Here is a 115,343-nt window from a genome sequence, read left to right as displayed (position 1 = left end):
AAGGAAGAGCGCAGCGCTTGCCGCGCAAGTGGCGCCATCCCCGCCGCCTTGCTGCATTACAAAATCATCCGCAATCCAAGCCCGCTCGACATCGCCCGTGAAAACGATCCAGAAATCCGCCAAGCTCAATAACGTCTGCTATGACATTCGCGGCCCCGTGCTCGAGAAGGCCAAGCAGATGGAAGAAGACGGCCACAAGATCATCAAGCTGAACATCGGCAACTTGGCCCCGTTCGGTTTCGATGCCCCGGAAGAGATTCAGCTGGACATGATCCGCAACCTGCCGAACTCGGCCGGCTACTCGGATTCCAAGGGCATCTTTGCGGCGCGCAAGGCGGTGATGCACTACACGCAAGAGCAGGGCATCAAGAACGTCACGCTGGATGACATCTATCTGGGCAACGGTGCGTCGGAGTTGATTTCGCTGGCCACCAACGCGCTGCTCGACCAAGGCGACGAGCTGCTGCTGCCGGCGCCCGACTACCCGCTGTGGACCGCCGTGACCAGCCTCTCGGGCGGCACGCCGGTGCATTACTACTGCGATGAGTCCAACGGCTGGATGCCGGACCTGGACGACATCCGCGCCAAGATCACGCCCAACACCAAGGGCATCGTCGTCATCAACCCGAACAACCCGACCGGCGCGCTGTACTCCGACGACTTGCTGCGCGGCATCATTGCCATTGCGCGCGAGCACGGCCTGGTGATCTTCGCCGATGAGGTGTACGACAAGGTCTTGTTTGACGACAACAAGCACACGGCGCTGGGCTCGCTGTCGGAAGACGTTCTCACCATTACGTTCAACAGCCTGTCGAAGAGCTATCGCTCCTGCGGCTACCGCGCTGGCTGGATGGTGGTCTCGGGCGACAAGCGCCCGGCCAAGGACTACATCGAAGGCCTGAACATGCTGTCGTCGATGCGCCTGTGCGCCAACGTGCCGGGCCAGTGGGCGATCCAGACCGCGCTGGGTGGCTATCAGAGCATTAAAGACCTGGTGGCGCCGGGCGGCCGCATGCGTCGTCAGCGTGACCTAGCGCACGAACTGATCACCGCGATTCCGGGTGTGACCTGCGTGAAGCCCAAGGCTGCGCTGTACATGTTCCCGCGCCTCGATCCGGCTGTGTACCCGATCGAGGACGATCAGCAATTCATCCGCCAGTTGCTGGAAGAGGAGCGTGTGCTGCTGGTGCAGGGCACCGGCTTCAACTGGCACTCGCCGGACCACTTCCGCATTGTCTTCTTGCCGCACGAAGACGATCTTCGCGAAGCGATTGGCCGAATTTCACGCTTCCTGGAGCGGTACCGTCAGCGTCACGGTACTGGCATCCGGGCCGCATAGACTCGGTCTTCCGCCAGACATGTTGTGAGCGGGGCAGACCGAAGTGTCTGCCCTGTCCGTTTTTTGCCTCTCAGTTTCAACGATACGTCCCATGAATCCCATCAAGATCGGCCTGCTCGGGCTCGGTACCGTCGGTGGCGGTACGCTCAAGGTTCTGCAACGGAACCAGGAAGAAATCCGTCGTCGCGCGGGTCGCGGCATTGAAGTCGCCATGATTGCCGTGCGCAACGTCGAAAAGGCGCGCGCCATCGTGCAGGAAGCCGGTGCGACCGTGCCGGTGGTCAACGACCCATTTGCCGTGGTGGATTCGCCCGAGATCGATATCGTGGTGGAACTGATCGGCGGCTATGACCTGACGCGCGAACTGGTGCTGCGCGCCATTGCCAATGGCAAGCACGTCGTCACCGCCAACAAGGCGCTGCTGGCGCTGCATGGCAACGAAATCTTCAAGGCCGCGCAGGACAAAGGCGTGATGGTGGCGTTCGAGGCCGCAGTGGCCGGCGGCATCCCCATCATCAAGGCACTGCGCGAGGGCCTGACGGCCAACCGCATCGAGTGGATCGCCGGCATCATCAACGGCACCACGAACTTCATCCTCTCGGAGATGCGCGACAAGGGCCTGGACTTCGACACGGTGCTCAAGGAAGCCCAGCGCCTGGGCTATGCCGAAGCCGATCCGACGTTCGACATCGAAGGCTTTGACGCCGCGCACAAGCTCACGCTCATGAGCGCCATCGCCTTTGGCGTGCCGGTGCAGTTCGAGCGCGCGTACGTGGAAGGCATCACGAAGCTGGAAGCCGTCGACATCCGCTATGCGGAGGAACTCGGCTACCGCATCAAGCTGCTGGGCCTGACGCGCCGCACCGATGCTGGTATCGAGCTGCGCGTGCACCCGACGTTGGTACCGGCCAAGCGCCTGATCGCCAACGTGGAAGGCGCGATGAACGCCGTGGTCGTCAACGGTGACGCCGTGGGCCCGACGCTGTACTACGGCAAGGGCGCCGGCGCTGAGCCGACCGCTTCGGCCGTCGTCGCCGACCTAGTGGACGTGACGCGCCTGCACACCGCTGACCCGGAACACCGTGTGCCGCACCTGGCGTTCCAGCCGGATGCATTGTCCGACACGCCGGTGCTGCCGATCGACGAGGTGCGTTCGAGCTACTACCTGCGCATTCGCGTGGCCGATCAAACGGGTGTGCTGGCCGATATCACGCAGATCCTGGCCAAGACCGGTATCTCGATCGACGCCATGCTGCAGAAGGAATCGCGTGAGGGTGAGCCGCAGCCGCAGACCGACATCATCATGTTGACGCACACGGCCGTCGAGAAACACGTGAACGGTGCCATTGCCGCCATCGAAGCGCTGCCGACCGTGCTGTCGAAGGTCAAGCGCATTCGCATGGAAGAACTGAACTGAGGCCATGAGCATGCAATACCGATCGACCCGCGGCCACGCAGAGCCGCAGAGCTTCTCTCGCATCCTGCTGGGCGGCTTGGCGCCGGACGGCGGCCTGTACCTGCCCGAGCAGTATCCGCAAGTCAGTGCAGATGAACTGACCCGCTGGCGCGACCTGCCGTATGCGGATCTCGCGTTCGAGATTCTGCGCAAGTTCGCTACCGACATCCCCGAAGACGACCTGCGCGTGCTGGTCCGCCGCACGTACACGCCTGAGGTTTACTGCAACACGCGCCAGGGCGACAACGCGGCCGACATCACGCCGCTGCACACGCTGGGTGAGGAAGGCGGCACGCAACTGTCGCTGCTGTGCCTGTCCAACGGCCCGACCCTGGCCTTCAAGGACATGGCGATGCAGCTGCTGGGCAACCTGTTCGAATACGCGCTCGACCGCGAACACGCCGAGCTGAACATCCTGGGCGCCACCTCTGGCGACACCGGCAGCGCGGCCGAGTACGCCATGCGCGGCAAGCGCGGCGTGCGTGTGTTCATGCTGAGTCCGCACCGCAAGATGAGCGCGTTCCAGACCGCGCAGATGTTCAGCCTGCAAGACGCGAACATCTTCAACATCGCCATTGAGGGTGTGTTTGACGATGCGCAGGACATCGTCAAGGCCGTGTCCAACGACCACGAGTACAAGGCCCGCCAGAAGATCGGCACGGTCAATTCGATCAACTGGGCGCGTGTCGTTGCCCAGGTCGTCTACTACTTCAAGGGCTATCTGCTGGCCGCCCCGAAGATTGGCGACAAGGTGTCGTTCTGCGTGCCGTCGGGCAACTTCGGCAACGTCTGCGCGGGCCACATCGCGCGCATGATGGGCCTGCCGATCGACAAGCTGGTGGTGGCCACCAACGAGAACGACGTGCTCGACGAGTTCTTCCGCACCGGAACGTACCGCGTGCGCTCGGCCGCGCAGACTTACCACACGTCCAGCCCGAGCATGGACATCAGCAAGGCCTCGAACTTCGAGCGCTTCGTGTTCGACCTGCTGGGCCGTGACCCGGCGCGTCTCGCGCAGCTCTTCCGGGACGTGGACGAGAAGGGCGGTTTCTCGATGACCGGCAAGCCGGAGTTTGACCGCATCGCCGAGTTCGGCTTCGTCTCGGGCCGTAGCTCACACGAAGACCGCGTCAACACGATCCGTGACGTCTTTGCCACCTACGGCACGATGATCGACACCCACACCGCCGACGGCGTGAAGGTGGCGCGCGAGAACCTGACGCCGGGTGTGCCGATGGTGGTGCTGGAAACGGCGTTGCCGGCCAAGTTTGGCGACACCATCCGCGAAGCGCTGGACCGTGAGCCGGAGCGCCCGGCAGGCTACGCTGATATCGAATCGCTGCCGCAGCGTTTCGAAGTCATGCCTGCCGATGCCGACCGCATCAAGAGCTACATCGCCCAGCACACCGGTCTGTAAAGGCATGGCAGGCGTGCCGGATGACGTGGCCGAGGCAGCGTTCACACGTTGCCTGCACGACATCCGTGCCTGCCGCGCGTGCAAGGGCGCGCTCGCGCACGAGCCGCGCCCCGTTGTCCTGGCTGACCGCCGTGCCCGCGTGCTGATCGTCGGGCAGGCGCCTGGGCGCATCGTCCACGAAACCGGCATCCCCTGGAACGACCGCTCGGGGGATCGCCTGCGCCAGTGGCTGCAAATCCCGTACGACGATTTCTACGCCGACAGGCGCATCGCCGTGGTGCCGATGGGCTTCTGCTTTCCCGGCACCGGCGCGAACGGCGATCTGCCGCCGCGCCCAGAGTGCGCCCCCAAATGGCATCGCCCTTTGCTGACTGCGATGCCCGAGGTCAAGCTCGCGCTACTGGTCGGGACCTACGCGCAGCGTTACTACCTCGATGGTCCGCGCGACTGGTCGCTCACCGATGTGGTCCGCAATGGGCCTGTGACGGACGGGGAGGGCCGCGTGCTGTTTCCGCTGCCGCACCCGAGCCCGCGCAATCTTGCCTGGTTCAAGCACAACCCGTGGTTCGACGCGCACATCGTGCCGGCGCTGCGGATTGCGCTGGCTGACGCATTCGCGTGATACGCCTGGGCTGATGCATGGCATCGGCCTGGAACCGATACAATCGAAATCTCCCTTTCGAATTCGTTTTCCCATTTCCGCATGTCCGCCAACGATGCTCCCGCCGTCAAACCGTCCTTGCTGACGCTCGAAGCGGCGCTGTCGCAACTGCTTGCGGCCGCCCGCGTTCTACATGACACCGAAACCGTGCCAACGCTGCACGCCAATGGCCGCATCCTCGCGCAAGCTGTACACAGTAGCCTGAATGTACCGTCGGCGGACAATACGTCGATGGATGGCTACGCCGTGCGCGCGGCCGACATCACCGCGCCGGGCACCTGCCTGAAGGTGGCGCAGCGCATTCCTGCGGGCCACGTCGGTCAGCCGCTGAATGCGGGCGAGGCGGCCCGCATCTTTACCGGCGCGTTGATTCCGCCGGGCGCCGATGCGGTGGTCATGCAGGAGCAATGCAAGGCTGATCCGGACACGGGCACCGTCGTCATTGACCACGTGCCGGAATCCGGCGAGTGGATTCGCCGCGCCGGTGAGGATATTGCCGACGGCGCAGAAATCCTGCCGCGCGGCACACGCCTCGGTGCGCAGCAACTGGGCCTGGCCGCTTCTGTCGGTTGTGCCAACCTGCAGGTGGTGCGCCGCCCGCGTGTGGCTGTGTTCTTTACGGGCGATGAACTTGCCATGCCCGGCGAGCCGCTCAAGCTCGGCGCCATCTACAACTCCAATCGCTTCACGCTGCGCGCGCTGCTCGAAAACCTTGGCTGCGACATCACCGATTTCGGCATCGTGCCCGACACGCTGCAGGCCACGCGCGACACGCTGCGCGAAGCCGCCGAGGGGCACGACCTGATCATCACGTCCGGCGGCGTGTCGGTGGGCGAGGAAGACCACATCAAGCCCGCCGTGGAAGCTGAAGGGCGCCTGAACATGTGGCAGATCGCCATCAAGCCGGGCAAGCCGCTGGCCTTTGGCGAGGTGCGCCGCCCCGAAGGCATGGTCGGCGGGCCGACCGCGTTCTTTCTGGGCCTGCCAGGCAACCCGGTGTCTAGCTTCGTGACCTTCCTGCTGTTTGTGCGGCCGTTCATCCTGCACCTGCAAGGCGTGACGGATATTGCCCCGAAACGTATCCCGATGCGTGCGGACTTTGCGTTACCGAAGGGCGATCGCCGCAACGAGTTCCTGCGTGCGCGCATCAACGCCAATGGCGGGCTCGACCTGTTCCCGAATCAAAGTTCGGGTGTGCTGACCTCCACGGTGTGGGGCGATGGCCTGATCGACAACCCGCCCAACCAGCCGATCGCGCAGGGCGACGTGGTGAGCTTCCTGCCGTTCGCAGGTCTGGTGTAAGGAGCGATGGCCATGCAGATCGAGCTTCGTTTCTTTGCCAGCGTGCGTGAACAACTGGGGACCTCGCATGAGGCGGTGACCGTGCCAGACACCTTGCGCACAGCGGGCGATGTGCGCCACTGGTTGATGGCGCGTGGTCCGGTGTGGGCCGATGTCTTGGCTGAGGGCCGCGCCCTGCGCATGGCGGTGGACCACCAGATCGTGCCTGCCGATACCGCGATTCACGAAGGCTGCGAAGTCGCATTCTTCCCGCCCGTCACTGGCGGCTGAGCGAAGGAGAGCGACCATGACCGTCCGTGTGCAGGAAGCCGACTTCGACCTCGGTGCCGAGATTGCCGCACTACGCGCCGGCCGCCCGAACATTGGCGCGGTGGCCAGCTTTATCGGTACCGTGCGCGACATCAACGACGGAACCGGTGTGTCGGAGATGGAGCTGGAGCACTATCCCGGCATGACCGAGAAGGCACTCGCCAACATCGTGAGCGCGGCCAGGCAGCGGTGGGAGCTGATTGACGCGCTGGTCATCCACCGTGTGGGCAAGCTCAGGCCGGAAGACCAGATCGTGCTGGTGGCGGTGGCCTCCAAGCACCGCGGCGAGTCCTTTGCCGCGTGCGAATTCATCATGGATTACCTCAAGAGCGAGGCGCCTTTCTGGAAGAAGGAGCAGACGCCCGAGGGCGCGCGCTGGGTCGACGCGCGCGTGACCGACGACAAGGCACTCGCCCGCTGGGGAGTCACCACCAGCAACGCGGCTGCCGCCTCCACGGCGGCCAGCGTACCGGCCCAACCCAACGATTACGAATAACAAGGACAGGGCCGCATGAGCGGATTGGGCTTTCTGGCAGTCGGGGTAGGAGCTGCGCTGGGGGCCTGGCTGCGCTGGGTATTCGCTGTACTGTGGAATGCGATCAATCCGGCGTTACCGTACGGCACGCTGGCAGCTAATCTGGTAGGGGGCTACCTGATTGGCGTAGCGGTGGGCTTTTTCGATGTGCATGCAGGGCTGTCACCGGAGTGGCGCCTGCTGGTCATCACCGGGTTCCTCGGCGGCCTGACGACGTTCTCGACGTTTTCCAGCGAGGTCATCGCCAACATCCTGGCGGGTGACTATGCGATCGGCGTGCTGCATGTCGTGGCACATCTGGGTGGCTCGCTGTTCCTCACGCTGCTCGGCCTCTGGACGGTGCGTACATTCAGTTGATTCGCGTCGTTAGCATGCGTCGTGGGTTCACATGGCGAACAACGCACGGACCCGCACGGTGGCACGCCTGAAGCGGAAATGACCATCAGCGCGACCAACGTACCGAACTTCACGAATACGCTGACCGCGGGTGATCGCATTTCGGTAACGACTTCGGGTGAGGCGGTGACTGCCTGCGCACTGAATGAGACGAAAGCGGCACATCAAACGGCGACGCGCCGAGATCCGCATCTCCGCTTGATTTTGTTCAAACCTGCATGAAAACCGGCGTTTCCATGCTTGAAATGCCACCGAAGCTCCCAATCTTTCGGAGCAAGTGAATAATTTCCGCAAGGGGTTTTATATGCGTTTGGACAAACTGACCACCCGCTTTCAGGAAGCGCTGGCCGACGCGCAGAGCCTGGCGCTGGGCAACGACAATCCGTACATCGAACCGATCCACCTGCTGCTGGCGATGCTGCGCCAGCCGGATGGAGCCACCAAGAACCTGCTGGCCCGCGCGGGCGTCAACACGGGTGCGCTGGACACGGCGCTGGACCGTGCCATCAAGCACCTGCCGCAGGTGCAGGGGGGCGAACAGGTGCAGGTCGGCCGAGACCTGGGCAACCTGCTGCAGCAGACCGAGAAAGAAGGCATCAAGCGTGGCGACCAATTCATCGCCAGCGAGCTGTTCCTGCTGGCCGCCGCTGACGACAAGGGCGAGGCCGGCCGCATCGCACGCGAACACGGCTTGGCTCGCAAAGCGCTCGAATCGGCCATCGACGCCGTACGCGGCGGCCAGACCGTCGGCAGCGCCGAGGCCGAAAGCCAGCGCGAGGCGCTCAAGAAGTACACGATCGACCTGACCGAGCGTGCCCGAAGCGGCAAGCTCGACCCTGTCATCGGCCGCGATGACGAAATCCGCCGCGCCATCCAGATCCTGCAACGCCGCACCAAAAACAACCCGGTGCTGATTGGCGAGCCGGGCGTGGGCAAGACGGCCATCGTTGAGGGGCTGGCGCAGCGCATCGTCAATGAAGAGGTGCCGGAAAGCCTGAAGGGCAAGCGCGTGCTCGTGCTGGATATGGCGGGCTTGCTGGCCGGTGCCAAGTACCGTGGCGAGTTCGAAGAGCGCCTGAAGGCCGTGCTCAACGACATCGCCAAGGAAGAGGGCCAGACCATCCTCTTCATCGACGAAATCCACACCATGGTGGGCGCGGGCAAGGCCGAAGGTGCGATGGACGCGGGCAACATGCTCAAGCCCGCACTTGCGCGCGGCGAGCTGCATTGCATCGGCGCGACCACGCTGGATGAATACCGCAAGTACATCGAGAAGGATGCCGCGCTGGAGCGCCGCTTCCAGAAGGTGCTCGTGGACGAACCGAGCGTGGAAGCGACCATTGCCATCCTGCGTGGCCTGCAGGAGAAGTACGAACTGCACCACGGCGTGGAGATTACCGACCCGGCCATCGTGGCCGCGGCGGAACTCAGCCACCGCTACATCACGGACCGCTTCTTGCCGGACAAGGCAATTGACCTGATCGACGAAGCGGCCGCGCGCATCAAGATGGAAATCGACTCGAAGCCCGAGGTGATGGACAAGCTGGATCGTCGCCTGATCCAGCTCAAGATCGAGCGCGAAGCGGTGAAGAAGGAAACCGACGAAGCTTCGCAGAAACGCCTGGAGCTGATCGAGCAGGAGATCGAACGCCTGCAGAAGGAATACGCCGATCTGGATGAAATCTGGAAAGCCGAGAAGGGCGCAGCGCAAGGCACGGCCGTGCTCAAGGAGGAGATCGACAAGATCAAACTTGAGATTGCCAAGCTGCAACGCGAAGGCAAGTTCGACAAGGTGGCCGAACTGCAATACGGCAAGCTGCCCGAGTTGGAAGGCAAGCTGAAGGCCGCGACCGACGCGGAGACCGCCAGCCAGAAGCAGCCGAACAAACTGTTGCGCACGCAGGTGGGCGCGGAAGAAATTGCCGAAGTCGTCAGCCGTGCTACGGGCATCCCCGTGTCGAAGATGATGACTGGCGAGCGCGAGAAGCTGCTCAAGATGGAAGACCGTCTGCACGAACGTGTGGTGGGCCAGGACGAGGCCGTGCGCCTGGTGTCGGACGCCATCCGCCGCTCGCGTGCCGGCATTGCGGACGAAAACAAGCCTTACGGTTCGTTCCTGTTCCTGGGCCCGACGGGCGTCGGCAAGACTGAGCTGTGCAAGGCGTTGGCCGGCTTCCTGTTCGATTCGGAAGAGCACTTGATCCGCATCGACATGAGCGAGTTCATGGAGAAGCATTCCGTGAGCCGTCTGATCGGCGCGCCTCCGGGCTATGTCGGCTATGAGGAGGGCGGCTACCTGACCGAAGCCGTGCGCCGTAAGCCGTACAGCGTGGTGCTGCTCGATGAGGTGGAGAAGGCCCACCCGGACGTCTTCAACGTGCTGCTGCAGGTGCTGGACGATGGCCGCCTGACCGATGGCCAGGGTCGCACGGTGGACTTCAAGAACACGGTGATCGTGATGACGTCCAACCTCGGCTCGCAGTTGATCCAGTCGATGACGGGTGAACCGTTCGATGTGGTGAAAGGCGCCGTGTGGCAGGAGGTGAAGACTCATTTCCGCCCCGAGTTCCTGAACCGGATCGATGAGGTGGTGGTGTTCCACTCGCTCGACCAGCGCAATATCGAGTCGATTGCGCGCATCCAGCTCAAGCGTCTGGCGGCACGTCTGGCGCAGATGGACCTGACGCTGGAGATCACGGACGAGGCGGTTGCCAAGCTGGCCTCCGCTGGGTACGACCCGGTGTTTGGTGCGCGGCCGCTGAAGCGCGCCATCCAGCAGCAGATCGAGAACCCGGTCGCGCGGATGATCCTGGAGGGCAAGTTCGCCCCGAAGGATGTGGTGCCGGTGGACTACCGCGACGGCCACTTCACGTTCGAGCGCGTGGTGCACTGAACTGCGCAGCGTGATGTTTGAGAAAGCCCGTCTTTGTGACGGGCTTTTTTTATGTCTTCATCAACGTGCTGTCAGGTGATGCGTGGCAGGCTGATGCGGAAAATCACGCCGCCTTCCTGCGCATTCGCCGCGTCGATTCGACCGCCGTGTGCCTGCACGATGGCCTGCGAAAGCGCCAGCCCAAGACCCGTACCCGGCGTCTCACTCGCCCGCGCACGCGCGCCACGGTAGAAGCGCTCGAAGATGTGCGGCAGCTCGGCAGGGGGAATGCCGGGGCCATGGTCGCTGACTTGCAGGATGGCGTCGCCATGCTCGGCCGACCAGGCAATCTCGACCGTGGTGCCCGCCGGCGAAAACTTGACGGCGTTGTCCAGCAGATTGCTCAGGGCCAGGGTTGCCGGAGCACGGGCGATACGGATGGGCTGATTCGTGCCCGCCTGGGTGGCGAGGACGATGCCGCGATCCTGGGCGGCGGGTGCGATACGCTTGACGCATGCCTGCACGAGCTCAACCACCGGTACGACCTCCTGCATGCCCTGGTCCTGGCCAGCATCCAGGCGCGCGAGCATCAGCAGTTCTTCCACCATCTGCGTGAGCCGTCCGACTTCTTCCACGCACGAGTGCAGGGTCTCGACATACTCTTCGCGGCTGCGCTCGCGCCGCAGCGTCACCTCAAGCTCGGTACGCAGCCGCGATAGCGGTGAGCGCAACTCGTGCGAGGCATCGGCCGTGAAGCGGCGCTGCATGTCGAAGCCGTGTTCAAGGCGATCGAGCATGTCGTTGAGCGTGTCCACGAGCTTGCCGATATCGTCAGACGTACCGGGATGCGGCAGGCGCTCGTCGAGATTGTTGTCGCCGATTCGGCGGGCCTGCTTGACGACGTTGTCGATGGCACGAAAGACGCGCCGTGTGAGCATGGAGCCCGCCGTGCCGACAGCGAGCAGTAGCGCAATGGCCAGCCCGACGAACAGCACCACTGCCGAGTCCAGGAGCCGATTGACGTCGTCCAGCGATCCCGCAACCTGGATGACCCTGGGGGATGCACCGCCGGTGAGTACCGGCAGCGACACCATGCGCAGCGGCTCTTCGCTGAAATCCTGCAGGGTCTCGAAAACCGTTTCGCCTTGCGTGAGACGGCTGAGCAACGTCGGAGATGTCGGCAGACGGGTCGTGCCCAGGTTGGCACTGCGCGCAAGGACATCCCCTTGTGCATCGACGATCTGCACCAGACGGTCCAGGCGCACCAGGGAAGGTGGCGCCGTGCCTGCAGGCTTTTCATGCACGCGGATGGGTTGGTCTTTGCTACCCAGCAGCATGCCGGCCTCGGTTTCTGCCAGTGCCAGCAGCGCGGCGTCCAGTTGCCGATGGGCGATGCGCGAGAGCTCCCACCACGCGGCAAAGGCCACGCCCGTCACAACGATCAGAATCACAGCCCAGTGCGCAAGGATCAGGCGGCGCTGAAAACTAAACATGGTGATCCGATTGTGCGTGTGCCTGTGTGCTCAGGCGAAAGCCTTGTCCGCGTACGGTTTGAATGAGCGCCGGCAGGCCAGGTGGGTCGATCTTGCGGCGCAGGTTCTTCATGTGCACATCGATCAGGTTGTCGATGGCGATGAGGTCGGCATGCCAGATGTGTTCTGCAAGTTGAGCGCGGCTGACCACGCCACCGGCATGGCGCAAGAGCAGCTCCAGGATGGCGTATTCCTTGGGTGTGACGTCGATGGCCGTACTTGCCCGCATGACCGAGCGTGTGGTGGGTTCAAGCTTGAGGTCACCCATGGCCAGCGCGGGCATCGGCACCAGCCTTGCCCGGCGCAGGAGCGCGCGAACGCGGGCCAGCAGTTCGTCAAACACGAAGGGCTTGGTCAGGTAGTCGTCGGCGCCGGTGTTGAGGCCGGTGATGCGGTCGGTGTGCGCGTCCCGTGCGGTCAGCATCAGGATCGGGGTCTGGATGTCACGCCGGCGCAACTCGGCACAAAACGTCACGCCTTCTTTGCCAGGAAGCATCCAGTCGAGGATGACCAGATCGGCGGACCGGATCATCGGCTCGTGTGCCTCTTCCGCCGCGTGCGCAAGCGCCACCGTAAAGCCTTCTTCTTCCAGGCCTCGTGCCAGCAGGCGGGCGGCTTTGCGGTCGTCTTCGATCAGCAGGATGTTCATCGGGTAGCACAGCACGCATGGGGCGGCAGGACGGCGGGATTCTAGCAATGCGACCGGTTGATGTTCCTGAAGAAGAATTCAGGTTGCGCTGCAACATCGTTGCGTAGCATGGCGACCGCGTCCTCATGGAGCGGATGCGCAGAACATCAACACGCATGTATTGGAGCACGCCATGCAAGCCTCCTCGACTTCTTCCAAACGACTTCTCTATAGCGCCATCACGTTAGCCGTGGCGGGCGCTTGCCTGTGGGGCGCGCTGTCCCTGCATGCCAAGGAGCCCAGTGCTCAGGCGGTGGTCGCCGTTCAGCATCAGGATGACCGCATCGTGATTCCGGAGGCCTCGCCGCTGCGCCGCTCGCTGGTGGTGGCGGCCGCGTCGGAAGACGCCGTTTCTGCGGCGTTCGTGCTGCCGGCCTCGGTGGAGGCCGACCCGGGCAAGCTCGTCAAGGTGTTGCCGCCGCTGTCGGGCCGCATCGTGAGTCTGAACAAGCAGTTGGGGGATGAGGTCAAGGCTGGCGACGTGCTGTTCACGCTCGACTCGGCAGACCTGGCCGAGGCGACCAGCACCGCGGCCAAGGCGCAAGCGGCGCTTGTGCTGGCCAAGAAGAATCTGGATCGCCTGGCTGACCTGGACAAGGCCGACATTACGCCCCGACGCGATCTTGAGCAGGCACAGAACGACTATGCACAGGCCATGAGCGAGGCCGAGCGCGCCAACAACAAGCTGGCACAGCTTGGTGCCAAGGGTGGTGGGGCCAAGGTGTCCGGCGGGCACATTCTGTCGGTGCGCTCGCCCATCTCTGGCCGCGTTGTCGAGCTCAATGGTGCCACCGGCGGGTACTGGAACGACAGCAATGCGTCGGTGATGACGGTGGCGGATCTGTCCCGCGTGTTCGTCACGGCCAACGTGCAGGAAAAGGATCTGTCCAAGGTCTACGTTGGCCAAGCGGCTGCCGTCAAGCTCGATGCCTACGCCGAACCGCTGGCGGCCAAGGTGCGCTACGTGGGCGAAATGCTCGACCCCGACACGCGCACTGTGAAGGTGCGCATGGCATTCGACAACAAGGACGGGCACCTGAAGCCCGGCATGTTTGCGCAGGCCACGCTGCAGGGCCAGCCGCATACCGGCGTGATCGTGCCGATGTCGGCGCTGGTGCAGTCGGGCTTCAACACGCGCACGTTTGTCGAGGTGGCGCCGTGGCAGTTCCAGGCACGCGTGGTCAAGACGGGTGCACAGGTTGGCGACAAGATCGAGATCCTCTCGGGCCTGAAGGCCGGTGAGCGCGTGGTGACCAAGGACGGAGTGCTGCTCAATGATTGAACGTCTGGTCACGCTATGCTTCAACCGGCGCGGCATTGTCGTGCTGGTCTTCCTGATGGCCGCGCTATACGGCTGGTACTCGTGGAAGCAGTTGCCGCTTGAAGCCTATCCCGATATTGCCGACACCAGCTCGCAGGTCGTGACGCAGGTCAATGGCTTGGCGGCGGAAGAGGTCGAGCAGCAGATCACCATTCCGCTGGAGCGCGCCATCATGGGCACGCCCGGCATGCATGTGATGCGCTCCAAGAGCACGTTCGGGCTGTCGCTGATTACCGTGGTGTTTCAGGATGGCGCGGAAGACTATTGGTCGCGCCAGCGCCTGCAGGAGAGCATCAACGGTGTCGATCTGCCCTATGGTGCCAAGCCGGGCATGGACCCGCTGACCTCGCCCATTGGCGAGATCTACCGCTACACGCTCGAATCCAAGACACGCGATCTGCGTGAGCTGTCGGAGCTGCAGTTCTGGAAAGTCATCCCGCGCCTGAAGCAGGTGGCCGGCGTGGTGGATGTGGCCAACTTTGGCGGCCTGACCACGCAGTTCATGCTCGAATTCGATCCGGCCAAGATGACCAAGTACAACGTGTCATTGAGCCAGATCTCGCAGGCCATCCAGGCCAACAACGCCAACGCGGGCGGCAGCATCATGCAACGCGGGGAGCAGGGCCTGGTGGTGCGCGGCGTCGGATTGATCCGCAACTTGGATGATCTCGGCAACGTTGTCGTGAGCCAGAAGGGCGGTGTGCCGGTGTTGATCAAGGACATCGGCCAGGTCGTGCTGGGTAACCACGAGCGCAACGGCATTCTCGGCCGGGACAGCAATCCCGACACGATCCAGGGCATCACGCTGCTGCTGCGCGGCCAGAACCCGTCCGTCGTCATGAAAGGGGTGCACGAGGCCGTGCGCGACCTCAACGAGCACATCCTGCCGAAGGACGTGAAGGTGGTGGCGTATATCGACCGCAGCAAGCTGGTGGAGGCCACCGTCCACACCGTCGGCAAGACCTTGATTGAGGGCATGGTGCTGGTGTCGCTGGTGTTGTTGCTGTTCCTGGGCAGCCCGCGTGCGGCGCTGATCGTGGCGGTGACGATTCCGTTTTCGCTGTTGGCCGCGTTCATCCTGATGCACCACTTCAAGATTCCGGCCAACCTGCTGTCGCTGGGTGCGATCGACTTCGGCATCATCGTCGACGGTGCGATCGTGATGATGGAAAACATCCTGCGCAAGCGTGAAGAAGAGGAAGGGCGCGAGCTGGACGGCGCTGACATCATGGCCGCCGCGCGTCAGGTCACGCGCCCGATCTTCTTTGGCATGGTGGTCATTATCGTGGCCTACCTGCCGCTGTTTGCCTTCCAGCGCATTGAGTACAAGCTGTTCTCGCCGATGGCGTTTGCGGTGGGGTTTGCGTTGTTTGGCGCGCTGCTGGTGGCGCTGTTGCTGGTGCCTGGCCTGGCGTACTGGGCGTATCGCAAGCCGGCCAAGATGTTCCACAACCCGGTGTTGCAGTGGCTGACGCCGCGTTATGAGGGGTTGCTCAACCGGGTGGTCGGCAAGTCGCGCGCCATGATTGGCCTGGCTGTGGCCACGCTGGCGGGGGTGGTGATTCTGGGTGCGTCCATCGGGCGGGATTTCCTGCCCTATCTGGATGAGGGCTCGATCTGGCTGCAGGTGACGCTGCCTCCCGGCATTTCGCTGGACAAGGCATCGGAGATGGCCGGCAAGCTGCGCGAGGCTGCACTGGAGTTTCCGGAAGTCGAACATATCGTCACGCAGGTCGGCCGCAATGATGAGGGCACGGACCCGTTCTCGCCGTCACACATTGAAAGCGCGGTGACGCTGCATCCGTACAGCGAATGGAAGACCGGCCGCGACAAGCAGCAGTTGATTGCCAAGATGGCCGAGCGCTTTCAACAGTTGCCCGGCATTCAGGTGGGCTTCTCGCAGCCGATGATCGATGGCGTGCTCGACAAGCTGGCCGGTGCGCACAGCGATCTGGTGGTCAAGGTCTACGGCAACGACTTTGCGCAGACCCGGCAGTTGACCGCGTCGATCGAGCAACTGCTCAAGACCGTGCCCGGTGCGCAGGACGTGATCATCGATCAGGAACCGCCGCTGCCGCAGGTACGTATCGATGTGGACCGCGCAGCGGCCGCCCGCCTGGGCATCAACATTGCCGATGTGATGGACCTGATCCAGACCGGCATTGGCGGCAGCCCGGTCACGAAGGTGTTCGTGGAAGACCGCAGCTACGACGTGGCCGCACGCTTTGTCGGCACCTCGCGCAACAACCCAGAATCCATCGGAAACCTGACGCTGACCACCGCCAACGGCGCACACATTGCCCTGGCGCAGATCGCCAAGGTGGGCTTTGCCGAAGGGGAAACCACCATCACGCGTGAGATGAACAAACGCCACTTGACCGTGCGGCTGAACTTGCGTGGGCGCGATCTCGCCTCGTTCCTGGAGGAAGCCAAACAGCGCATCGACCAGGAGATTCAGTACGACCACACGCGCAACCAGATTGCGTGGGGCGGCCAGTTTGAGAACCAGCAGCGTGCGCAAGCCCGCCTGGCACTGATTCTGCCGATGGTGCTGGCGCTGATGTTCGTGCTGCTGTTTGCCGAGTTCAAGAACCTGCGCCAGCCTGCGTTGATTCTGTGCGCGGTGCCGTTGGCCACGCTGGGCGGGCTGGTGGCGTTGCATTTGCGCGGCATGACGCTGAACGTGTCGTCTGCGGTGGGCTTCATCGCCCTGTTTGGGGTGGCGGTGCTCAACGCCATCATCATGGTCTCCAACCTGAACCGCTGGAGAAAGCAGCCCGGCCTCAGCCTGAAAGACGCCGTGGTGGGCGGCGCGCGTGAGCGCATGCGCCCGGTGCTGATGACGGCAACCGTGGCCGCGCTGGGTTTGATTCCCGCAGCGTTGGCACACGGTCTTGGCAGCGATGTGCAGCGGCCGCTGGCCACCGTGGTGGTGGGCGGTCTGACCAGCGCAACCGTGCTCACGCTGGTGTTGTTGCCCGCACTGTATTACCTGATTGAAGAGCGAGCCGCCCGACGCAAGCGTCCGGAAGGCCCGGTCGCCTATGTTGCAACGGAGGGGGAATCGTAATGCGCCGCATGACATGTATTGCCGCCAGCGTCGTGCTGTTGGTGACTGCCGCGGGTTGTGCCGTGGGGCCAGACTTCAAGCGCCCGGCGGCTCCGGATGTGCCCGGATACACGGCCAATCAACCGGCGACCACCGTAGCGACACCGACGCAGGACGGGCAGCCCCAGCGCCTGAACCAGGGGCAGGCCGTCTCGGCCAAGTGGTGGACGCTGTTCGGCTCCGACGCATTGAATACGCTGGTGGAAGAGGCCCTCAAGGCGAACCCCGACCTGCAGTCGGCCAAGGCCGCACTGCGTGCCGCCCAGGAAAACCTGGCGGCGCAGCGGGCCGACTTTTTCCCAACGCTAGATGGTTCGCACAACTCGTCACGCACACGGAATGCCAAGGCGATCGCCAGCCCGCTCAAGTCCAACGCGGATCTCTATTCGCTACATACGTCGCAGCTCGTGGTGTCCTACATGCCCGACGTGTTCGGTGGGGTCCGGCGGCAGGTTGAGTCGACAGCAGCCCAGACGGAGGCGGTGCGCTTCGAGTACGAGGCCGCCTACCTGACGCTGACTTCCAGCGTGGTCAATGCAGCCATCCAGGAGGCAGCGCTGCGTGCGCAGGTCAGGGCGACGCAGGAGGCCGTGAAGGTCGCCAACCAGTTGCTGGAAGCCACCCGCAAGCAACAGCGCGCAGGGCTGCTGGGCGGCGCCGACGTGGCTGCGCAGGAAGCCGCGCTCGCGCAGATGGAGGCCAGCTTGCCCCCGCTTGAGAAGCAACTGGCGCAGCAGCGCAACCTCATCACCGTGTTGGCTGGCCGCTACCCGAGCGACGAGATCACGCAGCGGTTCGAGTTGGACGCATTGCATCTGCCGGCTGAACTGCCGCTGAGCCTGCCGTCACAACTGGTTGAGCAGCGGCCCGACATTCGGGCGGCACAGGCGCAACTGCATGCGGCCAGTGCGGACATTGGCGTGGCGATTGCAGCACGCCTGCCCAGCGTGACCTTGACCGGCAACGTCGGCAGCTCGGAGGAGTTGCTGCGCATGCTGTTCTCCAGCGGTACGGGCCTGTGGAATCTCTCGGCTGGCTTGGCGGTGCCGATTTTCCATGGCGGCGGCCTGATGCACCAACAACGTGCCGCAGAGGCCCTGTATGACCAGGCAGCCGCGCAATACCGCAGTACGGTACTGACGGCGTTCCAGAACGTGGCGGATACGCTGCACGCCATCCAAGCCGATGCGCGCTCCCTGCAAAGCGCACACAAGGCCGAACTGGCCGCTCGCAAGAGCCTGAATATGGCGCAGCGCCAACTGGCAGCCGGCATGGTCGGCTCGCCCGCCGTCTTGCAGGCGGAGCAGGCGTATCAGCAAGTCCTGGTGAGCGTTGCGCAAGCCCGCGCGGACCGGTTTGTCGATTCCGTGGCGCTGCTGCAGGCGCTGGGCGGTGGCTGGTGGGCGCGTGAAGAGCAAGTCGCAGGCAGCAGTTAAGCCACGCCATCAAGAAAGAAGAGCGCGATCCTCACCCTGCGAGCGGGCCACCCTCGCAGGGTGTTTTCTTTCTGGGGAGGCTACGTGTCAGTCTCTCTTATGCAAAAAACGATGAACATTCCCTGAAACCATTCGTTCCCCGTACAAGGCCCGCTCGGTAGTCTTGCTCCTATCCAAATCCATAAGACGTAAGAAACGGAGCCAGCAAGATGATTCGCAAGTTTGTCTTCAACACCATCGCGGCTGCCATCGTGGCGGGGGGAACTGTAGGTGCGCACGCGGCAACGACGCTGCTGAACGTGTCGTATGACCCGACGCGCGAACTGTACAAAGAGATCAACACCGAATTCGCCAAGAAATGGAAGGCCGAAACAGGTGAAGACATCACCCTGCGTGCCTCGCACGGTGGTTCGGGCAAGCAGGCACGCTCGGTCATCGATGGCCTGGAAGCCGACGTGGTGACACTGGCGCTTGGCTACGACATCGACGCGATTGCCGACAAGGGCCTGACCGCCAAGGACTGGCAGAAGCGTCTGCCGAACAATGCCTCGCCGTACACGTCCACCATCGTGTTCCTGGTGCGCAATGGCAACCCGAAGGGCATCAAGGACTGGAACGACCTCGTCAAGCCGGGCATTGCCGTCATCACGCCCAACCCGAAGACCTCGGGCGGCGCACGCTGGAACTACCTGGCCGCCTGGGCCTATGCGCTCAAGCAGCCGGGCGGTTCGGACGGAGCGGCCCGCGACTTCGTGCAGAAACTCTACAAGAACGTGCCGGTGCTGGATTCGGGCGCACGTGGTGCAACGACCACCTTCACGGAACGCGGGATTGGCGATGTGCTGATCGCGTGGGAAGACGAAGCACTGCTGGCCTCGCGCGTAGAGGGCAAGGACAAATTTGACGTGGTGGTGCCGTCGATCTCCATCCTGGCGGAGCCGCCGGTGGCGGTGGTGGACAAGGTGGCCGACAAGAAGGGCACACGCAAGGCCGCGGAGGCGTACCTCAAGTTCCTGTACACGCCGCAAGGGCAGGAGATTGGCGCGAAGAATTTCTATCGCCCGACCGACCCGGCCGTGGCCAAGAAGCACGAGAGCGAATTCCCGAAGGTGAAGCTGGTGACCATCGACGATACGTTCGGCGGCTGGCAGAAGGCGCAGAAGACGCACTTTGCTGATGGTGGTCAGTTTGACCAGCTCTATCAACCGGGCAAGTAAAACCCACGCAACGTGTAACGACTCCAGGCGATCCGCATCATGAGCATCCTGACCATCTCCGGCAGCCCTTCGGCGCAATCGCGGTCTGCGCGCCTGCTGGGCCACGTGCGTGCACAGCTTGAGCGCGCTGGCGAGTCGGCGGACCACCTGGACCTGCGCGGCCTGCCAGCCGATGCGCTGCTGGGCGCGCAGGTCTCCAACCCCGCCATTGCCGATGCGGTGGCGCGGGTGGAGGGGGCTGCTGTGGTGATTCTCGCCACGCCGGTCTACAAGGCGGCCTACAGCGGCCTGCTCAAAACGTTTCTTGATCTGCTGCCGCAGAGCGGGCTGCGCGACAAGGTCGTGCTGCCGATCGCCACCGGCGGCAGCCTCGCCCACACGCTGGCGATTGACTATGCGCTGCGCCCGGTGCTGACGGCACTCGCGGCGCGTTCGATCCTGCCCGGCATCTTTGCGGTCGATTCGCAGATCGTCGTGGCCGACGATGGCGTGGTGGTTGACCCACAACTGCAACAGCGTCTCGATGACGGTGTGGAGCGTGTGCACCAGGCGCTTGCGCTGGCACGGCATCCCGCTGTTGCGCAGGTGATCGTCTCCAGCCGCAGCGCGGTGCGCGCCACGTTCCAGACCGCCGGCGCGGAACGAATGCGATGTCTGGCCTGATGCGCTGAACGCGCGTCGCTCGCTCTCGACGTTTTCCGTTGTTGTCATGCCGCGCAGCGCCTGCGCGCGGATCGTGCCGCCCCTACATCCCGTATCGACCAAGCCATGAAAAACCATTCGCCCCTGCGCAGGACCCTGACCATCGCCGCCACGCTGCTCGCCACGTTGGGCGCCCCCGCCGCATTTGCCAACAGCGATGCACCACCACCGACGGCTGCAAAGCAACTCCGCATCGGCTATCAGAAATACGGCACGCTGACGGTGCTCAAGGCGCGCGGCACGCTGGAAAAGCGCCTCGCTGCGCAAGGCATCGAAGTGAAGTGGACCGAGTTTCCCGCTGGCCCGCAGTTGCTCGAAGGTCTGAACGTGGGCGCCATCGACTTCGGCACCACTGGTGAAGCGCCGACGATCTTCGCGCTGGCTGCCGGCGCGCATCTCGTCTACGTCGGCAACCAGCCGCCCGCTCCGGCAGGCGAGGCGATCATCGTGCCGAAGAATTCGCCGCTCAAGAGCGTGGCAGACCTGAAAGGCAAGCGCGTCGCCTTCAACAAGGGCTCGAACGTGCATTACCTGCTGGTCAAGCTGCTGGAGAAGGCCAACGTGCCCTACAGCGACATCCAGCCCGTCTACCTGACGCCCGCAGATGCGCGTGCCGCCTTTGAGCGTGGCGCCGTTGATGCCTGGGTGATCTGGGACCCGTTCTTTGCTGCTGCCGAGCATCAACTTGGCGCACGCGTGCTGGCCGACGGCACGGGCGTGGTCAACAACTCGCAGTACTTCCTGGCGTCAAAGGGCTACGCGACTGCGCGGCCCGATGTGCTGAACATCGTGCTCGATGAGTTGAAGAAGACCGACACGTGGGCAGCGGCCAACCCGAAGGACGTGACGACCATTCTCGGTCCGCAACTGGGCCTGGAGCCTGCCGTGGTGGCCCGCTCGGTTTCGCGCATTGCTTACGGCATCCAGCCTGTCGGTGCCGAAGCGCTGGCCGATCAGCAACGTATTGCCGATACCTTCCACGCGCTCAAGCTGATCCCGCGTCCGGTGAAGGTGGCGGACTCCGCCTGGAACCCGCAGCCCGCTACGCAGCAAGCCGCACGTTGATCGCCATGACCATTGATATTCAACGCCGCCGCTTGCTGACAGCCTCTGCCGCTGGTGTATCGCTGGCTGCGCTCGGTTCGGTAGCCCATGCTGCAAACACGACGGGCGCACCCGCGAATCTGCCGAAGATCACGCCGCCCGCACAGTTGCGTATCGGCTTTCAGAAGAGCGCGGTCAACCTCGTCATCGTCAAGGAAACCCGCGCGCTGGAGCAGCGCTTTCCTGACACCAAGGTGAGCTGGCTGGAGTTTCCGGCTGGGCCGCAACAACTGGAAGCGTTGTCCGCTGGCAGCCTGGATCTGGCCATCACCGGCGATACGCCGCCCGTGTTCGCGCAGGCGGCTGGCAAGGACTTGCGCTACGTGGGCGTGGAGCCGCCCAAGCCGGACAGCTCGGCCATCCTCGTGCCGCAGGGCTCGCCGCTCAAGACGCTGGCCGATTTGAAGGGCAAGCGTGTGGCGCTGCAGAAGGGCTCCAGCGCGCATTTCCTGATCGTGCGCGGGCTGCAGAAGGGCGGGCTGACCTTTGCCGACATCCAGCCCGTGTATCTGACGCCTGCCGATGCGCGTGCCGCCTTCGAGCGCGGCGCGGTCGATGCCTGGGGCATCTGGGACCCGTACTACGCCGCCACAGAGCTGGCCATCAAGCCGCGCGTGCTGGCCACGGGGCGCGGGCTGTCGTCCAACAACTCGTTCTACTTTGCGCCGACGGCCTGTACCGAACGGCATGGCGACACGCTTGCCGCAATCTTTGCCGAGCTATCGCGTGCAGACCGTCTCGTCCAGGAAAACCGCAAGGAAGCCGCGCAGCGCCTTGCGGACTTCTCCGGCTTGTCGCTGGCGACGGTGCATCTGTTCCTCTCGCGCCGGCCGCCGTCACCGGTGCGCCCGGTCACACCCGAGGCAATTGCCGAGCAGCAGCGCGTGGCAGATGCCTTCCAGGGGCTCGGGCTGATTCCGCGTGCGGTCAAGCCGGTGGAAATCGTCTGGCATCCGACGCCAGCACAACTGGCCATCGCCCGCGCATAACTGAGCAGAACACATTCCAAGGAGCAGTCATGCAAGTCTTCTGGTTCATCCCCACCCACGGCGACAGCCGCTACCTCGGTACCGCCGAAGGCGCACGCCAGGTGGACCACACCTATCTGCAACAGGTGGCCGTGGCTGCCGATACGCTGGGCTACGAGGGCGTGCTGATCCCTACGGGGCGCTCGTGCGAAGACCCGTGGATCGTTGCGGCCAGCCTGATTCCGGTGACGAAGCGCCTGCGCTTTCTGGTGGCAGTGCGCCCAGGGCTGATGGCACCGACGCTGGCTGCACGCATGGCTGCTACGTACGACCGCCTCTCGCAAGGTCGCCTGCTGGTGAACCTGGTCACTGGCGGTGACCCGGCCGAGTTGGAGGGCGATGGGCTGTTCCTCAATCACGCGGAACGTTACGAAGCCTCCGAAGAATTCATCCGCATCTGGCGCGAGACGCTGGCGGCCAGCCACGAAGGTGCGGCGCTTGACTACACCGGAAAGCACCTCAGCGTGAAGGGTGCCAAGGTGCTGTACCCACCAGTGCAGCGGCCACATCCGCCGGTGTACTTCGGCGGCTCATCGGAAGCCGCGCATGAGTTGGCGGCCGAGCAGGTCGACACGTATCTCACCTGGGGCGAACCGCCTGCCGCCGTGGCCGAGAAGCTGGCCGACGTGCGCAAGCGTGCCGCAAAGCATGGCCGCACGGTGCGCTTTGGCATCCGCCTGCACGTGATCGTGCGCGAGACGGAAGAGGAAGCGTGGGCAGCAGCCGACAAGCTCATCAGCAAGCTGGATGACGACACCGTTGCTCGCGCGCAGGAGGCCTTCCGCAAGATGGATTCGGCCGGCCAGCAGCGCATGGCCGCCCTGCACGCCAACGGCGTCAAACGCACCCGCGCCGATCTGGAGATCAGCCCGAACCTGTGGGCCGGCGTGGGCCTGGTGCGCGGTGGTGCAGGCACCGCACTGGTGGGCGATCCGGAAACCGTGGCCGCCCGCATGAAGGAATACGCTGACCTGGGTATCGACACGTTCGTGCTCTCCGGCTATCCGCATCTGGAAGAGGCATACCGCTTTGCCGAACTGGTGTTCCCGCTGCTGCCGCGCTCGGTGCGCGACAAGCTGCCGGGCAACGTGCTGAACGGGCCGTTTGGCGAGGTGATCGCCACCGGCATCGTGCCGCGCGTGGCGGCAAGCTGAAGGGGTGGGTATGGCATCCAAATCGACAACGAAAGCCAACGCCTTCGTGCGCGCAGCGCGCCAGCGTCTGGCGCCGTGGATCGTGCCGCTTCTGCTGCTGGTGTTGTGGCAGGCGTCGGCGCAATGGGGTTGGCTGTCGAACCGCATCCTGCCGGCGCCGCTGGACGTGGCTAAATCCGCCATTGCACTGGCGCGGTCGGGCGAGCTGTGGACGCACGTGGCTGTGAGCACGTGGCGCGCGCTGCTGGGCTTTGCGATTGGCGGTTCGCTCGGGTTGGCGCTGGGGCTGCTGACCGGCACCTTCCGCACCGCCGAGACACTGCTCGACACCACGCTGCAGATGGTCCGCAACATCCCCGTGCTGGCGCTGATTCCTCTGGTGATCCTGTGGTTCGGCATTGATGAGTCGGCCAAGCTGTTCCTGGTGTCGCTGGGTGTGTTCTTCCCGATCTACCTGAACACGTATCACGGCATCCGATCGGTCGATCCGGCGTTGGTGGAGATGGCGCGCAGCTACGGCCTGTCGCGCGCGCAGCTCTATCGCGAGGTCATCCTGCCCGGCGCGCTGCCGCAGATCCTAGTGGGCGTGCGGTTCTCACTGGGGCTGATGTGGGTGACGCTGATCGTGGCGGAAACGGTGTCCGCGCAAGCCGGCATCGGCTACATGACGATGAATGCGCGCGAGTTTCTGCAGACCGACGTGGTGCTGCTCGGCATCCTGCTCTACGCGCTGCTGGGCAAGCTGGCTGATTTGTTGTCACGGGCGTTGGAGCGCTTCTGGCTGCGCTGGCACCCCGGTTATCAGGTCGTGGCCTGAGGAGAACCCCATGCAAAGCAACGCGACCGAACAGGCAGAGCTGGAACGCGTAGAGCACCACGGCACTGCGCTACATATCGAACAGGTCGTCAAACGCTACGGCGATCGTGAAGTGCTGCACGGCATCGATCTGGAGATCACGCCGGGCGAGTTTGTCGTCATCGTTGGGCGCAGCGGCTGCGGCAAGAGCACGCTGCTGCGGCTGATTGCCGGGCTGGAAGGCATTGATGACGGCCACCTGCGCCGCGACGGCGAAACGGAAGGCGGCTTGCACGACGATGCGCGTGTGATGTTTCAGGATGCACGCCTGCTGCCATGGAAGAAGGTGCTCGACAACGTGGCACTGGGCCTGCCGAAAGCGCAACGTGCACAGGCTGCCGAGGTGCTCGCGCAGGTAGGCCTGGCCGAGCGTGCTGGCGAGTGGCCGGCGCGACTGTCGGGTGGGCAACGCCAGCGTGTGGCCCTGGCCCGCGCACTGGTGCACCGCCCACGCCTGCTGCTGCTCGACGAGCCGCTGGGCGCGCTCGATGCGCTCACCCGCATCGACATGCAGAACCTGATCGAGGGCCTGTGGCAGCGCCTGGGCTTTACCGCGGTATTGGTCACGCACGACGTGGCCGAGGCGGTGGCACTGGCCGACCGCGTGGTGCTGATCGAAGACGGCCGCATCGCGCTGGACGAACGCATCGATCTGCCGCGCCCGCGCCACCGGGGTTCGCCCGCATTTGCACGGCTGGAAGAGGCCATTCTCAACCGTGTGATGCAGCGCAAGATCGACCCGAATGAAGTGACCGATGTGCGTTCGCACACGGCGTGGGCATCACCCTTTGATGTATCGGCCACAGCGGTGCGCTGGGCGGTGTAAGCAAGCGAAACCGGTTCTCCTGAAAACATTCATTGGCACGTAGTGCCGTTGTCATCTAAGAAGGAACATCATGACTATCCAAGCGATTAACGTACGCAACCAGTTTCGCGGGCAGATCAAGGAGATCATCCGGGGCGACGTGCTCTCGGAGATCGACGTGGAGACCCCGGCCGGCATCGTCACTTCGGTCATCACCACGCGCTCGGTCGACAGTCTCGGCCTCAAGATCGGCAGTGAAGTGGTTGCCCTAGTGAAGGCGACAGAAGTGTCGATCGCCAAGCTGTAAGAGCCTGTTCGGCCCTTAAACGGGAGATGCGTTCGTCTCAAAAAGGTTTGCGTGGTAGGCGCGGGCCGCCGCCCTTAGTCTTCTAAGGGCAAGGGCCGCAACGCCCCACGCGGGCCTTTTTGAGACGAACCCTCCGGGAAGCTATCCAAAAAGCCGCATGGCCGCGTTGTGGCTCGCTTATGTGGCAGGCCACACCGCGCTCGCCACGCCTTGCCCTGCGACTTTTTGGATAGCTTCGCACTCCCGTTTAAGGGCCGAACAGGCTCTTGGGGGAGGAGACGGCGACCCACACAAGGAGCCCCATCCCATGAGTCTCATGCACACCACCGCACTCGCACAATTTCTCGGTACCCTGCCGAGCGCGCCGACGCCGGACCGCCAGTTGTGGCGCGACGCCAGCGGCCGCGTGCAGGGCCAGTTCTTCCACAGCTCGCTCACCAGCCTGTTTGAACCGGTCTGGCAGCTTGCCGCTGACGGCACGCTGGCGCTCGCCGGCCACGAAGCGCTCATGCGCACGTGGACACGCGGCGGCGATCTGGGCCTGAACCCCTGGAAGCTGTTCTCGCTGGCGTCGGATGACAGCACGCTGGTGGAACTCGATCGCCTGTGCCGACTGGTGCATACGCTCAACTACTTTGCCCGCACCGATGCGCGGCGGCTGGTCGTCAACGTGCACGGCCGCCTGCTGGCAGCGGTGGCAGCGGACCATGGCAAGGCGTTCCATCGTGCAGTGACGGCGCTGGGGCTGTCGCCGGAGCAGTTCGTCATCCAGGTGCCGTCCACAGCCAATGACGATCTGGGCCTGCTGCTGTTCGTGGTGGACAACTACCGACGCAATGGCTTTGCCGTGGCCGTGCAGGCTTCGGACCCGGCGGAAGCCGGCGCGTTGCTCGTGCATGCCAAGCCCGCGTACCTGAAGCTCGATGCGCGGCGCAATTGGGTGACGCGGCACGTGGTGTCGCTGGCCGATTCGGCGCGCGAGCTGGGTGTCACGCTGACCTTGCGCCGCTGCGAGCGCCCCAGCGACCTGGAACTGGCGCGTGCTGCCGGTATCACCCACGTGCAGGGCAGCGTGTTGCCCGGCGCCGAGTCTGAGCCGGAACCTGCAGCGGTATCCGAACCTTTGGTGGTGTCACCGACGCGTGCCCCGATGGCGCAGGCACCGTTGCTGCAGCAGCAATGCGCCGGTTTTTCTCTCATTGAATAGCCGCCTTGCCGGTCACCCGGAAAGCGGCCCCGAGGATGCATTCATGGCACGCAGTGCATTGGCAACTTCACCTGAACCTTCGCGGGACCAACGCGCGACACACGATTGGCACTGGCCGGCCGACGTGGCAATCGTCACGGTGCCCGGTCTGCATGGCAGCGGCCCCGGACACTGGCAGACACGCTGGGAGGCGCGCTTTCCAGAATGGCGCCGCGTCGAACAGACGGATTGGTCGACCCCCGAGCTGCCGCGCTGGTCTGCGCGCGTGGGTGAAACGGTGCGCGCTACGTTGGCCGAGCGTGCGACATCTCGCCAGAAGCGCCGGGTGATTCTTGTGGCGCATAGCTTCGGCTGCCTGGCGTCGATTCATTGGGCCACCCAGGCGCACGAGGCACGTGAGGCGCGCGATTCGGTCGCCGGCATCCTGCTCGTTGCGCCGGCGGATCCGGACAAATTTGGTGTGCGCGATCTGTTGCCGCAGCGCACCTTGCCGTTTCCCGCCGTGCTCGTTGCCAGCCGCAACGACCCGTGGATGCCGCATTGCTACGCGGTCGACTGGGGCTCGCGCTGGGGCGTCGAGTTGGTCGATGCCGGGGCGGCCGGCCACATCAATGCTGATTCCAACCTGGGTGAATGGGAGGCTGGCCTTGCATTGCTCGATCGTCTGATCGGCCGGGCATGTGCACAAGACACCACCCACGACGGTGCAGACTGGCAAGCCCAGTGGGATGTCTTACCGAGCACTCCTTATATCTAAAACGATGATGTACATGCGCAAATATTCGTTTTCGTCATAAGAACAGTTCGCCACAATAGGTTCATCTGCATATCGGCCGCAGTGTTTTTGCTCTGCGGCCATTTTTATCGGTTGCGCTGATGAGCCTGTCTTCTGCGTTGTCCCTCTCAAAGCGGCGTAAGCCCGCCAACGTGCTCCCCGGTTTCGGGCTGGCGCTGGGCTTTTCGCTGCTGTACCTCGCGCTGATCGTCCTGATCCCGCTGTCGGCGACCGTCCTCAAGACGTTCACCATGACGTGGGATGCGTTCTGGACCACCGTCACCGCGCCGCGTGTGGTGGCGTCGTACAAGCTGACGTTTGGTGCGTCGTTGATTGCAGCGGTGGTCAACCTCGTATTCGGGCTGATCGTCGCCTGGGTGCTGGTGCGCTATCGCTTTCCGGGCAAGCAGGTGATTGATGCCCTGGTCGACCTGCCGTTTGCGCTGCCGACTGCGGTGGCGGGCATCGCGCTCACCGCGCTGTATGCGCCGAACGGCTGGATCGGCTCGCGCCTGGAGCCGCTGGGGCTGAAGGTGGCATTCACGCCGCTGGGCATCGTGGTGGCGCTCACGTTCATCGGGCTGCCGTTTGTGGTGCGCACGGTGCAGCCGGTGCTCGAAGATCTGGAGACCGAGTTGGAAGAGGCTGCCGCCAGCCTGGGCGCCACGCGCTGGCAGACTTTCACGCGGGTGATCCTGCCGACCTTGCTGCCCGCGCTGCTGACCGGTTTTGCGCTGTCTTTTGCCCGCGCCACGGGGGAATACGGCTCGGTCATCTTCATCGCCGGCAACATGCCGATGATCTCCGAGATCACGCCGCTGATGATCTATTCCAAGCTCGAACAGTTTGACTATGCGGGCGCCACGGCCATCGCCGTCGTCATGCTCGGCATCTCGTTCACGCTGCTGCTGGTGATCAACCTGCTGCAAGCCTGGACGCGCCGCCGTGGCAATCGCAGTGACACCATCGAGCGTGCCCCCGAAACCCAGAACATTGCAGGCGCCACCAGCGCGGCAGGAGCCTGACATGGCCGGTACTGTTTCCCGTCAACAAGGCCCGGCACCGGCTGCCGCACGGCGTGGTGCCACGGCGGAATCCGCCTGGGTGCGTGCGACGCTGATCATCGTGTCGTTCGTGTTTCTTGCGCTGTTCCTGTTCGTGCCGCTGGCGAGCGTGTTCTACGAGGCGTTCAAGAAAGGTGTGGACGTCTATCTCGACGCGCTGATCGAACCCGATGCGCTGTCGGCGATTTATCTGACGCTGACGGTCGCGGCGATTGCCGTGCCGCTCAACGTCGTGTTTGGCGTGGCGGCGGCATGGGCCATTGCCAAGTTCGAGTTCCGTGGCAAGAACGTACTGCTCACGCTGATCGACCTGCCGTTCTCGGTATCGCCCGTCATCGCTGGTCTGATCTATGTGCTGCTGTTCGGCGCGCAAGGCTGGTTCGGGCCGTACCTGTCTGACCACGACTTCAAGGTCATCTTTGCCGTACCGGGCATCGTGCTGGCCACCGTGTTCGTCACTTTCCCGTTTGTGGCGCGTGAGTTGATTCCGCTCATGCAGGCGCAGGGCAGCGAAGAAGAAGAGGCCGCCATCGTGCTGGGTGCGTCGGGCTGGCAGACGTTCTTTCGTGTGACGCTGCCTAACATCAAGTGGGGTCTGTTGTACGGCGTGATCCTCTGCAATGCACGGGCGATGGGCGAGTTTGGCGCGGTGTCGGTGGTGTCGGGCCACATTCGCGGGCTGACCAACACGATGCCGTTGCACGTCGAGATCCTCTACAACGAATACAACTTCGCGGCGGCGTTTGCCGTGGCCTCGCTGCTGACGCTGCTGGCACTGGTGACGCTCGGCCTCAAGACACTGGTCGAATGGCGCAGCCGCCGCGAACTGGCCGACGCAGATGCCGGCGTGGGCGAAGGCCCGGGGCATCGCGCCGCACAACAACAGACATCCATTTCGCAGATTCCGCACCCGCACGTCTCCGTGCAATCTCCGCTCGAAGGGAGCGCAGCATGAGCATCCAGGTTCAACACATCACCAAGCGCTTTGGCAATTTCATCGCCCTCAACGATGTCTCGCTCGATTTCAAGCAAGGCGAGCTGACCGCGCTGCTGGGGCCGTCGGGCTGCGGCAAGACCACGCTGCTGCGCATCATCGCGGGGCTGGAGCATGCGGATTCGGGCAGCATCCATCTGAACGGTGAAGATGCATCGGATCAGCATGTGCGCGAGCGTCAGGTGGGCTTCGTGTTCCAGCACTACGCGCTGTTCAAGCACATGACGGTGTTCGAGAACGTGGCCTTCGGCCTGCGCGTGAAACCGCGTTCGCAGCGGCCCGGCGAGGCGCAAATCCGTGCGAAGGTGAAAGAGCTGCTGGAGCTGGTGCAACTGGACTGGCTGGCCGATCGCTACCCGCCGCAACTGTCGGGCGGGCAGCGTCAGCGCATCGCGTTGGCACGTGCACTGGCTGTGGAGCCGCGCGTGCTGTTGCTCGACGAGCCGTTCGGCGCGCTCGATGCCAAGGTGCGCAAGGAGCTGCGCCGCTGGCTGCGCCGCCTGCACGACGATCTGCATGTCACCAGCCTGTTCGTCACGCATGATCAGGAAGAGGCGCTGGAAGTGGCCGACAACGTGGTGCTGATGAACCGCGGCCAGGTGGAGCAGGTCGGCAGCCCCGATGCCGTCTACAACACGCCGGCCACGCCGTTCGTCTACGGCTTCCTCGGCAACGTGAACCTGTTCCACGGCCGCCTGGAAGAAGGCGAGGGCGGCAGCGTGCTGCACGTAGGCGATTCGTCCATCACGGTGACGTCGGGTGGCGTGGATTCGTCGCGTGCCGATCAAGCGGTGGCGTTTGTCCGCCCGCACGAGATTGACCTCGAGCGCTACGCGCCTGGCGCCGAGGGCATCCCCGTGACGCTGCGCCGCGCGCTCACGCTGGGTGCCGTCGCCCAGCTGGAGCTGGAGCGCTCGGATACCGACGACATCATCGAAGTCTCCCTGCCCATCGAACGCTTCCGCGCCGAGCGCTTCCGCGAAGGCGAAACGCTGGTGGTGCGCCCGCGTGCCATTCGCGTGTTTGCACAGGGCGGCGCACAGTCAACCGTGCAAGCCGCCGCTTAACCCCTCACCAATCCGCCGCTCCGACGACAACCATTCGAGAGGACACGAGCATGAACTTTCAGCAACTGCGTTCCATCCGCGAGGCGGTGCGCCGCCAGTTCAACCTGACCGAAGTCGCCAACGCGCTCTATACGTCGCAGCCGGGCGTGTCGCGGCAGATCCGCGAGCTGGAGGACGAGCTTGGCGTGGAGATTTTCGAGCGCTACGGCAAGCGCCTGACCGGCCTGACCGAGCCGGGCCGCGAGATCGTCCGCATTGTCGAGCGCCTGCTGCTCGAAGCCGAAAACCTGCGCCAAGCCGGTGAGGAGTTCTCCGGCCGCCAGTCCGGCCGCCTGACCGTGGCGACCACGCACACGCAGGCGCGCTATGCGTTGCCGAAGGTCGTGCAGTCGTTCCGCAAGGAATACCCGCACGTCACGCTGGCACTGCAGGAGGCATCGCCTTCGCACATCGTCGAACTGCTGCTGACAGGGCAGGCCGACATCGGCATCGCTACCGAGGCTGTGGCCAATGAACCGGGGCTGACCTCGTTCGAGGCCTACCGCTGGCGCCACGTGCTAGTGGTCAGCCCGGACCATCCGCTGACCAAGAATCCGCTGCCCACGCTCGAAGATGTGGCGCAGTATCCGCTCATCACCTACGACGCCGGCTTTACGGGCCGCCGCAACATCGATGCTGCATTTGCCGGCGCCGGCCTGCACCCCGAGATCGTGCTGACGGCCATGGATGCGGACGTGATCAAGACCTACGTCGCGCTGGATGTGGGCGTGGGCATCATCGCGTCGATGGCGTATGACGGCCGCAAGGACGACAACCTCGTCTGCATTGGCGCCGACCATCTGTTCGAGCCGAACACCACGCGTGTGGCGGTGCGGCGTGGTGCGTACCTGCGCGGCTATGCGCACGACTTCATCGGCATGTTCGCCCCGCACTTGTCGCGCGAGACGGTGGCGGAAGCAGTGGCTTCTACGGTGGTTACGCAGGGCGTGCGGGAGGCGCTGGCGGCGTAGGCGCCACACCAGCGGCGCGGGGTGGCAGCCGTTCACCCCTCCAATTCCGCCATTCGTCACACGCCAATGGCGCCTGCCGAGGCGTCATTCCTATACTGCGGACATCTTCGGTTCCACCAGAGACCGCCATGTCCGCCGTCCCCTACAACGCCTCCCCTGAATCTGACGATGCCCTGCTGCGCCGCGCCCGCCACCGCGCCGGCGCACGCATGGGGTTCCGCATCCACCTGCTGTCGTTCCTGGCGGTGAACGCCGTGCTGGCGGCGATTGCGCTCTCACGCGGGCAGTTCTGGTTCGTCTGGCCGCTGCTGGGCTGGGGAGTGGGGCTGGCCGCGCACGGCCTGAGCCTGGCCTGGAGCATGGGCAATGGCTACCAGCGCATGGTCGATCAGGAGCTCGCCCGCTTGAAGCCGCAGGCCGGACAATCGCAATCCGGCCGCCAGTGATGCGGGAAACCCCAAGCTTCAACGCCGGAGAACCCTCCGGTAAGATCGCCCGCATGCTCGCCAATGTGTCGCTTCCTTCGCTTGTCGACTGCCTGCGCTTTGTGCGGCGCTGGCTGATTCGTTACGCCGTCATCATCGTCATCAATACGTTGATCGCGACGGTGCTGGCGTTCGGCATCCGCCCGGAAGAGACGTTCTGGCAGGACTTTGTTTTCAGCCAGTCGATCGGTCTGGCGGTGTTCACATTGATTGGCATTCCGCGCCACGTGTTTTGGGGCGATGGGCCGCCCAGCAAGAAGTTCTTTCCGTGGATTGTGGTCGGCGCGGTGGTGATTGGCGTGCCGTTCGGGCAATGGGTGGCACGCATGATTCTCTGCATGAATGCGCCGATCCCCATGCCGTGGCGTGCCGATAGTCTGCGCATGAGCTTCATCATCACGATGCTGGCCGCGCTGGGGGCAACCTACTACTACTGGTCGCGCGGCAAGTTGGTCGCGCTGGAGCGTCAGGCCGCGCTCGATGCGCTGGACCGTGAAGAGGCCGAGAAGCAGGTCGTGCGTGCGCAGCTCATGGCGCTGCAGGCACAGATCGAGCCGCATTTCCTGTTCAACGTGCTCGCCCATGTGGATGTGCTGATCGCACGGGATCCGGTTGGCGCGCGGCGCTTGCTGCAGCACCTGATTGGCTTCTTGCGTACGTCGCTGTCACATGCCCGCGCCGAGCAATGCACGCTGGCGCAGGAGTTCGCGCTACTCCGCGCGTATCTCGACATTCAGGCGCTGCGTTTCGGCAACCGCCTTCGGTTTTCGCTGACGCTGGACGATGCCATCGCAAACATCGTCATCCCGCCCATGTTGATCCAGCCGCTGGTGGAGAACGCCGTCGTGCACGGCATTGAACCGGCACGCGAAGGCGGGGAGATTGCGCTCTCAGCCCGACGCGATGGCGAGCATCTCGTGCTGCAAGTGCGCGATACCGGCGTCGGCTTCGGCAACGATGGCGGCAAGGGCTCGGGGCTGGGCCTCACGCATGTGCGTGAACGGCTGGCGCGCCTGTTTGATGGTGACGCGCGGCTGACGATTACTGAAACCGTGCCGCATGGCGTGACGATCATCGTTGAGTTGCCGCTTGCACGCGAAACAGCCGGCACGCCCGTCCAGGCCAATGCACCTGAATGGCGCTGCCGTTTTTCCCAGTCCTCACGCCCCGCCGCCAACCCAGCGCTGTCTTCGCGCGCACCCGCCGGAACCTGATCGATGCCGTCTTCCCCCCGCCTGCTGATCGCCGACGACGAACCGGCGCTGGCCGATAACCTGGTCGCCGAACTGGCTGCGCTGTGGCCCGAGGCCACGCTGCTGCCGGCTGTGCACGACGGGCAATCCGTGCTGGACGTGATTGACGATACGCAGGCCGGGCAGGGGCCGGACGTTGTCTTTCTCGACATCCGCATGCCGGGGCTCTCCGGCATCGACGTGGCGCGTGAGCTGTCGGATCGGGAGGACCGCCCACTGGTGGTGTTCGTCACCGCCTACGATCAGTTTGCGTTGGATGCCTTCGAGCAGGCCGCTGTCGACTACGTGCTCAAGCCCGTACAGACCGAGCGCCTGGCCGAGACGGTCAAGCGCCTGAAGCATCGACTGACTGTGCGCCCCAGCAGCAACGGCGCCGCAGACCCGGCACAGACGCTGGCTGAACTCGTCGAACGTCTTGCTGGCTTGCAAGGTGCCGCGCAGACGCGCGTAACGCCACAGGGCGGCTATCTGCGCTTCATCAAGGCGCTGGTCGGGCAAGAGGTGCGCTTCATCCCAGTGGATGATGTACTGTATCTGGAAGCGACCGACAAGTACGTCAACGTGGTCGCCAGCAGCGGTGAATCGCTCATCCGCATGAGCCTGCGTGAGTTGCTGGCCCAGCTCGATCCGGAGCACTTCTGGCAGGTGCACCGTGGCACGGTGGTCAACGTGGCGCATGTGTCAAGCGCCGTGCACCTGTCACTCGGCCGATTGGGCCTGAAGATACGCGGGCGGGCGGAGACGCTGCCGGTGGCGCGGCAGTACGCGCATCTGTTCAGGCAGATGTAGTGCTTTCGGTTGCCCGACACACAGCTTTCGATTTGCCTCGAAAGAGTTACGTCCGGTGTGGGGATTGACGCCCTCGCGTGCCATTGTCTAAATGCTCGTCAACGCAGGTGCGATCAACGTGCCGCATTGGGGGGGATATGGCAATCGGAAGGCGCTGGGGACGCATAGCTGTGCTTGGGGGCGCATTGCTTTGCGCCTGTAACGACATGACCACGTTGCCTGAGGAGTGGGTCAAGACCGTTCGGCAATACAACTACATCGCGGTTTGGCCAGCGCGGCAGGATTTTCAGGTTGGCGATGTCTATGCGATCTGCAACAACCCGTTGGATGGCACTGTCAACAACGCGTTGACCAAAGACGCGTTGCCTACGCTCATTGCCCGGCTGGATATTCGCGAGACGCTGCATAAGAACTACAAAAAATCAGTGACGTTGCCACAACGGCCGATTGATCCGGCATCGGGTGTCCAAGCGGCCGCACCTGCCAGCACGCCCGCGGCAGCCAGCACGCCTGCAGCACATGCCCTGGCGGCGAGCACGCCCGCGGTACTACAAGCCGACGTGCGGCAGATGGCGGTGGCCTTGCCCGACATGGGTTCTGTGCGGGTGGCCGGTGGTCAGTTTGGCGCGACCGTCCCAGGTGGTGCGTTTCTGGCGAGCCTCGGCATTGCATCGCAGTCGTTGAAGTCGGTCTCCATGTCTGTGCCGGCGGCGATTTCCTACGGGTTGCCGCAAAACGACCTGCGTGCATTGGTCAAGAGCGGCAATGCCAACAGTCAAGACAATGTCGCCGTCGCCCGTGAACTGGCCAAGGGCTGTCAGTCGAAATCGGCGTCGCTGGTCGTGATCAGCGAGGTGATTGCTGCGTATGCCATTCGCGTCGATATGGAGTTTTCCGCAGGGACTGAGGCCGGCGCGAAAGCGGCGCTGATGTTGCCAACGGATTCTCGCCGTGCTCTTGTGACCAAGACGCTCGGCAAGTTGTTTGGCGTGGATTTGCCGACTGAGAACGGCGGTACGGGTGGTGACGGAGCCGCGTTGGCCGTAAAAACTGCCAGCGCCCCGGCCGGAGCCAGTGCACCTGCTGCCAGCGCCCCGGCGGCGCAGGGGCCGATTCTGGTGCAGAACGGCAAGTCTCTGTCGGAGTCGACGACGGAGTTGGTCAACGCACTGCGGCAGGCATTTACGATCGACCAACAGGTCGCACCGGATTTTCCAGGTGCAACGGCATCGATCTCATACGCGAGTGACTCCCAGTTGGCGCTCGATACGCGGTTCAAAGAGCCTGTGACGTTTGCCTATCGCTACATGCTGTTGGAGAGCACGGATGTTCCTGTTGCTAGCCAGCAGGTGACCGAAAATCAAAGCGGTAGCAGCGGGAGGAGATCGACGACAGCAAGCGTTGGTAGTCGCACGGAGGCCGCTCCTGCCAGTGCAGAGGAGAAAGTTCGGCTCCAGCCGGCGCCCGCAGCTGTTCCATCGGCAACACGCTAGGCTGGCGCATCGGGCGGTGCGCTCGCATCGCCTTCCGCTATGATCCGTTGTGTCGTCAATGAATCAAGCGCGAGACTACCTGCCATGGAAACAGCAGTTGTAGGCCAACCCCGTCACGGTGGGCAGATTCTCGTCGATGCGTTGGTCGGCCACGGTGTCGACATCGCCTTTGGCGTGCCCGGTGAGAGCTACCTGTCGGTGCTCGAGGGCTTCTATCAGCGCCGCGACCGCGCGCGCTTCATCATCTGCCGGCAGGAAGGCGGCGCCGCCAACATGGCCGACGCCTACGGCAAATTGACCGGTCGCCCCGGCATCGTCTTCTGTACGCGGGGCCCCGGCGCCACCAACGCCAGCATCGGCGTGCACACCGCGTTTCAGGATTCCACGCCGATGATTCTGTTCATCGGCCAGGTCGGCCGCGATTTTGTCGACCGCGAAGCATTTCAGGAAATCGACTACCGCCGCATGTTCGGCCAGATGGCCAAGTGGGTTGCGCAGATCGACAGCGTGGAGCGCATCCCCGAATACATCGCGCGCGCATTCCAAACCGCCACCGCAGGCCGGCCCGGCCCCGTGGTGCTGGCGTTGCCCGAAGACATGCTGACCGAAGTCGCCACCGTGGCCGACGTGCCGCCCGATGTGGCGACGAAAGCGCGCGCCATGGCCTGGCCCGGCCCGCATGACCTCGCGCAACTGAAGGGGCTGCTACAGAACGCAGAGCGCCCGCTGTTGCTGCTGGGCGGCTCTGACTGGACACCGCAGGCCGCCGCCCGCATGCAGGCGTTTGCCGAGCGCTGGAATCTGCCCGCCGGCTGCGTGTTTCGTCGACAGGATCTGTTTGACAACCGCCACCCGAATTACGCGGGCGATGTCGGTATCGCCATCAACCCGAAGCTCGCTGCACGCGTGAAAGAGGCTGATGTGGTGCTCGCCATCGGCCCGCGCCTGGGTGAGATGACAACCTCCGGCTACACGCTGTTCGACGTGCCGCGCCCGAAGCAGACGCTCATCCACGTACATGCGGGCGCGGAAGAACTGGGGCGCGTTTATCAGGCACACCTGATGATCCATGCGTCGATGCCCGCGATGGCTGAAGCGCTGGAAGGCATCTCGCCAGACGCCACGCCACGCTGGTCCGCCTGGACCGAAGCCGCCCATGCCGACTACCTTGTCAACATCGTGCCGCCGCCGTTCACCGGGCAAGGCATCGACATGGCCCGCGCAATGCAATGGCTGCGTGAGCGCCTGCCGCACAACAGCATTCTGACCAACGGTGCTGGCAACTACGCCACGTGGCTGCATCGCTTCTATCAGTATGGCGCGCTGGCCTCGGGCTCGCGCACGCAACTGGCACCGACCAGTGGGGCCATGGGCTACGGCGCACCGGCTGCTGTGGCCGCCAAGATCCTCTGCCCCGACACCCCCGTCATTTGCATGGCGGGCGATGGCTGCTTTCTGATGAACGGCCAGGAACTGGCCACCGCCATGCAATACAACGCGCCGGTCATCTTCATCGTGGTCAACAACAACATGTACGGCACCATTCGCATGCATCAGGAGCGCGAGTACCCTGAGCACGTGAGCGGCACCGAACTGCGCAACCCCGACTTTGCGGCACTGGCCCGCGCCTACGGCGCCGAGGGGCATACGGTACGCTCGCTCGAGGGCTTCCAGTCGGTCATTGAGGCTGCGTTGGTTGCCCCCGTTGCCTCGATCATCGAGGTGCAGACCGATCCGAACATCATCAGCCCGCGTGCGACCATCGATTCGCTGCGAGCACAGTCACGCAGCTAATTTCCTTCTATCAACGCTCAACCCTTCGCCACTGCCATGACGATGACCCCAGTCACTGATCTGTGCGATCTGCACGAAGACAAACTTGTTTACGGAAGCCTGCGTGTGCTCACGCCGGTGTTCCGCAGCTTCGGCAAGCGTGCCGCGTTTGCCGGCCCGGCTTCCACGCTCAAGGTGTTTGAAGACAACGGCCTGGTGCGTGCCGCGCTGGAAGAGCAGGGAGCGGGGCGCGTGCTCGTGATCGATGGCGGGGGCTCGTTGCGCTGCGCGCTGGTGGGCGGCAACCTCGGCAAGCTGGCCGAGGAGAACGGGTGGGAAGGTATCCTGCTCAACGGCTGCGTGCGCGATACGCGCGAGTTGATCGAATGCAACGTCGGCATTCATGCGCTCGCAGTGCACCCGCGCAAGAGCATCAAGAAGAACGTCGGCCAGCGCGAGGTGGGGGTGCAGATGCCGGGCGCCTATATTCAGTCCGGTGAATGGATCTATGCCGATGAAGACGGCGTGCTGGTTTCGCAGGACAAACTCGTATGAGCCCGATCAACGCCATTCACGTGTTCGTCTACGGCACACTGCGCGCTGGCGAGGCCAATGACCTGCGCGTGGCCGCAGCCAAGCGCGGCATTCCCGAACCGGAGTTGTTGGGCACCGCAATGTTGCACGGTCGCCTGTATGACTTTGGCGCATACCCAGGCCTGGTGCTGGACCCGACCGGCACTGCCGTACGTGGTGATGTCTATCGCATCGATGCCGCGCTCGTGCCGGTGCTCGACGAGATCGAAGAGGTGTACCCAGGTGGCGACGCACTCTTCCTGCGCGAGAACCACGCCGTGATGCTGGGCAGCGAGCCCATCGAGTGCATCGTCTATCCAGTCAGCCCGGCGCACATTGCCGGGCGGCACGTTATTACGGGCGGGGACTGGGTCGCGCATCGGCTGGCGCGCGGCTGAAGCTCCACGCTTCTCACCAGGGTTGTCAGAACGCCGCGCTCGCGGCGTTTTTCTTTTGTTCACACAAATCGGTCGGGTCAGGGCGACATACGTCAGGCAACTCTGGGGGGGGGCGGCAGAAAAACGCCTTCTTTATTTAAGACAGCTCTGATATGTCGCCCTAAGGCGCTCTCCTAAGATCGCTCCGCAGATTAGGAATTCTCCCTGGGAATCGTATCGATTTGTCGCACTCGCGGGCTGCGCGGGCGCGACGGTGTCACGCCTTGATCACCTCACGGTGATGTCTGCGGGACGGCCAATATCGGCCTTCTTCATGAGCACTGCGGTGTCTGCGGTATTACGCGCAGCCAGCGCTCTGCGCCTGCTTGCACTGCGTTTGCGTGCGATGTGGTGGGCATCGGTTGCACCGATAAGAAAGAACACCAATGCAGGCTGCCGTTGACCTGCATGGGTATTGCCCACGTGCGTGGGTTTTTTGGGGATGTGAATGATTGGATTGACACCTTCGCCGAGGACAAGCGCGGCCGTGGCTGCACTTCGTGTTTTGGCAGATGGATTGGGCATGGTGTTTGGTGCCGTTGTCGCGCATGAAATGCAGTTGGGCGGCCCTATCGACTGGTCGCGTACGGAAATTCTTGCGAGCGTTTTGGCCGGCTGTCTTGTGCTGGCGGGTCTAGCAATCAGCGGCGTGTATGGCAAGCGTTTCCAGAGCCGGCCGCTGCGCAGCATTCCGAGATTTCTGATCGTCTGGCTGCTGACGCATGGCCTGATTGTCCACCTGTTTCTCGCGGCGCATATGCCGGTGCTCGTGCTCACGCCCTGGGTGGCGGCGTGGACCTTGGCTTCGATCGCCTCGATGCTGGCGTCGCGCGTGTTCAGCGAAATGTTCTGGCGAATCAAGGGTCGCGTTCATGTGGTGATCCGTCGTGTGGTGATCGTTGGGGGGGGCGAACAAACGCAACGTCTGATGGAGCGCGTGCAGAACGACGCGTACATCGTTGTGGGGCAGCTTGACCCGAACAACGCAGCGGAGCAGGCGGATGCCGCTGTGCACAGGCTGGCGTCGATGCAGGACGTCATCGAGTGGGCAGCCGACCAGCAGTTTGATGAGCTATGGCTCGCGCTCCCGCCCTCACAGGAGGAGGAAATCCAGCGCTACCTGCGCGCGATGCAGCATCACTTTGTCGACGTGCGCCTATTCCCTGTCACGAGCGACTTGCCTCTGTTCAATCCGGACGCATCCATGCTGGGTGGGATGCCCGTCATCAACCTGGTGGCATCGTCACGTGACGTGAGTCTGGCGTGGGCCAAGCCCGTGTTTGATCGCCTTTTTGCGCTCGCGGCACTCGTTGGGTTGCTGCCACTGCTGGTGGCGATTGCGCTGCTGGTCAAGGGTACGTCAGCGGGGCCGGTGTTCTTCCGCCAGCGGCGCATGGGGGCAGACGGGCGCGAGTTCACGATCCTCAAGTTCCGGTCGATGCGCGTGCATGTTGAAGAGGCCGGCACGCTGACGCAGGCAAGACAGGGCGACCCCCGTGTCACGCCGATCGGTCGGCTGCTGCGCAAATCGAGCCTGGACGAGTTGCCCCAGTTCATCAACGTATTGCTGGGCCAGATGTCGGTGGTGGGGCCACGCCCGCACGCGTTGGAGCACGACGACTACTACATGCGCCTGGTGGACGGCTACATGTACCGGTATCGCATCAAGCCGGGCATTACCGGCCTGGCCCAGGTCAACGGTTGCCGGGGCGAGACGGCGCGCATCGAATCGATGGCCAAGCGCGTGTCGCTGGACCTCTTCTACATCCAAAACTGGTCGTTCTGGCTGGACCTCAAGATCGTCTGGATGACGGTTTTCAAAGGGTTCAGCGGGCGGAACGCTTACTGATCGGCAGACGCTCATGCGAACTCATTCCTCATTGCTCCCTGCACGTGTGCGTCGCGCGTGCGCTTGCACAGCCGTGCTCGTGCTCGCCGCGCTTGCTGGTTGCAGCATCGTGCCTGGCATGCACTTCCAGGCGAACGAGAACATGCCACCAGTGACCGCCATCACGCCGGCACTGCTTGCCGCGCAAGGCGCAGGTGATGACTTGACCAGCGTGAATGCGGCCGTCGCGCTGCTGGGCACGCCTGAGCGCGCGTACCGCATTGGCGCTGCGGATGTGCTGTCCATCCAGGTATGGAATCACCCCGAACTCGGCATGCAGGGCACGGTGGCTGCGCGCGCGGGCAATGGCGATGCTCCGGTATTCACGGTGGGCGAGGACGGCGACATCGTCTATCCCTACCTTGGTGCGGTGCGGTTGGCGGGCCTCACGATCGGTGATGCGCAGCGCCGTCTCACTGCGGCCATCGCACGCTATGTGCGCGATCCAAAGCTGGCCGTTTCTGTAGCGGCGTATCGGAGCCAGCAGGTCTTTGTAGACGGCGCAGTCAAGAATCCGGGCGCCAAGCCAGTGACGAATGTGCCGATGACGCTGGCGCATGCGTTGGCTGAAGCCGGCGGCGTGCTGCCCGACGGCGATGCCAGCCGCGTGCTGGTGTCGCGCGAAGGGCGGACCGTGCGTGTCGACCTGCCGGCCATGGCCGCCGTCGGCAAACGTGCCGAGACGCTCTATCTGCGTGCTAACGATACGGTGCGTGTTGTTGCGCGCGCGGACAACCCCGTTTTCGTGGCGGGGGAGGTCGGGCGGGCGCAGGCGGTGCCCATGCAGGACGGCCGCCTCTCTCTTGCGCAGGCCATTGCTGCTGCAGGTTCCGTCAATGCCAACACCAGTCAACCCAGCGGCGTGTATGTGGTCCGGCCACAGGCCGATGGAACCCCGCAAGTGTTCAAGCTCGATGCGAAATCGCCCACCGGCCTGGCCATGGCCGCGCGCTTTGCGTTGCAGCCCAATGATCTCGTCTATGTAGAAGCGGCGGGCCTGATGAAGTGGAACCGCGTGGTCAGCCTTCTGCTGCCGACTTCGCAATCGCTTTACAACACCCAACGCGCTGCGAGCGGCAACTGATGCACAGCGTACTTGTGGTCTGTGTTGGCAACGTGTGCCGTAGCCCGATGGCCGAGGAGTTGTTGCGGCGTGCGTTGGCGGCTGGGCCGGCCTTGTCCGTCACAGTGGAATCTGCAGGCACGCACGCGCCAGGTGGGCTGCCGGCCGATGAGCATGCCGTCGAGGTGATGCATCGCCACGGCATGGACATCGACGCGCACCGATCGCGCTTGCTGACGGCACCGCTGTGCGCACAGTTCGACCTGATCCTGACGATGGACCGTTCACAGCGGTCCGAGATCATCCGGCGCTTTCCTAACGCCGGTGGAAAAGTCTTCACCCTTGACGATCACCCGGTGCCTGACCCGTTCGGCCGGCCTGAGCACGTGTTCGTGGAGTGTTTTCATCAGATGGCCCTGGCCGTCGATCGCTGGCAATCCCGTATCCGGATGCTGGCCAAACCGAATCGGGGCATCCAACGATGAGCGCCATCCTGTCGCAACAACGTCGCCGTATCGCCGAGCGAACGCTGCATTTTCTTGATCTCCTGGACCTCCTGCGACGCGAGGTGCGCTGGATCGTCGGCACGCTTGCTGCCGTGGCACTTGTCGGCGCGCTGTATGCGTGGGTGGCCACGCCCATCTATCGGTCCGACCTGCTGATTGAAGTGGAGGAGGGCGGGGGCGGCGCGGCGCAAGGCCTGATGGGGGCGCTGTCTTCCGCGCTGGAGGTGAAATCGTCCGGCGATACCGAAATGGAGGTGCTGCGCTCGCGCATGGTGATTGGCGCAGCGGTCGACCGTGTCCACTACGACATCGATGCCGAGCCGCAGCGCTTGCCGTTGCTGGGCAGCATGCTCGCGCGCGGCAGCGACACGCTGTCTACGCCGGGTCTGCTGGGCTTCGGCGGCTATACGTGGGGCAATGAATCCATCGCGGTGGATCGGTTGAGCGTGCCGCCGGCGATGGTCGGCAAGCCATTCGTTATCACCTTGCTGGAGGGGGAGCGCGTACGCGTCGATGGCCCCGCTGATGCTGGGAGCCGCGAGGGCCGGATCGGCGATCCGATCTCGATGACGTCATCAGAAGGCGGTATCACGCTGGTGGTCCGGGCTGTGCATGCGCGGTCGGGGGCGAAGTTCGTGGTGCGTAGCTTTTCTCGCCAGGACACGATTGCCGAGCTGCAGCGTCGACTGGTGATCTTCCAGAAGGGCAAGCAGAGCAGCGTCATTTCGGTCACGCTGGAAGGGGCGCGTGCGCATCGCATCGCGGCGTTTCTGCAAGCGATGGGGCAGGTGTATCTGCAGCAGAACAGCGAGCGGCGCGCGGTCGAGGCGGAAAGCTCGCTGGCCTTCCTGGAGCGCCAATTGCCGGAGCTCAAACGCCAGCTGGAAAGCTCGGAAGATGCACTGCTGCAGTTTCGACGCAAGTCCGACGCGACGGATTTGAGTGAGCAGGGCAAGCTGATGCTGACGGAATCCGTGACCTTGCAGGGGCGCATCAGTCAGCTCTTGCAGGAACGGCAGGCGCAACTGGTGCACAACACTGCCGCGCACCCGAACGTGGTGGCGCTGGATGCCCAGGCCGCGCAGCTGCAAGGTGAAATGAAGCAGTTGCGCAAGAAGCTCGACACGCTGCCGGCCAATGAGCAGGCCGTAATCCGCCTGACCCGCGACGTGCGCGTTAACAGCGAGCTCTATACCGCCATGCTCAACAGCATCCAGCAACTGCGTATAACGAAGGCCGGCAAGGTGGCTAACGTTCGCCTGCTGGACAACGCCGAACCTGCTGAGACACCTATCAAGCCGCGTCGCGTGCTGGTGCTGCTGGGCGCCGCGCTGCTGGGTGCCGTGTTGGGTCTGTGCGTGGCGCTGCTGCGCGGCTTGGGGCGCCAACCCGTGACGCAGCCTGGGCACGTGGAAGAACTGCTGGGTACGGTGGTGTATGCCGTCATCCCGCAAAGCAAGGCGCAGAAGCGCCGGGATCGGTTGACCCGGCGAGCCCAGGTTTCTGAAGGCGATGTACGTCTGCCGTTGGCGATCAGCGATGCACAGGATGCCGTCGTTGAAAGCCTCCAGAACTTGCGTATGGGGCTGCAGATACGCCTGCTGGAGGCACGCAATCGCGTCGTATTGATCACCGGCGCGACGCCGGGCGTGGGCAAGTCGTTTGTGTCGACCAATCTGGCAGTCGTTCTGGCCACGTCTGGCCTGCGCGTCCTGCTGATCGACGCCGATCTGCGCAAGGGGACATTGCACAACAGCTTTGCATACCCGGTGTGGCCTGATCTCACCTCGCTGCTGCAAGGCAATTCATCGGTGGACGAGGTCATCCACGCCAGTGGTACGCCGGGTCTTGACTTGCTGCTGTCAACACGCAAGCAGGCAACGACCGTGGATCTGAAGCAAACGTCATGCTTCGTGCGGTGCATCGAAGAGATGGCCAGCCGCTACGACGTCGTGCTGATCGACAGTGCACCGGTCTTGCCGGTTGCCGACACCCTGGCGTTGGCCCGCTGCGCTGGAACGATCCTGGCCGTGGCCCGCTATGGCGACACCAGTGAAGGCGAACTGATCGAACTGCAAGCCCGTCTTGCCCGCGTGGGGGCATCGCTCGATGGCGTGCTGATCAACGACATGCAGTACGACCTGCAAAGCACCCGCTATGGGCGCTACGGCATGGACGGCTATGGCAAGACCGCCGCGGCCAACACAACCCCGTCGGTTTGAGCCTGAGCTGCAAGGGCGTACCGACACCGAACACGAGAATCACAGATGCATTTGAAGCAAGAGCAGCAAGAGCGCGGGCACCGTCCCGCCAAGCGCGTGATTACCTTTGGCACGTTCGACGTATTGCACGTCGGCCACCTGCGCCTGCTGGAGCGTGCCAGCCAGTTGGGCGATGCGCTGATCGTGGGCGTGTCCAGCGATGCGCTCAACTACGCCAAAAAGAGCCGCTACCCGGTCTATAACCAGAACGACCGGCTGTCGCTCATCCGCAGCATGCGGTATGTGACCGATGTCTTTGTCGAAGAGTCACTTGAGCTCAAGCGTGACTACATCGTTCAGCATGCGGCTGACGTGCTGGTGATGGGCGACGACTGGGCTGGCAAGTTCGATTTCTGCAATGACCTGTGCGAAGTCGTCTACCTCGGGCGGACGCCGTCGATTTCCACCACGGAGATCATTGAAGTGATCCGCCGGGCCTGATCGATGAGTACGACGGCCAGCACCGCTAGGCGCAAATGGAGCCACCATGCGCTGCTCGGTGCGATGGATCAGGTGCTGCTCGCCGCCATCCACTTTGTGCTGGGCGTGATCGTGGCGCGGCAGGGCGGTGTGGCGGCGCTCGGGGCCTTTGCTTTTGCGTATGCCGTGATTGTGCTGGCCAACATGGTGCATGCCGCCGTGATTGCCGAGTCTTATGCGGTGGCGCCGCTTGAGTCGGGCACCACGGCGTTTGGCGAGGCGACGCCCATCGTCGTCATGACGCTGGGCCTGTGTTTGTTGTTTGCCGGGGCGGCTTGGGCCATGGGTGGGTTTGCGCACGAGGCGCAAGCTTGGCTGCGGCAGCCGTCGTTCTTCCTGGCATTGCTGTTCAGTGGCCTGTATTGGTCGACCAAGCCGTACTACTACCGCGCGGCACGGCCTCTCATGGTGCTGGCGATGACGCTTGCCTATGGGGTGGTGACGTTGGCGCTGGCGTATTTGGGCTACCGGGTATTGGGCCCCTCGATGCAACCTTTGTGGGCGATTGCGGCGGGTGCGGCGGTCGCCTCCGTGCCGCTGCTGTCGTGTTGTGCAAGGCCCTGGGCGGGCGGGTTGGCTCCACTGAAAACCTTTGCGCGCACCAGTTTGCGCTATGCCGCATGGAGCTTGCCAGCCGCGCTGTTGATCTGGGTTAACAGCAACGGGTACGTGTTCGTTTTGCCGCTGCTGGGCACACCGGAGCAGGCGGGTGGGCTGCGTGCCGTGCTCAATCTGGTGGCGCCAGTCAACACGCTGCTGGTGGGGGCCTGTACCGCATTGCTGCCGCTGCTGGCGGAGTTGGCACGCAGCCAGGGCGCAACGGCTTACGCCCAGCGGATTCACTGGCTGGCAGGGCTGATGTTCATCGCGTTGCTGGTGCTCGGGCTGCTGATCGCGCCCTTCAGTGCAACGGCACTTGAGGTGCTGTACGGCGAGCGCTATGCGGCGTTTGGCAACGTGTTGAGGCTTGCCGCGTTTCTGCCGCCGCTGTGGGTGGCCGCATCCATCTACCGCGCTGCCATGCGCGCACGCATGGACACGCGAGGTCTGTTTCTGGTGTATGCCGGCGCGCTGATTCCGGTGGGTCTGACGCTGATGTGGCTGCTGGGCCGACACGGGGCCGCCTCTGCAGTGATTGGCATGCTCGTCACGCAGTGCTTGGTGGTGTTGGGGTTCTGCTACCGCTTCTGGCGGGATACAAAACAAGGGAAAGCGTGAAGGCATTCACTTTTGCACGTGCCAATGGCGCGAAGCTGTTGCGGTTGCCGGCGTATGTGGTGATGGGGTTGATTGCCGTGGTGTTCCCGCGCGATCGATGGCTGTGGGTGTTCGGGCGCCAGACTGGCGTCGGAGACGGCTCGCTCCGGCTGCTGCGCACCGCACAGCAGCGATACCCGCACATGCGGGCCGTGTGGATCGCGCAGAACGCCGATCAATACGCCGAAGCCATGCAACTCGGCCTGGAAGTGGTTCGGAAAACGTCGTGGCGTGCCCGTTGGCTGACGCTGCGGGCGGGCGTGGGGGTGGTCACACACGGCTACGGGGACCTGTGCCGCGCATGTGTTCCCGGCACGTATCTCGTGCAGCTTTGGCATGGCGCGCCCCTGAAGCGAATTCACCTCGACGCGCCCAATGCGCTCGAGGTTGGCGGGCACTCGATGCTCAGTCGGTTCATGGCATCGATCGTGGGCATGATGTTTCGTGCATCGGCGCGGTCGATCCGTTGTTTGCCATCGCCCAGCCTGATCGTCAGCGAGCGGTTTCGTACGGCGTGGGGGTGGCATGATCTCGACCGGATTCGCCTGACGGGCGATCCGCGCTGCGATGTATTGCTCGATAGCGATCCATTGTCCCGACGTGCACAGGCGCGCGCGCTGCTCGGGAAATGTTTGGGCGATACAAACCTGCCATCTCAACTCGTCCTCCTTGCTCCGACCTGGCGCGACGGCAATGCGGATCCGGATTTGCCGGATGCTCACGAGATGCTTCGCTTGAACGCCGTGCTGGAAGCAGTAGATGCGTGGCTGGTCGTTCGCTCGCATCCGTGCGGCATTCCGAGCGCTACCGGTGAGGCGCGTTGCGAGCGTATACGCTTCCTGCCGTCTTCCATGTTGCACGACATCAACCAAGCGCTGAATGCATTCGACGTGCTGGTAACGGATTACTCGGCCATTGCGATCGACTACAGCCTGCTGGCACGCCCCATCGTCTTTCTGGCGCCGGATTTGGAGAGCTACGAACGTAGTCGCGGTCTGTATGAAAGCTATGCCACATTCACCGGTGGAGAGTGGAGTACCAACTGGACCGGGGCAACCGACCGTATCGACGCGATCTTCAATGACGCCGTTGCCAAACAAGCGGCCAGCAAGAACGTGCTCAGGTTGCGAGATCGCTATCACCACTACAAGGATGCCGGCGCTGCAAACCGTGTGCTGGACCAGATCGCGCGCGACTTGGGCCTGCCCGAGCCCACCAAGCCTAGGCAGCCTGAAGCGCCCATCAAGGTGATGCACGTGGCGGGCTGCCTTGGCGGGGTCGAGACCTATTTGCGCTTGCTCGCCAGCTATCACGACGCCACCCGTTTTCACTTTGCATTTGTGTTGCCTCAGCCGTGTGCATTGAGCGAGCAAGTCACTGCCGACCGGATACCTGTCACCATCGTGCCGATGCAGCGTGCGTTATCGCCCACGCACGACCTGCGCGCGGCACTGGCGTTGCGGCGTGCTGTCAAGGCGGCGGCGCCGGACATCGTGCATCTGCATAGCTCCAAGGCGGGCCTGCTCGGTCGCATTGCTTGCATTGGGCTCAAGACGCGGATGGTCTACACGCCGCACGCCTACTTCTATCTTGGCAAGCGCGGGTTGGTGCGACAGGTGTTTCTGATGGCAGAGAAACTGCTGGACCGTTTTGCCAGAAGTGCCACACTGGGCACGTCGCCATCAGAGCACGTGCGGGCCATTACCGATGTTGGTTGCCCGCCCCAACGCGTGTCACACGTGCTCAATGCGGTTGAGGTGGATGTGCTGCAATTGCACCGCATCGATGCTGTCCAGGTACGCAAAGACGTGCTGATGGTGGCGCGTGTGAGTGACCAGAAGAATCTGCCGATGTTTCTGCAGGTGGTGCGTCAGCTCCATGGCACAACCGATGCGGTGTTCCACCTGATCGGTGTCGGGCACTATCCAGACGACATGCGGCGTCTGGAAGCCATGATGGTGGAGGCGGGCGTCACACCCGACATGCTGCGGATTGCGGACTGGATGTCGCGCGAAGACTTGCTGCGCCTGATGGCGAAGGCCGCCGTCGTGGTACTCACCTCGGCGTATGAGAGTTTCGGCTACGTGCTGGCGGAAGCGAATTGCCTGGGTGTGCCCGTGGTGGGGACTGATGTTGACGGCATTCGGGACGTGATCGAGCATGGCCGGAATGGCTACTTGGTGCCGCTCGATGACGCGGGTCTGATGGCCGGCCATGTTGCGCACCTCCTGAGCCATCGCGACACGTGGCAGCGCATGTCGGACGCCGCCATCGACGTGGCGCGCGAACGGTTTGACATGCGTGAGGCAATGGCGCGCATGCAGACGTTCTACGGACGATGGGCTTATGGTCGACGCTAGCGCAAGGGCACTGGCCAGCCGCGTGCTCGTGCTGCTGATGTGCTTTGTCGCATCAGTGGCGTTTGCTGCGGTGATCCCGCTGCTGTGGCACGACAAACTCTACGTCGATGGCCTCACGATCCTCCATACCCAAGGCGCACTGGAGCCGTTCGGCAGCTCATTCGCATCGACGGCCTACCTGCTGTCACCGGTGCTGGAGGGCATGCGAGCGCTCCGCATTGATCTCGATGGCTACGGCGTTGCCTATACCGACGACTTGCTGTTGGCCAACGGCGTTTTCGGTGGTTTGTTTTATATCGGCATGGCGGTATTGGTATTGCAGTGGCGCTTGCGTGCCGACTATCGCAATGTGCTGGTGTTTGCGGCGTGCGTTGTCTTGCTGGCGCCGTTCTACTTCAACATCACCAAAGAGCTGGTCCTGTTTGTCCCGACCCTCTTTGCGCTCGCACTGTTTCGGGCAGGGGTGCTTTCGTTTCGAGGGCTGTTGGTGCTGTGCGTGATCATTCTGGTGGTCTGTGGCATCTATTTCCGCATCTATTACTTGGCCTTCGCCGTGCTGTTGCCGGTGCAATGGCTGCTGCTGAAACGCGGGAAAGCGCTGCTCGCGCTCTACCTCGTTGCGGCGCTGATGGTCGTGCTGTTTCACGATCACCTGCCGCTCGATCTAATCCGCAAAGGGCGGGCACTCTATCTGGAGGGCGTTTCCGCCAGCCGGATCGTGTATCCCTTTGACGATGCGGGCGGCATTGGCTTCTTGCTCAATCGAGCGATTACGTTCGGTTGGATGCTGGCACCGTTGAACCTGCTACTGATTTCGCCGACCTATGCGCCGTTCGTGCTGTTCCAGATGTATCTGACGTGGCGGATGATCGCGGCGTTTCGGCAGCCTGAAAAGAATGTCCAGTCGTTCGCTGCCTGCGCGGTACTGGCGTTCACGATGGTCTCCGCGTTGTTCGAGCCCGACTACGGTTCGTACTTTCGACACAAGATCAGCGTATTGCCGTTCATCTTGCTGTTGATTGCTGATTTTCAATTTGATCGTACCGAGAAGGAGCCCGCTTCATGCGCTGTCTGATGCGGTGGTTGTTGGCCTGCGCCCTGGCGTTGGCCACTTCCGGGGCGGTGGCGGAAACGATTGCAGGCGCCTGCATTCACCCCATCCGCAAGGATGCGGATCTGCTGGCCATCAAGGCGGCCCTGGTTGAGGCTCGGTTGGCTTCTTGGCGCACATCGCTGCCATGGAATGAGCTGGAAAAGCGCAAAGGCGAGTACGCGATCTCTGCACCGTTGGGGCGTGTCGTCGAGATGATCGAGTGGGCATCGGCCACGGGGAGGCAGCCGTTGTTGCTGCTGGGCTATGGCAACAACCTGTACGAGCCGGGTGGGCTGGTGACTACCGATGCCGCCCGGGAGGGCTTCACTCACTATGCGTCTTGGGTTGCCCGCCGCATGAAGGGCAAGGTGCGCTACTACGAAATCTGGAACGAATGGAATATCGGCTTCGGCTCGACCACTAAGCCACGCACCGTCGGTAGCGTTGAAGACTACGCAAAGCTGGTAAGCGTGACGGCTCAGGCTATCCGCGCGGCCGACCCGCAAGCCATCATTCTGGCCGGCGGCGCGACGAACTCGGATACCCGTTGGTTTGAAGCCTTTGCGCGTACCGGTGCCGCAGATGCTGTCGATGGCATCAGCATCCACCCGTACAACTATGGCAAGCCACTGTGGGGGCATTCGCCGGAAGCGGCCATCGCTTGGGTTGACGAGATACACCGTCTCATGCTCGACGCGCATGGCAAGCCGATTGACATGTACGTAACGGAAATGGGCTGGCCAACCCACCGAGGCGGCTACACCGAAGCCGACGCGGCGGACTACCTGCAGCGGTTTATGGCGCTGGCGAAAGCCCGCCCCTATATGAAAGGCGTCTGGTGGTACGACCTGATCGACGACGGCGATGATCCAACGAACCGTGAGCACCGGTTTGGTCTCTTTGGCCGAGACGGGCGCGCCAAGCCGACGGCCCGGCGCTACGAAGAATGCTGTGGTCGGGCGATCGTCGATTCGTATTGACGCGGGTACTACCAGCGGATTCCCAATTTTCACAATGCGGAAGACATTTTTGATCCACAAAACTCCGCACCGCAGAGCACCATCACCCTCTTTCATGATGGGGAAAATCTTTCCGTATCGTGAAACGTTGAATATAAGTTATTGAAAATAAAAGAATAAAAAATTTTCCACGAATTGAGGTTGTCCTTGTTGCGCTGCATCGCGCCTCTCTACACTCTTATATAAGACACATGACTTTGGTCAGCCAACGGCGCCCCAGGGAGGGCGCCCGCGGAGGGCCGCTGGCTTCAAGCGGTGAGTGCGTTACCCCGATTCTTATTGGATGGATGCGATCAAGCAGGAGAGTGTGATGACGACGCGCGAACAACAAGTGCAGCAACTGCAGAAGGAATGGGACACCAACCCGCGTTGGAAGGGCGTCAAGCGCGGTTATACCGCCGAAGACGTCGTGCGCCTGCGCGGCTCGCTGCAGATCCAGCATACGCTGGCCAAGCGCGGTGCTGAAAAGCTGTGGGACCTGATCAACAACGAGCCATTCGTCAACGCGCTGGGTGCGCTGACGGGCAACCAGGCCATGCAGCAGGTCAAGGCCGGCCTGAAGGCCATCTACCTGTCGGGCTGGCAAGTGGCGGGCGACGCCAACAGCAACGGGGAGATGTACCCGGACCAGTCGCTGTACTCGGTGGACTCGGTGCCCAAGGTCGTCAAGAAGATCAACAACACGTTCGCCCGCGCTGACCAGATCCAATGGTCGGAAGGCAAAGACGACATCGATTTCTTCGCCCCGATCGTGGCGGATGCTGAAGCCGGTTTCGGCGGCGTGCTCAACGCGTTCGAACTGATGAAGGCGATGATCGAGGCGGGCGCCGCAGGCGTGCACTTTGAAGATCAGCTTGCCGCCGTGAAGAAGTGCGGTCACATGGGCGGCAAAGTGCTGGTGCCCACGCGTGAAGCCGTGAGCAAGCTGGTTGCCGCTCGCTTGGCTGCCGACGTACTGGGCGTGCCGACCGTGCTGATCGCCCGTACCGATGCGGAAGCCGCTGACCTGCTGACCACCGACGTGGATGATAACGACCGCCCGTTCTGCACCGGCGAGCGTACCGTGGAGGGCTTTTACCGCACGAAGCCGGGTCTGCAGCAAGCCATCTCGCGTGGCCTGGCCTACGCCGAATACGCCGATCTCGTGTGGTGCGAAACTGGCAAGCCGGATCTGGAGTACGCCAAGAAATTCGCCCAGGCCATCCACGCCAAGTTCCCGGGCAAGATGCTGGCGTACAACTGCTCGCCGTCATTCAACTGGAAGAAGAACCTGGACGACGTCACGATTGCCCGATTCCAGAAGGAACTCGGTGCGATGGGCTACAAGTTCCAGTTCATTACGCTGGCCGGCTTCCACGCGCTGAACTACTCGATGTTCAACCTGGCCTACGGCTATGCCCGCAACCAGATGAGCGCCTTTGTCGAGTTGCAGGAGGCCGAGTTCAAGGCGGCGGAGAAGGGTTTCACTGCTGTGAAGCATCAGCGCGAAGTCGGCACGGGCTACTTCGATGCCGTGACGCAGACTATCGAACGCGAAGCGTCCACCACGGCGCTCAAGGGCTCGACGGAAGACGAACAATTCTTCGAAGAAACGGCGCAAGCCAAAAAGGTTGCTTGAGTTGCCGACGCATCCGGCATCCGGGTCACCTGAGCCAGCGTGCTGACCACACGCCGGCCTCTCGAAACCGCGCTTTCCTCAACGGCGCGGTTTTTTTTTTATGCGCGCTTGAAAATCGATTCGAGATCCAGCGCCGACGTTGGCGTGGTATGCAGGTCCAGCGAATGCTCGATGTGCTCAAGGTGCTCGCGCATCAGGTCGTGCGCGCGTGCCGCATCGCCTGCGGTAATGGCTTCCGTGAGGGTGTCGTGCTCGTGCTCGGGGCAGGCGGGCAGGCCGGGGCGGTCGTACAGCGTGATGATCAGGCAGGTGCGCGAGACGGTCTCGCGAATCAGCCGCTCCAAGACGTGGTTGCCGGCCATCTCGGCGACGAGCACGTGGTACTCGCCGGAGAGGCGGATGGTGGCTGCGCGATCTCCGCGCTCGCGTGCGGCATGCTCTGCGGCAATGTGTTTGCGCAGGCGTGTGGCCTGAGCCGGCTTGCATGCGCGTGCCAGCATGGCAGCCAGTTCGGGTTCGATGATGCGGCGGGTCTGAAAGACGTCGCGCGCCTCCTCTACGGAGGGTTGCGCGACGAAGGCGCCCTTGTTGGGCACCAGTGTCACGAGTTGCTCATGCGCCAGCCGCGCCAGCACCTGGCGTATGCGCGGTCGGCCTGCGCCGGTGGCTTCACATAACCGCTCTTCGACCAACTTGGTGCCAGCGGCCAAGCGGTGCTCCATGATGGCCGTCAGCAGGCCTTGGTAGATCGGTTCGGCAGCAGGCTGGGTGTCGGTGGTTTCCCGTTCGGATGCGGGCATGGCGGGTGGCAGAGCGGAAGAAAAGGCGGAAGGATGCATGGTAGCAAATGCACCCTCCCGTGCCGCACTAGGCTAATGCAAACGGTGCAAGCATCCCCGTGTAGGGTTTGGGCAGCGGGCGTGCCCAATCGCCGCGCTTGCTGGTCGATAGCCGCATGCCGACCAGCGCCTCCACCAGCTTCACCGCCGCCACCACTCCGTCGATGACAGGCACGCCCAGTTCGGCGCTCAGGTCTTCGCATAGGTCGGCCATGCCGGCGCAGCCGAGCACGATGCAGTCGCTGCGGTCCTGCGCCAGTGCATCGCGGCAGGCTTGCAGGATGATGCCGCGCGCATTGGAGCCCGGCTTTTCCAGATCCAGCACCGGCAGGTCACTCGCGTGGACGTTGCGGCAGGCATGGCGCATGCCGTAGCGCTCGGCAAGGTGCCAGGCCATGCCGACAGTACGTTCCAGCGTCGTCACCACGCTGAAGCTGTTGCCGATCAGGCTGGCCATGTGCATGGCCGCTTCGGCAATGCCAATCACGGGGCCGTGCGCCAGCTCACGCGCGGCATAGAGGCCCGGATCGCCAAAGCAGGCGATGACGTAGGCATCGGCGCCGTCGCGTTCGCCGTGGCGGATTTCCTCCAGGATGCCGGGTACCGAGAGCGCTTCGTCGTAGTGGCTCTCGATGGAGGCCGGACCCATCTTGGGGCTGACCGCCGTGATGCGTGTGCCCGATGCGGCTGCAGCCTGCGCGCAGCGGCCAATCAGCGCGGTCATGCTGGTGGTTGTATTGGGGTTGATGATGCGGATGTCCATATCGATGCGTCGTGAGGGTCAATGGGCGGAGGCGAGTTGTTTGCGGCTCAGCACGGTGTAGAGCACCAGCGCAATACCCACGCCGATGAACCAGCTGTAGTTGGCCAGCCACTGCAGACGCTCGAACACCACGCACGCCATCGGGACCAGCGCGGACGGGATCATCGTCCAGACGGCTGCCGGGTTGTACCCGTTGCGGAACCAGTAGCGGCCTGTGGGGCGCAGCGTGTAGAGGTCATCCACGTGCACCTGCTGGCGGTGCACGAAGTAGTAGTCGGCAATCAGGATGCCGAACAGCGGACCGATGAAGGCGCCCAGCACGTCGATCGTGTAGTGGATCACCTCGGGGTTGTTGTAGAGGTTCCAGGGCGTGATGAAGATCGATGCCACCGCCGCGATCATGCCGCCCGTGCGCCAGCTGATGTGCTGCGGCGCCACGTTGGAGAAGTCGAAGGCCGGTGAGACGAAGTTGGCGACGATGTTGATGCCGATGGTCGCGATCATGAAGGTCAGCGCGCCGATCACCACTGCTGTCGTGCTGTCGATGCGGGCGATGACTTCCACCGGGTCGGAAATCAATTGGCCAAACACGGGCAGCGTGGCGGAGGTGGTAATGACCACCAGCAGAGCAAAGCCGAGAAAGTTGACCGGCAAGCCCCAGAAGTTGCCGCGCTTGACCGAGCCGAAGTCCTTGCCGTAGCGCGAGAAGTCACCGAAGTTGAGCATTGGGCCTGAGAAGTACGACACCACCAGCGCGATCCCGCCCAGTATCACGGGCACGGCATCCCAGCCTTCGTACTTGAGGAAGGAGAGCGTGAAGTTGATGTTTGTCCAGCCAGCCTTGTGCACCAACCACACTGCCAGCGCAATCATGACCGCATACACCGCCGGGCCAGCCCAGTCGATGAACTTGCGGATCGATTCCATGCCGTGCCAGAACACAAAGGCTTGCAGCACCCACAGCACCATGAAGGCTGACCAACCCAGCGTGGACAGGCCGACAAAGCCGTGTTGCTTCACGTCCGCGTAGGGCGCGAGTTCCGGCATGAATTTCAGTGCCAGCACCAGGAAGGCGTGCGAGGCCAGATAGGTCTGGATGCCGTACCACGCCACCGCGATCAGCCCGCGAATGATGGCCGGAATGTTGGCCCCGAGTACCCCGAACGATGCCCGGCAGATCACCGGGTACGGTGTGCCGGTGGCCTGGCTGGGTTTGGCGACAAGGTTGCAGAAGAACTGCACGATCAGGATGCCCACCAGCAGCGCAAACAACACCTGCAGGCTGGAGAGGCCCAGCGAGAACAGGCTCGCCGCCGTCAGGTAACCGCCCACGCTGTGCACGTCCGACATCCAGAACGCGAAGATGTTGTAGGTGCCCCAGGTTTGCTTGCGCAGCGGGGCGAGGTCTTCGTTGGTGAGCCGTGGGTCGTACCGTGGCTTGATGACGGCGTTGGAATGCGCGTGCGGCGGATCGCCTGCTGATGCCGCCGAAGCGGTGGTGGTGGTCATTCTGTCTTCTCCTTGGTTTATGCCGGCATGAAGTCGTGTCTGGGCCGTGCATTCATTGTGCGCAAACATGTACACAATAATATTTAATTTTGTGTACAAAGTTGTATACGTGGATAAGCCAAGAGTCAAGAACAAAAAGAAAGCCGCCCGGTAAGGGGCGGCTGCATGTCGATGGAATACTGTCTTCTGGAAGCGGCTCAGCGATAGACGATCACTGGAATCTCGGTGTGTGTGAGCACCTTCTGCGTCTCGCTGCCGAGCAGCAGTCCGGCCAGTCCGCGCCGGCCATGCGAGGCCATGAAGATGACATCACAGCCGTGGCGTTCGGCCGCATCGATGATGCCCATGTAGGGCACGGCAAAGCAGCTCATGTCGGTATCGCAGTCGATGCCAGCGCTGCGTGCGGCGTCTTCCACGTCCTTGAGCACCACGCGCGCCTGGGCTTCAACGCGTTCCTTGAATGCCTGAGGGGTCTCCACGACGATCTCGGAGAAGGGCGTGTAGGGGTATTCCTCCAGGCACGTATAGGCCGTCAGGCGCGCGCCAAGCGTTTTGGCAAAGTCGAGCGCGCCCGCCACCGCCTTGCGCGACAGCTCGGAACCATCGGTCGGGATGAGGATGTGCTGGAACATGCGGCCTCCTTGGTTGGGTGGATACGCGTTGTCTTGATTGTAGGCCGCGTGCAATGTTCCACCCATCCGGAGTGATCGCTAGTCCATCCCGATGAGGGCATCGGCCCGGCGCCAGTAGGCCGGGTTACCGTAGGTGTTCTTGAGGAAATCGATGAAGAGCCGCACACGCAGCGGCAGATGCTTGCGCTGCGGAAACACAGCGTGGATCCCGATCGGCGGCGCCTCGAACGCATCCAACACCGTCACCAGCTTGCCCGTGGCGATGTCGTGGCCGACCTCCCACCACGAGCGCCATGCCAGGCCGTAGCCCTGCACGCACCATTCGCGCAGCACGGCGCCGTCGGTGCATTCCATCGTGCCCGATACCTTCACGGTGACGGTCTTGCCGCCTTGCTGGAAGACCCAGCCGCGCTGCACGTTGGCGCTGGCGCCAAAGGCCAGGCAGTTGTGGCCCGAGAGCTGCTCCACCTGGGTTGGCACGCCATGGCGCTCCAGATAGACAGGTGCGGCTACCACGACGCGGCGGTTCTCCCACAGGCGGATCGATACCAGGCTTGAGTCGGGCAGATCACCCAGGCGGATGGCGCAGTCGAACCCTTCATTGACGAGGTCGACGACGCGGTCGCCCAGGTCCAGCGTCATCGACACATCCGGATGTGCTTCGATGAAGTCCGGCACCATCGGCGCGACGTGGCGACGGCCGAAGCCGGCCGGGGCCGTGATCCGCAGGTGGCCGCTGGCCTTCACGCCGCCGGCAGAGACGCTGGCCTCGGCGTTATGCAGGTCGTTGAGGATGCGCTGGCAATCCTCCAGGAATGCCGAGCCTTCAAAGGTGAGGGTGATGCGCCGCGTGGTGCGCACCAGCAGCTTCACGCCCAGGCGCTCCTCCAACGCATCGATGCGGCGCCCGATGATGGCCGGTGCCACACCTTCAGCGGCGGCCGCAGAGGACAGACTGCCGCGCGTGGCCACGGCGACAAAGGTTTCGAGTTGCTTGAAGTGATCCATGGCCAATGCTTATACAGCCCCATAAGAGGGCTGAGGGATTGTGACGAATATAAAGGTTATCACTCGTTATTCGGTGGGTAAAAGTCAAAGATCAAGTGACCATTGCCGTCTTTGTGCGGTGCGTCACCTTTTCTACAATGGCCCTCGTTGCGAAGGTCGGAGAGGCGTTCTGCGTAATAGAACAAGCGGAGCGTGCGACCCTCGGTTACGTGGAGCTTCGTGGGGCTTGTCTATGAGTTCGATTCGCGCGGTGGTCTTCGACGCCTATGGCACGTTGTTCGACGTGTATTCCGTAGCTGCGCGCGCCGAGCAACTCTTTGCCGGCAAGGGCGAGGCGCTGTCGGTGCTCTGGCGTGACAAGCAGATCGACTACACACGCATCCGCTCGCTGGCGGGCCCCTCGGGCGAGCACTACAAGCCTTTCTGGGACATCACCATCGATGCGCTGCGCTATGCGGCGGCACGCCTGGGGCTGCCCCTGTCGGAGCATGACGAAGCCACGCTGATGCGCGAGTATGCGTGTTTGTCGTCGTTTCCCGAGAACGTGCCCGCGCTGCGCCGCCTGCGCGAGATGGGATTGCCGCTGGGCATCCTCTCCAACGGCAATCCGCAGATGTTGGACATCGCCGTCAAGAGTGCGGGCATGTCCGGGCTGTTCGACCACGTGCTCTCGGTCGACGTGGTCAAGCTCTACAAGACCGCGCCGCAAGCTTACGCGCTGGCACCGCAAGCCTTTGGCGTGCCGGCTGAACAGATTCTCTTTGTGTCGTCCAACGGCTGGGATGCCTGCGGGGCGACGTGGTACGGCTTCACGACCTTCTGGATCAATCGCCTGGGGCATCCGCCCGAGGTGCTCGACGTGGCACCCACCGCGGCCGGTCACGACATGCGCGATCTGCTGCAATTTGTACAGGCAAGGCAACTGACGTAAGGCATTTCAAATCGGCCCAGCCATAGGGCCAAAGCAAGACAAAACGCGTTCAACCCTCACATCATCCTCTGGAGAAAACCATGGCGCTCACGCTGCCCCAAGGCATGGAGATCAAGGCCGAGATCCTGCCGGCCTATGAAGACATTCTGACCCCCGAAGCACTGGCGCTGGTTGCCAAGCTGCACCGTGCCTTCCAGCCGCGCCGCAAAGAGCTGCTGGCTGCCCGTGTCGAGCGCGCCAAGCGCCTGGACGCCGGCGAGCGCCCGGACTTCCTGGCTGAAACCAAGGCCATCCGTGAAGGCGATTGGAAGGTCGCGCCGATCCCGCAGGCGCTGCATTGCCGCCGTGTGGAAATCACCGGCCCGGTGGATGCCAAGATGGTCATCAACGCGTTCAACTCGGGCGCGGACAGCTACATGACCGACTTCGAGGATTCGAATTCGCCCAACTGGCACAACCAGATCCAGGGTCAGGTCAACCTGAAGGCCGCCATCCGCCGCACGCTCGCGCTGGAGCAGAACGGCAAGACGTACAAGCTCAACGACAAGATCGCCACCCTGCAGGTGCGTCCGCGCGGCTGGCATCTGGACGAAAAGCACGTGCTGATCGACGGTGAACGCGTCTCCGGCGGCATCTTCGACTTCGCACTGTTCCTGTTCCACAACGCCCGCGAGCAGATCGCCCGCGGCGCCGGCCCGTTCTTCTACCTGCCGAAGATGGAAAGCCATCTGGAAGCACGCCTGTGGAACGACATCTTTGTGATGGCCCAGAACGAGATCGGCCTGCCGCAAGGCACGATCAAGGCCACCGTGCTGATCGAAACCATCCTCGCCGCGTTCGAGATGGAAGAAATCCTGTACGAATTGCGCGAGCACAGCGCGGGCCTGAACGCCGGCCGTTGGGACTACATCTTCTCGTGCATCAAGAAGTTCAAGGTCGACAAGAACTTTTGCCTGGCCGACCGCGCCAAGGTGACGATGACCTCGCCGTTCATGCGCGCCTACGCGTTGCTGCTGCTCAAGACCTGCCACAAGCGCGGCGCGCCCGCCATCGGCGGCATGAGCGCGCTGATCCCGATCAAGAACGATCCGGAGAAGAACGCCATCGCCATGGCCGGCATCATCAACGACAAGAAGCGCGACGCGACCGACGGCTACGACGGCGGCTGGGTGGCTCACCCGGGTCTGGTCGAACCGGCGATGAAGGAATTCGTGGCTGTGCTGGGCGACAAGTTGAACCAGTTCGAGAAGCAACGCCCGGACGTGGAAGTGAAGGCCGCTGACCTGCTGGACTTCCAGCCGGAAACGCCGATCACCGAAGCTGGCCTGCGCATGAACATCAACGTGGGTATCCACTATCTGGGTGCCTGGCTGGCTGGTAACGGCTGCGTGCCCATCCACAACCTGATGGAAGATGCCGCCACGGCGGAAATCTCCCGCTCGCAGGTGTGGCAGTGGATCCGCTCGCCCAAGGGCAAGCTGGAAGACGGCACGAAGGTCACGGCTGACCTCGTGCGCAAGCTGATCCCGGAAGAACTGGCCAAGGTGAAGGAGACGGGCGCGGTAGGCCACTTTGACCGCGCTGCAGTGATCTTCGAACAAATGTCGACGTCGGAAAACTTTGAAGAATTCCTGACGCTGCCGCTGTACGAAGAGATCTGACGCTAAGCGACGCTTGGGTCGCAATGGAAACGCCGGTTGGGGCAACCCGCCGGCGTTTTTTCATTTTTCCGCTGCCGCGCGATAATGTCAGGAAATTTTGCGGAGGCCGCTTTGCGCTTTGAACACCTGGTGGAAGTCAACGATCCACTGAACCCCCTCATCGACACGCTGACCCTGAACCAGATCTGGCAAGGCTTGGTGCTGCGCGTGCGGGAACAGACTGAATTTGTCGAAAGCCTGGACGAATGCATCATCACTGCGGAAGGCGATGGCTGGATCGAGCGAGAGCTGCGTTTCGGCAAGGCGCGCATTCAGGATCGCGTGACCCTCGAACCGCACAAGCGCGTGACCTATACGACCGCAGCCACGGGCGAGCACGCTGGCGGCTCGCTCACCATGACGATCGAGACAAACGACGCCAATGCGACGTTCATCCGCTTCGTCTACGACACCACGCTGCCCAGCGCCGATGAAACGGGCGACACGCGCTATTCCGAGATCGTCAAATCGGCCTATCGCGAGAGCGATATCGATACCGTGCGCCGCATTCGTGAGATTGCCGCCACTGGCCGCCTCGGCTGATTGCTTCACCGCCCGCCCGATGCGTGGAGGACGCACCGGGCAGGGTTTGTCCCCCAAGTCGTCTCACATCACTAGAACGAGACCATGACGACATTCACGCCCACCCTGGAGGCCCTGCGTGCCCGCTACGGCGAGCGCTTCAAGTGGCTCGTATTGTTCACGCTGATGGTGGGCGCGGTGTCGTCCGTTATCTCGGCCACCATCGTCAATGTGGCGATTCCCGATCTGAGCCGGCATTTTGTGCTCGGGCAGGAGCGCGCGCAGTGGGTGTCCGCCAGCTTCATGGTGGCGATGACGCTGGCGATGCTGCTCACGCCGTGGCTGCTATTGCGCTTCGGCCTGCGACGTACTTTCGTCGGGGCGTTGTTGCTGCTCGGGCTGGGCGGATTGGCCGGGGGGCTGTCGCCCAACTACGAGGTGATGATCGCCATGCGGGTGGTGGAAGGCATTGCCGCTGGCGTCATGCAGCCGTTGCCCAATATCCTGATCCTGCGCGTGTTTCCTGAGCGGGAGCAGGGCAAGGCGTTCGGTCTGTTCGGTTTTGGTGTGGTGCTGGCGCCAGCGGTGGGCCCAAGCGTGGGCGGCTTTCTGGTGGAGCTGTTCGGCTGGCGCTCGATCTTTTTCGTGGTGGTGCCGTTCACGCTGTTGGGCTGGATGATGGCGCGGCGCTTCATGGCGCTCAATTCATCCATGGCGGGGGAGCCCAAGCCGCTCGATTGGCGAGGTCTGCTGCTGATCGGCGCGGCCACGGTGTCGCTGCTCAACGGGCTTGTGGCGCTGCATTCCGATGCCGTACATGGTGTCATGCTGATGGCCGTGGCGGCCGCATGTGTGGTGGGTTTCATCTTCTGGCAGCGGCGGGTGGAGTCGCCATTGCTGGATCTGCGGCTGTTCAGCTACCGGCAGTTTGCGATGGGGGCGGTGGTCGCCTTTATCTACGGAGCGGGGTTGTACGGCTCGACGTATCTGGTGCCGGTGTATATGCAGGTGGCACTGGCCTATGCGCCGTCGCGTGCGGGGCTGGTCTTGCTGCCGGCCGGGTTGGTGCTGGCCGTGACCATCGTGCTGGCGGGGCGCCTGACCAACCGTATCGAGCCGTTCCGGCTAGTGTCGTTCGGGTTGGCTGCGCTGGCAGTGTCCTTCTTCCTGATGGCCACCAATACCCGCGCGACGAGCTATTTGCTGCTGATCGCCATTGCCGTTGTTGGCCGGATCGGGCTGGGTTTCGTGCTGCCATCATTGAGCCTGGGTGCCATGCGCGGTGTGGATTTCACACTGATCCCGCAGGGTTCCAGCGCCGTCAATTTCCTGCGCCAGCTCGGCGGGGCGATTGGCGTGTCGGCCACGGGCATCTTCCTGCAATGGCGGCTCGCGTCACGCGGCATTGAGACCATCCATGGCGCCGCGGTTGATCCGGAAGCACGCATTCTCGCCTTCGATGAGACCTTCATCTTCCTTGGCACACTGTGCGCACTGGCGGTGCTGGCTGCGTGGCGCATGCGGCGGCGCGAGGTGGCATTCGCCATTCCCGCCGCGCAATAAAAAACCGGGCACAAGGCCCGGTTTTTCGTCTGACGAGGCAACGATCAGGTCGTCGCGCCGCTCTTCAGCTCTTCGACGAGGTCGATGTACTTCTGCTTGGCGTCGTCTTGCGAGGTGCCCTTCAGGCCTTCCCACGCTTCAAACTTGTAGCGGCCGACGATGTCGGTGAAGCCCGGCTTGTCGCCGTGCGCATCGCCTTCGCTGCCTTGCTTGAAGAGGGCGTACAGACGCAGCAGCGTCATGTTGGCGGGGCGCTCGGAGAGGCCCTTGACGTCGATCTGGGCTTGGTCGAAACGGGCTTGCAAGTCGCTCATGATGATTCCCGGCTGAAAACAATGGTCCGGCGATGATAGCGCCGGGGTCGCGCGGTCGGGCCGTTTGAATTCGAGGATGCCTTCGGTTTTCCGCGCACGTTTGCCCATAAGGTGGTGTCGGTTTGCGCATTCAGCCGTCACACCAGCCGGTACAATGCCGCCATGCCCTGGATTCTTGCTTTCGATACCTCCACCGAGTTCTGTTCCGTCGCCCTTGGTGACGGCACGCGCACGCTGTTCCGCCATGAGCACACCGGCGCGCGCTCCAGCAGCCGTGTGCTGCCGGCCGCCGGCGAATTGCTGGCCGAGGCCGGCATCGCCCTGGCCGATTGTGCAGCGATTGCCTTTGGCGCAGGGCCCGGCTCCTTTACTGGGCTGCGTACTGCTTGCGGTGTCGCGCAGGGTCTGGCGTTTGGCGCCGACTTGCCAGTGGTGCCGGTCAACTCCCTGGTGGCATGCGCGGAGCAGACACGAACAACATTGCCAGCCGGTACGGCGGTGACGGTTGCACTCGATGCGCGGATGGACGAGTGCTACTGGGCCAGCTTCGTCCCCGCCGATGCTGCACAGGATGCTTCGGGCTGGCATGCGCTTTCGGCCATCCAGGTGGGCGCCCCCCAGACCGTGATCGCGCCGTCGCAGCCATATTGGCTGGTCGGCAATGCTGCCACGGTATTCGGCGATCAACTGGCCGCTGCGACCGGCGCGGCCGCCGTGCTGCCCGAGGTGGCGCCGCATGCGCGCGAGATCGTCATGCTCGGGTTGCGCCTGCTGGCTGCCGGCCACACGGTCCGCCCCGAGGATGCCGCTCCGCTGTATGTGCGTGACAAGGTTGCACTCACCATCGAAGAGCGCCAGGCCGTACAGCAGGCCAAGGCTACGGCAGGACTCCGCGCATGAGCCTGATCGACAACGCATTGGCCAGTGTGACTGCGCAAACGCCGCTGCCGGCTGGCTGGCGTACCGAACGCATGACGGCGCTGGACCTGAGCGGCGTGGCTGCCATCGAGCAAGTCGCGTTTGCGTTTCCCTGGTCGCGCGGTAACTTCGAGGACTCGCTCAAGTCGGGTCACGTTGGCATCGTGCTGCGTGATGGTGGCAACGAAGTCGCGGGCTATCTGATCCTGATGCCGGTAGTTGACGAGATGCACCTGCTGAACGTGACGGTGGCCCCCGTTTGGCAGCGGCAGGGGCTGGGGCGTTGGCTACTGCGTCTGGCAGTGGCGCTGACGCTTGCACATGGTTTCGGCAGCCTGCTACTGGAAGTGCGGCCGTCCAATACCGGCGCGATTGCGCTGTATCGCCGTGTCGGGTTTGCCGAGATTGGCCGCCGCAAGCGCTATTACCCGGCCGAGAACAACACGCGCGAAGATGCGCTCGTCATGCGCATCGTCTGTGAAGCAAGCGGGGTGGAGGCAGAATGAATCGTCGATCTCGCATGCTGGAGGCGCTGGGCGTTTCCAGCGAATGGGTACTGCGCGGCGCCGAGCCGGCCGGGGTGGAGGTTGCTGAGATCGTCGAGGTTGCCGTTACTGAACCGGTTGCCGCTGAGGTTGCGGTGGCGGCCCAGGAACTCGCTGTCGCGCGCGCCGAGGTGCATGAAGTGGCTCATGCAACCGATGCGCCGAACGACGCTGCCGCGCCCCGCGCGCAACGCATTGCAGCGTTTGACTGGGCACAGCTGGAAGACGCCGTTTCCAACTGCACATCGTGCAAGTTGTGCGAGCGTCGCACCAACACGGTCTTTGGTGTCGGTGACCGCCAGGCCGAGTGGATGCTGATCGGCGAGGCCCCAGGCGAGAACGAAGATAAGCAAGGTGAGCCCTTTGTCGGTCAGGCCGGCAAGCTGCTCGACAGCATGCTGCGCGCTGTGGGCCTCTCGCGTGAGAAAGGCGTGTTCATCGCCAATGTGCTCAAGTGCCGTCCGCCCGGCAACCGTGATCCGGAACCGGATGAGGCGGCGATGTGCGATCCGTATCTCAAGCGCCAGATTGCGCTGGTCAAGCCCCGCATCATCGTTGTGCTGGGCCGCGTTGCCGCGCAGAACCTGCTGCAGACACAGACGGCTGTGAGCAAGCTGCGCGGCAAGGTGCACGAGGTGGAAGGCGTGCCCGTGGTGGTGACGTATCACCCGGCTTACCTGTTGCGCACGCTCACTGACAAGGCCCGCGCGTGGGAAGACCTGTGCCTCGCGCGCAAGGTCTATGCAGAGCACGGTGGCCAATAGCATCGCACTCAGGTGAGGGCGACATACGTTGCCACGCCGAGCATGCACAGCCCGAATATCCATCCCTGAATGCGCAGCGCCCGCGGTGAGCGCAAGCGCTGCAGCACGACCTTGCCGCCCGCAATCCACGGAAAGTGGCACGCCACGCAAACGACCAAGAAGGCCGCCGTGAGCAGCATCACCTGCGTTGCCATGCCCGCACCAGGCTTGAGGAACTGCGCGAACATCACGACGATCATCGAGTGGATCTTCGGGTTGACCATGACGCAGAAGAAGCCCGCACCGAAACCCAGGCACGAGGTATCGCGCTCTTCCGCAGTGCCCTTGGCCGACGGCATCAGGAAGCCCTTGGCGAGATAGAGCAGATACAGCACGCCTACCCATTTCAACGCTTGTTCGATGGCCGGATAGTCGTGCAGCACGCGGCCGAGCCCGAGGCCGTAGATCAGACACAGCACCAGGTTGGCGGCTTCAAAGCCTAGCCAGAACGGTACCGAGCCGCGAATGCCGAGGCGCCCGCCAGTGGTCGCCAGCAATGTGTTGCCCGGGCCAGGGCTGATGACCATCGGAATGGCGTAGCCAAAAAAGGCGGCCCACAGTTCCCAAGCGAGCATGGTGTCGATCTCCAATGGCGATGGCGCGGTGTGCGCCGAAACCGTCATTAGACGGGCCACGCGATGTGGTGCAAAACGATCTATCCTCATGGCTTCGATCAACCTGGGTTATCGAGCAAACACGATGCGACGACTGCCGCCGTTGGGGGCGCTGCGGGCTTTCGAGGCAGCCGCGCGCCACCTGAGCTTCACCCGCGCTGCTGCGGAGCTCTGCGTTACGCAAGCGGCTATCAGCCATCAGGTGCGGCAGTTGGAGGACTGGCTTGGCTTGAAACTGTTTGCCCGACGCGGTCATGCGCTGACGTTGACGGTGGAAGGGGGCAGTTATCTATCCGAGCTGACGCATCTGTTCGACGGTCTGGCGGAGGCGACTGCGCGCTTGAGCGGGCGCTCGGAAGATACGCTGCGCATCACCGCGTTGCCGTCGTTTGCGTCACGCTGGTTGCTGCCGAGGCTGGGCGGCTTCCGCGCGCAGCATCCGGAGATCGAACTGAAACTGACTACCTCCACCACGCTGTGGGCCCACACCGACGACAGCTTCGACATTGGCATCCGCTCGGGGCTGGGCCGCTGGCCCGGCCTGAAAGCCGATCTCATCGCACGTGAGTACCTGAGCCCAGTGTGCAGCCCGGCGTTGCGAGAGCCATTGGAAGCGCCGACCGACCTGCGCCATGCCACGCTGCTGCACGACGAGCCCAAGGGCGCTTGGCGCGCGTGGTTCGAGCACGCTGGTGCGGCACCTCCCCGGCGGACATCGGGCGTGGTCTTCAACGATGCGGGGATGGTCCTGCAGGCGGCCGTAGAGGGCCAGGGCGTGGCGTTGGGCCGGTTGCTGCTTGCTGCGGATGATCTGGCGGCCGGGCGGCTGGTGCAGCCGTTCGACGTGAGCATGCCGAACGACTTCAGCTACTGGCTGGTGTATCCGCGTGCCTCGGCTGGGCGGCCTGAGGTGGCGGCGTTTCGCGCGTGGCTGCTGGCGGAGGCGCGCGGCAACGCTTAGTGGTGCTTATCCTCGCCGATGAGGGCAGCGGTGTGGAACAGCTTCTCGTTGATGCGATGCCGGCGCATCACCAGCGCCATCGTGATGCATACGAAGATGCCGAACGATACGATCACGATGCTCACCGGCACGTTGAACTTGATGAGCAGTGCGTACAGGCACAGCATCAGCAGCACCGAAACGTTCTCGTTGAAGTTCTGCACGGCGATCGAGTGGCCCGCCGAGAGCAGCACGTGCCCACGGTGCTGCAGCAGCGCATTCATCGGCACCACGAAGAAGCCCGACATCGCGCCCACGATCATCAAGAACAGGTAGGCGATCAGCATGTACAGCGGCAACTTGAACTCGCCGATGTGGAACGTGACTTCGGGAACCGTGTGCTTGGTGTAGAACGCCATCAGCATGACGACCGCGCCCATCGCCACGCCCACCGGCAACACATCGAGCGAGCGGCGCAGCGGGATCTTCACCGCAGCCGCCATGGCGCCGGCGGCCACGCCCACGGCCACCACGGCCTGCAGGATGGCGCCCTGCGACAGGTTCAACTCAAGCGATTGCTCCGCCCACTTCAGCACGATGAACTGCAACGTGGCGCCTGCGCCCCAGAACAGTGTCGTCACCGCCAGCGAGATCTGGCCCAGTCGGTCGCGCCACAGCGCGTTGAAGCAGTCGGCAAATTCGGAGATCAGGCGTACCGGGTTCTTCTCTTGCTGCGGGTAGCGCGCACCCGTGTCGGGAATGCGCAGATTGAACAGCGCCGCGATCAGGTAGATTGCCATGATGACGAGCATGGCCGCTTCCGCGGGCGTGTCGATGGCTTCCAAGCCGGGAATATCAAACGCCAACAGCCACGTCGACACATGCTTGGAGATCAGCGCACCGCCCAGCACCGTGCCAAGGATGATCGAACTGACCGTAAGGCCTTCGATCCAGCCGTTGGCGGCAACCAGTTTTTCTGGGGGAAGCAGCTCGGTGAGGATGCCGTACTTGGCCGGAGAATATGCCGCCGCGCCAAAGCCCACGACGCCATATGCAAGCAGCGGATGCACGCCGGTGAGCATGACGCCGCAGCCGATAAGTTTGATGGCATTGGTGATGAGCATCACGCGGCCCTTGGGCCGGGAGTCTGCAAAGGCGCCCACGAAGGCGGCAAGCAGAACGTAAGAGAGCACGAAGAACAGTTTGAGCAGCGGGGTCATCCACTGCGGCGCATGCATCTCTGTCAGAAGGGCGATGGCGGCGATGAGCAGCGCATTGTCGGCGAGCGACGAAAAAAACTGCGCCGCCATGATGGTGTAAAAGCCCTTCTTCATACCTTCGAATTCGTCCCCGTAGAGCGCGGTGCCAATCCCGTCTTCACGACGCGCAGGCGCGGTGCCGGCGTGCGGAAGCTTCCCTCCCGGGCAGCCGGCTGCGCGATGCATCGGCTGACCGGCCGTGCAGCGCACAGGTGCGCGAGTGCGGCATGCATGCCGCCGCCCGCGCAGGCTCCCCTGGCTGTGGTTCCCTTTACCGGGCCGGTTCGGTGCTGCAAGACATGCATCGCCGGGCAACGGTGGGAATCTTCACTGACAGGCGTCCGAGGCATGCGTTCCGCTCGGTGCGTCTTTTGGTCTCGCCTGCGCACATGGTCAAACCGGGTGCGATGCAGTCACGCAAAAAGAAGTGGCTGTTGCCCAACTTTCCTTATGCATCCAATGCATCACGTATGTTTTCCCATGCCTAAATTGAACGGCTTTATAACATGAAACTTGTGCGCTTCCGGTGACGGCGGCGCACTTTCTTTTTGGCCGATCGGCCCTCGGGCGCGAACCAGTTGGCGTCCTGTGGTCAAATAGAACGCTGATCGCTCGGGGCTGGCCGCTGCGCGTTTGCCAGCCTCGCGCTATTTATTGCATTGCAACATCGATGCCGCGCCACAAGCGCGCCATCGCTCCAACGTTCTGCAGGTTTGCCGTCATGCCAAGACCCATTCAGGCCGTCATCCACGGCCCCGCACTTGCCAACAATCTCCAGGTTGCCCGCCGTTATGCCCCGAATTCGCGCGTGTGGGCTGTCGTCAAGGCCAATGCTTACGGTCACGGTATCGAGCGCGCCTACGAAGGCCTGCGCCAGGCCGATGGTTTCGGGCTGCTCGATCTCGATGAGGCCGTCCGTGTGCGCCAGCTTGGCTGGCAGGGGCCGGTTCTACTGTTGGAGGGCTTCTTCAAGCCTGAAGACCTCGCCATCGTCGAGCAATATCGTCTGACCACCACCGTCCACAGCGAAGACCAGTTGCGCATGCTGGAGTTGGCCCGTCTGAAAGGGCCCATCAGCGTGCAGCTCAAGATCAACACCGGCATGAGCCGCCTCGGCTTCATGCCTGCGGCTTACCGTGCCGCGTGGGAACGTGCCCGCGCCATCTCCGGCGTCGGCACCATCGTCCACATGACGCATTTTTCCGATGCGGATGGCCCGCGCGGCATTGAGCACCAGCTCGCTGCCTTCGAGCTGGCTACGCAAGGGTTGCCGGGCGAGGCCTCGCTGTCGAACTCCGCCGCCACGCTGTGGCACCCGAAAGCGCACCGCGAGTGGGTGCGCCCAGGCGTGATCATGTACGGCGCCTCCCCGACGGGCCTGGCCAGCGACATTGACGGCACGGGCCTCATGCCGGCCATGTCGCTCAAGAGTGAACTGATCGCCATTCAGGATCTGCTGCCCGGCGACACCATTGGCTATGGCTCGCGCTTTGTCGTAGAGCGCCCGATGCGCATCGGCGTAGTGGCATGCGGCTATGCAGACGGCTACCCGCGCCATGCTCCGGGTTGGGGTGGCCAGTTCACGCCGGTGCTGGTTGACGGCGTGCGCACGCACACTGTGGGGCGTGTGTCGATGGACATGATTACCGTCGATCTGTCGGGTCTGCCGAACGCCCGCGTTGGCACGCCCGTCACGCTGTGGGGCGAAGGTCTGCCCATCGATGATGTGGCACATGCCGCAGGCACCGTCGGTTATGAGCTGATGTGCGCGGTGGCTCCACGCGTGCCCGTTACCGTTGAGCCGGTTGAAACGGCTGACGCAGGCGAGCTCGGCAAGGCAGCCTGAGCGCCGCACCAGGTTACACGAATACGAAGATCAAGCGGCCGCCCAGCAGGCGTAGCGGCCGCAAGCAGGGGGTTGTTTGGCCAAAAGCAAGACGGTCTATACGTGCACCGAGTGCGGTGGCACGGCGCCGAAATGGGCGGGACAGTGCCCGCATTGCCAGCAATGGAACACGCTGGTGGAAACCGTAGCGCAGCCGACGTCCGGCGCGGGTGCGCGTTTTCAGTCGTTGGCATCGAGCGCGACGGTACGCAAGCTGTCGGAGATCGACGCAGAAGACGTACCGCGCTTCTCCAGCGGTATCGATGAGTTTGACCGCGTGCTGGGCGGCGGCCTAGTAGGCGGCGGCGTGGTGCTGATCGGCGGCGATCCGGGCATCGGCAAGTCGACGCTCCTGCTGCAGGCGCTGTCCAACCTGTCGGCCTCGCGCCGTGTGCTGTATGTGAGCGGTGAAGAGTCTGGTTCGCAGATTGCACTGCGTGCGCACCGTCTCGGCATCGATAGCCAGAATCTGGCGTTGCTGGCAGAGATTCAACTTGAACGCATCCAGGCGACCATCGAGACGGAAAAGCCCGAAGTCGTCGTTATCGATTCCATTCAGACGCTGTATTCGGAGGCGTTGACCTCCGCGCCGGGCTCCGTGGCGCAGGTGCGCGAATGCGCGGCGCAACTCACGCGCATTGCCAAGCGGCTGGACGTGACCACCATCCTCGTCGGCCACGTGACCAAGGAAGGCGCGCTGGCGGGCCCGCGCGTGCTGGAGCACATCGTCGATACGGTGCTGTATTTCGAGGGCGATACGCACTCGTCCTACCGGCTGGTACGCGCGTTCAAGAACCGCTTTGGGGCCGTCAACGAGCTGGGCGTGTTTGCGATGACGGAGAAGGGCTTGCGCGGCGTGGCGAATCCGTCGGCGCTGTTTCTGTCGCAGCATGAACAGGTGGTGCCAGGCTCATGCGTGCTGGTAACGCAAGAGGGCACGCGGCCGCTGCTGGTGGAAATCCAGGCGCTGGTAGATACAGCCAATGTGCCGAACCCGCGCCGCTTGGCGGTGGGTCTGGAACAGAACCGTCTGGCGATGCTGCTGGCGGTTCTGCATCGCCACGCGGGCATCGCGTGCTTTGATCAGGACGTGTTCCTCAATGCCGTGGGCGGGGTAAAGATCACCGAGCCGGCGGCGGATTTGGCGGTGCTGCTGGCGATCCATTCGTCGATGCGCAACAAGCCGCTGCCGCGTGGGCTGGTGGTGTTTGGTGAGATCGGTCTGGCGGGTGAGATTCGTCCCACACCGCGCGGCCAGGAGCGGTTGAAGGAGGCGGCCAAACTGGGTTTTTCGATTGCTGTCATCCCAAAATCGAATGCACCCAAGCAGCCGATCGACGGGCTGGAGGTGATTGCCGTCGAGCGCATTGAACAGGCGATTGATCGTGTGCGTGCGCTGGAGGCTTGATACTTCAAAATTTCGCAACAATGTCGCTTGCACCATTTGAAAACGCAGGTGCTGTTGCAATGCGATAATCCGCCAACTTTTCTCTACGATCTTTCTCCTGATCTGACGCCGCCATGCAAGCCAATTCGCGTGCCTTTTTCCTGCTGATTGCCGTGATCTCCTTCGGGTTGGTCGGCTATGCGCTGTACCTGCAGCACGTGGAGGGCCTGCAGCCGTGTCCGCTGTGCATCCTGCAGCGGTTTGCGTTCCTCGGCATTGGGGTGTTTTCGCTGCTGGCGGCGTTGTCGTCTGCCACGCGGCTGCTGTGGCACGGGCTGGGAATGCTGTCCGGGCTGGCCGGCCTCTGCGTGGCGGGGTACCACGTGTCGCTGCTGCTGAATCCGAAGGCGACGTGCGGTATCGACCCGATCGAAAACTGGGTCAACGCGCTGCCCACAGCCAAATGGCTGCCGCAGGTGTTCGAAGCAGATGGCCTGTGCGTCGGGCCGATGCCGCCGGTCTTTGGCGTGTCGGTGCCGGTGTGGTCGCTGATCTGGCTAGTGATTCTGTCGCTGACGCTGGTCGTGACGATGATTCGTCGCGAGCGTCGCTAAACCGGAGCGATCGACCGTGCAACGCGTCCTCGTCAGTGCATGTCTGCTGGGCCAGCCGGTGCGCTATGACGGCGGCACGGTTGTCACCGAAGGCGGCATCCTGGCACGTTGGCAGATGGAAGGGCGCATCGTGCCGATGTGCCCAGAGATGGCCGGCGGTTTGCCAGTGCCGCGATTGCCGGCGGAAATCCATGGCGAGGGTGGCGGCGCTGCGGTTCTACGCGGGGCCGCCCGCGTGGTCGAGCACCACGGCCATGATGTGACGGATGCCTTTGTGCAGGGCGCGCAACGAGCCCTGGAGGCGGCGCGGGAAGCTGGCGTGCAGGTCGCCGTGCTGACCGAGCGCAGCCCTTCCTGCGGCTCCACGTTTCTCTACGACGGTACGTTCTCCAGCCAACTGCAGCCCGGCGAGGGCGTGACCGCGGCGCTGCTGCGCCAGCACGGTATCCGCGTGTTCAGTCAACACCAGTTGGAAGAGGCAGCGCATCTGCTCGATGCGCTGGACCGTGCCGATTCAGTCGGCAAATCGTAGCGGCAAGGCGAGCTGCACAGGCTCGCCGTTCTCCTTCACCACGCTGTTGCGCTCGGTAAAGAGCGGGTGCTGCAGGGCTTCTTCCATGCGCAGCACGGGCGTGACACAGCAATCGGCATCGGCAAAACGCGCAGTCCATTCAGCCTGTGTGGCGCTCAGGAACAGTGCGGCGAGTTCATCGCGCAGGGCGCGTGCATCCTCACCGCCGACGCGCTGGCCGAGGGCCCAGTGCTTGTCTTTCCATTCGGGCTTGCCGAGTACGTCGCACATCGTCTGCCAGAACTTCAGTTCGAGCGCGCCAACGGCCATGAGGCGGTCATCTGCCGTGCGATAGACGCCGTAGCACGGCACGCCGCCGTTGAGCAGGTCAGCACCGGCCCGGCTCGCCTTGCCGCGCGTGCCAACGGCAAAGAACGCCATCAGGTTGTGCGCGAACACCGAGTCCGTCATCGACACGTCGACATAGCGGCCACGGCCAGTGGCGCGCGCATCCACGAGCGCGGCCAGGATGCCGACCACCGCCGTCAACGCGCCGCCCAGCAGGTCGCCGATCTGCACGTTCGGGACGATGGGCGTGCCGTCCGCGCTGGCCAACTGGTCCAGCATGCCCGCATAGCCGACGTAGTTGATGTCATGGCCCGCTGCCTGTGCGAGCGGGCCGCCCTGGCCGTAGCCGCTGATGGAGCACATCACCAGCGCCGGGTTGGCGGCGCGCAGCGTCTCCCAGCCGACGCCGAGGCGCGCCATGACGCCGGGGCGGAAGCTCTCGATCAGTACATCGGCATGGCGCACGAGTTCGATGAGGGATTCGCGGTCTTCGGCAAGCTTCAGGTCGAGCCGCATTTCGGTCTTACCGCGATTGAGTGAGCGGAAGAACAGGCTCGGGCGTTCGGCTGCGCGGTCGGCGGGCGAGCGCATCATGTCGCGGGCGTAGTCGCCGGGGCCGGGGTCCTCGATCTTGATGATCTCGGCACCGAGATCGGCCAAGTGGCGCGTGGCGGCAGGGCCCGGCAGCAGGCGCGTGAGATCGAGCACGCGCACGCCGGCCAGCGGCTGGCGGGTGGAGCTGGCGGTGGCGGTGTCCGGCGACGGGGTTCTCATCAACAAGGTCTCCTAGGCCGGACGCCAGCGCGGACGTGCCGGATTTAACTGATCTGTTCGAGTTGTTCGTGCAGTTCGAGCCAGCGTTCTTCCAGCTGGTCGAGTTCGTTGTTGATCTCAGCCTGGCGGCGCAGGCTTTCCATCATGCGCGTCTTATTGGCGTCTTCATAGGCTGCGCCATCGGCCAGGAAGGCTTCGAGTTCGGCCTTTTCCTTCTGCAGCGGTGCCATGCGCTTTTCGATCGCATCGACGTTCTTCTGCAGCGGCTTGCGCAGCGCATTCAGGCGTTGGCGTTCAGCGGCTTCTTCGCGCTTCTGATCACGGCGGTTGGCGGCGGGCGCGCCATCTGCATCGGCCGACGCCGTTGGCGCACTGGCCGCCGCACGCTTGGCCGCGGCCTGCTTGAGCAGCCAGTCGCGGTAGTCGTCCAGATCGCCGTCGAATGGGGCGACGGTGCCTTGGCCCACCAGCAGGAACTGGTCGGTCGTGGCGCGCAGCAGGTGCCGATCGTGCGAGACGAGGATCAGCGTGCCGTCAAACTGGGCGAGCGCCATCGTCAGTGCCTCGCGCGTGTCGAGGTCCAGGTGGTTGGTTGGTTCGTCGAGCAGCAGCAGGTTGGGGCGCTGCCAGACGATGAGCGCGAGCGCCAGGCGTGCCTTTTCGCCGCCGGAGAACGGCTCAATGGGCGCGGTCGCCATGTCGCCGCGGAAGTTGAAGCTGCCGAGAAAGTCGCGCAGTTCCTGCTCGCGCACATCCGGCGCCAGGCGTGCCAGATGCAGCAGCGGCGAGGCGTGGTCGTCCAGCGTTTCCAGTTGGTGCTGCGCGAAGTAGCCGATCTGCAGGCCCTTGCCGCGGCGGATCGTGCCAGACAGCGGCGCGAGCGTCTCGGCCAGCGTTTTCACCAGCGTCGACTTGCCCTGGCCGTTGGCGCCCAGCAGGCCAATGCGCTGGCCGGTCTGGATCGAGAACGTCAGGTGCTTGAGGATGGTGATGGGCTGATCTTCGCTCGGCCCCGGGTAGCCGCAATCGACGCCTTCAAACGTGAGCATCGGGTTCGGCGCCGCATCAGGCTCGCGGAACTCGAACGAGAAGCCGGCCGCCGCATGCACGGGCGCGAGGCGCTCCATGCGCTCCAGCGCCTTGACACGGCTCTGTGCCTGCTTGGCCTTGCTGGCTTTGGCCTTGAAGCGCGTGATGAACGATTCCAGATGCGCGATCTGCTTCTGCTGGCGTGCGTAAGACGCTTCCTGCAGCGCCATCTGCTGCAGGCGCTGCGTCTCGAATTGCGTGTAGTTGCCGCCGTAGCGCTTGAGCTTCTGGTGCTCGATATGCAGCGTGACGTTGCATACGCCGTCGAGAAATTCGCGGTCGTGCGAGATCATCACCAGCGTGCCGGCATAGCGTGAGAGCCAGTCTTCCAGCCAGACCACGGCGTCCAAGTCCAGGTGGTTGGTCGGCTCATCGAGCAGCAGCAGGTCGGACGGGCACATCAGCGCCTGCGCCAGGTTCAGGCGCATGCGCCAGCCGCCGGAGAAGCTCGCCACCGGCTGCGTGGTCTGCGCCATCGTGAAGCCGAGGCCCAGCAGCAGGGACTGCGCGCGCGCCGGGGCGGTGTAGCCGTCGGCGTCAGCAAAGGCGGTGTGGGCTTCGGCCTGGGCATGACCGTCATGCGCGGCTTCTGCGGCGGCGAGGCGGCGTTCGATGTCGCGCAGGCGGGTGTCGCCGTCGAGCGTGTAGTCCAGCGCGCTGCGGTCGACCGCCGGCGTTTCCTGCGCCACGTGGGCGACTTGCCAGGTGGGCGGGATGGCGACCTCGCCGCCGTCGGCATGCAGTTCGCCGCGCAGCATCGAGAACAGCGTGGACTTGCCGCTGCCGTTGACGCCGACAAGGCCGACCCGTTCACCGGGGTTGAGTGTGGCGGTGGCATGGTCGAACAGCACCTTGGTGCCGCGCTGGAGGACGAGGTCGTCGAATCGGATCACGAAAAACTGCGCTTAGGACAATCGAAGAAGGGAGGGATTGTAGCGTGCTGCGGCGCACGATTCTGGCGCACCCTGCGCGTTTGGACCGGTGCATCGCACCATGAGGCAGCGGTGCCGGCCCGCAATCTGTGCACGCACTTTCGACCTAGGGAAAACCATAGGCCTTCGTGAAAGTTTTTTTCTTTACATGGTCGATTCGTGAAAATACATTTACACAAAATTTTCACGGCCCAGAACGATGGCGAAATCCACCAGCAAGCGTACGGATGTGTCGAAAGGCGCATTTGCTGCCGAAGCGACGGTCTCCGACCGCATTGCGGCCACGCTTGCCACGCTTACGCCCGCGCACCAGCGCATGGCGGAATATGTGCTGGCGAACCCGTTTCGTGCTGCCACCATGCGTATCGACGAGTTTGCCGCCGCGGTGGAGATGTCGATTGCTACGGCCAACCGCTTTGCGCTGGCGCTGGGTTTTGACGGCTATCCGCAGTTCCGTGCCGGGTTGCTGCGTGGTTTCGAGGCAACGCTTGCACCGGTAGAGAAGCTGCGCCATGAACTGGCGCGTCCGGCCACCAGCGCGGAGATCTTTGCCGCGTCGCTTAACGAAGACATTGCCAACCTGGATGCCACGCGCCGCATGCTCGACCCCGCGGCCTGTGAGCGTGCGGTGGACGCCATTCTGGGCGCCCAGCGCATCTACGTGATGGGCTTTGGTGCGAGTGGCTATCTGGCGGGCTTGCTGCGCCACGGGCTGGATCTGTATTGCGACACGGTGATCTCCGTTTCGCAGCCGGGTGGGGCGTCGGATGCGGCGCGCCAACTGCGCAAGATCGGGCAGAAGGATCTGCTGATCGCCATCGCTTTCCCGCGCTATGCGGCGGACACGATCACCCTGGCCAAGCAGGCCGGCGATCAGGGGTGCCAGGTGCTGGCACTGACGGACGGTCCCACCTCGCCACTGGCACCGTTGGCCGACATCGCGCTGTATGCGCGTCCGGAGCGGCAGTTCTCGGCCACGTCCGACACGGCGGCTGTGGCGCTGTTCGAAGCGCTGTGCGGGGCGGTGGCACACCGGTCTGCGCATTCGCTGGAATCGGCCGAGCGCCTGACTGAATTTGTGCTGCCGTGGCTGCATACCGGCCAGGCTCCGCGCGCCAATGCTGCGCAAGGCAACGACGCGGCCAACGCCCCCACCACTCGACGCGGCCGCAAGCGCGCCGCTGAAAACTGATTTTCACCGAGCCACGCATGACCACGCCCATTCTTGCCATCCACGGTGGCGCCGGCACCATCACCCGCACGGCCATGAGCGCCGATAAGGAAGCCGCTTACCAGCAAGCACTCAACGACATCCTGGCAGCCGGCCAGCGCATCCTCGTTGATGGCGGCAGCGCGCTCGACGCCGTGACCGAAGCCGTGCGCCTGCTCGAAGAGTGCCCGCTGTTCAATGCCGGCAAGGGCGCCGTGCTTACCAGCGCCGGTACGTATGAACTCGATGCGTCGATCATGGACGGCGCCACGCTGGCCGCTGGCGCAGTGACATGCGTCAAGCGCCTGCGCAACCCGATCCTCGCGGCACGTGCGGTGATGGAGCGCAGCGAACACGTGCTGCTCACCTCCGAGGGCGCCGAAGCCTTCGCGCAGGCGCAGGGCCTCGAGTTCGTTGAGCCCGACTACTACTACACCGAAGCGCGCTATGCCCAATGGCAGCGCGCCCGGCAGCAAGACGGCATGGCGCTGCTCGACCACGATGCAGCATCGCTCATGGCCAAGGAAAACGCGCCTATCGACCCAGACAACAAGTTCGGTACCGTGGGCGCCGTGGCGTGTGACGCGCAGGGCCGGCTGGCAGCCGCCACCTCCACCGGTGGTGTCACCAACAAGAAAGTTGGCCGCGTGGGCGATACGCCCATCGTCGGCGCGGGTTGTTTCGCCAACAACGTGGCCGCTGTGTCGTGCACCGGCACGGGCGAGATGTTCATCCGCGCCGTGGCCGCTTACGACGTGGCCGCACAGATGGAATACGCCGGCAAGTCGCTGGCCGACGCGAGCGACGACGTGGTCATGCGCAAGCTGATGGCCATCAACGGCCGCGGCGGGCTGATTGCTGTGGATGCGCAGGGCAACGTCGCCTTGCCGTTCAATACCGAAGGGATGTACCGCGGGTTCGCACGCGGCGCGCAAGCGCCTGTCGTGTCGATCTATCGGTAAGAAGCAGCTAAGCAGGTCAAGCAGGAGATTTGTCGTGACAGCAGCCAAACAGCACAGCGCCATTGCGATGCCGGATCAGCGCATCGTGCAGGTGCAGGACCTGAGCGTGCGCTTTGCCACCTCCGAGCGCGTGGTCGACGCGGTGCGCAACCTGTCGTTCCATGTGGACCGCGGCGAGACGCTGGCCGTGGTGGGTGAATCGGGTTCGGGCAAGTCGGTCACATCGCTGGCGCTGATGCGGCTGGTGGAGCACGGTGGCGGCAAGATCGTTGGCGGGCAGATGCACCTGCGCCGCCGCAGCGGCGAGGTGCTGGACCTGGCGAACGCCAGCCAGTCAGCCATGCGCGGCGTGCGCGGTGCCGATATCGCGATGATCTTCCAGGAGCCGATGACCTCGCTCAACCCGGTGTTTACCGTGGGCGAGCAGATTGCCGAGTCGATCCGCCTGCACCAGGGCAAGCCCGCCGGCGAGGCCAAGGCCGAGGCGCTGCGCATGCTTGAGCTGGTGCGCATTCCGGAAGCGCGCAACGTGCTGGGGCGTTATCCGCATCAACTGTCGGGTGGCATGCGCCAGCGTGTGATGATTGCGATGGCGCTGTCGTGCAAGCCGTCGTTGCTGATTGCAGATGAGCCGACCACCGCGCTGGACGTGACCATCCAGGCCGAAATCCTGCAACTGATCCGCGCGCTGCAGCAGGAGCTGCACATGGCCGTGGTGTTCATCACGCACGACATGGGTGTGGTGGCCGAAGTCGCCGACCGCGTGCTCGTCATGTACAAGGGCGACCGCGTGGAAGAAGGCCCGTCGGCCACCGTGTTTGCGCAGCCTGCGCATCCATACACGCGTGCGCTGTTGTCGGCCGTGCCGCGTTTGGGCTCGATGGCGGGCACGGATGGTCCGGCGCGTTTTCCGCTGATGCGCGTGGATGGCACTGACATGGCGGTCGACACCACGCCGCAGCCGGCCGCGTCGCATGACGTACAACCCATTCTGCGCGTGCGAGACTTGGTCACGCGCTTTGACGTGCCCACGGGCATCTTCGGCCGCGTCACGCGCCGGGTGCATGCGGTGGAACAGGTCAGTTTTGATCTCTACCCTGGTGAGACGCTGGCGCTGGTCGGCGAATCGGGCTGCGGCAAGTCGACGACGGGACGGTCGCTCTTGCGTCTGGTGGACAGCCAGAGCGGCAGCATCGAATTTGCCGGCCAGAACATCGGCGAGTTGAAGGGGCACGCGCTCCAGACGCTTCGCCGAAACATCCAGTTCATCTTCCAGGACCCATTCGCCTCGCTGGACCCGCGCGTGCCGGTCGGCTACTCCATCATGGAGCCGCTGCTGGTGCACAAGGTGGCCTCCGGCAAGGAGGCACAGCAACGTGTGGAGTGGCTGCTCGACAAGGTGGGCCTGCAGGCCGCGCACGCCTCGCGCTATCCGCACGAGTTCTCGGGCGGGCAGCGTCAGCGCATCTGCATTGCGCGCGCGCTGGCGTTGAACCCGAAGGTGGTGATTGCCGATGAGTCGGTGTCCGCGCTGGATGTGTCCATTCAAGCGCAGATCGTCAACCTGATGCTCGATTTGCAGAAGGAATTTGGCGTCGCCTTCCTGTTCATCTCACACGACATGGCGGTGGTGGAGCGCATCAGCCACCGCGTGGCGGTGATGTACCTGGGCCAGATCGTCGAGATCGGCCCGCGCCGCGCGATCTTCGAGAACCCGCAGCACCCGTACACCAAGAAGCTGATGTCAGCCGTGCCGATTGCGGACCCGGCACGCCGCCATCTGAAGCGCGAGCTCTCCACGCACGAAATCCCCAGCCCTATCCGTGCCATTGGCGATATGCCGGTGGTGCAACCGTTGGTGCAAGTGGCGCCAGACCACTTTGTTGCCCGCCATTCGATTGGCGGCGCGTATTGAAAGCAGTGACGAACGCAGTGAAGTCAGAAACTTCTTTGAGGAGGAAGGACATGTTCAATCGATTTGCATTCGCTCCACGCGCAGCGATGGTTGCCAGCGGCCTGGCCCTGGCGGCATTCACCATGCCGGCCTTTGCCGCCAAGGACGCCGTGATGGCGGTCTACTCGACCTTCACCACGATGGACCCGTACGACGCCAACGACACGCTGTCGTTCAGCGCGGCCAAGTCGTTCTATCAAGGCCTGTTCGGCTTCGACAAGGACATGAAGCTGGTCAACGTGCTGTGCGACAGCTACGAAGTCAGCAAGGACGGTTTGGTCTACACGTTCAAGCTGCACAAGGGCGTGAAGTTCCACGACGGCACCACGTTTGACGCCAACGCCGTCAAGGCCAACCTTGACCGCGTGACCGACCCGGCCAACAAGCTCAAGCGCTTCGTGCTGTTCAACCGCGTGGCCAAGACCGAGGTGGTGGACCCGTACACCGCGCGCGTGACGCTCAAGGAGCCGTTCTCGCCGTTCATCAACGTGCTGGCGCACCCGTCGGCGGCGATGATCTCGCCCACCGCGCTTAAAAAATATGGCAAGGACATCGCTTTCCATCCGGTCGGCACCGGCCCGTTCGAGTTTGTCGAGTGGAAGCAGACCGACTACCTGAAGGGCAAGAAGTTTGACGGCTACTGGAAGCACGGCCTGCCGAAGATCGACACCATCACCTGGAAGCCGGTGGTCGACAACAACACCCGCGCCACCGTCATGCAGACGGGCGAAGCGGACTTCGCCTTCACCATTCCGTTTGAGCAGGCAGCCGTGCTCAAGGGCAACGCGAAGGTGGACCTGATTGCCGCGCCGTCGATCATCCAGCGTTATGTCAGCTTCAACACCCACGTGAAGCCGTTCGACAACCCGAAGGTGCGTCAGGCCATCAACTACGCCATCAACAAGGACGCGCTGACCAAGGTGGCCTTCTCGGGCTATGCCGTGCCGGCTGAAGGCGTGGTGCCTTCGGGCGTGGATTACGCCGTCAAGCTGGGCCCGTGGCCTTACAACCCGGCCAAGGCGAAAGAGCTGCTGAAGGAAGCGGGCTACCCGAACGGCTTTGAGACGCAACTGTGGTCGGCATACAACCACACCACTGCGCAGAAGATCATCCAGTTCGTGCAGCAGCAGCTTGCGCAAGTCGGCATCAAGGCGTCGGTGCTGGCGCTGGAAGCCGGCCAGCGCGTCGAGCGCGTGGAAAGCGTGCCGACCCCGGATCAGGCAGGCGTGCGCATGTACTACACGGGCTGGTCGTCGTCGACGGGCGAATCCGACTGGGCGCTGCGTCCGCTGCTGGCTTCCGAAGCCATGCCGCCCAAGTCGTTCAACACCGCGTACTACAAGAACGACCAGGTCGACGCCGACATCGCCGGTGCCCTGCGCACGACCGACCGCGCCGAGAAGTCCAAGCTCTACACCGATGCACAGAAGCGTATCTGGGAAGACGCACCCTGGGCCTTCCTGGTGACGGAAAAGATCGTCTACGCACGTTCCAAGCGCCTGTCGGGCGCCTACGTGGCACCGGACGGCTCGTTCAGCTTCGACGACATCGACATCAAGCAGTAAGCCTTATTGCTGTACCGGCCCGCGCAGCAGTTGCGCGGGCTGCTGAATTTCCGCCTGCGGTGGATTTGCCATGCTGAACTACTTCATTAAACGTGTGCTGGGCGTGATCCCGACACTGCTGATCGTGGCAGTGCTGGTGTTCCTGTTCGTGCACCTGTTGCCGGGTGACCCGGCGCGACTGGCCGCTGGCCCCGAGGCCGACGAGGTGACGATCGACCTGGTGCGCAAGGACCTGGGCCTGGACAAGCCAATGCCCGAGCAGTTCGTGCGCTTCTTCACCAATGCGCTGCGTGGCGAGTTCGGCAACTCGATCCGCACCAAGCGCCCGGTGAGCGAAGAAATTGGCGAACGCTTCTGGCCGACGCTCAATCTGACGATCGCCAGCATGGTGTGGGCGGTGATCTTTGGCATGGTGATCGGTATCACGTCCGCCGTGTGGCGCAACAAGTGGCCCGACCGCCTTGGCATGACACTGGCCGTTTCGGGCATTTCGTTTCCTGCCTTTGCGCTGGGCATGCTGCTGATGGAGGTGTTCTCGGTGCAGCTCGGCTGGCTGCCGTCCATCGGGGCGGATAGCTGGAAGCACTACATCCTGCCGTCGCTCACGCTGGGCGCTGCGGTGGCCGCCGTGATGGCGCGTTTTACCCGCGCATCGTTTGTCGAAGTGCTGCAGGAAGATTTCGTGCGTACTGCCCGCGCCAAGGGCGTGCGTGAGACGGTGGTGGTCATCAAGCATTGCCTGCGCAACGCGATGATTCCGGTGGTGACCATGATGGGCCTGCAGTTCGGCTTCCTGCTGGGCGGCTCGATCGTGGTGGAAAAGGTGTTCAACTGGCCGGGCCTTGGGCGCTTGCTGGTGGATGCGGTGGAAATGCGCGACTACCCGGTCATCCAGGCCGAGGTGCTGCTGTTCTCGCTGGAGTTCATCCTGATCAACCTGGTGGTGGACATGCTGTACACCGTGATCAACCCGACCATCCGCTACAAGAAGTAAGGGGCCATCATGACGCAGGCATCCAATCCGGCAATCGCCGCACAAGCCGCCACTGAACCTGTCCGCACCCCGTGGACAGAGTTCTGGCGCAAGTTCCGCAAACAGCATCTGGCGATGGGTGCCGGTGTGTTCGTGATCGCGTTGGTGTTGATCGCCATCCTCGCGCCGCACATCGTGCCGTTCGATCCGGAAAACTATTTCGACTACGACGCGCTCAACGCTGGGCCGTCGGCGCAGCATTGGTTTGGCGTCGATTCGCTGGGCCGTGACATCTTCAGCCGCATCCTGATGGGCACGCGCATCTCGCTGGAAGCGGGCTTCGTGTCGGTCATCATCGGCGCCATCATTGGCACCGTGCTTGGCCTGCTGGCCGGTTATTACGAAGGGTGGTGGGATCGCATCGTCATGCGCATCTCCGACGTGCTGTTCGCCTTCCCTGGCATTCTGCTGGCCATCGGTATTGTGGCCATCCTGGGCAACGGCATGATCAACGTGATCTTTGCCGTGGCGGTGTTCAGCATTCCTGCGTTTGCGCGGCTGGTGCGCGGCAACACGCTCATGCTTAAGCACCTGACCTATGTGGAAGCCGCTCGCAGCATCGGCGCATCGGACTGGACCATCATCATGCGGCACATCCTGCCGGGCACGATCTCGTCCATCGTCGTGTATTTCTCAATGCGGATCGGCACGTCGATCATCACCGCCGCTAGCCTGTCGTTCCTGGGGCTGGGTGCACAGCCGCCCACGCCGGAGTGGGGCGCGATGCTCAACGAAGCGCGCGCCGACATGGTGACGGCACCGCACGTGGCGATCTTCCCGAGCCTGGCCATCTTCCTGACCGTGCTGGCGTTCAACCTGCTGGGCGACGGCCTGCGCGATGCGCTGGACCCGAAGATCGACCGCCGCTGATCGTTGACGTGCTGCTATGCCCCTGAGCCTTCCGCACATCGGCGCGCTGCCGACTGGCGCACGCAACAACATCTCCGACGTGGCTGGCGTGACCGTGGGTCATGCCACGCTTGCCGGCGGCGACATCCAGACCGGCGTGACCGTGGTACGCCCGCATGCCCGTGACCCGTTCGTCGACAAGGTGCCCGCGGCATGCGCCGTCATCAACGGCTTTGGCAAGAGCGTCGGCCTCGTGCAGGTGGAAGAGCTGGGTGTGCTGGAAACCCCGATCGCGCTGACCAACACGTTTGCCGTGGGAGCCGTGGCGCAGGCGCAGATCCGCCAGGCCGTTGCGGCCAATCCGCAGATCGGGCGCGCGTGGTCTACCGTCAATCCGCTCGTTTTCGAATGCAACGACGGCTACCTGAACGACCTGCAGGCGTTTGCCGTGCAAGACGTGCATTACGACGTGGCCTACGCTGCGGCAGGCGAGACATTCGAGCAGGGCGCAGTTGGTGCGGGGCGCGGGATGTCGTCGTTCGGCGTGAAGGGCGGCATTGGCTCTGCCTCGCGCGTGGCGACGCTGGCCGACGGCACGCAACGCACGGTCGGTGCGCTGGTGCTCTCCAACTTTGGCGTGACGGAAAACTTGACGCTGGCGGGGCGCCATGTCGGCTCAGATCTGGCAAAGGCGATCGCTGCTGCCGCACCCGAGCCCGAGAAGGGCTCGATCATCATGCTGCTGGCCACCGACGCGCCGCTCGACGCGCGTCAGTTGCGCCGCCTTGCCTTGCGCGCGGGCGCGGGGCTGGCACGTACCGGCTCGGTGTTCGGCCATGGCAGTGGTGATATCGCGCTGGCGTTCTCCACGGCCTACACGGTGCCGCACCAAGGTACGCGTGCCATGCCCGCCATCGCCATGACGCACGAATCGCACCTCGACCCGCTGTTCCAGGCTGCCGCCGACAGCGTAGAGCAGGCCATCGTGCACGCGCTCTTCCATGCAGAAGCTGTAACCGGCCGCGACGGTCATACCCGTCGCGCCCTGACCGATTTACTCTGACCTCATGCGCATCCTGATTTCCGCCGACATCGAAGGCGTGGCTAACGTGTTCCACCCCGAGCAGACGCGTGCCGGCAATGGCGAATACGAGCGCGCCCGCCGCTGGATGACCGCCGAGGCCGATGCGGCAGTGCGCGGCGCCTTTGATGGCGGTGCCACCGACGTGCTCGTCAACGACTCGCATGGCGGTTTCCGCAACCTGATCCCCGATTCGATCGACCGCCGCGCACGCTTCGTGCTCGGCAAGCCGCGCTACCTGAGCATGATGGCCGGCGTGGACGGCTGCGACGCCGTCTGCATGATCGGCTACCACGCCCGTGCCGGCAGCCGTGGCGTGCTGGCGCATACCATCAATAGCTTCGCGTTCACGCGGGTCTGGTTCAACGAACAGGAACTGGGCGAGGCGGGCATCTACGGTGCACTCGCCGGAGAGCGTGGTGTGCCCGTGGCCGTGGCCAGCGGTGACAATGTCTTCATCCAGGAGACCCAGCCGCTGTTACCGCACACGATCTTTGTCGAAACCAAGCGAGCCGAGGGGCAGAATGCCGGCACATCACTGTCGCCCGAGCAGTCGTGCGATGCGATTTACGCAGCAGTGAAGGCCTCGGTGCAGCGTGGTCACTTCGGCATGCCGTTCCGCATCGCACAGCCCGTCGTTTGCCGCCTGCAGACGCAGACGCCCGCATTGGCCGATCTGTTCTGCCAATGGCCCGCTATGGAACGACTGGACGGCACGATGCTGCGTTTCGCAGCGGACTCTGTTGAGCACGCAGTGCGCATGCTCAACAGCCTGTCTGCCATGTCAGCCATGCTGCGCTAAAAGGAAGCATTGCGACCGGACGCTGGCAGCGTCAAACTTCAGGAATGAGGTTCCCGAAGGAGATTGCCATGACCCGTGCGCTCACGCTTTGCACGTTGCTGTGCGCGTTTGCGCTGGCGGCCTGCGACCGTCACCCGTCCAGCCCGCCTACGCCACAGACGACGCAGACCGAGCAGCCCACAAAGGCCGCCCTGGACGCAGCCGCGTTGACCAAAGCGGCGTCCGAGTTCAAATGCCCCGCACCGTCTCGCCGCTTCCTGGTGGACGACGGCACCAACCGTGGCCCCAACCAGCCCGTGCGCAACAATTGCACGCGGGCCTATGCCACCTGCGATGCCCAATCGCAAGCCACCCTCGACCACTGCCCGAGCGGTCAAGTGTTCGACAAGCGTTTCGGCATCTGCGTCGTGAAAGACGCCTGTGATGAGGTGTCGTCCTAGCCGAGTTACAGCGCCTCGCGGGTGACCAGGAATACCTGGTCCTCGCCCGCGCTTGTCGGCAGCCAGACCAGGTCCAGATCGGGGAAGGCGCGCTCGACGTTCTCGCGCTCATTGCCAATCTCCACCACCAGCACGCCGTGCGGCTTCAGGTGGCGAGGCGCGTCGGCCAGGATGCGACGTACGATATCCATGCCATCGTTGCCGCCGGCCAGGGCCATGTGCGGCTCGGCGCGGTACTCGGGCGGCAGCGCCTGCATCGAGGTTTCGTTCACATACGGCGGATTGGTCAGGATCACGTCGTAGTGCACGCCCGGGGGCAGCGGTGCATACAGGTCGCCTTCATGCAGGCGGATGCGGTCTTCCAGCTTGTAATCGTCGACGTTGCGGTTGGCCACCACCAGCGCGTCTGGCGATAGGTCCACCGCGTCGATCGTTGCATTCGGCCATTGCAGCGCCGCCAGGATCGACAGGCAGCCGGAACCGGTGCACAGCTCCAGCACATCGGTCGGGCCGTCTTCCTGGTCGATCCATGGCTCCAGGCCGTCTTCCAGCAGTTCGCCGATGAAGCTGCGCGGTACGATCACGCGTTCATCCACGTAGAAGCGCATGCCGTGCATGAACGCTTCGTGCGTAATGTAGGCGGCGGGCACGCGGTCGACGGCGCGGCGCTCGATCACCTTCAGCACGGCGGCCACTTCTTCGGGCAGCAGGCGTGCGTCCAGGAACGGCTCCAGCGTGTCGATCGGCAGGTGCAGCGTGTGCAGGATCAGGTAGGCCGCTTCGTCGTAGGCGTTCTCGCTGCCGTGGCCGAAGACGAGGCCGGCGGCGGTGAAGCGCGATACGGCGTAGCGCAGCAGGTCGCGCACCGTGGTGAACGGGTGGGAAGCGGGCAGGGTGTGGGCGGTCATGTTCGGCTCAATGTGGTTTGGCGGCGAGCAGGTCGACGTAGGCAACGTCGAGCAAGTCGGTTTCGGCAATGCCGAGAGATTGCATCAGTTGGTGGGCGATGGCCACGCCGTCATCTTCAGATTGGTCATCGCGCAGCACGACTTCGAGTTCGACGAAATCGCCGAGATTTTTGACGGCATCGACATGGATGCGCGTCTGCCCGGCGAGATACAACTGACGCACCTTGATGACGCGGCCGGCGGTGCCGATGGCGGCGGCCAGCGTGTCGCGCAAGGCATCGGGCGCGGTGGTTGGCACGATGTGGTAGCTCGACACGCGCGGCCCGGCGCTGTTGGCGCGGAAGTAGTGGATCAGCTCACCGCGCTCGGCCGAGAACTGCCGCAGCTTCAGGCGCCCGTTCGCGCAGGCGAAGAACGTGTCGTCCTGATCGATGCGCTCGGGGCCGGAATCGGCAATGGCGGCGGCGCGTTCCAGCAGCGCCGCCACGTCGCGCACGCGTGCCTTGATCTCGACGTTGCGGGCCATGGGTGGTGACTCAGGCGATCAGCGTTTCCAGCACGCGGCGATACACGTTCTTCAGGGGCTCGATGAAGGCCACTTCCACGTGTTCGTCGATCTTGTGGATGCTCGCGTTCGGCGGGCCGAATTCGATCACCTGCGGACAGATCTTGGCGATGAAGCGGCCGTCGGAGGTGCCGCCAGTGGTCGACAGTTCGGTCGTCACGCCGCACTCGGCCTGGATGGCGGAGGCGAGTGCTTCGGACAGCTCGCCGCGCTCGGTCAGGAAGGGCTCGCCGCCCAGCGTCCAGTCGATTTTGTAGTCGAGGCCATGCGCATCGAGGAAGCCGTGCACGCGCGCCTTCAGGCCGTCCGGCGTGCTGGCGGTCGAGAAGCGGAAGTTGAAGTCGATGGTGACGTGACCCGGGATCACGTTGGTCGCGCCCGTGCCGCCGTGGATGTTCGACATCTGCCACGTGGTCGGCGGGAAGTACGCATTGCCGTCGTCCCACTTGGCGGCGGCCAGTTCGGCCAGTGCGGGGGCGGCCAGGTGGATCGGGTTCTTGGCCAGATGCGGATACGCGATGTGGCCCTGCACGCCATTCACCGTGAGCTTGCCCGACAGCGAGCCGCGTCGCCCGTTCTTGACCATGTCGCCGAGTGTGGACACCGAAGTCGGCTCCCCGACCACGCAGTAGTCCAGGCGCTCGCCGCGTGTGCGCAGCAGGTCGCACACTTTGACGGTGCCGTCGTGCGCCGGGCCTTCTTCGTCGCTGGTGATCAGGAAGCCGATCGAGCCAGCATGGTCCGGATGCTTGGCGACGAATTCTTCCGAAGCGACCACGAAGCCCGCGATGGACGTCTTCATGTCCGCCGCACCGCGCGCGTAGAGCTTGCCGTCACGATGCGTGGGCTCGAACGGGTCGGAGTGCCATTGCTCGACGGGGCCAGTGGGTACCACGTCAGTGTGGCCTGCAAAGACGAGCAGCTTGCCCTCGGTGCCTGCGCGGCCGCGCTTGATGGCCCACAGGTTGGTCACGCGAAAGTGGTCCGGGCCGCTGACCACGGTTTCGCATGTAAAGCCGGCGGCGGTCAGGCGTTCGATCAGCACGTCCTGGCAGCCTTTGTCTTCGGGCGTGACGGAGCGGCGGCGGATCAGGTCTTCAGTGAGGGCAAGCGTAGGCTGCATGACAGTGACGGTGTTGTCGTTATTGTTAGAACAGGTTGGCGTACTGATCAGCCGAGAACCCGACGTTGACGCTTTTGCCGTGCACCAGCACCGGCCGCTTGATCAGCGACGGGTTGGCCTGCATCAGTGCAATCGCGCCGGTTTCATCTTCAGCGCGGGCCTTGTCGGCATCCGACAGTGCGCGCCACGTGGTGCCCTTGCGGTTGAGCAGCGTCGTGAGCGGCACGTGCTTGAGCCAGCCGGCCAGCATGTCGGCGCTCACGCCTTGCTTCTTGAAATCGTGGAAGGTGTAGGCAACGCCGTTCGATTCGAGCCACGTGCGGGCTTTCTTCACGGTGTCGCAGTTGGGAATGCCGTGCAGGGTCGTCATGGTGGGGTTCGAAATCAGTGTCGGGAGGCTTGCTGTGCGATGACGAGTGCAGCGATTGCCAGCGCAAAGCCGATGGACGCCAGCCACGTCATGCGCTTGAGACGGCGTTCGAGCCGCGCGGCTTCATCGCGCAGGGCGTCGATGGTGATGGCGTGCTGTTCGGCCAGCAGTTTGACGGACTCGGCTTGCTGCAGGATCGCGGCTTCCAGCTCGGCAATCCGGGTATTGGGGTCGGGCGCGGCACCATCCGCACGAGCGGGTTCGGTGCCGGCTTTCTTGCGGTTCTTGAACTTGTCGATGGTCTTGTTGGCCTGCTCCAGGATGGTGGGCAGCAAGGACAAGACGGTACCGATGGTGTTCGGATCAAGACCCATGATGCGTTGGCGCAGTTTGCCGAAGCGATTCGGTTCAGACATGCTGCGTTCAGGTTGGTTGGCGTGCCGGTGAGACTACACGACACGCCCACCGTTCCGGCTTAGTCCCCCTTAGTCACCGCGGAGCAGCTCGTTCAGGCCAACCTTGGCGCGCGTCTTGGCGTCGACCTTCTTGACGATCACGGCGCAGTACAGGCTGTGCGTGCCATCCTTGCTCGGCAGGTTGCCGGCCACCACCACCGAGCCCGCCGGGATGCGGCCGTAGCTGACTTCACCGGTTTCGCGGTCGTAGATCTTGGTCGATTGGCCCAGGTACACGCCCATCGAGATCACCGAGTTCTCTTCAACGATCACGCCTTCCACCACTTCCGAACGTGCGCCGATGAAGCAGTTGTCTTCAATGATGACCGGGTTGGCCTGCAGCGGCTCCAGCACGCCGCCGATGCCCACGCCGCCCGACAGGTGAACGTTCTTGCCGATCTGCGCGCACGAACCGACGGTTGCCCACGTGTCGACCATCGTGCCTTCATCCACATAGGCGCCGATGTTCACGTACGACGGCATCAGCACGGCGTTCTTGGCGATGAACGAGCCACGGCGTGCCACGGCCGGCGGCACCACACGGAAGCCACCAGCAGCGAAATCTTCGGCCGTGTAGTTGGCGAACTTGCTCGGCACCTTGTCGTAGAACTGCGTGAAGCCGCCTGCAGCCATCGGCGCGTTGTCTTCCAGGCGGAACGACAGCAGCACGGCCTTCTTGATCCACTGGTTGACGACCCACTCGCCATCCTTCTTTTCGGCCACGCGCAGCGCGCCACGATCGAGCTGGCCGATCACATTGGCCACAGCTTCACGGATATCGGCCGGAGCGGCCTTGGGCGACAGGTTGGCGCGGTCTTCCCACGCTTGGTCGATCAGGGATTGCAGTTGTTGCGACATGGTCTTGTTGGCTCTCGAAGAGGAAACAGAAAACGGAAAAAAGGATCAGCGTTGCTGGCAGAACTCGACAATGCGGCGTGCGCCTTCCAGGCATTCGTCCACACCGGCCACCAGCGCGATACGCACGTAATCCTGGCCCGGGTTCGTGCCGTGCGCCTCGCGGGCGAGGTAGCTGCCCGGCAGCACGGCGACGTTCTTGGCGGCAAGCAATTGGCGCGCGAATTCGGTGTCCGACAGGCCCGTGCGCTTGACGTTGGCCCACAGGTAGAAGGCCGCGTCGGGCAGGGCCACGTCCAGTACTTCGGCCAGCATCGGCGTGACCTGCTGGAACTTCTTGACGTATTGCGCGCGGTTGTCGCGCACGTGGGTCTCGTCGTTCCACGCCGCGATGCTAGCGGATTGCACCGACGGGCTCATCGCGCTGCCGTGATACGTGCGATACAGCAGATAGGCCTTGAGCAGCTTGGCGTCCCCCGCCACGAAACCGGAGCGCATGCCCGGCACGTTGGAGCGCTTGGACAGGCTGGAGAACATCACCAACCGGTTGAAGCCACGGCCGAGTTGATGCGCGGCCTGCAATGCGCCCAGCGGCGGGTTGGCCTCGTCGAAATAGATTTCGGAATAGCACTCGTCCGACGCGATGACGAAGCCGTATTCATCCGACAGCGCGAAGAGTTGCTTCCAGTCTTCCAGCGTGAGCACGGCACCGGTCGGGTTGCCGGGGCTGCACACGAAGACGAGCTGCACGTTGCGCCATTCTTCGGGCGTGATCGAATCGAAGTCGGGGGCGTAGTTGCGCGCCGGGTTGCTGTTGGCGAACAGCGGCGTTGCGCCCGCCAACAGTGCCGATCCTTCGTAGATCTGATAGAACGGGTTCGGGCACAGCACACGTGCACCGGGCTTGCTGCCGTCGATGACGGTCTGGGCGAACGAGAACAGCGCCTCGCGTGAGCCGTTGACGGGGATGACTTCCGTGGCCGGGTCGACCTTCGGGAGCCCGTAGCGGCGCTCCAGCCACGCGGCGATGCACTGTCGCAGTGCATCGGAACCGAGGGTCGTGGGATAATTCGCCAGCCCGCCGAGCGCGGCAACCAGCGCATCTTTCACCAATGCCGGCGTCGGGTGCTTGGGCTCGCCGATGCCGAAGCTGATTGGCGTATGGACGGCGCTAGGCGTCACGTCCTTGACGAGCGCTTTCAGTTTCTCGAACGGATACGGCTGCAGGGCAGACAGGCGCGGATTCACAGTGCTGGGCGGGTTAGGTGGGCAAGCTCGGCGCTTGCGGGCGGAGCCCGAAATTATACGGCCAACGTGTGTTGGTCGCGTGATTGGTCGCAGCGGACATTGCAGGACACGGCGGTTTTCCGCCGTTTTTATTGGATTCATGACAACGATTGCCTCTTCGGCGCCCTCAGCAGACGGCGCCACCCATTACGAGCCGCAATGGACGGCGGCACTGTTCATCCTTGTGGGCGCCTCTGTCTGGGGGATTTCCTGGTATCCGTACCGCCTGCTCGCCGGGTGGGGGCTGGGCAGCATGCTGGCCTCGTCGGTCACGGGCGCGGTGGCGGCCGTGCTTGCAGCCGTGGTGCTGCGGCGCCACTTTCCGACCTTCCAGTGGTCTTGGCTGATTCCGGCATTGGGGCTGGCGGCAGGTATCACCAACGCCGGTTTTGTCTGGGGTACGGTACACGGCACAGTCATGCGGGTGCTGCTGCTGTTCTATCTCACCCCGGTGTGGACGGCCCTGTTGGCGCGCTTTTGGCTGCATGAGCGCTTGGGGCTGCGCGGCGGTGTTTTGCTCGCATTGGCCTTGTCGGGTGCCGTGCTGATGCTGTGGTCGGGGCAGGCCGGTACGCCGTGGCCGGGTTCGGCTGCGGAATGGGCGGGGTTGATTGCCGGCTTGGCTTTCGCGTGCAACAACGTGCTCTCGCGCTTGGCCGGGCAGCGTCATCCGACCATGCGACCGGAAATGCGTACGGTCGTCGTCTTCACGGGTTGCGCCCTGGTGGGCTTGCCCGCGGCGGTTTTGCTCGATGGTGTGCAAACGGTACCTGCGGCCATCACGCAAACCAACACATGGATGCTGCTGCTGGGCATGGCGTGCGTGCTGGTGGGCGGCAATGCGATGGTGCAACGTGGTCTGCAGCGGCTGCCGGCCAATCGCGCCGCGCTGCTGATGCTGTTTGAGATCGTGGTGGCGGCCGTATCGTCGGCACTGCTCACGTCGGAGCGCTTGTCGATGCCGGAGATGGTGGGCGGTGCCTGCATCATCCTGGCGGGCGCACTGTCGGGGCTGTCGCGGCGCAAGTAACGCTGGCGTTTCACGAGTCCATCAAGGAGTGTGCTGATGTTGCTTCGCTCGATTTCCGTTGCGCTGGTTGCCGCCGTGGCAATGGCGGGTGTGTCCGCCCAAGCCGCACCTGCTGAGAGTGGCCCTGCATATGGCCCTCGGCTGGAGGGTTTCGACTATCCGGCACCTGTGCACCTGTTCAAGTTCGAATCCCAGGGCAATGCGCTGGAGATGGCCTATCTGGACGTCAAGCCCGAGCAGGCCAACGGCCAGGTTGCGGTGCTGATGCACGGCAAGAACTTCTGCGCGGCGACTTGGGAAGACACCATCAAGGCGTTGACGGGTGCCGGTTACCGCGTGATCGCGCCCGACCAGATCGGCTTCTGCAAGTCGAGCAAGCCGCGCGCCTATCAGTATTCGTTCCAGCAACTGGCCAGCAACACGCACGCGTTGCTGGCTTCGCTCGGCGTCCAGCAAGCTATCCTGATCGGCCATTCGACCGGTGGCATGCTTGCCACGCGCTATGCGCTGATGTATCCGACCGAAGTGTCGCGGCTGGTGATGATCAACCCGATCGGCCTGGAAGACTGGAAGGCCAAGGGCGTGCCATCCATGACGGTCGACCAGTGGTTTGCGCGCGAGAAACAGACCAGCGCCGAGCGCATCCGGGCGTACGAGCAATCCACGTACTACGCGGGCCAATGGCGTACCGACTACGAGCCCTGGGTGCAGATGCTGGCGGGCATGTATCGCGGCCCGGGGCGTGACCTGGTGGCCTGGAACTCGGCGCTGCTGTACGACATGATCTACACGCAGCCTGTGGTGTACGAATTCGGACAGGTGCGCCCCTGGACACTGCTGCTGATCGGCCAGAAGGACACCACTGCCATCGCCAAGGACACCGCGCCGCAGGAAGTGCGCGCCCGTCTGGGCAACTACCCGGAACTGGGGCGGGCCGCTGCCAAGGCCATTCCGCACGCGACGCTGGTGGAGTTTCCGGATGCGGGCCATGCGCCACAAATTCAGGACGCTGTTGCGCTGCACAAGGCATTGCTGGAGTGGCTGGCCAGCCCGGATGTTTCCCGCACGCGCCGGCCGGATTGATGCAGACGTGTCCGAAAGGTGAAATTGCTGACAAATCCTCAGCAATTTGCCTTCTGCGATCGCAAATTTCGTCCATTTTTGTGCCGATCGGATTGGCTGGAGCCGGGGTGCCCGATGGTATGATGACGCCATCCGCGCCCCCGGCGCGCGCCTTGCAATCCCGCGCCCCGTGGCGTTGGCGCGATTGCAGGGCGCATGTCTCGGGCGCCCGCTTCATCACTCTTACTGATCCCTTCGAGACGACCTCAACGTGCGCCTCTCCTCGATCAAGCTCGCAGGCTTCAAGTCTTTCGTCGATCCGACCAATTTCCATGTTCCGGGCCAGCTCGTCGGCATCGTCGGCCCGAACGGTTGCGGTAAATCCAACATCATCGACGCCGTGCGCTGGGTGCTCGGCGAATCACGCGCTGCGGAACTCCGTGGCGAGTCGATGCAGGACGTCATCTTCAACGGCTCCACGCAGCGCAAGCCGGCGGGCCGCGCCAGCGTCGAACTCGTATTCGACAACGCCGAAGGCCGCGCTGCCGGCCAGTGGAGCCAGTACGCCGAAGTGGCGGTCAAGCGCGTCCTGAGCCGCGACGGTACGTCGTCGTACTTCATCAACAACCAGGCGGTGCGCCGCCGCGACATCCAGGACATCTTCCTTGGCACGGGCCTGGGCCCGCGCGCTTACGCCATCATCGGGCAGGGGATGATCTCGCGCATCATCGAGGCCAAGCCCGATGACATGCGCATCTTTCTGGAAGAAGCCGCTGGCGTGTCCAAGTACAAGGAGCGCCGCCGCGAAACCGAAAACCGCCTGTCCGACACGCGCGAAAACCTCACGCGCGTGGAAGACATTCTGCGTGAACTCGGCACCAACCTCGAAAAGCTCGAAGGCCAGGCCGAAGTCGCACAACGCTTTCAGGCCCTGCAGGCCGATGGCGAAGAGAAGCAGCATCTGCTGTGGCTGTTGCGCAAGCGCGAAGCACAGGGCGAGCAGGAACGCCACCAGCGTGCCATCGAACAGGCGCAGATCGACCTCGAAGCACAGACCGCGCAGTTGCGCCACATCGAAGCCGAATTGGAAACGATGCGGGTTGCGCACTACGCGTCGTCCGACGCAATGCATGCCGCACAGGGCGCGCTATACGAGGCCAACGCCGAGGTCAGCCGCCTGGAAGCCGAGATCCGCTACGTGGTGGAATCGCGCAACCGCATCCAGCAGCAGATCGCCACACTGACGGCGCAGCAGGACCAATGGCACACGCAGGGCGATCAGGCGCAGGAAGATCTCGCCGCGGCTGAGGAAGAACTCGCCATGGCCGAGGAGCGTGCCGCTCAGGCCGCCGAGGACGTCGCTCGCAAGTCCGATGAGCTGCCTGGCATGGAAGCGCAATGGCGCGATGCCCAGGCTGCGCTGAATGATCAGCGGGCAGCCATTCTGCAGTCGGAACAGGCACTCAAGCTGGAGGCCGCGCACCAACGCAATGCCGATCAGGCACTGCAACAGCTCGACCAGCGCCGCGAACGCCTGACCCAGGAGTCCAGCGGCCTCGACAAGCCGGACGATGTGCAGCTCGAAACACTGCGTGCCGAACTGGCCGAACAAGAAGAGGTCCTGGTCGAAGCGCAAGCCGCGCTGGAAGACGCCGAAACGCAACTGCCGCAGCTCGACGAGGCCCGCCGCGCAGCGCAAGACCGCGTGCAATCCGAAGCGGCCGCCATTGCCACCCTGGAAGCGCGCCTTGCCGCGCTCAAGCAACTGCAGGAAAACGTGCAGACCGACGGCAAGGTCCAGCCGTGGTTGGCCAAGCATGAACTGAGCGAACTGCCGCGCTTCTGGAAGAAGCTGCAGATCGAACAAGGTTGGGAGCCAGCGTTGGAGTCGGTGCTGCGCGAGAAGCTCGGCGCGCTGGAAGTCTCCAACCTCGATTGGATCAAGGCGTTTGCCGCTGACGCACCGCCCGCCAAGCTGGCGTTCTATTCGCCACCACCGGCAGCGCGCCCGGTGGAAGCGCCGCCTGGGCTGCGTCCGCTGATGTCGCTGGTGCAAGTGACCGAGCCGGGCATTCGTGCGGTGCTGCAGGACTGGCTGGCCGACGTCTATATCGCCGACGACATGCAGGCCGCGCTGGCTGCGCGCCAGACGTTGCCTGAGGGTGGCACGTTTGTCGTCAAGGCTGGGCACCTGATCGGCCGGTCGTCGGTGCAGCTGTATGCGCCGGACTCCGAGCAGGCCGGCATGCTGGCCCGCGCGCAGGAAATCGAGAACCTGCACAAGCAGGTGCGCGCGCAGATGCTGCTGTCGGACGAGGCCAAGAGCGCTGCCGTGCGTGCAGATGCGGCCTACACCCAAGCCAGCCAGGCATTGCTGCATGTGCGAGCCCGCGCTGATCAGGCGACGCGCCGCGTGCACGTGCTGCAGATGGACGTGCTCAAACTCTCGCAGGCGATGGAGCGCTACAACGCCCGTAGCGGCCAGATCGATAGCGAGCTGGAGGAGATCCGCGCGCAGATCGAAGAGCAACGCGCTATCCGCGCTGAGTCAGAAGCCACTTTTGAGCAGCACGATGCGGCCCTCGCCGACATGCAGGCGCGCTTTGAAGACAACCAGCAGGCATTCGAGGCACTCGAAGCCAGCCTGGGCGACGCCCGCAATGCGCTGCGCGAACTGGAACGCGGCGCGCAGGAAGCGCACTTTGCCGAGCGTAATCTGCAGAATCGCATCGCTGAGTTGAAGCGCAACATCCAAGTGGCAACCGACCAGGCACAGCAGATCGTGCTGACGCTGGAAAACGCCCGCGCAGAACTCGAAACCATCAACGAGCAGACCGCCCACACCGGCCTGCAAGAAGCGCTGGAACGCCGCGCCGAGAAGGAAGAAAAGCTCGGCGCCGCGCGTATCGAACTGGATGCGCTGACTGCCCAGTTGCGCACCTTCGACGAGCAGCGGTTGACCGCCGAACGCGCCCAGCAGCCGCTGCGCGACCGCATCACCGAGCTGCAGTTGAAGGAGCAGGCAGCACGTCTGAACCAGGAGCAGTTCTCCGAGCAGCTCACCACGGCCAACGTGGACGAAGCCGCGCTGGCCGAACGCCTGACTGGCGACCTCAAGCCTTCCTACTTGCAAGGCGAAGTGACGCGCATCAACAACGCCATCAACGCGCTGGGCCCGGTCAACATGGCCGCGCTGGATGAGTTGGCTGCGGCGCGCGAGCGCAAGGGTTTTCTCGATGCGCAGTCGGCAGATTTGAACGACGCCATCACCACGCTGGAAGACGCCATCCACAAGATTGACCAGGAAACGCGTTCGCTGCTGCAAGGCACGTTCGACCAGGTCAACCATCACTTCGGCGAGCTGTTCCCGACGCTGTTCGGCGGCGGCCAAGCCAAGCTGATTATGACCGGCGAAGAGATTCTCGACGCCGGTGTGCAGGTGATGGCGCAGCCGCCGGGCAAGAAGAACTCGACGATTCACCTGCTGTCAGGCGGCGAGAAGGCGCTGACCGCGATTGCATTGGTGTTCGCGATGTTCCAGTTGAACCCGGCGCCGTTCTGCTTGCTGGACGAGGTGGACGCGCCGCTGGACGACGCCAACACCGAGCGCTACGCCAACATGGTCAAACGCATGTCGGACAAGACCCAATTCGTTTTTATTTCTCACAACAAGATTGCGATGGAAATGGCGCAACAGCTCATCGGTGTGACCATGCAGGAACAAGGCGTGTCCCGGATCGTGGCGGTGGATATGGATGCCGCACTGACCATGGCGGAGGCCGCGTAAATGCAAGACAACAACCTGGTCATGGCGCTGCTGGGCGCCGGCGTTGTTTTCGTACTGGTGATCGTGGTCTACAACCAGTGGCAGATTCGCAAGGCACGCCGCCCGGAAGCCTACAACCCGCCGGTTGACGAGGCCCCGCGCGGTGAAGGCTGGACAGGGAACGAGCGCCACGAGCCGGCGCTGGGTGGTGAGCGAGATGAGGTCGGTCGCGTCGAGCCTCGCCTGGAGCCCGGCCTTGCGCCGCAACCGCATGCGCCGTCCACCGGCAGCGCGGAAACCGAAGCCGGCGTGATCGGCGCCGAACTCACACCCACCAGCGAAGAGGCTGCGCGGGAAGCTGCCGAAACTGATCAAGCGCAAGAGGCTGTTGAGCCCGCCCCCGGCTCGCTGGAGCCGGCCAATGGCGTGATCGACCCGCTGATCGATTGCATCGTTTCGCTGCACCCCGAGCGTGAAGTGTCGGGGGATCGCCTGTTGCCAGCGCTGTCCAAGCTACGCCGCGCAGGGACCAAGCAGATCCACGTGGAAGGCCTGAATCCGGCGGCAAACGCCTGGGAAGCCATCCGCGCCGGTCAGCGCTACCTCGATCTGCAGGTGGCTGTGCAACTGGCTAACCGCACTGGCCCGCTCAACGCGCTGGAGTTCTCTGAGTTCATCAACGCGATCGACCCGCTGTCGGACGCAGCGGATGCCGTGCCCGAGTTGCCCGACATGAACGAGACCATCGCCAATGCGCGCGAGCTCGACGCGTTTGCGGCTGAATGCGACGTGCAGCTTGGCGTAAGCGTGATCTCTGATGGCGCGCCTTGGTCGGCCGCCTATGTGCAGACCGTGGCCACGCAGGATGGCCTGGTGCTTTCGCGTGACGGCACGCGCTTCACGCGCTACCACGCCGGCACCGACGGTGTGCAGCGAGCACTGTTCACGCTGCAGTTTGGCGACACCAACTTCCTGCGCGATGACCTGACCGTCAAAGCTGGCCGCCAGATCACGCTGCTGCTGGACGTGCCGGTGGCTGAAGAGGCATCCAAGCCGTTCAAGCTGGTCTGCGAATACGCCTACACGCTGTCGCAGCGCATGGGCGCGCAGGTGGTGGACGACAACCTGCGTCCGCTGACGGAGCAGTCCTTCGTCGCCATTCAGAAGCATCTGCGGGTGCTGTATGACAAGCTTGAATCGCGCGGCGTGCCCGCCGGTTCCAGCACCGCTGTGCGCTTGTTCAGCCACTGACGCGATTCCCAATTCCCATGAGCAAGACCGCAGAACCCGCGCTCGGTCCGACATCGAAAGATCGGCCTGAGACGCGGGCAGCGTGGCTGCGCGCCACGCTCAACCGCTACGCCCACGAGTACTACGTGCTTGACCAGCCCAGCGTGCCGGACGCCGAATACGACCGGCTGTACCGCGAGCTGGAGGCGCTGGAAGCTGAACATCCCGAACTGAAGACGCCCGATTCGCCCACGTTACGTGTGGGCGGAGGGATCCTGCCGGAGTTCGCGCAGGTCAGGCATGTCATTCCGATGCTGTCGATCCGCACGGAGACTGACACTACCGCCAACGGTGCCCGTGCGTTTGACGCCAGCGTGCGCCGCGAGCTGGGCCTCGATGAGACCGATCCGCCCGTCGAATACGCTGCCGAGTTGAAGTTCGACGGCCTTGCGATCAACCTGCGCTACGAGCGCGGCTTCCTCGTACAGGCAGCCACACGCGGCGATGGCACCACAGGCGAAGACGTCACGCAGAACATCCGCACGATCCGCCAGATTCCCCTGGGGCTGACGCCTGTGGATGGGGCTGTGCCCGAGGTGTTGGAAGTACGCGGCGAGGTTTATATGCGCCGCGACGATTTCGAGAAGCTCAATGCCCGTCAGCGTGAGCGTGGCGACAAGACGTTCGTCAACCCGCGCAACACCGCAGCGGGCGCCGTGCGCCAGCTTGACCCGAAGATCGCCGCCGAGCGTCCACTGTCGTTTTTTGCTTATGGCCTGGGTGAAGTCTTGGGCTGGAATAGCCAGCCCAAGACGCACTCCAGCATGCTCGATGCACTGCAGGCGTTTGGCTTCCCGGTCAGCAAGGAGCGCGCGGCAGTGAAGGGCGGCGAGGGCTTGGTCGAATTCCATGCCGCCATTGGTGCCAAGCGCGATAGCCTGCCGTTCGATATCGATGGCGTTGTCTACAAGGTCAACGATCTGGCATTGCAGCGCGAGCTGGGGTTCCGCACGCGCGAGCCGCGCTGGGCGGTGGCGCACAAGTATCCGGCGCAGGAAGCCCTGACCACGGTCGAGTCGATTGGCGTGCAGGTCGGCCGCACGGGCGCCATCACACCGGTGGCGCGGCTGGTGCCGGTATTCGTTGGCGGCGTGACGGTGACCAACGCGACCCTGCACAACGAAGACGAAGTCCGCCGCAAGGACGTGCGCGTGGGCGATACCGTGATCGTGCGGCGCGCGGGGGATGTGATTCCCGAGGTGGTGAGTGTGGTGCTCGATCGTCGCCCAATGGACGACGTGCCGGGCAGCGACCTGTTCAACCCGCAACAGCAGCCAAAGTACTCGCCGTTCGAACTGCCGAAGAACTGCCCGGTATGCGGCTCGCACGTCGTGCGCGAAGAGGGCGAGGCGGTGGCTCGCTGCTCGGGCGGTCTGTTCTGCTCCGCGCAGCGCAAGGAGGCGATCCGCCACTTTGCCGGCCGCCGCATGATGGACATCGAAGGCCTGGGCGAGCGCTACATCGACAACCTGGTCGAGCTGGACTACGTGCATGGCATCGCCGATCTGTACAAGCTCAAGCTCGACGATTTTCTCGAGATGAAGCGCCGCGCCGACGAGCGTGACGGCGTGACTCCCGAGACCGTTGCCGCCGGCAAAATCGCCACCAAGTGGGCGGAAAACCTGCTTGAAGGTATCCAGGCCAGCAAGACGCCGCCGCTGGCGCGCTTCCTGTTTGCGCTGGGTATCCGCCACGTGGGTGAATCGACCGCCAAGACACTCGCCGATTGGCTGGGCAGTTTGGCCATGATTCGGCGTGCGCCGGCGCCGTTGCTGTTGGCGTTGCCAGACGTGGGGGCAACGGTGGCGGAAGCCATCGCCGATTTCTTTGCCGAACCGAAGAATCAGCAGGCATTGGATGCGCTGCTCGAAGCGGGTGTCACCCCCCAAGGCGAGCATGCGCCCAACGCCAAGCTACGCGAGAAACTGGAGCCGGCCGATCTGTATGCCACGCTCGGCGTGCCCAAGCTGACGGCCACGCGCGCCAGGCAACTGGCGGCGGTGGCACCCACGCTCACGCAACTGGCAGAAGTGCAAGCCGGGCAGCTGGCCGGCCTGCCGGCTGACGTGTCCGCATCGCTGCTCGAGTGGCTGGGCGCGCACGACCATCGTGCACAACTCGTGCAGCTTGATGCGCTGCGCAACGAACTGCTCGCTGCCATGCCGGCCGAGGCTGCAGAAGAGGGCGTCCTTGCCGGCAAGACCGTGGTGCTGACCGGTACGCTGCCCAACCTCACGCGCGACGATGCCAAGGCCATGCTGGAAGCTGCCGGTGCCAAGGTGTCGGGCTCGGTATCGAAGAAGACCGACTACGTCATCGCTGGTGAAGAGGCCGGCAGCAAGCTCGTCAAGGCGGAAGAACTGGGGGTGAAGGTTCTGGACGAAGCAGGTATGCTCGCGCTGTTGCAGAAATAGCCAGAAATCGGCGGGAGACTCGGCATGATCCGAAACATCCTCAAAATGGGCGACAGCCGCCTGCTGCGCGTAGCAAAACGGGTTGAGCGCTTTAACACGCCCGAGCTGACCGCGCTGATCGAAGACATGTTCGACACGATGGACGCCGCGCGGGGTGCCGGTCTGGCGGCTCCGCAGATCGGCGTGGACCTGCAGGTCGTCATCTTCGGGTTCGATCGTAGCGAGCGCTACCCGGATGCGCCGGCCGTGCCCAAGACGGTGCTCATCAACCCAACCATCGAGCCGCTTACCGAAGAGACGGAAGAGGGCTGGGAGGGCTGCCTGTCGGTGCCCGGCCTGCGTGGTGTGGTGCCGCGTTACACGCGCCTGCGCTACACCGGCTTTGATCAGCACGGCCACACCATCGACCGCATTGCAGAAGGCTTTCACGCCCGTGTGGTGCAACACGAGTGCGATCACCTTCAGGGCGTGCTGTACCCCATGCGGGTGAAAGACTTCACCCGCTTCGGCTTTACCGAAATCCTGTTTCCAGAACTGCCTGCAAATCACGACGATTGAGCCGACGGCGAATCGTGACTGTGGGAGCGCCGCACCCGCGGGGGCGGGTGGGTGCATTTTTTCATCCACGACGGAGATGATATGAAGCGTGATGGTTTGAGGGGCTGGCGCCGGCTGGCGCTTGGGATGGCCGCAGTGGCCATGCTGGGGTTGGCAGCTTGTGCTGGTCCGCAGGCGACGGACACGGCCGCTGCACCGGCTGCCGAGAAGCCCCAGGGCCCGGTCTGGCAACGCGTGCATCTGGGTAGCGACGCCGTTGCCTACGACTTCCCGGTCTACGCCAACCATCCGCTTGACGGTGACCTGAGCGGCATCCGCGAGGTCGTGCTTGTGCAGCACGGCCTGCAGCGCAACGGCAACGATTACTACAAAGCCGGCGCTGATCTGCTCGCGGCAAGCGGTCGCAACCCTGATGAAGTCCTGCTGATCGCCCCGAACTTTCCCGGTGAGCCAGATGCGGGCAAGGGCTTCGACGGCATGCCGGTGTGGTCAGTGGATGGCTGGATCGGCGGTTTCAATGCCACCAATGCGCCGTACACCGAACTGAGTTCGCTCAAGGTGCTGGATGATCTGATCGGCTACGTGACCGACCCGGCGCGTGCACCCAACGTCAAGCGTGTGACGGTGGCCGGTCATTCTGGTGGCGGTCAGATCGTGCAGCGCTACGCTGTGCTCAACAACGTGGACGAAGGTATCCGCAAGCGCGGTATCGACCTGAACTACGTTGTTGCCAATCCGTCGTCGTATCTGTACTTCACGCCGGACCGGCCGCACGGCAAGGGCTTCGCCCGCTACAGCACGCGCACCTGCCCCGACTACGATCACTACAAGTACGGCATGGTCGACATGGTTCCGTATGCCGCCGGCAAGAGCGGCAAGGTGCTGTTCAGCCGCTATGCACAGCGCCACGTCACGTACCTGGTTGGCACGAGCGACAACGACCCGAACCATCGCGTGCTCGACAAGACCTGTGGCGCCGAAGCCGAAGGCCCGACGCGCCTGGACCGCGCCCGCAACTACTGGCGCTACGAGCGTCACTTGGCCGGACCGCGCAAGCGCATCAATCACCAGGCGCACGAGGTGATTGGCGTGGGGCACGATCAGGCGAAGATGTTCGGCTCGCGTTGCGGTGCACAGGCCGTGTTTGGCACGCCGGCGTCGGTCAATACCACGGGCGCAGCCTGTCAGCCGCCGCAGCGTTGATCTGGAGTCGGCCGCGGCCATAAAAAAACCGGTCAGCGCTGTGGCGTTGACCGGTTTTTCTTTAGGGCGGGGACTGAACTTAGAACTTCTCGAACGGACCCAGGAAGCGCCACTGGCCGACCGGCAGGTCGCCCAGCACGATGCGGCCCATGCGGATGCGCTTGAGGCCAACCACCTCCAGCCCCACTTGCTCGCACATGCGACGGATCTGACGCTTCTTGCCTTCGCGCAGCACGAAACGCAACTGCTCCTCGTTCTGCCAGCTTACCTTCGCGGGCTTGAGCTCTTCGTCATCGAGCCACAGGCCAAAGCGTAGCTTCTCCAGCAGTTCTTCAGGGAAGACCTTGGAAATATCGTGCTCGACCCGGCCTTCCGGCGAATCCCACACCACGCGCACCAAGTACTCCTTCTCGACCGTCGAATCCTCGCCGATCAGGTGACGCGCCACGCGGCCATCCTGCGTCAGCACCAGCAGGCCGGTGGAGTCGATGTCCAGACGGCCGGCCGGGGCCAGCGCCTTGCGCTGCCAAGGTGCGAAGCGCTTGCGTGTGGGGTCTTCCTCCCACTGGTTTTCCGGTACGAACAGCGCGGCAGCCGGCTGGTAGCCATCTTCCGCTTGCCCTGACACATAGCCGACCGGCTTGTGCAGCAGTACGGTCACACGTTCGCCTTGCTCAGAACGCGCAGCCTGGTGGATTTCGATGATTGCATCCGGCTTCACACGCGAACCCAGCTCGGTAACGGGCTCGCCATCTACCAGTACCCAGCCGCGCGGAATCCACTCATCGGCCTCGCGGCGTGAGCACAGGCCCAGCTCGGACATACGCTTGGACAGGCGGACCAGTCCTCCGCTCTCGTCGGCTTGTGAGGCTTGGCGCGGAGCCTCTTCCTCGGCGCGACGTGGTGTGCGCTCTTCGCGCTGCGGACGTTGCGGACGCTCTTCAAAGCGACGCGGCGGGCGCTCATTGTCAAAATGGCGCGGTGCACGGTCGTCGCCATAGCGACGTGGTGGCCGTTGCTCATCATCGAACCGGCGCGGCGGGCGTTCGTCGTCAAAGCGTCGCGGAGGACGTTGATCGCCATCACGACGCTGGGCACGTTGATCGTCGCCATAGCGGCGTGGGCGCTCGTCATCGAAACGTCGTGGCGGGCGATCCTCGATCCGACGCGGTGGCCGTTGATCATCGCCGAACTTGCGCGGCGGCCGTTCGTCGTCGAAGCGACGGGGCGGACGTTGATCGTCGCTGAACCGGCGCGGCGGGCGTTCATCGTCAAACCGGCGCGGTGGGCGATCTTCGAAACGACGTGGCGGACGCTCGTCATCGGAGCGACGGGGCGGACGTTGATCGTCGCTGAACCGGCGCGGCGGGCGTTCATCGTCAAACCGACGCGGTGGGCGATCTTCGAAACGACGTGGCGGCCGCTCGTCATCGGAGCGACGGGGCGGACGTTGATCGTCGCTGAACCGGCGCGGCGGGCGTTCATCGTCAAACCGGCGCGGTGGGCGATCTTCGAAACGACGTGGCGGACGCTCGTCATCGGAGCGACGGGGCGGACGTTGATCGTCGCTGAATCGGCGCGGCGGGCGTTCATCGTCAAACCGGCGCGGTGGGCGATCTTCGAAACGACGCGGCGGACGCCCGTCGTCAGAGCGACGCGGTGGTCGTTGGTCATCGCCAAACTTGCGCGGCGGACGTTCGTCGTCAAACCGGCGGGGCGGGCGATCGCTCTGTGCGCGGCGCGGAGGTTGACCGCTGTCGTTGTTGCCGTCGCGGCGCGGTGGGCGCGGTTTGCGCTCCCCCTCGGCGGGCTCTGGGCGACGTTGCGACGGGCGCAGCGGCAGGCGGTCGCGGTTCAGGTCGGACGCGCGCAGCGGTTTGCTGCTGGTGGTGCGAACGGCGTTGCCTTCGTCGTCGCGGCGCACACCGAGCGTGGCGCGCTTGCCGGGTCGGGTGGCGCGTTGGGTCGGGTCGTTGCGGCGCTTGTCGTCGTCGCTCGGGAAATCGTCAGAATCGGTAGTCATGAATCAAAACCGGTAAGGCTGGCGCTCAGATGGCGAGCGCATCAAGCAGTTCGCTTTCAAGCGCGAGCTGCAGTTTGGTGTCCTGGGTCAGGCGCGAGCCGTCGACCAGGAAAATGTCTTCCACGCGTTCGCCCAGCGTGTTGATACGCGCGGTGTGCACCGACACGCGGTGGTGAGCGAGCACGCGGGCAATGGCATACAGCAGGCCGGTGCGGTCAGTGGCCGAGATGGACAGCAAGTAGTACTGCCCGCGCTCATCCGGGCGCAGATCGACGCGCGGTTTGATCGGGAAGCTGCGCGACTGGCGCGAGATGCGTCCGCGCGGGGGCTCGGGCAGGGCAGTCTCTCGCGAGATCTGCTCGGCCAGTTCGTGCTCGACCAGCGTGATGATGTCGCGGTAGTGGCCGGGTTCCACCAGGCCGGCACCCGGGTCGGCCACCTGGAAGGTGTCGAGTGCGTAGCCGTGCTTGGTCGTGTGGATCTTCGCGTCGAGAATCGTCAGGCTCTTGCGCTCGAAGTAGCCGCAGATGCGTGCGAACAGATCGGGCCGATCGGGCGAATATACGGCCACCTGCAGCCCTTCGCCCACGGGCGAGATGCGCGCCCGCACGATCGGGATGGTGGTGTCGATTCGGTGATGGAAGTGCCGCGTGAACCAGGCGATGTCGCTCGCGCCATGGCGCAGGAACACGCCCACGTCGAGTTGTTTCCACAGGGCGTCGTACGCGGTGTCTTCCACCGTGGCCAGGCGCAGAAGGGCGCGTGCGCGTTCCTTGCGGCCTTCCAGCACAGCGTGCGGATCGGTGGTCGCGCCGCCCAGCGCACGCAGTGTCATGCGATACAGGTCTTCCAGCAGCTTGCCTTTCCACGCATTCCAGACCTTGGGGCTGGTGCCGCGAATGTCGGCCACCGTCAGCAGGTACAGCGCAGTCAGGCGTCGCTCATTGCCAACCAGATCGGCAAAGCGGCGGATCACATCGGGGTCACCCACATCCTGTTTCTGCGCCACCTGGCTCATGGTCAGATGGTGCTCGACCAGCCAGACGATCAGGTCGCTATCTTCCTTGGCAAGGCCGTGTTCCTTGCAGAAGCGTCGCGCATCGGTCATGCCCAGCACGGAGTGATCGCCGCCGCGTCCCTTGGCGATGTCGTGGAACAGCGCAGCGATGGTCAGCACCCACGGCTTGTCGAAGTTCGCCATCAACTGGCTGCAGAACGGGAACTCGTGCGTGTGCTCGACGATGGCGAAGCGGCGGATGTTGCGCACCACCATCAGGATGTGCTGATCCACCGTGTAGACGTGGAACAGGTCGTGCTGCATCTGGCCGACGATGCGCCGGAAGTTGAGCAGGTAGCGCCCTAGCACGCTGGTCTGGTTCATCAGGCGCAATGCGTGGGTGATGCCCTGCGGCTGCTGCAGAATCTCCAGGAACAACGCGCGGTTGGCTGGGTCCTTGCGCCACTTCACGTCCATCAGCGTGCGGGCGTTGTAGAGCGCGCGCAGCGTATTGGCCGACAGCCCCTTGATGCCGCGCACCTGCTCGTACAGCAGGAAGGTCTCCAGGATGGCCGTCGGCTCGCGCTGATACAGGTCGGGGGCGGCAATCTCCAGCATCCCTTGGCGCTCGACAAAGCGCTCGTTGATCTTGCGCGTGATGCCAAGCTCGGTCGGGAACAGGCGTGCCTCGATGTTCTGCAGCACCACCGTGTTGAGCTGCGTGACCGCCTTGGCAGCCCAGTAGTAGCGGCGCATGATCTGTTCGCTGGCGCGCTTGGCGGTGGTCGAACGGTAGCCAAACGCCTCTGCCAGTTGCGTCTGCAAGTCAAAGACGAGCACATCCTGGCGGCGTCCTGCCAGCAAGTGCAGGCGCGCTCGAATGGTCTTGAGAAGGCGTTCGTTACTCGCAAGTTCCTGCGCTTCACGACGCGAGAGCAGCCCGTTGGCAAGCAGCTCATTCCAGCTCGATCCGAAGCCCGCCGCCCGCGTCATCCAGAGGATCACCTGCAGATCGCGCAGGCCCCCGGGGCTTTCCTTGCAGTTGGGCTCGAGCGAGTAGGGCGTGTCCTGGTACTTGGAGTGCCGCTGACGCATTTCCAGCAGCTTGGATTGGAAGAAGTCGGTGGCGTCGAGATGGCCTTGGTAGTGCGTCTCGAACGTACGGTACAGGCCCTCGTCACCGGTCAGCAGGCGTGCTTCCAGCAGCGACGTCTGCACCGTCACATCCTGCGCGGCTTCCTGGATGCATTCGTCCACCGTGCGCACCGATGAGCCGATGTCCAGCCCCATGTCCCAGCAGCGACCGATGAATGCCTCCAGGCGTGCTTGCAGGGACTCGGGAGTCTTGTCTGCGGCCTGTGGCAGCAGGAGCAGGATGTCGACGTCGGAGTACGGGAACAGCTCGCCGCGCCCGTAACCGCCCACCGCGATCAGCGCGCAATCGGCGGGCATCTGCTCGTCTTGCCAGAGTTGCACCAATGCATGGTCCACCGCGCGGGCCAACTTGGTCACAAGTTGGTGCACGTTGGCATGCTGGTCGAACTGCGCAAACAAGTGCGTGCGTTCGGCCTTCAGGGTGTCGCGCGGTGAAATCTCAGGGTTGACGGCAGCGGCGGTGTGCATGAGTGGAGCGCGAATGAAACAACGACCGGAGGAAATGTCCGGTCGCTGCAAGAGTCGGGCCGGCGCTGCGCCGACCACTGCAGTGCACTCATGGGCGAGCGCACAGCCAAGTTCAATCAGGCCGTAGCCGGCGTGCCTTCGTGCACGAATTCCGGGGCCGGCGGCGTCAGTGCTGAGACGGTCAGCACTTCGTAGCCGGTTTCCGTCACGAGCAGGGTGTGCTCCCATTGGGCCGACAGGCTGCGGTCGCGCGTCTTGACGGTCCACTGGTCGGGCATTGTGCGAATGTCGCGCTTGCCCGCGTTGATCATGGGTTCGATCGTGAAGATCATGCCGGCTTTCAGTTCCATGCCGGTGCCTGGACGGCCGTAGTGCAGGATCTGCGGGTCTGCATGGAATACCTTGCCGATGCCGTGGCCGCAATATTCACGCACCACACTGTAGCCGGAGGCTTCAGCGTGCTGCTGGATCACGTGGCCGATGTCGCCCAGGCGCGCACCCGGGCGCACGGCGGCAATGCCCTTCCACATGCACTCGAACGTCACCTGCGTCAATCGCTTGGCCAGGATCGAGCCTTCACCGACGATGAAGGTGCGGCTGGTATCGCCGTAATAGCCTTCCTTGGTAATGACGGTGATGTCCAGATTGACGATGTCACCGTTCTTGAGCACCTTGTCGCCCGGAATGCCGTGGCAGATCACGTCGTTGACCGACGTGCAGATCGAAGCGGGGAAGGGGGGGTAGCCCGGCGGCGCGTAGTTGAGCGGTGCCGGCACAGTGCCTTGCACGTCACGCATGTAGGCGTGGCACAGCTCGTTCAATTTGCCCGTGGTCACGCCCGGCTTCACGAACGGGGTGACGTAATCCAGGACTTCGGACGCAAGCCGGCAGGCCACGCGCATCTGCGCAATGTCTTCGGCGGTGTGAATGGTAACGGCCATGCTGTGACTCTTTCTGCACGCAGGCGCGCGAGGCGCCGCGTTATAACTAAAGGGTGAATTATCGCACCAAAGCGGCCCGGACGGGGTTTTTGGACGTCTGGTGCTGGTCTTGGCCTGTCGGTCCTCAACGCTTGGAAGGTATTGAGTTGATTGGGTTTTTGGGGCTATAATCGCAGGCTGAGCAGATTGCTGGCCGTGTGGCTGGTATCGCTTGAAATCGCGAGCCGCTTCACCGCGGGTGTCCGTCGTATCGCATGCGAGGGATGTCTGAGGCGGCTTTAGACCTAACCCGACTGGAGAATTTCATGTCCGTGACCATGCGCGAAATGCTGGAAGCCGGTGTCCACTTTGGCCACCAAACCCGCTTCTGGAACCCGAAGATGGCCCCCTTCATTTTCGGCCATCGCAACAAGATTCACATCATCAACCTGGAAAAGACGCTGCCGATGTACCTGGACGCACTGAAGTACGTGCGCCAACTGGCAGCCAACCGGGGCACCATCATGTTCGTCGGCACGAAGCGTCAGTCGCGCGAGATCCTGGCTGAGGAAGCCGCTCGTGCAGGCATGCCGTATGTCGACAGCCGCTGGCTCGGTGGCATGCTGACCAACTTCAAGACGGTCAAGACCTCGATCAAGCGCCTGAAGGACATGGAAGCCGCCAAGGAAGCTGGCGCGACGGACACCATGAGCAAGAAGGAAGCGCTGATGTTCGAGCGCGAGATGGACAAGCTGACGAAGTCCATCGGCGGTATCAAGGACATGGGCGGCATTCCGGACGCCATCTTCGTGGTCGACGTTGGCTACCACAAGATTGCCGTGACTGAAGCTGCCAAGCTGGGCATTCCGGTGATCGGCGTGGTTGATACGAACCACTCGCCCGAAGGCATCGACTACGTCATCCCGGGTAACGACGACTCGAGCAAGGCTGTTGCGCTGTACGTGCGCGGCGTGGCCGACGCGATCCTGGAAGGCCGCGCCAACGCGGTCCAGGAAGTGGTTGAAGCCGCTCGCGGCGGCGACGACTTCGTCGAAGTCCAAGAAGGCTAAAACACAAGAAGGCGCGCACCCGCCGCATTGCCGAGCGGGAAGCGCGTCAGGCCGCTTCGATGTTTGTGCATCGAAACCAATGGCCAGACAGGGGCGCGTAACAAACGCCCCTTTTTTTTGAAATTTGTCATGCGGATGCCCCACGCGCGTCGTATTTCGTGGGGCGGCCGGATACAACCCGGACGACAGGCCGGCGTAGCGTGACGGCGGGCGAAGGCCGATCCGCACGCAGCTGGACGACGATCTGAAACAAGGAGCATGAGAATGGCGGCAATTACCGCAAGCATGGTTGCAGAACTGCGCGCGAAGACCGACGCGCCGATGATGGAATGCAAGAAGGCCCTGACGGAGGCCGAAGGCAACCTGGAAAAGGCAGAAGAAATCCTGCGCGTGAAGCTGGGTAACAAGGCCGGCAAGGCTGCCGCCCGTATCACCGCTGAAGGCGTGGTTGCTGCTGCAGTGGACGGTTCGACCGGTGCGCTGGTTGAGATCAACTGCGAAACCGACTTCGTTTCGAAGAACGACTCCTTCCTGGCCTTCGCCAACTCGGTGGCTGCTCTGATCGCCAAGAGCAATCCGGCTGATGTTGCGGCTATCGGTGCGCTGCCGCTGTCGCAAGACGGTTTCGGCCCGACTGTTGAAGACGTGCGCGTGGGTCTGATCGGCAAGATCGGCGAGAACATGACGATCCGCCGCTTCAAGCGCTACGAAGGCAGCAAGCTGACTTCGTACCTGCACGGCGCCCGTATCGGCGTGATGGTGGCGTTCGAAGGCGACGAAGTGGCGGCCAAGGACGCAGCAATGCAAGCTGCAGCCATGAAGCCGGTGTCGCTGTCGGCTGATGACGTGCCGGCCGATCTGGTTGCCAAGGAGCGCAGCGTTGCAGAGCAAAAGGCTGCCGAATCGGGCAAGCCAGCTGAAATCGTTGCGAAGATGGTGGAAGGCAGCGTGCAGAAGTATCTGAAGGAAGTCTCGCTGCTGAACCAGCCGTTCGTGAAGAACGACAAGCAGACCGTTGAGCAGATGCTCAAGGCTGCCAACACGACCGTGAAGGCTTTCACGCTGTTCGTGGTGGGCGAGGGCATCGAGAAGAAGCAAGACGACTTCGCTGCTGAAGTGGCCGCCCAAGTGGCTGCTGCAAAGCAACAGGCGTAATGCTGCAGCGATTGCTTCCGATGGAACGGAAATCAGCCGGCCGGCGCAGGCCGGCAGGGCAACTTTTCTCCATCGGCGCGATCGTATAATGCCGAACAAACAGGGCACCGCAAGGTGCCCTGTTTGTAGGCGCAGCCTGCTTGCGCGGGCATCGTTTGGCTGATCTGATTCCAGACGGCTTCCGCGCAAGAAGGTTGCGAGATGAACGAAGCTCCGCTTCGTCTGTCGCAGCTGTCATTCCCCCTTTCCTGTCTCCCGTACCAGGAATCGTCAAGAGGATCTCCATGCCTGCCTACAAGCGCGTTCTACTCAAACTTTCCGGCGAAGCCCTGATGGGCGACGATGCCTTCGGCATCAACCGCAGCACCATCGAAGGGATGGTCAATGACATCGCCGAAATCGTGAAGCTGGGCGTGCAGGTGGCGGTGGTGATCGGTGGTGGCAACATCTTCCGCGGTGTCGCGGGCGGTGCGGCCGGTATGGATCGCGCCACGGCCGATTACATGGGCATGCTGGCCACGATGATGAACGCACTGGCCCTGCAAGACGCCATGCGCCACGCCAACCTCGAAGGTCGAGTGCAATCGGCGCTGCGCCTGGATCAGGTGGTTGAGCCGTACATCCGCCCCCGCGCGATCCGTCAGCTGGAAGAGGGCAAGATCGTGATCTTCGCGGCCGGCACCGGCAACCCGTTCTTCACCACCGACACTGCAGCCGCGTTGCGCGGCTCGGAAATCGGCGCGGAGATCGTTCTCAAGGCCACCAAGGTTGATGGCGTCTACACCGCCGACCCGAAGAAGGACCCGAGTGCGACCCGCTACACCACCATCACGTTCGACGAGGCCATCTCGCGCAACCTGCAGGTGATGGATGCGACCGCTTTCGCGCTGTGCCGCGACCAAAAGCTGCCGATCAAGGTGTTCTCCATCCAGAAGCCGGGCGCGCTCAAGCGCGTGATTCTGGGTGAAGACGAAGGCACGCTGGTGCACGTCTGAGGTTGGCGAGAAGCTGCCTTGTAAGCGCCTTTTTTACCGCTCGCTGACCCCATGTAAATGGCGTTGGCGAGTGGCTTCCATGTAAAATCGCCTATTGTCTTTTTGGTTTTGCCGGTGCCCTGTGTCGAATTCCGGGGCGCATGTCCGGCAGGCCGCCGTTATCGTTCGGAGGAAGTATGAGCGTCGCCGATGTCAAGAAGAATGCCGAGCAGAAGATGCAGAAGTCGATCGAGGCTCTCAAGACGGATTTGGCCAAGATCCGCACTGGGCGTGCCCACACCGGCCTGCTTGATCACGTGCAAGTCGATTACTACGGCTCGATGGTGCCGATCAGCCAAGTCGCCAACGTGACCTTGGTGGACGCGCGCACGATCGGTGTGCAGCCGTGGGAAAAGAAGATGGTGCAAGTTGTGGAGAAGGCCATCCGTGAAGCGGATCTGGGTCTGAACCCCGCCACCATGGGTGACATCATCCGTGTCCCGACGCCTGCCTTGACCGAAGAGCGCCGCAAGGAGCTGACCAAGGTCGTCAAGGGTGAGGGTGAAGACGCCAAGGTCGCCGTGCGCAATCTGCGCCGCGATGCGAACGAACAACTCAAGAAGCTGGTCAAGGACAAGGCCATCTCGGAAGATGACGAGCGTCGCGGTAGTGATGACGTGCAGAAGCTGACCGACAAGTTTGTCGCCGAGATCGACAAGCTGGTCGCCGAGAAAGACAAGGAAATTATGACGGTGTAAGGCCGTCTCCCAAGGCTGGCGCATAGGGTGCCGGCTGCGGGAAGCCCGATTCATGCATATCAGTTCCACACAGGCGGTGCCTGACACCGCCGATACCCCGCGCCACGTTGCCGTCATCATGGATGGCAACGGCCGCTGGGCCACCGAGCGCCATTTGCCGCGCGTGGCAGGGCACAGCCGCGGCCTCGACGCCGTGCGTGCAACGGTTGAGGCTGCGGCGCGCCGAGGTGTCGGTTACCTGACGCTGTTTGCCTTCAGCTCTGAGAACTGGCGCCGCCCGGCCGAAGAGGTCACCTTCCTGATGAAGCTGTTCATGACAGCGCTGCGCCGCGAGGTGAACAAGCTGCATGAGAACGGCATCCGCCTGCGCGTGGTGGGTGACCTGTCGGCGTTCAGCCCGCGCATTCAATTGCTGATCCGCGAAGCGGAGGCTAAGACGGCTGCCAATCCAGGCCTGACGGTCACCATCCTCGCCAACTACGGCGGCCGGTGGGACATTCTCCAGGCCATGCGTGCATTGATGGTGGCGCAGCCGGGCATCGCGCCCGAGGCCATCACGGAAGACGTTCTGGCGCCGTACATGGCCCTGGCCTATGCGCCCGAGCCGGACCTGTTCATCCGCACCGGTGGCGAGCAGCGCATCAGCAACTTCCTGCTCTGGCAGCTTGCGTACTCGGAACTGTATTTCACCGATCGCTACTGGCCCGATTTCGATGCCGCAGAACTGGATCGTGCCTTCGCCTGGTATCGCAATCGCGAGCGCCGCTTTGGTCGCACCAGTGCGCAGCTTGAGTCCGATGTTCCCCCCGCGCTATCTGCCGGAGCCTGACACATGCTGCTGACTCGCGTCATTACCGCTGTCTGCTTGCTGATTGTCATCCTGCCCATTCTTTTCTTCGCACCGCCAGCCGGCCTTGCTGGGCTGGTGACGGTGTTTGCCATGCTGGCAGCTTGGGAATGGGGGCGGCTCGTGCGGTTGCCGGGCTGGTGGGGGCCGATGCTGTATGCAGTGGTCGTCGTTGTGCTGACGATCGCCTGGCACGACATCCCTGTGCGTGGGGATGTGCGGCCGCTGTTCCATGGTGCGGTGATCGCGTGGGTAGTGGCCTGGGGGCTGCTGGCTGGCGGCGTGCGCGAATTGCGTAGCATACGCAAGGTTGTTTTTACCTTGCTGGGCTTGGTGATTTTGCCGGCGTTCGTGCATGCAGCCATCGCGCTGCGCGCGCAGGGGGTGGCTTTCCTGTTCTCCGTCGCGGTGCTCGTATGGGCGGCAGATGTGGGTGCCTATTTCGTTGGCAAGGCCATCGGCCGTCGCAAGCTGGCGCCGACCATCAGCCCCGGCAAGTCATGGGAAGGCGCGATCGGTGGGGCAGTGCTCGTGGCAATCATCGCGACGGTGGCAGGTGTTACGCATTGGTTTGCGCCGACATGGTTCTCGCACCAGTTCGACCAGAACGGCGCAGCCGTCGCTCTGGCGCTGACGATCGTGCTGGTGGCCGCAAGCATCGGCGGCGATTTGTTTGAGTCTCTTCTCAAGCGCCAGGTCGGCATGAAGGACAGCAGCCGACTGCTGCCTGGCCATGGCGGCGTGCTTGACCGTATCGACGCGCTGTTGCCGGTGTTCCCCCTGGCCGCGTTGCTGATTTCCTGAGGCGTCCACGAACATGATGCGTTTGACCGTTCTTGGCGCGACCGGCTCCATTGGTGACAGCACGCTCGACGTGGTGCGCAGTCACCCAGACAAGTACCGCGTATTCGCGCTCACCGCCAATGCGCAGGCCGACAAGCTCGCCAAGTTGTGTCGTGAGTTTCGTCCGCAGATGACTGTGCTTGGCTCGGCAGCGGCGGCTGATGCGCTGCGCGAGCAGCTTGGTACAGATGCGGCTGGCATCGACATCCGTTTTGGCCCCGAGGCGCTGGAGGAGGCCGCAGCGCACCCTGATTGCGATGCGGTAATGGCGGCCATTGTTGGTGCCGCAGGCTTGCGCCCCACGCTGGCCGCTGTGCGTGCGGGCAAGCGCGTACTGCTGGCCAATAAGGAAGCGCTGGTGATGTCCGGCGCGCTCTTCATGGACGCCGTGCGCCAGCATGGCGCCACCGTGCTGCCGATCGACAGCGAGCACAACGCCATTTTCCAGTGCCTGCCGCAGCAGGCCCCCACGTTTGGCCGTGGCGTGTCGCGTATCGTCTTGACTGCCTCGGGCGGCCCATTCCGCACGCGTGCCGTGGACACCCTCGCAGACGTTACGCCCGACCAAGCTTGCGCTCACCCCAACTGGGTCATGGGACGCAAGATCTCTGTCGACTCCGCCACCATGATGAACAAGGGGCTGGAGGTGATCGAGGCATACTGGCTGTTCGGTGTGCCGGTCGAGCGCCTTGAAGTGCTGATCCATCCGCAGAGCGTGATCCATTCAATGGTCGGCTACGACGACGGCTCGGTACTGGCACAGCTCGGCAACCCAGACATGCGTACGCCGATTGCATACGGGCTGGCGCACCCCGAGCGCATTGAGGCTGGTGTGCCGCTGCTGGACTTGGCCGCCACTGGCACACTGACTTTCGAGGCGCCGGACCTGCACCGCTTCCCGTGCCTCGCACTAGCATTTGATGCACTACGCGCCGGTGGCACGGCACCTGCTGTGCTGAATGCCGCCAACGAGGTGGCGGTCGACGCATTTTTGCAGCGCCGCATTCGCTTTACCGATATTGCCGCCGTGGTGGGCGACACGCTGGCGCGTGCTTCCATCGTGCCGGCAGACTCGCTCGACACCGTCTTTGCCGCTGACGCGCAGGCGCGTGGCCAGGCCGAGCGCTACATTGCGACGGCATGCGTGCATCTGCCAGCTGCGTGACAAGTGCTCCGTCAGAGCGAGCGGGTAACATAGTGTGCTCGCGCGGGTTGCGCCCGTGCACGCCCATCAGTGCATCCGGAGAAGGTTCTTGCAGACCGTTTTAGCGTTTGTTTTTGCGATCGCGGTGCTGATCGTCATTCATGAACTGGGCCACTACAGTGTCGCGCGCTTGTGCGGCGTGAAAGTGCTGCGGTTCTCGGTCGGCTTCGGCAAGGTGCTGTTCCGCCATGTCGGCCGCGGCCCAGACCGCACCGAGTGGACCATCTGCGCCATTCCGCTCGGCGGCTACGTCAAGATGTTGGGCGAGGGCACGAGGGACCCAGAAAAGGACCCGCCAATCCTGCCCGAAGATCTGCCACGAACCTTCGACCATCAGCCTGTCTATAAGCGTTTCGCCATCGTGGCTGCGGGCCCTGTCGCCAACTTCCTGCTGGCGATTGTTCTGTACGCCGTCCTCGCGTGGGTTGGGGCCGTTGAGCCGGTGCCCATTCTCGGTGCGCCGCCCCCAGGCAGCATTGCTGCGCAGGCGGATCTGCGTGCGAAGGATCATGTGATTGCCGTCGGCACCGACGTTGAAGCCCCGAGCCCTGTGCGTAGCTGGAGCGATGTGCGCATGCGTTTGTATTCGGCAGGCATCGGCGGGCATGACGCGCTCGTGCAGGTGCGTGGTACCGATGGCACGGAGCGCACGGTTCGCCTGCAGGGCTTGCCGAGCCCCGCGCGTACGCCCCAGGCCGACGTGATCGACCAGATCGGGTTGCGCCTGCTGGGCGGGCCGGTCACCATCGTCGATGTTCTGCCAAATAGTGCTGCTGCCCGTGCCGGGTTGCGCGCCGGTGACCAGATTGTCCGCTTCGCTGGGCAGCCTGCAGACCAAGCGATGGATCTCATCCGCCAGATTCGCGCCATGCCGGAGCAGAACGCTTCGATCGACATTTTGCGCAACGGCGAACCAATGACGCTGCCGGTGCGGCCCGATGCCGACGCCGATCCGAAGAACCAGAATGGGGCGAAGGTCGGCAAGCTTGGCGCGCAGCTCAACCAGAAGGTCGAGACCGCGCTGATGCGTGATACGCCGGGCGCCGCATTGGTGCATGGATTGCGCCAGGTCTGGCAGACCTCGGTGCTGTCACTGCAGGTGCTGGGCAAGATGATCGTAGGACAGGCTTCGCTGCAGAATCTGAGCGGTCCGATTACGGTGGCGGACTTTGCTGGCAAGGCGGCAAGCCTTGGCTGGCAGACGTTTGTAGGTTTTCTTGCGCTGATCAGCGTCAGCCTTGGTGTCCTGAACTTGTTGCCCGTTCCGGTATTGGATGGGGGGCATTTGCTGTATTATTGCGTGGAATTTTTGACAGGCCGACCCGTGCCGGAATCCTGGCAAGCAGTACTCCAAAAGATCGGCGTCGCCTGCATTCTGCTTCTCACTTCGCTCGCCTTGTACAACGATTTGAGTCGGCTGTTTCTGACTCGAGGCTAAACCGCATTTGTTTTTGTCGGCAAGCCTATGCGTTGCAACAAGCGTGAGCGGGCAACCCAAGATTTTGAAAACACTCGGAAGTGGATTCCAACCGGATCCAATTTAGGGGATTAGATTGATCAGACAACATCGCTTCCCGCTCAGCGTGCTGGCGGCCTCCGTGCTGACCGTGACTGCCGGTCAGGCTCATGCAGTGGAGCCGTTCGTCGTGAAGGACATTCGCGTGGAGGGGGTGCAGCGCGTCGAACCGGGTACCGTGTTCGGCTATCTGCCCGTGAAGGTAGGTGAGACCTTCACC

General features: G+C 63.6%; 105 protein-coding genes (2 of these 105 running past the window's edge). 82 read left to right on the top strand and 23 right to left on the bottom strand.

Annotated elements, in window-relative coordinates:
• From R2N11_RS07925 to clpB, 11 genes are all read left to right on the top strand, one after another.
• Nucleotides 1–132: the 3' portion of a hypothetical protein gene (locus R2N11_RS07925; protein ID WP_199027530.1), read on the top strand. Its footprint begins 81 nt before the window's first position; 132 of the gene's 213 nt are visible here — the last part of the coding sequence; the start codon falls outside the window, past its left edge; it ends in the stop codon at nt 130–132.
• Complete coding sequence (locus tag R2N11_RS07920) at nt 98–1,339, top strand: pyridoxal phosphate-dependent aminotransferase (protein WP_031329206.1); 1,242 nt, start codon at nt 98–100, stop codon at nt 1,337–1,339. The genes R2N11_RS07925 and R2N11_RS07920 overlap by 35 nt, the downstream gene beginning before the upstream one ends.
• A gap of 91 nt (nt 1,340–1,430) precedes the next feature.
• The gene (locus tag R2N11_RS07915; RefSeq protein WP_199027532.1) at nt 1,431–2,756 is read left to right on the top strand and encodes a homoserine dehydrogenase; all 1,326 of its coding nucleotides are present in this window, start codon (nt 1,431–1,433) and stop codon (nt 2,754–2,756) included.
• Between the two features lie 10 nt (nt 2,757–2,766).
• The gene (gene thrC / locus R2N11_RS07910; RefSeq protein ID WP_316680744.1) at nt 2,767–4,212 is read left to right on the top strand and encodes a threonine synthase; all 1,446 of its coding nucleotides are present in this window, start codon (nt 2,767–2,769) and stop codon (nt 4,210–4,212) included.
• Between the two features lie 4 nt (nt 4,213–4,216).
• On the top strand, nt 4,217–4,834 hold the full coding sequence (locus tag R2N11_RS07905) for a uracil-DNA glycosylase family protein (RefSeq protein WP_316680743.1): 618 nt from the start codon (nt 4,217–4,219) through the stop codon (nt 4,832–4,834).
• An 81-nt stretch (nt 4,835–4,915) separates the two neighbouring features.
• On the top strand, nt 4,916–6,175 hold the full coding sequence (locus tag R2N11_RS07900) for a molybdopterin molybdotransferase MoeA (RefSeq protein ID WP_316680742.1): 1,260 nt from the start codon (nt 4,916–4,918) through the stop codon (nt 6,173–6,175).
• Between the two features lie 12 nt (nt 6,176–6,187).
• Complete coding sequence (gene moaD, locus R2N11_RS07895) at nt 6,188–6,445, top strand: molybdopterin converting factor subunit 1 (RefSeq protein ID WP_199027540.1); 258 nt, start codon at nt 6,188–6,190, stop codon at nt 6,443–6,445.
• A 16-nt stretch (nt 6,446–6,461) separates the two neighbouring features.
• Nucleotides 6,462–6,980, top strand: a complete 519-nt coding sequence (gene moaE / locus R2N11_RS07890; RefSeq protein WP_316680741.1) for a molybdopterin synthase catalytic subunit MoaE — start codon at nt 6,462–6,464, stop codon at nt 6,978–6,980.
• Nucleotides 6,981–6,995: 15 nt separating this feature from the next.
• On the top strand, nt 6,996–7,376 hold the full coding sequence (crcB, locus tag R2N11_RS07885; RefSeq protein WP_199027544.1) for a fluoride efflux transporter CrcB: 381 nt from the start codon (nt 6,996–6,998) through the stop codon (nt 7,374–7,376).
• Nucleotides 7,377–7,454: 78 nt separating this feature from the next.
• Nucleotides 7,455–7,637 (top strand): hypothetical protein, encoded by a 183-nt coding sequence (locus R2N11_RS07880; protein ID WP_316680740.1) that lies wholly within the window; start codon nt 7,455–7,457, stop codon nt 7,635–7,637.
• An 82-nt stretch (nt 7,638–7,719) separates the two neighbouring features.
• Nucleotides 7,720–10,308, top strand: coding sequence for an ATP-dependent chaperone ClpB (clpB, locus tag R2N11_RS07875; RefSeq protein WP_199027546.1), 2,589 nt, complete (start codon nt 7,720–7,722; stop codon nt 10,306–10,308).
• Nucleotides 10,309–10,379: 71 nt separating this feature from the next.
• On the opposite strand, the gene R2N11_RS07870 is transcribed toward clpB, so the two are convergent.
• Nucleotides 10,380–11,780 (bottom strand): sensor histidine kinase, encoded by a 1,401-nt coding sequence (locus R2N11_RS07870; protein ID WP_316680739.1) that lies wholly within the window; start codon nt 11,778–11,780, stop codon nt 10,380–10,382.
• On the bottom strand, nt 11,773–12,468 hold the full coding sequence (locus tag R2N11_RS07865) for a response regulator (RefSeq protein WP_316680738.1): 696 nt from the start codon (nt 12,466–12,468) through the stop codon (nt 11,773–11,775). Before R2N11_RS07865 ends, R2N11_RS07870 begins: the two co-directional genes overlap by 8 nt.
• A gap of 172 nt (nt 12,469–12,640) precedes the next feature.
• On the opposite strand from R2N11_RS07865, the gene R2N11_RS07860 reads away from it, so the two are divergent.
• The 24 genes from R2N11_RS07860 (at nt 12,641) to R2N11_RS07745 (ending at nt 38,427) form a co-directional block, all read left to right on the top strand.
• Nucleotides 12,641–13,789, top strand: a complete 1,149-nt coding sequence (locus R2N11_RS07860) for an efflux RND transporter periplasmic adaptor subunit (RefSeq protein WP_316680737.1) — start codon at nt 12,641–12,643, stop codon at nt 13,787–13,789.
• Nucleotides 13,782–16,898 (top strand): efflux RND transporter permease subunit, encoded by a 3,117-nt coding sequence (locus tag R2N11_RS07855; protein ID WP_316680736.1) that lies wholly within the window; start codon nt 13,782–13,784, stop codon nt 16,896–16,898. Before R2N11_RS07860 ends, R2N11_RS07855 begins: the two co-directional genes overlap by 8 nt.
• Nucleotides 16,898–18,373: an efflux transporter outer membrane subunit gene (locus R2N11_RS07850; protein WP_316680735.1), complete on the top strand. Its 1,476-nt coding sequence runs from the start codon at nt 16,898–16,900 to the stop codon at nt 18,371–18,373. Before R2N11_RS07855 ends, R2N11_RS07850 begins: the two co-directional genes overlap by 1 nt.
• 209 nt (nt 18,374–18,582) lie before the next feature.
• Complete coding sequence (locus R2N11_RS07845; RefSeq protein ID WP_316680734.1) at nt 18,583–19,590, top strand: sulfate ABC transporter substrate-binding protein; 1,008 nt, start codon at nt 18,583–18,585, stop codon at nt 19,588–19,590.
• Between the two features lie 39 nt (nt 19,591–19,629).
• Nucleotides 19,630–20,253: an NADPH-dependent FMN reductase gene (gene ssuE, locus R2N11_RS07840; RefSeq protein WP_199027559.1), complete on the top strand. Its 624-nt coding sequence runs from the start codon at nt 19,630–19,632 to the stop codon at nt 20,251–20,253.
• A 105-nt stretch (nt 20,254–20,358) separates the two neighbouring features.
• A complete protein-coding gene (locus R2N11_RS07835; RefSeq protein ID WP_316680733.1) occupies nt 20,359–21,357 on the top strand; it encodes a sulfonate ABC transporter substrate-binding protein in 999 nt (332 codons plus the stop codon).
• Between the two features lie 5 nt (nt 21,358–21,362).
• Entirely contained in the window at nt 21,363–22,385 is a 1,023-nt protein-coding gene (locus R2N11_RS07830) for an aliphatic sulfonate ABC transporter substrate-binding protein (RefSeq protein WP_316680732.1), read from the top strand.
• Between the two features lie 29 nt (nt 22,386–22,414).
• Entirely contained in the window at nt 22,415–23,578 is a 1,164-nt protein-coding gene (ssuD, locus tag R2N11_RS07825) for an FMNH2-dependent alkanesulfonate monooxygenase (RefSeq protein ID WP_199027565.1), read from the top strand.
• Nucleotides 23,579–23,588: 10 nt separating this feature from the next.
• Nucleotides 23,589–24,395, top strand: a complete 807-nt coding sequence (ssuC, locus tag R2N11_RS07820) for an aliphatic sulfonate ABC transporter permease SsuC (RefSeq protein ID WP_199027567.1) — start codon at nt 23,589–23,591, stop codon at nt 24,393–24,395.
• 10 nt (nt 24,396–24,405) lie between these two features.
• A complete protein-coding gene (locus R2N11_RS07815) occupies nt 24,406–25,260 on the top strand; it encodes an ATP-binding cassette domain-containing protein (protein WP_316680731.1) in 855 nt (284 codons plus the stop codon).
• A gap of 70 nt (nt 25,261–25,330) precedes the next feature.
• On the top strand, nt 25,331–25,546 hold the full coding sequence (locus tag R2N11_RS07810; RefSeq protein WP_104654962.1) for a TOBE domain-containing protein: 216 nt from the start codon (nt 25,331–25,333) through the stop codon (nt 25,544–25,546).
• 307 nt (nt 25,547–25,853) lie between these two features.
• Nucleotides 25,854–26,753, top strand: coding sequence for an EAL domain-containing protein (locus R2N11_RS07805; protein WP_316680730.1), 900 nt, complete (start codon nt 25,854–25,856; stop codon nt 26,751–26,753).
• A gap of 43 nt (nt 26,754–26,796) precedes the next feature.
• Nucleotides 26,797–27,510, top strand: coding sequence for an RBBP9/YdeN family alpha/beta hydrolase (locus R2N11_RS07800; RefSeq protein WP_316680729.1), 714 nt, complete (start codon nt 26,797–26,799; stop codon nt 27,508–27,510).
• Nucleotides 27,511–27,629: 119 nt separating this feature from the next.
• Complete coding sequence (cysT, locus tag R2N11_RS07795) at nt 27,630–28,553, top strand: sulfate ABC transporter permease subunit CysT (protein ID WP_316680728.1); 924 nt, start codon at nt 27,630–27,632, stop codon at nt 28,551–28,553.
• 1 nt (nt 28,554) lies between these two features.
• Nucleotides 28,555–29,547 (top strand): sulfate ABC transporter permease subunit CysW, encoded by a 993-nt coding sequence (cysW, locus tag R2N11_RS07790; protein WP_316680726.1) that lies wholly within the window; start codon nt 28,555–28,557, stop codon nt 29,545–29,547.
• Nucleotides 29,544–30,653 carry a sulfate/molybdate ABC transporter ATP-binding protein gene (locus R2N11_RS07785; RefSeq protein WP_316680725.1) on the top strand — a complete coding sequence of 370 codons (1,110 nt, stop codon included), beginning with the start codon at nt 29,544–29,546 and terminating at the stop codon, nt 30,651–30,653. The genes cysW and R2N11_RS07785 overlap by 4 nt, the downstream gene beginning before the upstream one ends.
• A 50-nt stretch (nt 30,654–30,703) precedes the next feature.
• A complete protein-coding gene (locus R2N11_RS07780) occupies nt 30,704–31,663 on the top strand; it encodes a CysB family HTH-type transcriptional regulator (protein ID WP_199027580.1) in 960 nt (319 codons plus the stop codon).
• 128 nt (nt 31,664–31,791) lie between these two features.
• Nucleotides 31,792–32,109: a 2TM domain-containing protein gene (locus R2N11_RS07775; protein ID WP_316680724.1), complete on the top strand. Its 318-nt coding sequence runs from the start codon at nt 31,792–31,794 to the stop codon at nt 32,107–32,109.
• A complete protein-coding gene (locus R2N11_RS07770; protein ID WP_316680723.1) occupies nt 32,109–33,362 on the top strand; it encodes a sensor histidine kinase in 1,254 nt (417 codons plus the stop codon). The genes R2N11_RS07775 and R2N11_RS07770 overlap by 1 nt, the downstream gene beginning before the upstream one ends.
• Nucleotides 33,363–33,365: 3 nt before the next feature.
• Complete coding sequence (locus R2N11_RS07765) at nt 33,366–34,190, top strand: LytR/AlgR family response regulator transcription factor (RefSeq protein ID WP_199027586.1); 825 nt, start codon at nt 33,366–33,368, stop codon at nt 34,188–34,190.
• Between the two features lie 206 nt (nt 34,191–34,396).
• On the top strand, nt 34,397–35,683 hold the full coding sequence (locus tag R2N11_RS07760; RefSeq protein ID WP_316680722.1) for a hypothetical protein: 1,287 nt from the start codon (nt 34,397–34,399) through the stop codon (nt 35,681–35,683).
• An 84-nt stretch (nt 35,684–35,767) separates the two neighbouring features.
• Nucleotides 35,768–37,477 (top strand): thiamine pyrophosphate-binding protein, encoded by a 1,710-nt coding sequence (locus R2N11_RS07755; protein WP_316680721.1) that lies wholly within the window; start codon nt 35,768–35,770, stop codon nt 37,475–37,477.
• Between the two features lie 36 nt (nt 37,478–37,513).
• A complete protein-coding gene (gene rraA, locus R2N11_RS07750) occupies nt 37,514–38,011 on the top strand; it encodes a ribonuclease E activity regulator RraA (RefSeq protein WP_199027592.1) in 498 nt (165 codons plus the stop codon).
• Complete coding sequence (locus tag R2N11_RS07745) at nt 38,008–38,427, top strand: gamma-glutamylcyclotransferase family protein (protein WP_316680719.1); 420 nt, start codon at nt 38,008–38,010, stop codon at nt 38,425–38,427. Before rraA ends, R2N11_RS07745 begins: the two co-directional genes overlap by 4 nt.
• A gap of 267 nt (nt 38,428–38,694) precedes the next feature.
• On the opposite strand, the gene R2N11_RS07740 is transcribed toward R2N11_RS07745, so the two are convergent.
• Nucleotides 38,695–38,991 (bottom strand): hypothetical protein, encoded by a 297-nt coding sequence (locus R2N11_RS07740; protein WP_199027602.1) that lies wholly within the window; start codon nt 38,989–38,991, stop codon nt 38,695–38,697.
• Between R2N11_RS07740 and R2N11_RS07735 the strand changes: the two genes are divergently transcribed.
• From R2N11_RS07735 to aceA, 10 genes are all read left to right on the top strand, one after another.
• Nucleotides 38,990–40,315 (top strand): undecaprenyl-phosphate glucose phosphotransferase, encoded by a 1,326-nt coding sequence (locus R2N11_RS07735; protein ID WP_316680718.1) that lies wholly within the window; start codon nt 38,990–38,992, stop codon nt 40,313–40,315. The two genes, R2N11_RS07740 and R2N11_RS07735, sit on opposite strands and share 2 nt — an antisense overlap.
• A 142-nt stretch (nt 40,316–40,457) precedes the next feature.
• Nucleotides 40,458–41,438, top strand: a complete 981-nt coding sequence (locus R2N11_RS07730; protein ID WP_316680717.1) for a polysaccharide biosynthesis/export family protein — start codon at nt 40,458–40,460, stop codon at nt 41,436–41,438.
• Nucleotides 41,438–41,902: a low molecular weight protein-tyrosine-phosphatase gene (locus R2N11_RS07725; RefSeq protein WP_199027609.1), complete on the top strand. Its 465-nt coding sequence runs from the start codon at nt 41,438–41,440 to the stop codon at nt 41,900–41,902. Before R2N11_RS07730 ends, R2N11_RS07725 begins: the two co-directional genes overlap by 1 nt.
• Nucleotides 41,899–44,145, top strand: a complete 2,247-nt coding sequence (locus R2N11_RS07720) for a GNVR domain-containing protein (RefSeq protein ID WP_316680716.1) — start codon at nt 41,899–41,901, stop codon at nt 44,143–44,145. The genes R2N11_RS07725 and R2N11_RS07720 overlap by 4 nt, the downstream gene beginning before the upstream one ends.
• Before the next feature lie 45 nt (nt 44,146–44,190).
• Nucleotides 44,191–44,625, top strand: a complete 435-nt coding sequence (locus tag R2N11_RS07715; protein ID WP_316680715.1) for an FAD synthase family protein — start codon at nt 44,191–44,193, stop codon at nt 44,623–44,625.
• Nucleotides 44,626–44,628: 3 nt separating this feature from the next.
• Nucleotides 44,629–45,882: a lipopolysaccharide biosynthesis protein gene (locus R2N11_RS07710; protein ID WP_316680713.1), complete on the top strand. Its 1,254-nt coding sequence runs from the start codon at nt 44,629–44,631 to the stop codon at nt 45,880–45,882.
• The gene (locus tag R2N11_RS07705) at nt 45,879–48,281 is read left to right on the top strand and encodes a CDP-glycerol glycerophosphotransferase family protein (protein ID WP_316680712.1); all 2,403 of its coding nucleotides are present in this window, start codon (nt 45,879–45,881) and stop codon (nt 48,279–48,281) included. The genes R2N11_RS07710 and R2N11_RS07705 overlap by 4 nt, the downstream gene beginning before the upstream one ends.
• A complete protein-coding gene (locus R2N11_RS07700) occupies nt 48,268–49,356 on the top strand; it encodes a hypothetical protein (protein WP_199027619.1) in 1,089 nt (362 codons plus the stop codon). The genes R2N11_RS07705 and R2N11_RS07700 overlap by 14 nt, the downstream gene beginning before the upstream one ends.
• Nucleotides 49,344–50,354: a cellulase family glycosylhydrolase gene (locus tag R2N11_RS07695; RefSeq protein ID WP_316680711.1), complete on the top strand. Its 1,011-nt coding sequence runs from the start codon at nt 49,344–49,346 to the stop codon at nt 50,352–50,354. The genes R2N11_RS07700 and R2N11_RS07695 overlap by 13 nt, the downstream gene beginning before the upstream one ends.
• A gap of 349 nt (nt 50,355–50,703) precedes the next feature.
• A complete protein-coding gene (aceA, locus tag R2N11_RS07690) occupies nt 50,704–52,011 on the top strand; it encodes an isocitrate lyase (RefSeq protein WP_316680710.1) in 1,308 nt (435 codons plus the stop codon).
• Nucleotides 52,012–52,109: 98 nt separating this feature from the next.
• Here aceA and R2N11_RS07685 read toward each other — a convergent pair whose 3' ends face one another.
• The 5 genes from R2N11_RS07685 to R2N11_RS07665 form a co-directional block, all read right to left on the bottom strand.
• Nucleotides 52,110–52,811, bottom strand: coding sequence for a GntR family transcriptional regulator (locus tag R2N11_RS07685; protein WP_316680709.1), 702 nt, complete (start codon nt 52,809–52,811; stop codon nt 52,110–52,112).
• Between the two features lie 67 nt (nt 52,812–52,878).
• A complete protein-coding gene (locus R2N11_RS07680) occupies nt 52,879–53,613 on the bottom strand; it encodes an aspartate/glutamate racemase family protein (RefSeq protein WP_199028129.1) in 735 nt (244 codons plus the stop codon).
• Between the two features lie 18 nt (nt 53,614–53,631).
• On the bottom strand, nt 53,632–55,122 hold the full coding sequence (locus R2N11_RS07675; protein ID WP_316680708.1) for an NCS1 family nucleobase:cation symporter-1: 1,491 nt from the start codon (nt 55,120–55,122) through the stop codon (nt 53,632–53,634).
• A 197-nt stretch (nt 55,123–55,319) separates the two neighbouring features.
• Nucleotides 55,320–55,754, bottom strand: a complete 435-nt coding sequence (locus R2N11_RS07670; RefSeq protein WP_199028133.1) for a universal stress protein — start codon at nt 55,752–55,754, stop codon at nt 55,320–55,322.
• Nucleotides 55,755–55,832: 78 nt separating this feature from the next.
• Nucleotides 55,833–56,762 carry a LysR family transcriptional regulator gene (locus R2N11_RS07665; RefSeq protein ID WP_199028135.1) on the bottom strand — a complete coding sequence of 310 codons (930 nt, stop codon included), beginning with the start codon at nt 56,760–56,762 and terminating at the stop codon, nt 55,833–55,835.
• Nucleotides 56,763–56,994: 232 nt separating this feature from the next.
• Here R2N11_RS07665 and R2N11_RS07660 point away from each other — a divergent pair, with 232 nt between their 5' ends.
• The 4 genes from R2N11_RS07660 to R2N11_RS07645 all read left to right on the top strand — a co-directional run bounded on the left by R2N11_RS07660 (nt 56,995) and on the right by R2N11_RS07645 (nt 61,478).
• Entirely contained in the window at nt 56,995–57,693 is a 699-nt protein-coding gene (locus tag R2N11_RS07660) for a haloacid dehalogenase type II (RefSeq protein WP_316680707.1), read from the top strand.
• Between the two features lie 80 nt (nt 57,694–57,773).
• A complete protein-coding gene (gene aceB / locus R2N11_RS07655; protein WP_316680705.1) occupies nt 57,774–59,354 on the top strand; it encodes a malate synthase A in 1,581 nt (526 codons plus the stop codon).
• Between the two features lie 111 nt (nt 59,355–59,465).
• Entirely contained in the window at nt 59,466–59,936 is a 471-nt protein-coding gene (locus R2N11_RS07650) for an SRPBCC family protein (protein ID WP_199028143.1), read from the top strand.
• A gap of 84 nt (nt 59,937–60,020) precedes the next feature.
• On the top strand, nt 60,021–61,478 hold the full coding sequence (locus R2N11_RS07645; protein ID WP_316680704.1) for a DHA2 family efflux MFS transporter permease subunit: 1,458 nt from the start codon (nt 60,021–60,023) through the stop codon (nt 61,476–61,478).
• 44 nt (nt 61,479–61,522) lie between these two features.
• Here the strand turns inward: R2N11_RS07645 and R2N11_RS07640 are convergent, their stop codons facing one another.
• The gene (locus tag R2N11_RS07640; protein ID WP_021194339.1) at nt 61,523–61,792 is read right to left on the bottom strand and encodes an acyl-CoA-binding protein; all 270 of its coding nucleotides are present in this window, start codon (nt 61,790–61,792) and stop codon (nt 61,523–61,525) included.
• 162 nt (nt 61,793–61,954) lie between these two features.
• On the opposite strand from R2N11_RS07640, the gene tsaB reads away from it, so the two are divergent.
• The 3 genes from tsaB to R2N11_RS07625 are packed head-to-tail and all read left to right on the top strand — an operon-like array spanning nt 61,955 to nt 64,019.
• The gene (gene tsaB / locus R2N11_RS07635; protein WP_316680703.1) at nt 61,955–62,692 is read left to right on the top strand and encodes a tRNA (adenosine(37)-N6)-threonylcarbamoyltransferase complex dimerization subunit type 1 TsaB; all 738 of its coding nucleotides are present in this window, start codon (nt 61,955–61,957) and stop codon (nt 62,690–62,692) included.
• The gene (gene rimI, locus R2N11_RS07630) at nt 62,689–63,216 is read left to right on the top strand and encodes a ribosomal protein S18-alanine N-acetyltransferase (protein ID WP_316680702.1); all 528 of its coding nucleotides are present in this window, start codon (nt 62,689–62,691) and stop codon (nt 63,214–63,216) included. Before tsaB ends, rimI begins: the two co-directional genes overlap by 4 nt.
• Entirely contained in the window at nt 63,213–64,019 is an 807-nt protein-coding gene (locus tag R2N11_RS07625) for a uracil-DNA glycosylase (RefSeq protein WP_199028151.1), read from the top strand. The genes rimI and R2N11_RS07625 overlap by 4 nt, the downstream gene beginning before the upstream one ends.
• An 8-nt stretch (nt 64,020–64,027) precedes the next feature.
• Here the strand turns inward: R2N11_RS07625 and R2N11_RS07620 are convergent, their stop codons facing one another.
• Nucleotides 64,028–64,633: a LysE family translocator gene (locus tag R2N11_RS07620; RefSeq protein ID WP_316680700.1), complete on the bottom strand. Its 606-nt coding sequence runs from the start codon at nt 64,631–64,633 to the stop codon at nt 64,028–64,030.
• 88 nt (nt 64,634–64,721) lie between these two features.
• Between R2N11_RS07620 and R2N11_RS07615 the strand changes: the two genes are divergently transcribed.
• A complete protein-coding gene (locus R2N11_RS07615) occupies nt 64,722–65,633 on the top strand; it encodes a transcriptional regulator GcvA (protein WP_316680699.1) in 912 nt (303 codons plus the stop codon).
• On the opposite strand, the gene lplT is transcribed toward R2N11_RS07615, so the two are convergent.
• Nucleotides 65,630–66,946, bottom strand: coding sequence for a lysophospholipid transporter LplT (gene lplT / locus R2N11_RS07610; RefSeq protein WP_316680697.1), 1,317 nt, complete (start codon nt 66,944–66,946; stop codon nt 65,630–65,632). The genes R2N11_RS07615 and lplT overlap by 4 nt on opposite strands.
• 646 nt (nt 66,947–67,592) lie before the next feature.
• Between lplT and alr the strand changes: the two genes are divergently transcribed.
• The 4 genes from alr to R2N11_RS07590 all read left to right on the top strand — a co-directional run bounded on the left by alr (nt 67,593) and on the right by R2N11_RS07590 (nt 71,289).
• Nucleotides 67,593–68,717 (top strand): alanine racemase, encoded by a 1,125-nt coding sequence (gene alr, locus R2N11_RS07605; RefSeq protein WP_199028157.1) that lies wholly within the window; start codon nt 67,593–67,595, stop codon nt 68,715–68,717.
• A gap of 76 nt (nt 68,718–68,793) precedes the next feature.
• Nucleotides 68,794–70,164 carry a DNA repair protein RadA gene (radA, locus tag R2N11_RS07600; protein ID WP_199028159.1) on the top strand — a complete coding sequence of 457 codons (1,371 nt, stop codon included), beginning with the start codon at nt 68,794–68,796 and terminating at the stop codon, nt 70,162–70,164.
• 113 nt (nt 70,165–70,277) lie between these two features.
• Nucleotides 70,278–70,757, top strand: coding sequence for a disulfide bond formation protein B (locus R2N11_RS07595; protein ID WP_316680696.1), 480 nt, complete (start codon nt 70,278–70,280; stop codon nt 70,755–70,757).
• A gap of 16 nt (nt 70,758–70,773) precedes the next feature.
• The gene (locus R2N11_RS07590) at nt 70,774–71,289 is read left to right on the top strand and encodes a 2-thiouracil desulfurase family protein (RefSeq protein ID WP_199028163.1); all 516 of its coding nucleotides are present in this window, start codon (nt 70,774–70,776) and stop codon (nt 71,287–71,289) included.
• Here R2N11_RS07590 and R2N11_RS07585 read toward each other — a convergent pair.
• Together R2N11_RS07585 and R2N11_RS07580 are read right to left on the bottom strand one after the other, a co-directional pair.
• Nucleotides 71,272–72,390, bottom strand: a complete 1,119-nt coding sequence (locus R2N11_RS07585) for a CaiB/BaiF CoA transferase family protein (protein WP_316680695.1) — start codon at nt 72,388–72,390, stop codon at nt 71,272–71,274. The two genes, R2N11_RS07590 and R2N11_RS07585, sit on opposite strands and share 18 nt — an antisense overlap.
• Before the next feature lie 44 nt (nt 72,391–72,434).
• On the bottom strand, nt 72,435–74,372 hold the full coding sequence (locus R2N11_RS07580; protein WP_316680694.1) for an ATP-binding cassette domain-containing protein: 1,938 nt from the start codon (nt 74,370–74,372) through the stop codon (nt 72,435–72,437).
• Nucleotides 74,373–74,610: 238 nt separating this feature from the next.
• Here R2N11_RS07580 and R2N11_RS07575 point away from each other — a divergent pair, with 238 nt between their 5' ends.
• From R2N11_RS07575 to R2N11_RS07535, 9 genes are all read left to right on the top strand, one after another.
• A complete protein-coding gene (locus R2N11_RS07575; protein ID WP_199028170.1) occupies nt 74,611–75,603 on the top strand; it encodes a MurR/RpiR family transcriptional regulator in 993 nt (330 codons plus the stop codon).
• 17 nt (nt 75,604–75,620) lie between these two features.
• Nucleotides 75,621–76,583, top strand: a complete 963-nt coding sequence (locus R2N11_RS07570) for an isoaspartyl peptidase/L-asparaginase family protein (RefSeq protein ID WP_316680693.1) — start codon at nt 75,621–75,623, stop codon at nt 76,581–76,583.
• 67 nt (nt 76,584–76,650) lie between these two features.
• The gene (locus R2N11_RS07565) at nt 76,651–78,498 is read left to right on the top strand and encodes a dipeptide ABC transporter ATP-binding protein (RefSeq protein WP_430715423.1); all 1,848 of its coding nucleotides are present in this window, start codon (nt 76,651–76,653) and stop codon (nt 78,496–78,498) included.
• 50 nt (nt 78,499–78,548) lie between these two features.
• A complete protein-coding gene (gene gsiB, locus R2N11_RS07560; protein WP_199028176.1) occupies nt 78,549–80,102 on the top strand; it encodes a glutathione ABC transporter substrate-binding protein GsiB in 1,554 nt (517 codons plus the stop codon).
• 70 nt (nt 80,103–80,172) lie between these two features.
• Nucleotides 80,173–81,096 carry a glutathione ABC transporter permease GsiC gene (gene gsiC, locus R2N11_RS07555; protein WP_199028178.1) on the top strand — a complete coding sequence of 308 codons (924 nt, stop codon included), beginning with the start codon at nt 80,173–80,175 and terminating at the stop codon, nt 81,094–81,096.
• 9 nt (nt 81,097–81,105) lie between these two features.
• Nucleotides 81,106–82,005: a glutathione ABC transporter permease GsiD gene (gene gsiD / locus R2N11_RS07550; RefSeq protein WP_199028180.1), complete on the top strand. Its 900-nt coding sequence runs from the start codon at nt 81,106–81,108 to the stop codon at nt 82,003–82,005.
• A gap of 16 nt (nt 82,006–82,021) precedes the next feature.
• Nucleotides 82,022–83,047 (top strand): DmpA family aminopeptidase, encoded by a 1,026-nt coding sequence (locus R2N11_RS07545; RefSeq protein WP_316680690.1) that lies wholly within the window; start codon nt 82,022–82,024, stop codon nt 83,045–83,047.
• 4 nt (nt 83,048–83,051) lie between these two features.
• The gene (locus tag R2N11_RS07540; protein WP_316680688.1) at nt 83,052–83,867 is read left to right on the top strand and encodes a M55 family metallopeptidase; all 816 of its coding nucleotides are present in this window, start codon (nt 83,052–83,054) and stop codon (nt 83,865–83,867) included.
• Nucleotides 83,868–83,935: 68 nt separating this feature from the next.
• The gene (locus R2N11_RS07535) at nt 83,936–84,307 is read left to right on the top strand and encodes a chitin-binding domain-containing protein (RefSeq protein WP_199028188.1); all 372 of its coding nucleotides are present in this window, start codon (nt 83,936–83,938) and stop codon (nt 84,305–84,307) included.
• Nucleotides 84,308–84,312: 5 nt separating this feature from the next.
• Here R2N11_RS07535 and prmB read toward each other — a convergent pair whose 3' ends face one another.
• The 7 genes from prmB to dapC all read right to left on the bottom strand — a co-directional run bounded on the left by prmB (nt 84,313) and on the right by dapC (nt 89,831).
• On the bottom strand, nt 84,313–85,215 hold the full coding sequence (prmB, locus tag R2N11_RS07530) for a 50S ribosomal protein L3 N(5)-glutamine methyltransferase (RefSeq protein WP_199028191.1): 903 nt from the start codon (nt 85,213–85,215) through the stop codon (nt 84,313–84,315).
• A 7-nt stretch (nt 85,216–85,222) separates the two neighbouring features.
• Complete coding sequence (locus R2N11_RS07525) at nt 85,223–85,741, bottom strand: class IV adenylate cyclase (protein WP_316680686.1); 519 nt, start codon at nt 85,739–85,741, stop codon at nt 85,223–85,225.
• Between the two features lie 10 nt (nt 85,742–85,751).
• The gene (dapE, locus tag R2N11_RS07520) at nt 85,752–86,903 is read right to left on the bottom strand and encodes a succinyl-diaminopimelate desuccinylase (RefSeq protein ID WP_316680685.1); all 1,152 of its coding nucleotides are present in this window, start codon (nt 86,901–86,903) and stop codon (nt 85,752–85,754) included.
• A 25-nt stretch (nt 86,904–86,928) separates the two neighbouring features.
• Nucleotides 86,929–87,273, bottom strand: a complete 345-nt coding sequence (locus R2N11_RS07515; RefSeq protein ID WP_316680684.1) for an arsenate reductase — start codon at nt 87,271–87,273, stop codon at nt 86,929–86,931.
• Between the two features lie 14 nt (nt 87,274–87,287).
• Nucleotides 87,288–87,689 (bottom strand): hypothetical protein, encoded by a 402-nt coding sequence (locus R2N11_RS07510; RefSeq protein ID WP_199028199.1) that lies wholly within the window; start codon nt 87,687–87,689, stop codon nt 87,288–87,290.
• Nucleotides 87,690–87,758: 69 nt separating this feature from the next.
• The gene (gene dapD / locus R2N11_RS07505) at nt 87,759–88,586 is read right to left on the bottom strand and encodes a 2,3,4,5-tetrahydropyridine-2,6-dicarboxylate N-succinyltransferase (RefSeq protein WP_316680683.1); all 828 of its coding nucleotides are present in this window, start codon (nt 88,584–88,586) and stop codon (nt 87,759–87,761) included.
• Nucleotides 88,587–88,631: 45 nt separating this feature from the next.
• Nucleotides 88,632–89,831, bottom strand: a complete 1,200-nt coding sequence (gene dapC / locus R2N11_RS07500) for a succinyldiaminopimelate transaminase (RefSeq protein WP_316680682.1) — start codon at nt 89,829–89,831, stop codon at nt 88,632–88,634.
• 139 nt (nt 89,832–89,970) lie between these two features.
• Here dapC and R2N11_RS07495 point away from each other — a divergent pair, with 139 nt between their 5' ends.
• From R2N11_RS07495 to R2N11_RS07465, 7 genes are all read left to right on the top strand, one after another.
• Entirely contained in the window at nt 89,971–90,900 is a 930-nt protein-coding gene (locus R2N11_RS07495) for a DMT family transporter (protein ID WP_316680681.1), read from the top strand.
• Nucleotides 90,901–90,936: 36 nt separating this feature from the next.
• Nucleotides 90,937–91,983, top strand: a complete 1,047-nt coding sequence (locus R2N11_RS07490; protein WP_316680680.1) for an alpha/beta fold hydrolase — start codon at nt 90,937–90,939, stop codon at nt 91,981–91,983.
• Between the two features lie 250 nt (nt 91,984–92,233).
• On the top strand, nt 92,234–95,749 hold the full coding sequence (gene smc, locus R2N11_RS07485; protein ID WP_316680679.1) for a chromosome segregation protein SMC: 3,516 nt from the start codon (nt 92,234–92,236) through the stop codon (nt 95,747–95,749).
• Entirely contained in the window at nt 95,750–96,979 is a 1,230-nt protein-coding gene (locus R2N11_RS07480; RefSeq protein ID WP_199028212.1) for a cell division protein ZipA C-terminal FtsZ-binding domain-containing protein, read from the top strand. It begins immediately after the preceding gene.
• A 17-nt stretch (nt 96,980–96,996) separates the two neighbouring features.
• Entirely contained in the window at nt 96,997–99,432 is a 2,436-nt protein-coding gene (gene ligA, locus R2N11_RS07475) for an NAD-dependent DNA ligase LigA (RefSeq protein ID WP_316680677.1), read from the top strand.
• Between the two features lie 24 nt (nt 99,433–99,456).
• Nucleotides 99,457–99,990: a peptide deformylase gene (gene def / locus R2N11_RS07470; RefSeq protein WP_199028216.1), complete on the top strand. Its 534-nt coding sequence runs from the start codon at nt 99,457–99,459 to the stop codon at nt 99,988–99,990.
• Nucleotides 99,991–100,071: 81 nt separating this feature from the next.
• Nucleotides 100,072–101,193: a hypothetical protein gene (locus R2N11_RS07465; RefSeq protein WP_316680675.1), complete on the top strand. Its 1,122-nt coding sequence runs from the start codon at nt 100,072–100,074 to the stop codon at nt 101,191–101,193.
• Between the two features lie 79 nt (nt 101,194–101,272).
• Here R2N11_RS07465 and R2N11_RS07460 read toward each other — a convergent pair whose 3' ends face one another.
• The 3 genes from R2N11_RS07460 to map form a co-directional block, all read right to left on the bottom strand.
• Nucleotides 101,273–103,216, bottom strand: a complete 1,944-nt coding sequence (locus R2N11_RS07460; RefSeq protein ID WP_316680674.1) for a pseudouridine synthase — start codon at nt 103,214–103,216, stop codon at nt 101,273–101,275.
• A 25-nt stretch (nt 103,217–103,241) separates the two neighbouring features.
• Complete coding sequence (locus R2N11_RS07455) at nt 103,242–105,836, bottom strand: [protein-PII] uridylyltransferase (protein ID WP_316680673.1); 2,595 nt, start codon at nt 105,834–105,836, stop codon at nt 103,242–103,244.
• A gap of 116 nt (nt 105,837–105,952) precedes the next feature.
• A complete protein-coding gene (gene map / locus R2N11_RS07450) occupies nt 105,953–106,777 on the bottom strand; it encodes a type I methionyl aminopeptidase (protein ID WP_199028224.1) in 825 nt (274 codons plus the stop codon).
• 305 nt (nt 106,778–107,082) lie between these two features.
• Between map and rpsB the strand changes: the two genes are divergently transcribed.
• The 9 genes from rpsB to bamA all read left to right on the top strand — a co-directional run.
• Nucleotides 107,083–107,826, top strand: coding sequence for a 30S ribosomal protein S2 (gene rpsB / locus R2N11_RS07445; RefSeq protein WP_199033215.1), 744 nt, complete (start codon nt 107,083–107,085; stop codon nt 107,824–107,826).
• Nucleotides 107,827–108,090: 264 nt separating this feature from the next.
• A complete protein-coding gene (gene tsf / locus R2N11_RS07440) occupies nt 108,091–108,981 on the top strand; it encodes a translation elongation factor Ts (RefSeq protein WP_199033216.1) in 891 nt (296 codons plus the stop codon).
• Between the two features lie 284 nt (nt 108,982–109,265).
• A complete protein-coding gene (pyrH, locus tag R2N11_RS07435; protein WP_009238238.1) occupies nt 109,266–109,976 on the top strand; it encodes a UMP kinase in 711 nt (236 codons plus the stop codon).
• A gap of 176 nt (nt 109,977–110,152) precedes the next feature.
• Entirely contained in the window at nt 110,153–110,713 is a 561-nt protein-coding gene (frr, locus tag R2N11_RS07430) for a ribosome recycling factor (protein WP_316680672.1), read from the top strand.
• Nucleotides 110,714–110,765: 52 nt separating this feature from the next.
• A complete protein-coding gene (gene uppS, locus R2N11_RS07425; RefSeq protein WP_316680671.1) occupies nt 110,766–111,542 on the top strand; it encodes a polyprenyl diphosphate synthase in 777 nt (258 codons plus the stop codon).
• Between the two features lie 3 nt (nt 111,543–111,545).
• Nucleotides 111,546–112,364, top strand: coding sequence for a phosphatidate cytidylyltransferase (locus R2N11_RS07420; RefSeq protein ID WP_316680669.1), 819 nt, complete (start codon nt 111,546–111,548; stop codon nt 112,362–112,364).
• A gap of 13 nt (nt 112,365–112,377) precedes the next feature.
• Entirely contained in the window at nt 112,378–113,568 is a 1,191-nt protein-coding gene (gene ispC / locus R2N11_RS07415; RefSeq protein WP_199032214.1) for a 1-deoxy-D-xylulose-5-phosphate reductoisomerase, read from the top strand.
• 88 nt (nt 113,569–113,656) lie between these two features.
• Complete coding sequence (gene rseP / locus R2N11_RS07410; RefSeq protein WP_199032225.1) at nt 113,657–115,045, top strand: RIP metalloprotease RseP; 1,389 nt, start codon at nt 113,657–113,659, stop codon at nt 115,043–115,045.
• 115 nt (nt 115,046–115,160) lie between these two features.
• Nucleotides 115,161–115,343, top strand: the start of a protein-coding gene (bamA, locus tag R2N11_RS07405; RefSeq protein WP_199032215.1) for an outer membrane protein assembly factor BamA. Its footprint extends 2,115 nt past the window's final position; 183 of the gene's 2,298 nt are visible here — the first part of the coding sequence; its start codon is at nt 115,161–115,163; its stop codon lies off the right edge, out of view.

It is taken from the genome of Ralstonia flaminis (genome assembly GCF_958415495.1).
GTDB lineage: Bacteria > Pseudomonadota > Gammaproteobacteria > Burkholderiales > Burkholderiaceae > Ralstonia > Ralstonia flaminis.
The sequence above is the reverse complement of the archived record's forward strand: the minus strand, read 5'-3'. Positions and strand labels throughout refer to the sequence as shown.

Coding starts and splice junctions, on each gene's coding strand:
- tsaB (WP_316680703.1), top strand. CDS start 61,955: ATGCCCTGGATTCTTGCTTTCGATACCTCCACCGAGTTCTGTTCCGTC.
- R2N11_RS07725 (WP_199027609.1), top strand. CDS start 41,438: ATGCACAGCGTACTTGTGGTCTGTGTTGGCAACGTGTGCCGTAGCCCG.
- prmB (WP_199028191.1), bottom strand. CDS start 85,215: ATGACCGCCCACACCCTGCCCGCTTCCCACCCGTTCACCACGGTGCGC.
- R2N11_RS07720 (WP_316680716.1), top strand. CDS start 41,899: ATGAGCGCCATCCTGTCGCAACAACGTCGCCGTATCGCCGAGCGAACG.
- R2N11_RS07535 (WP_199028188.1), top strand. CDS start 83,936: ATGACCCGTGCGCTCACGCTTTGCACGTTGCTGTGCGCGTTTGCGCTG.
- alr (WP_199028157.1), top strand. CDS start 67,593: ATGCCAAGACCCATTCAGGCCGTCATCCACGGCCCCGCACTTGCCAAC.
- R2N11_RS07540 (WP_316680688.1), top strand. CDS start 83,052: ATGCGCATCCTGATTTCCGCCGACATCGAAGGCGTGGCTAACGTGTTC.
- def (WP_199028216.1), top strand. CDS start 99,457: ATGATCCGAAACATCCTCAAAATGGGCGACAGCCGCCTGCTGCGCGTA.
- uppS (WP_316680671.1), top strand. CDS start 110,766: ATGCATATCAGTTCCACACAGGCGGTGCCTGACACCGCCGATACCCCG.
- rimI (WP_316680702.1), top strand. CDS start 62,689: ATGAGCCTGATCGACAACGCATTGGCCAGTGTGACTGCGCAAACGCCG.
- R2N11_RS07735 (WP_316680718.1), top strand. CDS start 38,990: ATGGTGTTTGGTGCCGTTGTCGCGCATGAAATGCAGTTGGGCGGCCCT.
- R2N11_RS07680 (WP_199028129.1), bottom strand. CDS start 53,613: ATGGACATCCGCATCATCAACCCCAATACAACCACCAGCATGACCGCG.
- R2N11_RS07480 (WP_199028212.1), top strand. CDS start 95,750: ATGCAAGACAACAACCTGGTCATGGCGCTGCTGGGCGCCGGCGTTGTT.
- R2N11_RS07700 (WP_199027619.1), top strand. CDS start 48,268: ATGGTCGACGCTAGCGCAAGGGCACTGGCCAGCCGCGTGCTCGTGCTG.
- R2N11_RS07495 (WP_316680681.1), top strand. CDS start 89,971: ATGACAACGATTGCCTCTTCGGCGCCCTCAGCAGACGGCGCCACCCAT.
- R2N11_RS07455 (WP_316680673.1), bottom strand. CDS start 105,836: ATGCACACCGCCGCTGCCGTCAACCCTGAGATTTCACCGCGCGACACC.
- map (WP_199028224.1), bottom strand. CDS start 106,777: ATGGCCGTTACCATTCACACCGCCGAAGACATTGCGCAGATGCGCGTG.
- R2N11_RS07765 (WP_199027586.1), top strand. CDS start 33,366: ATGCCGTCTTCCCCCCGCCTGCTGATCGCCGACGACGAACCGGCGCTG.
- R2N11_RS07855 (WP_316680736.1), top strand. CDS start 13,782: ATGATTGAACGTCTGGTCACGCTATGCTTCAACCGGCGCGGCATTGTC.
- pyrH (WP_009238238.1), top strand. CDS start 109,266: ATGCCTGCCTACAAGCGCGTTCTACTCAAACTTTCCGGCGAAGCCCTG.
- rraA (WP_199027592.1), top strand. CDS start 37,514: ATGACGATGACCCCAGTCACTGATCTGTGCGATCTGCACGAAGACAAA.
- tsf (WP_199033216.1), top strand. CDS start 108,091: ATGGCGGCAATTACCGCAAGCATGGTTGCAGAACTGCGCGCGAAGACC.
- ssuD (WP_199027565.1), top strand. CDS start 22,415: ATGCAAGTCTTCTGGTTCATCCCCACCCACGGCGACAGCCGCTACCTC.
- R2N11_RS07620 (WP_316680700.1), bottom strand. CDS start 64,633: ATGCTCGCTTGGGAACTGTGGGCCGCCTTTTTTGGCTACGCCATTCCG.
- R2N11_RS07770 (WP_316680723.1), top strand. CDS start 32,109: ATGCGGGAAACCCCAAGCTTCAACGCCGGAGAACCCTCCGGTAAGATC.
- R2N11_RS07785 (WP_316680725.1), top strand. CDS start 29,544: ATGAGCATCCAGGTTCAACACATCACCAAGCGCTTTGGCAATTTCATC.
- R2N11_RS07545 (WP_316680690.1), top strand. CDS start 82,022: ATGCCCCTGAGCCTTCCGCACATCGGCGCGCTGCCGACTGGCGCACGC.
- ispC (WP_199032214.1), top strand. CDS start 112,378: ATGATGCGTTTGACCGTTCTTGGCGCGACCGGCTCCATTGGTGACAGC.
- R2N11_RS07860 (WP_316680737.1), top strand. CDS start 12,641: ATGCAAGCCTCCTCGACTTCTTCCAAACGACTTCTCTATAGCGCCATC.
- R2N11_RS07460 (WP_316680674.1), bottom strand. CDS start 103,216: ATGACTACCGATTCTGACGATTTCCCGAGCGACGACGACAAGCGCCGC.
- R2N11_RS07675 (WP_316680708.1), bottom strand. CDS start 55,122: ATGACCACCACCACCGCTTCGGCGGCATCAGCAGGCGATCCGCCGCAC.
- R2N11_RS07805 (WP_316680730.1), top strand. CDS start 25,854: ATGAGTCTCATGCACACCACCGCACTCGCACAATTTCTCGGTACCCTG.
- R2N11_RS07640 (WP_021194339.1), bottom strand. CDS start 61,792: ATGAGCGACTTGCAAGCCCGTTTCGACCAAGCCCAGATCGACGTCAAG.
- rpsB (WP_199033215.1), top strand. CDS start 107,083: ATGTCCGTGACCATGCGCGAAATGCTGGAAGCCGGTGTCCACTTTGGC.
- R2N11_RS07745 (WP_316680719.1), top strand. CDS start 38,008: ATGAGCCCGATCAACGCCATTCACGTGTTCGTCTACGGCACACTGCGC.
- R2N11_RS07565 (WP_430715423.1), top strand. CDS start 76,651: ATGCCGGATCAGCGCATCGTGCAGGTGCAGGACCTGAGCGTGCGCTTT.
- gsiB (WP_199028176.1), top strand. CDS start 78,549: ATGTTCAATCGATTTGCATTCGCTCCACGCGCAGCGATGGTTGCCAGC.
- R2N11_RS07645 (WP_316680704.1), top strand. CDS start 60,021: ATGACGACATTCACGCCCACCCTGGAGGCCCTGCGTGCCCGCTACGGC.
- R2N11_RS07760 (WP_316680722.1), top strand. CDS start 34,397: ATGACCACGTTGCCTGAGGAGTGGGTCAAGACCGTTCGGCAATACAAC.
- dapE (WP_316680685.1), bottom strand. CDS start 86,903: ATGCAGCCTACGCTTGCCCTCACTGAAGACCTGATCCGCCGCCGCTCC.
- R2N11_RS07850 (WP_316680735.1), top strand. CDS start 16,898: ATGCGCCGCATGACATGTATTGCCGCCAGCGTCGTGCTGTTGGTGACT.
- R2N11_RS07800 (WP_316680729.1), top strand. CDS start 26,797: ATGGCACGCAGTGCATTGGCAACTTCACCTGAACCTTCGCGGGACCAA.
- R2N11_RS07710 (WP_316680713.1), top strand. CDS start 44,629: ATGAGTACGACGGCCAGCACCGCTAGGCGCAAATGGAGCCACCATGCG.
- aceA (WP_316680710.1), top strand. CDS start 50,704: ATGACGACGCGCGAACAACAAGTGCAGCAACTGCAGAAGGAATGGGAC.
- moaE (WP_316680741.1), top strand. CDS start 6,462: ATGACCGTCCGTGTGCAGGAAGCCGACTTCGACCTCGGTGCCGAGATT.
- R2N11_RS07570 (WP_316680693.1), top strand. CDS start 75,621: ATGACCACGCCCATTCTTGCCATCCACGGTGGCGCCGGCACCATCACC.
- R2N11_RS07465 (WP_316680675.1), top strand. CDS start 100,072: ATGAAGCGTGATGGTTTGAGGGGCTGGCGCCGGCTGGCGCTTGGGATG.
- gsiC (WP_199028178.1), top strand. CDS start 80,173: ATGCTGAACTACTTCATTAAACGTGTGCTGGGCGTGATCCCGACACTG.
- R2N11_RS07810 (WP_104654962.1), top strand. CDS start 25,331: ATGACTATCCAAGCGATTAACGTACGCAACCAGTTTCGCGGGCAGATC.
- thrC (WP_316680744.1), top strand. CDS start 2,767: ATGCAATACCGATCGACCCGCGGCCACGCAGAGCCGCAGAGCTTCTCT.
- R2N11_RS07510 (WP_199028199.1), bottom strand. CDS start 87,689: ATGTCTGAACCGAATCGCTTCGGCAAACTGCGCCAACGCATCATGGGT.
- R2N11_RS07695 (WP_316680711.1), top strand. CDS start 49,344: ATGCGCTGTCTGATGCGGTGGTTGTTGGCCTGCGCCCTGGCGTTGGCC.
- R2N11_RS07595 (WP_316680696.1), top strand. CDS start 70,278: ATGCAAGCCAATTCGCGTGCCTTTTTCCTGCTGATTGCCGTGATCTCC.
- R2N11_RS07585 (WP_316680695.1), bottom strand. CDS start 72,390: ATGAGAACCCCGTCGCCGGACACCGCCACCGCCAGCTCCACCCGCCAG.
- R2N11_RS07845 (WP_316680734.1), top strand. CDS start 18,583: ATGATTCGCAAGTTTGTCTTCAACACCATCGCGGCTGCCATCGTGGCG.
- R2N11_RS07880 (WP_316680740.1), top strand. CDS start 7,455: ATGACCATCAGCGCGACCAACGTACCGAACTTCACGAATACGCTGACC.
- R2N11_RS07660 (WP_316680707.1), top strand. CDS start 56,995: ATGAGTTCGATTCGCGCGGTGGTCTTCGACGCCTATGGCACGTTGTTC.
- R2N11_RS07625 (WP_199028151.1), top strand. CDS start 63,213: ATGAATCGTCGATCTCGCATGCTGGAGGCGCTGGGCGTTTCCAGCGAA.
- R2N11_RS07670 (WP_199028133.1), bottom strand. CDS start 55,754: ATGTTCCAGCACATCCTCATCCCGACCGATGGTTCCGAGCTGTCGCGC.
- R2N11_RS07490 (WP_316680680.1), top strand. CDS start 90,937: ATGTTGCTTCGCTCGATTTCCGTTGCGCTGGTTGCCGCCGTGGCAATG.
- crcB (WP_199027544.1), top strand. CDS start 6,996: ATGAGCGGATTGGGCTTTCTGGCAGTCGGGGTAGGAGCTGCGCTGGGG.
- R2N11_RS07830 (WP_316680732.1), top strand. CDS start 21,363: ATGACCATTGATATTCAACGCCGCCGCTTGCTGACAGCCTCTGCCGCT.
- R2N11_RS07780 (WP_199027580.1), top strand. CDS start 30,704: ATGAACTTTCAGCAACTGCGTTCCATCCGCGAGGCGGTGCGCCGCCAG.
- R2N11_RS07870 (WP_316680739.1), bottom strand. CDS start 11,780: ATGTTTAGTTTTCAGCGCCGCCTGATCCTTGCGCACTGGGCTGTGATT.
- R2N11_RS07615 (WP_316680699.1), top strand. CDS start 64,722: ATGGCTTCGATCAACCTGGGTTATCGAGCAAACACGATGCGACGACTG.
- cysT (WP_316680728.1), top strand. CDS start 27,630: ATGAGCCTGTCTTCTGCGTTGTCCCTCTCAAAGCGGCGTAAGCCCGCC.
- R2N11_RS07755 (WP_316680721.1), top strand. CDS start 35,768: ATGGAAACAGCAGTTGTAGGCCAACCCCGTCACGGTGGGCAGATTCTC.
- dapD (WP_316680683.1), bottom strand. CDS start 88,586: ATGTCGCAACAACTGCAATCCCTGATCGACCAAGCGTGGGAAGACCGC.
- R2N11_RS07815 (WP_316680731.1), top strand. CDS start 24,406: ATGCAAAGCAACGCGACCGAACAGGCAGAGCTGGAACGCGTAGAGCAC.
- R2N11_RS07865 (WP_316680738.1), bottom strand. CDS start 12,468: ATGAACATCCTGCTGATCGAAGACGACCGCAAAGCCGCCCGCCTGCTG.
- gsiD (WP_199028180.1), top strand. CDS start 81,106: ATGACGCAGGCATCCAATCCGGCAATCGCCGCACAAGCCGCCACTGAA.
- R2N11_RS07835 (WP_316680733.1), top strand. CDS start 20,359: ATGAAAAACCATTCGCCCCTGCGCAGGACCCTGACCATCGCCGCCACG.
- R2N11_RS07730 (WP_316680717.1), top strand. CDS start 40,458: ATGCCACCAGTGACCGCCATCACGCCGGCACTGCTTGCCGCGCAAGGC.
- R2N11_RS07515 (WP_316680684.1), bottom strand. CDS start 87,273: ATGACGACCCTGCACGGCATTCCCAACTGCGACACCGTGAAGAAAGCC.
- R2N11_RS07685 (WP_316680709.1), bottom strand. CDS start 52,811: ATGCCCGCATCCGAACGGGAAACCACCGACACCCAGCCTGCTGCCGAA.
- R2N11_RS07525 (WP_316680686.1), bottom strand. CDS start 85,741: ATGGCCCGCAACGTCGAGATCAAGGCACGCGTGCGCGACGTGGCGGCG.
- R2N11_RS07905 (WP_316680743.1), top strand. CDS start 4,217: ATGGCAGGCGTGCCGGATGACGTGGCCGAGGCAGCGTTCACACGTTGC.
- R2N11_RS07900 (WP_316680742.1), top strand. CDS start 4,916: ATGTCCGCCAACGATGCTCCCGCCGTCAAACCGTCCTTGCTGACGCTC.
- clpB (WP_199027546.1), top strand. CDS start 7,720: ATGCGTTTGGACAAACTGACCACCCGCTTTCAGGAAGCGCTGGCCGAC.
- R2N11_RS07420 (WP_316680669.1), top strand. CDS start 111,546: ATGCTGCTGACTCGCGTCATTACCGCTGTCTGCTTGCTGATTGTCATC.
- R2N11_RS07575 (WP_199028170.1), top strand. CDS start 74,611: ATGGCGAAATCCACCAGCAAGCGTACGGATGTGTCGAAAGGCGCATTT.
- R2N11_RS07715 (WP_316680715.1), top strand. CDS start 44,191: ATGCATTTGAAGCAAGAGCAGCAAGAGCGCGGGCACCGTCCCGCCAAG.
- ssuC (WP_199027567.1), top strand. CDS start 23,589: ATGGCATCCAAATCGACAACGAAAGCCAACGCCTTCGTGCGCGCAGCG.
- ssuE (WP_199027559.1), top strand. CDS start 19,630: ATGAGCATCCTGACCATCTCCGGCAGCCCTTCGGCGCAATCGCGGTCT.
- R2N11_RS07775 (WP_316680724.1), top strand. CDS start 31,792: ATGTCCGCCGTCCCCTACAACGCCTCCCCTGAATCTGACGATGCCCTG.
- moaD (WP_199027540.1), top strand. CDS start 6,188: ATGCAGATCGAGCTTCGTTTCTTTGCCAGCGTGCGTGAACAACTGGGG.
- R2N11_RS07665 (WP_199028135.1), bottom strand. CDS start 56,762: ATGGATCACTTCAAGCAACTCGAAACCTTTGTCGCCGTGGCCACGCGC.
- ligA (WP_316680677.1), top strand. CDS start 96,997: ATGAGCAAGACCGCAGAACCCGCGCTCGGTCCGACATCGAAAGATCGG.
- aceB (WP_316680705.1), top strand. CDS start 57,774: ATGGCGCTCACGCTGCCCCAAGGCATGGAGATCAAGGCCGAGATCCTG.
- lplT (WP_316680697.1), bottom strand. CDS start 66,946: ATGAAGAAGGGCTTTTACACCATCATGGCGGCGCAGTTTTTTTCGTCG.
- R2N11_RS07915 (WP_199027532.1), top strand. CDS start 1,431: ATGAATCCCATCAAGATCGGCCTGCTCGGGCTCGGTACCGTCGGTGGC.
- R2N11_RS07740 (WP_199027602.1), bottom strand. CDS start 38,991: ATGCCCAATCCATCTGCCAAAACACGAAGTGCAGCCACGGCCGCGCTT.
- cysW (WP_316680726.1), top strand. CDS start 28,555: ATGGCCGGTACTGTTTCCCGTCAACAAGGCCCGGCACCGGCTGCCGCA.
- frr (WP_316680672.1), top strand. CDS start 110,153: ATGAGCGTCGCCGATGTCAAGAAGAATGCCGAGCAGAAGATGCAGAAG.